Below are 115,343 nucleotides of genomic sequence, written 5' to 3' on the forward strand. Positions count from 1 at the left end.
AGCTGCGAACCCTGTGCGGCCATCACGGCCGGGCTCGTGTAGTTTTCCGACGCGATCAGCTCGATGTGATCTTCCTGGCGGCGGTTTTCCTGCTCGATCGCTGCAAAGATTTCGGGATCGACGTTCGCGATGGTGCTTTGGGCTCTGTCAAACATACGGTTTCCGTTAAGTGTGTACAGGTTGACCGGGGCGGCCGAGTACATTGCGCTGCTGGCGGAACCAGCTCGACGTGGCGGATGAATCCGTATGACGCGAGACAGGACAGCCACCGGCGATGCACGCAACGGCGCACAACGGCTGCCCAGGCGAACGGCAAAAACGGCGCCCCGCGCTTCACGGTGGGATGCTCCACCTTGAACCCGAAGGGTTCTATCGCCAGTCACGCAGGGGGGATGAGCGCGTTAGTGTATTGGATGCGTCATGAATAGGCAACCGCGCGGCAGCGGCCCCGAAACAATAAGGGCCAGACTCTATCCGCCCGTGCCGACGCGCTTTGGCGCCTTGCCGCGATGCGGCAATCTCAGTAGGCTTGCGGGATACCATCCGCTACTTTGTTACCGACCAGGAGCAGCAATGATCGTGTTCGTCACAGGCGCGTCCGCCGGCTTCGGCGCCGCCATCGCCCGAGCCTTCGTCAAGGGCGGCCATCGCGTCGTCGCAACCGCGCGCCGCAAGGATCGTCTCGATGCGCTCGCGGCCGAACTCGGCGACGCACTGCTGCCGCTCGAGCTCGACGTGCGCGACCGCGCCGCCGTCGAAGCCGTGCCGGCCGCCCTTCCCGCCGAATTCGCGGCGCTCGACGTGCTCGTCAACAACGCCGGCCTCGCGCTCGGTGTCGAGCCAGCCCACAAGGCCAGCCTCGACGAGTGGCAGAACATGATCGACACGAACTGCTCGGGCCTCGTGACCGTCACGCACGCGTTGCTGCCCGGAATGATCGCGCGCGGCCGTGGCCATATCTTCAACCTCGGTTCGGTGGCCGGCACCTATCCGTATCCGGGCGGGAACGTATACGGTGCAACCAAGGCTTTTGTCAGACAATTCAGTCTGAACCTGCGCGCCGACTTGATCGGCACGCCGTTGCGCGTCACCGACATCGAGCCGGGCCTGTGCGGCGGCACGGAATTCTCGAACGTCCGCTTCCGCGGCGACGATGCGAAGGCAGCGAACGTCTACCAGAACGTCCAGCCGCTCACGGCCGAGGACATCGCCGACACGATCTACTGGATCGCGACGCGCCCCGCGCACGTCAACATCAACACGATCGAGATGATGCCGGTCGCCCAGGCCCCGGCCGGCCTCACGATCCATCGCGGCTGACACGGCAGCCGCAGCCGCGGGCCCGCCTCCGGCCGGCCCGCGGCGTGCTACGGCGTACTACATTCCGTTACGAATCGGTTACGAATCCGGCCTCGGCCTTCCGGTAAAATGCGCGCCATGACTCAGCCTACCCGCTCCCCGGACGCGCCCTCCGGCTTTACCTGGCCGGTACGCGTGTACTACGAGGACACCGACGCAGGCGGCATCGTCTTCTATGCCAACTACCTGAAATTCTTCGAGCGCGCCCGCACCGAATGGCTGCGCGCGTGCGGCATCGACCAGCGTCGGCTCGCCGACGACACGGGCGCGATCTTCATCGTCCGCAGCACGTCGCTCGACTACCGCGCGCCGGCGCGACTCGACGACGCGCTGACGATCACGAGCCGGCCCGGACGCATCGGCCGCGCATCGGTGGAATTCACGCAGGAAGCCTGGCGTGGCGACACGCTGCTCGTCGCCGGCCACATCCGCCTCGGCTGCGTCGACCACATCGGCATCCGGCCCGCGTCGATCCCGCCGGTCGTGCTTGACGCGCTGCAACGCGGGCCCGTCATCGACGCCGGGCAGACTGTATTGTCAACGAAGCTCGGATGAGCACCGTTTAGACAAAGCCTATGAACTTGCCTTCCTGAATCGATACTAAGCAAGGTTCGGCGCCAGGCCTGGCCGGCGCGCCGCGCCGCACGCATACCGTGCGCTCTCGCCGGGCGCCCCTCGCCGGGCGCCCCCGAAGGGACGTTACTCAAACCTCTATGACTACTTCTCAAGACCTGTCGATCATTTCCCTCGTCCTCAACGCGAGCGTGCTGGCCCAGGCCGTAATGGGGCTGTTGCTGCTGCTGTCGCTGATGTCGTGGACCTTCATCTTCCGCAAGTGGTTCGCGATCCGCCGCGCGCGCGCGCAGACCGAACGCTTCGAAAGGGATTTCTGGTCGGGCGGCGACCTGCAGGCGCTGTATCAGAGCGCGGCCAACAACCGTCATACGATCGGCGCGCTCGAGCGGATCTTCGAATCGGGGATGCGTGAATTCCTGAAGGCGAAGGAGAAGCGCATCAGCGACCCGGGCCTCGTGCTCGACGGGGCGCGTCGCGCGATGCGCGCGTCGTTCCAGCGCGAAATGGACGTGCTCGAGGCGAACCTCGCGTTCCTCGCGTCGGTCGGCTCGGTCAGCCCGTACATCGGTCTGTTCGGCACCGTCTGGGGGATCATGAACTCGTTCCGCGGCCTTGCGAACGTGCAGCAGGCAACGCTCGCGAACGTCGCTCCGGGCATCGCCGAGGCGCTCGTCGCCACCGCTATCGGCCTGTTCGCCGCGATTCCGGCGGTGGTCGCGTACAACCGCTACGCGCACGACATCGACCGCCTCGCGATCCGCTTCGAGACCTTCATCGAAGAGTTCTCGAACATCCTGCAGCGTCAGGCCCAGTAAGGAGCGCGCCATGGCAGGAAGTCCCATTCGATCCAGCATGCGCGGCGGCCGCTCGCGCCGCGCGATGGCCGACATCAACGTCGTGCCGTACATCGACGTGATGCTGGTGCTGCTCGTGATCTTCATGGTCACGGCACCGCTCGTCGCCCCGTCGATCATCAATCTGCCGACCGTCGGCAATGCAGCGCCCCAGGAACAGACGCCGCCCGTCGTCGTCAACATCAAGGCCGACCGCACGATGAGCGTCAAGTACAAGGGCGACTCCGGCGCGACGCAGGAAGACACGATGACCAAGGCCGAGCTCGACGGCTTCATCTCGGCCCGGCAGGCCGATCACCCCGACCAGCCGGTCGTGATCGCGGCCGACAAGACCGTGCAGTACGATGCAGTCATGACCGTGATGTCGGACCTGAAGGCGCGCGGCGTCAAGCGCGTCGGCCTCCTCGTCAAATCGCAATGAACCGGCAGCAATCCACGCGCGGCAACGCCTACCCGTCTCAGCCCCCTCGCGAGCGCGGCACCTGGCGCGCGTTCGCGCTGGCCGCGCTGATGCACGTGCTGCTCGCGCTGTTCCTCTATCACGGCGTGCAGTGGCAGAACAGCACGCCGGCCGGCGCCGAAGCCGAGCTGTGGACCGAGGTACCCGAGGTCCCCGCGCCGCGGCCCGTCGTCACGCCCACGCCGCCCGCGAAGCTCGCCCCGCCCCCTCCCCCGGTCCGGGACGAGCAGGCGGACATCGCGTTGCAGCAGAAGAAACGGCAGCAGGAAGCGGCCGCGCGCGAAGCGCTGCTCGAGCAGCAGCGCCGCGCGCAGCAACTGAAGGCCCAGCAAGTCGAAACCCGGCGCGAGCAGCTCGCGGCCCAGCAGGCGGCCGCGCTCGCCGCGCAGAAGGCCGCCGAGCGCGAAAAGCAGAAACAGGTGGACAAGCTCAAGCAACAACAGCTCGTGGAGCAACAGAAGCTCGAACAGCAGAAACTCCAGCAGCAGAAACTGCAGCAACAGAAGCAGGCGCAGCTGGAAGCGCAGCAGGCGGCGAAGGCCAAGGCCGACGCGGCCGCGAAGGCGAAGGCGGAAGCCCAGGCCAAGGCGAAGGCTGAAGCGACGGCGCGCGCGAAGGCCGACGCGGCGGCGAACGCGAAGCTCGACCGTGAGCGCAGCGCGCGCCTCGCGCAGATGCAGGGCATGTCCGGCGCCGGCGAAGGCGGCGGCGAGGGTCTCGCGAAAAGCGGCACCGGCACGGGCTCCGGCGGCAACGCCGCATCGCCCGGCTATCCGGACAAGGTGCGTCGCCGCGTGAAGCCGAATATCGTCTGGGGTGGTGAGCGCGCGGGTCTGACGACCGTCGTCGCGATCCGCTGCACGCCGTCGGGCGACGTGATGAGCGTTTCGATCCGCCGTTCGAGCGGAAATTCGGGGTGGGATCAAGCCGTGGTCAATGCGATCCAGGCGTCGGTCCCATTGCCGCCCGATTCTAACGGCCGTACCCCGTCCGACATTACGATTACCTTCAAGGCGGCGGAGTGAGCGCAAATGCGCTTACACTCCGTGCGTCGCTGCCGGACGGGAACGAATCGGGTATTTTTACTGTCTCTGCGGTTGCGCAGCGATCCAAGTCACATGGGAAGCAAGAAGCATGAGTTTGATGACGAAACTAGGTTTCAGGGCACTCGTGGCCTCGTGTCTGATTGCGGCCGGCGGCGCCGCTAACGCGCAGGTCAACGTGGTAATCACCGGCGTCGGTTCGACCCAGTTCCCCATCGCCACCGCGAACTTCGCGAACGAGGCAGGCCTGCCGCAACAGGTCACGTCGATCGTCCGCGCCGACCTCGCCCGTAGCGGCAAATTCACCAATATCGATGCGGGCAGCACGCCCGTGCCCGAAACCGCATCGGTCGATCTCGGCGCATGGAAGGCCAAGGGCGCGAACGCGTTCGTCGCCGGCAGCGTGAACCGCGAAGCCAACGGCCAGTACAAGGTGAACTTCATCCTGTACGACACCGTGAAGCAGCAAAGCCTCGGCGGCCTGTCGCTGACGGCGACCGACAACACGCTGCGTACGGCCGGCCACAAGATCGCCGACTACATCTACCAGAAGCTGCTCGGCGTGCGCGGCGTGTTCGCCACGCGCCTGTCGTACGTGATCAAGACGGGCAACCGCTACCAGTTGCAGATCTCGGATTCGGACGGCCAGAACGCGCGCATCGCGCTGTCGAGCACCGAGCCGATCATCTCGCCGGCGTGGTCGCCGAGCGGGACGAAGGTCGCGTACGTGTCGTTCGAGCGCAAGAAGCCGATCGTCTACATCCATGACCTGCCGACCGGCCGCCGCTACATGGTCTCGGACCAGAAGGGCAACAACAGCGCGCCGGCGTGGTCACCGGACAGCAACACGCTGGCCGTTGCACTGTCGCTGACGGGCAATACGCAAATCTATACGGTCAATGCAAACGGCGGCGGTCTGCGCCGGCTCACGCAGAGCAGCTCGATCGATACCGAGCCGTTCTACTCGCCGGACGGCCGCTGGATCTATTTCACGAGCGATCGCGGCGGCGCGCCGCAGATCTACCGGATGCCCGCGCAAGGCGAAAGCGCCGGCTCGGCACAACGCGTGACCTTCACCGGCAGCTACAACACCAGCCCGCGCGTCAGCCCGGACGGCAAGCTGCTCGCCTACATCTCCCGCACGGGTGGGGGGTTCAAGCTGTACGTTCAGGATCTGCAATCTGGCGCGGCGAACGCCATCACCAATACGAATCGCGACGAATCGCCGAGCTTCGCGGCAAACGGTCAGTACCTTCTGTACGCTACCCAGTCGGGTGGACGCAACGTGCTGGCTGCTGTGCCTTCCGACGGCAGTGCGCCGCCGCAGATCCTGTCCGTCCAGGGCGGCTCGGTTCGTGAGCCGTCGTGGGGACCCTTCATGCAATGACCACAAGGAGAGTAACCATGATGTCGAACAAGGCTCGTCTGGCCCTGGCCGTGATGATGATCAGCGCGCTGGCAGCGTGCAAGTCGGGCGTGAAGCTCGACGACAAGGCGAATGCCGGCGGTGCGGTCAGCACGCAGCCGAGCGCCGACAACGTCGCGCAAGTGAACGTCGATCCGCTGAACGACCCGAACAGCCCGCTCGCGAAGCGCAGCATCTACTTCGATTTCGACAGCTATTCGGTGAAGGACGAGTACCAGCCGCTGATGCAGCAACACGCTCAGTACCTGAAGAGCCACCCGCAGCGTCACGTGCTGATCCAGGGCAACACCGACGAGCGCGGCACGAGCGAGTACAACCTCGCGCTGGGCCAGAAGCGTGCGGAAGCAGTCCGCCGTGCGATGGCACTGCTCGGCGTGAACGACTCGCAGATGGAAGCCGTGAGCCTCGGCAAGGAAAAGCCGCAAGCATCGGGTCACGACGAAGCATCGTGGGCGCAGAACCGTCGCGCCGACCTCGTCTACCAACAGTAAGTAACGGAAGAATTGCCGTATGACGCACCGTGAATCCTGGCTGCGCTTAGCCGCAGCATTCTGCGTCGTCGGCGCGGCGTGGTCGGCCGCGCCGGCGCACGCCGGCATGTTCGACGACAACGAGGCGCGCCGCGCCGTGCTCGATCTGCGCAGCAAGAGCGACAATCTGTCCAGCCAGTTGTCGGCCGCCCAGCGTACGATCCTCGATCAATCCGGCCGTATCGACCAGTTGAACCAGCAGGTCGCGACACTGCGCGGCGAGAACGAGGACCTGACGAACCGGCTGACGACGCTCGAACGGCAGCAGAAGGAGTACTACCAGGATCTCGACACGCGGCTCAAGAAGTTCGAGCCGCAACAGGCGACGATCGATGGTGTCGAAGGCACCGTGCAGCCGGGTGAAACGGATACGCTCAACGCGGCGCAGCAGCAATTCCGCAACGGCAACTTCAAGGCTGCCGCGGCCTCGTTTCGCAGCTTCATCGCGAAGTATCCGCAGAGCCCGTACCAGCCGACCGCGCAGTACTGGCTCGGCAATGCGCAATACGCGCTGCGCGACTACCGCGGCTCGACCGCGACCTGGCAAGCGATCGTGAGCAAGTATCCGCAGCATCCGCGCGCGGCCGACGCGCTCGTCGCGATCGGGACGAACCAGCTCGAGCAAGGCCAGAAGGCGGCCGCGAAGAAAACGTTCGAGCAGGTCGTGTCGCAGTACGCCGGATCGAACGCTGCGCAGACGGCGCAGGGCAAGATCGAGAGCATCAAGTAAATTATCGTGCCGGGTTGTTGACAGGCTCACAACCCGTCGCTATAATCTTTTGCTCTTTAGGTCGCTGCGAGAGTTGTTAGCGCAACGGACTAACAGGTTTTCAAGAACGTGGGGTGGTAACTCAGTTGGTTAGAGTATCTGACTTTTAATCAGAGAGTCGAGGGTTCGAGTCCCTCCCACCCTACCAACTATCTTTGATAGTGCAATTACAGCCTCCCAAGCGGAGGCTTTTTTGCGTCTGCGTCCTGCAGTGTTGCACTTGGCGTCTCGATGATGCTCGCGCCGATTTCGACGAAGTCGATCGGACCGAAAGCTGTGGTACGCCGGTGCATGCGGATGGGCGCGATACGGGCGGCCCGACGCCGCGACGAACGCGAACGACGGCTGCCGCACCACACGACGATCGCGCCGCCAGTCTTACGTGCCCCGCTGCGCGCGCCGCCAGCGTCCCGGCGTCGTGCCGAGCACCGCGCGAAACGCCTTGCCGAACGCCGCCTCGGACTGGTAACCGACCGCCTGCCCGATCTCCGCCTGGCCGCGCTGCGTGTCCTGCAGCAGCGCGCATGCATGCATCATCCGGATCTGCGCGACGAACGCGCCGACGCTCATCCCGGCCTTCTCTCGGAAATGCCGCGCATAGGTCGCGCGCGACATCGCGGATGCCGCGCCGAGCGATTCGACCGTCCACGGTTGTGCCGGCGCCTGCAACACGGCCTGGACCGACGGGCCGAGCCGCGCATCGGCAGCCAGCGCGAGCCAGCCGGCCGGCACGCGCGCATCGCGGCCGTACGCGCGCAACGCGTAGGCGAGCAGCGCCTGTCCGAGCGCGTTCACGATCGCGCGCGCACCCGGCTGCGCATTCGATGCCTCGGCGCGCAGCACGCTCGTCAACAGTTGCAGCGACGCGGGCCCCGACGCCTCGCGCAGCCCGACGTGCAGCACGCGCGGTAACGTACGCATCAGCAATTCACCGGCACCGCGTGCATAAATGAAGCGCCCGCAGAGCAGGTCGACGCTTGCATCGGCCGCGGCCACGGGATCGCGATTCGACTTGACCGGCAGCGCCGCGCCGCCGGCCGTGCCCGGTTCACGCAACGACGCGACCAACCGCGCGCCGCCCCCTTCGACATCGGACAAATCGTGCGCGTCGCCCGCCGGCAGCAGCACGAAGTCGCCATCGGCCAGCCGCAGCGTGCGCCCGTCGGCCGTGCGCAGCCGGCACGTTCCGGACAGCAGCAGGTGAAACGCCGCCTCGCCGGGCGGCAATGGATCGTGCGGCATCGCGAACGGGCCGTCGAGCAGGCAGCGCACGTCGAGCTCGACATGGCTGCGGCCCAGCGACAACAGTTGACTCAATGCGTCCATGAGACGTTTGCACTAAAAATTGACACTCTAGCGTATCGAAACCCTCAGCGCGAACGCTCAGAATAAGTCCTGCATCGCCCGAGATCGCGGCATCCGCCGCCCGACCCACCTCTTCTCGAAAGGACGCATCATGCTGAACTGGAACGAATACCGGAAGGAACTCTCGACGCGCATCGGCGAAATCGCCAAGCTGTCGCCCGACACGCTGGCCGGTTACCAGGCGCTGGCCGGCGCCGGTGCCAAGACGGGCCATCTCGACGCGAAGACGCGCGAACTGATCGCGCTCGCGGTGGCCGTCACGACGCGCTGCGACGGCTGTATCGCGGTGCACACGGCCGAAGCCGCCAAGCATGGCGCGACCAAGGAGGAAGTGGCCGAAGCGCTCGGCGTCGCGATCGCGCTGAATGCGGGCGCGGCGCTCGTCTATTCGGCCCGCGTGATGGACGCGCTCGGCGAGTGACGCGCGCATGAAGGATGCGGCGTCCGCCGCATCCTTCACTGACGATCACCGGCACCGCCGGCCAGCCGGCGCACGCGCCGCGGTCGCGCACGCCGGCGCCGGGAAGTCGGCTACCATGCGCGAGAAGATTCATCGCGAAGGAGCGCTCCATGTGCCGCTGGCTCGCCTATACGGGTAATCCGATCCATCTCGAGACCGTACTGTTTCGCGCGAAGCATTCGCTGATCGACCAGAGCCTGCATTCGGAACTGGGCGCCACGACCACCAACGGCGACGGGTTCGGGATCGGCTGGTATGGCCGCCCCGAAGAACTGCCGTTCCGCTATCGCTCCGTGCATCCCGCATGGAACGACCGCAACCTGCGCGAAGCCGCGCGCGCGATTCGCTCGCGGATGTTCATCGCGCACATCCGCGCGGCGACCGATACGCCCGTCCAGGAAACCAACTGCCACCCGTTCCGCCATGGCCGCTGGCTCTTCGCACACAACGGGCTGATCCGCGATTTCCACAAGATGCGCCGCGACCTGACCATGAAGGTCGACCCGGCCCTGTTCCCGACGCTCGAAGGGACGACCGACTCCGAGCTGATGTTCCGTCTCGCGCTGACCTATGGCCTCGAGCAGATGCCGCTGCCGGCGCTCGAGCGGATGGTCGGCATGGTCGAGGAAACCGCGGCGCGATATCGTGTCGCCGAGCCGCTCAACATGACGATCTGCGCGACGGACGGTGATCGGATCATCGCGGTGCGCTACTCGAGCGAACGGCAATCGCGCTCGCTGTTCCACAGCACGTCGTTCAAGCATCTGCACGAACTCTATCCGCACAATCCGCGCATCGCCGAAGCGGGCGACGACGCATTCATGGTCGTGTCGGAGCCGCTCGTTGACTTGCGCGGGGCATGGGAGGAAGTGCCCGAAAGCATGGCGATCGTCGCGCATGGCGCCGACGTGCAGCAACGGCCGTTCCATCCGCGGCACAGGTAGGCCGCGAAGGCGCTCGCGCCGTCAGCCGCCGCGCACGAGCCGCATGCGTACGGAATCGAGTTCGGCGGGCAGCCGGCGCGAGCGCTGACGCGACCGGGTCAGCGCGGCGAAGCCGAGCCGCTCGTACAGTTCGCGGGCCCGCACGTTCCGGGTCAGTACGTCGAGCACGATGTCGCGGCTGCCGTGGTCCGGCAACGCACCGGTCTCGAGCGCGTCACGCAACAGTGCGGTGAAGATGCCCGTGCCGCGTCGCGCCTCGTCCGTCGCGCAATGCGCGACGAGGATCTGCGCACGCCTCGGCGCCGGAATCTCCGTTTCGAGCACCAGCCCGCGCAGCAGCTGGCCGATCGTGCGGCGCACGCCGAAAAAGCGCGCCAGGGCCCACACGATGTGAACGTCGTCGAACATCGTCCGGCGCCCGTCGTGGATGGCCATCACGGCATGCACCGTGCCGTCGGCACCGACCGCGACCCGATGCCGGCGCCACGAGAACCGACCGTGACGCGACCGGAACGCCTGTTGCAGGAACGCAATGCAGCGCGCGTCGCTTTCACCGAGGAAGAACCCGAATTCGCCGACACCGGATGCGAACACGAGCGGCGCGCATGCCGCCGCATCGTCCGCGCATGCGGCGCGAAACGGCGTCGACGCACCGGCCTGCGGCACGTCGAAGGATGGCGCGAGTGCCGCGGCGGGCATCATCCTGCCCGCCCCGCCAGACGGGCCAGCTCGGTGACGGTCCGGCTGATCTGCTCGGGCTCGTGCGTCGAACAGATGAAGAAGCGCAGGCGCGCGGCCTTCTCCTCGACAGCCGGATAGAAGATCGGCTGCACGTTGATCCCTTCGTCGAACATTGCGTTCGCCCACTGCGCGGCCTTCAGCGAACTTCCGGTGATCACCGGCACGACCGCATACCCGGCGCTCGTGCCGGTGTTCAGGCCCGCGGCGCGCGCCTCGGTCAGGAACTGCCGCCCGCGCGCCTGCAATTGCGCCACCCGCTCCGGTTCGGCCTGCAGGCGTTCGAGCGCGGCCAGCGACGCTTCGGCGAGCGTCGGCGCGAGTCCGACGCTATAGAGAAAACCCGGCGCCAGATGGCGCAGCATGTCCACGAGCGGCTGGCAGCCGGCGATGAAACCGCCGCAACCGGCCAGCGTCTTGCTCATCGTGCCCATCCACATGTCGACCTGGTCGGGCGCGACCGCGCAATGTTCGCGGATGCCCTTGCCCGTCGCGCCGAGCACGCCGAGCGAATGCGCTTCGTCGACCAGCAGGAACGCGCCGTGGCGCGTCTTCACGTCGACGAAGCGCTGCAGGTCCGGGAAATCGCCATCCATGCTGTACAGCCCTTCGATCGCGATCAGCACGTGCCGGTATTCGCGCCGCACACGCGACAGCAGTTCGTCGAGCGCCTGCCAGTCGTTGTGTGCGAAGCTCAGCCGCTTCGCACCGCTCAGCTGCGCGCCCTGCACGATGCTGTTGTGCGCGAGCGCATCGTGGACGATCAAATCGCCGGGGCCGAACAGCGCGCCGATCACGGTCACGTTGGTCGCGTGGCCGCTCACGAACGCGACGCAATCGTCGGTCTCGTAGAACGCGGCCAGCGCGCGCTCGAGATCGCGCTGCACCGGACGCTCGCCCGCGACCATCCGGCTCGCGGACGCCGACGTGCCATAACGGTCGATCGCGGCCTTCGCACGTTCGGATACGGCCGGATCGCCGGCGAGACCGAGGTAGTTGTAGTTCGCGAAGTTCACGTATTCGCGACCGCCGATCTGCGTGGTCGCGCCGGCAACACCCTCGTGCACGCGAAAGAACGGTGAGTCGACGCGCAGCTTCTCGCCCATCTCGCGCATGATCCTGACCTGCTGATACTGCGGCATCGATTCGAAACGGCTGCGCGCCGATGCGGCCTGGGCCGCCGGCGCAGCAGGCACGCCGGGCGCCGCGGCGGCTTGCGTCGCGCGCTCCAGTTGCCGTTGCAGGGCTTTCGCCGCCAGTTGCTGGCGAAGGTGTTCTCCGAGTGCCATGTGTTTGGTTCCGGGCAGTCCGTCCGTTGCGTCCGCGTTACGCGGACACGTCGACCCATTCGTACGCGTCGGGCGTACCGAGCAACGCGCTGAGAAGTCTGTAGTTCATTTCGTGGGTGGGGCGATGCGCGGTGACGCGCCCGAGCAGCGGCGAGCCCGCGAGCGCAAGGTCGCCGACGAGATCGAGCACGCGGTGACGCACGAATTCGTCGGGCGCGCGCAGTCCGCCGATCACGTGATTGCCGATGATCGACGCCGTGCACGACGGCCGCGCGCCGCGCAGGATCGGCGTGCCCGTCAGGTAGCCGACCGCGATTGCCGGCACGGCCCACTTGATCCGCCCGTACGACCGCGACGACGAAATCTCGCTGGCAAACGTCCCCGGCGTGAGCTCGCCGTCCCACTGCATGTCGCCGAACCCCTTGAGATCGTCGCGCACGCTGAATTCGTATCGCTCCGCGGGCTCGACGCGCAATGTGCGCCGTGACGCGCCCTCGCCGTCGGCCACGCTCACCGCCTTCAGCACCCGGAGAAAGCGCTTCGAACGCTGCCATTCGGCACGGCCGCCGGCCGTGATCGCATCGATCCACGGGCGTGCGCTACCGTCGAGAATCGGCACCTCTTCCGCATCGAGTTCGACGATTGCATGATCGATCTCGCAGGTCAGCAGCGACGCGAGCAGGTGCTCGACCGTACGCACGCCCATGCCGTCGTCGGCACGCAGCATCGTGCAGAGCGGCTGCGCGCGACGCACCGCCGGGCCGGCGGCAAGCATCCCCACTTCATGCTCGCCGCGCATGCGGCGAAACACGATCCCGTGCCGCTGGTCCGACGGCATCGCGGGCAGGATCCGCACCTGGACCCGGCGCCCGGTGTGCAGACCATGTCCGGTCATCGTCACCGGCCGGGCGACCGTCCCTTCGCTGGCCTGCCACCCCTGCGGCGCTTTCACCCGGCATGTACCGGCATCGACTTGCATGTTGCTGCCCCCTGGTTTTCGTGATCCTGATGACGTGCGAGTGTCGCCCGCGCCTCGGCGCCCAACGCATGCCGCGCGACCAGCGCTTCCGCCAGTTCGTCCGCCACCGCAGCCTTCTCGTCGCCGCTGCGCGCATCGAGCAACTCGACGATGCGCCCGGCCAGCGTATGCACCGTCGCGCCTTCCGCGATCGCCATGATCGACAGCTTGACGCCGAAGGTCTCCTCGACGGCCATGCCGAGTTCCATGCCCATCAGCGAGTCCATTCCGAGATCGAGGACCGACCGGCCGGCATCGACGCGCTCCGGCGACATGTGCAGAATCCGCGCGATCTGGCCGCGCAGCGCCGTCTCGACGAGCGCGACGGCATCGGCAGGCGGCAATGCACGCAATTGCTCCAGCAACACGCGGTCCTCGCTCGCCGTCTCGGCCGCCCCACCCGTCTGCAACGCCGCGTAACGCCGCGCGTGCGCAGCCGGCATGCCGCGCGAGATCGCATCCCAGTCCAGGCGCACGACGGCTTCGCCGGCAGCCCCTCGGGCAAGCGCATGTTCGAGCGCGGCCATCGCCTCGTCCGACGTGATCGACGCACCGCCGATCCGCGACTGCAACGCCTCGCGCGTACCGGCGTTGCGGGCCAGGAAGCCGACATCCTCGATCGGCCCCCACGCCATGAACATGGCCGGCTGGCCGGCCGCGCGACGATGCGCGACCAGCGCCTCGAGGAAGCCGTTGGCGGCGACATACGCACCCTGCCCCGGGTTGCCGAGAAAGGTCGTCGCCGACGAATACACGACGAAGAAATCGAGCGCGCAACGCCGCGTCGCGCGATGCAGGTTCCACGCGCCCGCCACCTTCGGTTCGAGCACGGCCGCGAAGCGCGCGTCGTCGACGTTGCGCAGCAGCCCGTCGTCGATCTGCATCGCCGAATGCAGCACCCCCTTGAGCGGCGTCCCGCGACGCTCGATCGCGTCGATGAGGCCGTCGAGTGCCGTGCCGTCGGTCACGTCGCATCGCGCGACCGACACGTCCGCACCGAGCGCGTCGCGCCAGCGATCGGCTTCCGCCTGCATCGCGGCGCCCAGTGCGCCGCCGCGACTCGCGAGCGTCAGGTGCCGCGCGCCGCGCTCGATCATCCAGCGTGCGGTCGCGAAGCCCAGCCCGCCGGTGCCGCCGACGATCAGGTACGCCGCCTGCGGGTCGAGCCGCAGCGTCGGCACCGCGACGCCGCGCGTCGGTACCGGCGTGCCCGACGGATAGGTGACCAGCACCTTGCCGATCTGGCGCGCCTGCTGCATGTAGCGGAACGCTTCCTCCGCACGCGCGGCCGGGAACGCGCGGTACGGCAACGGATGCAGCACGCCGTCCGAGAACAGGCCCATCACTTCCTCGAACAGTCGTGTCGTCAGCGACGGCAGCACACCCATCAGCTGATCGGCGTCGATGCCGAAATAGCTGATGTTGTTGCGGAACGGCCGCAGGCCGATCTGGCTGTTCTCGTAGAAGTCGCGCTTGCCGAGTTCGAGGAAACGGCCGAACGGACGCAGCGTATCGATGCTGCGCACCATTGCTTCGCCCGCGAGCGAATTGAGCACGATGTCGACGCCTTCGCCGTGCGTGCGCGCAAGGATCTCGTCGGCGAACGCGAGGCTGCGCGAATCGAACACGCGGTCGACGCCGAGCAGGCGAATGAACTCGCGCTTCTCGTCGCTGCCGGCCGTGGCGAAGACTTCCGCGCCAAGATGGCGCGCGATCTGGATCGCCGCGATGCCGACCCCGCCCGCGCCGCCGTGCACGAGCACGCGCTCGCCGCGTCGCAGTCGCGCCAGTTCGCACAGTGCGTAGTACGCGGTGAAGAACGTCGTCGGGACCGTGGCGGCCTCCTCGAACGACATCGTGCCGGGCTTGCGTGCGATCGCGGTTGCGCGCGTGACCACGCGCGTCGCGAACGATGCCGGCGCGAAACCCAGCACCGCGTCGCCCGGTGCGAAGCCGTCGACGTCCGCGCCGACCCGGATGACGCGTCCCGACATTTCCATGCCGATCGTCGCGCCCGCGAAGCCCGTCTCGACGGCTTCGTCGGACAGCAGCCCCATCGCGTACATCACGTCGCGGAAATTGAGCCCGGTCGCCACCGGCTCGATCTCGACGTCGCCGGGGGCAAGATCGCGTGCCGGCATCGCGAACCATTCGAGGTTGCGCAACGAACCCGGCATGTCGAATGCAAGCCGTGCGCCCGGGCGGTCCGATGCGGTCGACAGCGGATTGCCACGCTCGTCCGCCTGCGCGGCCGGCAGCATGCGTGGCACGTAGCGACCCCGCGGCGCGAGCAGCACTTCTTCCTCGCCGTCGTCGCCGAGCAGCGCGATCGCAAGCTGCTGCGCCGGTTGCTCGACGGCCTGATCGACGTCGATCAAGCGGATCGGCAGCGTCGGATACTCGTTCGCCATCACGCGGCCGAGGCCCCACACCGTTCCCTGTTCGGGATGTGACGACGTACCGGCGGCAAACGGCGCACCGCCGCGCGTCACGACGCACAGTCGGCCGCGCTCCGTCGCGCCGGCCGCGTCGAGATCGCGCACGAGCGATGCCAGTGCGAGCGCGCCGCCGTGCTGGGCGCGCATCACGGCCGCACCGTCGGCCGCGTCGAGCGATGCAAGCGGCGCGACGAACACGACATGCGCCGGATGCTCGGCCGGCTGCCGTGCCGACCATGCCGCGGCGTCTCGCGCCGCTGCCGACTCGACGCGGCAACCCAGCCGCTCGAGCTCGCCCGCCAGGGCGATGCCGAGCGCGTCGTCATCGTCCCGCACGATCAGCCACTGCGCGCCGTCACGCTCCGCCATGCAACGCACGCGATCCTCGTCCCGCGATGCGTCGGCCGTCTGCTCGTCGGCAACCGGCTTGCGCGCGACGACGAACGTCGGCATGCCCTCGAGATCGAGGCCTTGTTCGGTATCACGCACCACGTCGACCAGTCCGGCACGTTCGCACATCGACTCGATCGCGGCGGGCGCCAGCGCGCCGTACGCGCCGGCGGCAACTTCGCCACCGGCCGTGCCGAACACGATGTCGGAGAACCGGCTGCGTCGCGCATCGGCGACGACGACGAGCCCGCCCGGTGCGAGCCGTTCGGCGATCGCCGTCAGCGCGGCGAGCGGATCCGGGTGATCGCCCAGCATCCGGTTGACGATCACGACGTCGAACGGCGTCGTATCGTGGCATTGCGAGAACAGCGGCGCGTCGGTCGCGAACACCAGCGTCCGCACATGCGGGTGCGCTTCAGCATCGAACCCGGCGAGCTGCTGCTGCGTACCCGCCAGCAGGTATTCGCAGCGACCGGCCGGCACACCCACGTCGAGCGGTTGCAGCACGTCGCCGCTCGCGGCACCGATCTCCAGTACCCGCAAGCGGCGGGCGTCCGGCCACGCCGCGACAGCCTGCGTCACGCAGGCGGCGAGCAGCGCGCGCGCATGCGCCCAGGTCGGCGATGCATCGAAGAACTGTTCGACCAGACTGCGACCGGTCGACGACAGCAGCGCCCCCTCGGGCGACGCGTCGCGCAGCACGCGCGGCAGCGCCGCGCCGACGTGTGCCAGCAACGTCAGTTCCGCGACATGAGCCGGCGATGCCGCCAGCACGTCGCGCCACAGCGCGTCACGCGCAGGCATTGCCGCGCAGGCTGCGTCATCGCGAACCAGACGATCGCCTTCGAAACGGGCCAGCCCGTCCTCGACGACGATCTCCGCCAGTCGCGCGACCAGCCGCGGGTGCGTGTCCGTCGGGAGCGCCGGCTGGGCGAAGATGCCGAGCGCATCCAGTGCATCGAGCGCATGCAGACCGGCAAGCACGTCGAGCAGCGGCAGCATTTCGGTCAGGTGCTGCGTGCGGCGCGCGCGGTCCTCACGCGCCGCGACCCGCGCGTTCGCACGCTCGACGAGCGCGCCCGGCTGCGGCAGCGCGGCCGCCGTGTAACCGGCCGGCAGCGGCCGCGCTTCGAGCACGTAGGCAAAGCGCGCCGGCGCGCCGTGACGGCGCCCGGCGAGATCGACGCGACGGAAGCGGCACGCGGAAAGGCGCGCGACGATCCCGCCGTTGGTATCGATGAATTCGAACGACGCGACGATCGAATGCGGGCTGCGGCGGTGAATGCGCGCCAGCACGCGACGAATCGATTCGCCGCTCAGGAAATCGACACGGCCGATCTGGACCGGAACGAACGCCGCATGCGCATCGTCCGGCGCGGCACCGGCCTGCCCCAGCACCGCGAACAGCGGATGGAAACCGCTGTCCATCAGCGCGGGATGCAGCAGATAGTCCGACCGCGCACGCGCATCGGCCAGGACCGACGGCACATCGAGCTCGGCAAGCGCGTCGTCGCCCGACACGCACAGCGACCGAACCCACCGGAACGCCGGTCCGTAGCTCAGACCGATTGCCGCCGTACCCGCATACAGCGCGGCGCCGGACAGCGCCGGACACGACTGCAGGCGGGCGATGACGGACGCATCCGGCGTGCTGTCCGCGTCGAGCGTATTGCCGCTTTCGAGCAGGCGCCCCGTCACGTTCAGGTTCCACGGGCCGTCCGTCATCCGGTCGCGCGTCTCGATCGTAAACGACGCCGTGCGCACGTCGATCGCGAGCCGGAACAGCTTCGCGTGCTGCGGCTGGAACACGACCGGCATGCGGATCTCGACGTTCTCGATGGCAGCATCCGGCGTGCCGAAGAACGTGCGCGCCGCCGCGAGCGCCATTTCGACATAACCGGCACCGGGGAACGCGACACCGCCGTCGACGACGTGGTCGGCGAGCATCGGCACGCGCTGCGGATCGAGCTGGTTCTCCCACGCGAACGCATGCTCGTGCAGGCGATAACCGAGCAGCGGATGATCGACGCGCCGGTTCACGAGCCCGTAGCCCTCGACGCTCGGCACGAGCCAGTAGCGCTCGCGCTGCCACGGATAAGTCGGCAGCGCTGCCGCGGCGTGCGGCACATCGGGCACGAAGCGGTCGAGATCGACGCGCGCGCCTTGCGCAACCGCCGACAGGATCGAATGGGCGAGTATCTCCGCGCTATCGTGCTGGCGCTTGAGCGTCGGCACGACGATGCCCGGCGCAACGCGCGCCGCAAGCGTCTGCTTCACGTAGGTACGCAAGATCGAGTGCGGCGCGATCTCGACGAACACGCGCACGCGATCGTCGGCCAGGCGGGAAATTGCGTCGCCGAACCGGACCGGCTCGCGAATGTTGCGCCACCAGTAGCCCGCATCGAGCGCGGTGCCCGGCAGCACGTCGCCCGTCACCGTCGACACGAATCGCGTATGCGTCTCGCGCGGCGCGAGATCGGCCAGCCCGTCGCGCACGACCGGCTCGATCGCGTCCATGCGGCTGCTGTGGAACGCGTAGTCGAGGTCGAGCATCTGGTAGAAATGGCCTGCGTCCGCGAGCGCCGCGCCGAACGCTTCGAGCGCGGCTTGCGAACCTGCGAGCGTCACCGAGTCGGGGCTGTTGGTGCCCGCGATTTCAATCGCCGCGGCGAGATCGAGACGCGCGATCCAGTCGCGCGCCGCGGCTTCGCCGACGCCGGCCGCCGCCATCCTGCCCGCGCCACGCGTCAGGCCCTGGGCACCGCTGCGAATCCGGATCACGCGCACGGCCTCGGCGAGCGTGAGCGCGCCCGACGCCCAGGCCGCAGCGATCTCGCCGACGCTGTGGCCGACCGCCGCGTCGAAGCGGATGCCGCGCGCGGTCAGCACATGCGTGATACCGACCTGCATCGCGAACAGCAGCGGCTGCGCGTTCTCGGTCGCGGCGAGCCATTCGGCGTCGACACCTTCGCACATGACTTCGACGAGCGACGCGTTGCCGTCCGCACGCCAGAGCGCATCGACTTCGTCGAGCGCCGCGCGAAACACCGCATCCTCGGCATAGAGCCGCTTGCCCATCCCGGCCCATTGACAGCCGTTGCCCGCGTAGACGAACGCAACCGGCGCATCGCCTTCGACGGCGTGCCCCTGCACGGCGCACGCCGGCAGCCCACGCTCCGACGGCTCCGCAAGTGCAGCGAGCGCGGCGCGCCCTTCGGCCTGGTCGGCCGGTGCGACGACCGCGCGATGCTCGAGCCACTGGCGACGCCGTGCGGCGGCGGCCGCGAGTGCGGCCCAGTCGGCACCCGCTTGCAGGCGTGCGAGATGGCGCGCGGCGACGGCTTCCAGCGCGGCGGGTGAGCGTGCGGTCAGGACGAGCGGCGGCAACGGCGCATCGATCTTTACGGTCGACTGCGCGGCTGGCGCCGGTACCGCCACCTCGGTGATGACGACGTGCGCATTCGTGCCGCCAAAGCCGAACGAGTTGATGCCGATCGTCAGCGGTGCATCGCCGCGCTCGAGCGGCGTGAAGCGATCGACCACGCGCAGGCGGCCGCCGTCGAAATCGATGCCCGGGTTCGGCGTGTCGAAATGCAGCGAACGCGGCACCGCGCGGTGCTTCAGGCACAGCACCGCCTTCAGCAGGCCCGCCATGCCCGACGCCGTTTCGAGGTGTCCGATATTGGTCTTGACCGAACCGATCAGCAGCGGATCGGATGCGGGCCGGCCGCCCGACACCGCATCGATCAACGCACGCGCCTCGATCGGATCGCCGACCGCGGTGCCCGTTCCGTGTGCCTCGAGATACGCGAGCGTGCGCGGGTCGATGCCCGCTCGCCGGTACACGGTGCGCAGCAGGTCCGCCTGCGTCGCAGCGGCCGGCACGTTGATGCCGCCGTGCGAATGGCCATCCGAATTCACGCCAGATCCGGCGATGACCGCGTGGATCGTGTCGCCATCGGCCAGCGCTTGGTCGAGCGGCTTGAGCAGCACGAACGCACCGCCTTCGGCCCGCACGTAGCCGTCGCCGGTCGCGTCGAACGCGCGGCAGCGGCCGCGCGGCGACAACATCGACGCCTTCGAGAAACTGACGAATCCGAACGGATGCAGCAGCAGGTTCACGCCGCCGGCCAGCGCCATCGCGGTTTCGCCGGACGCCAGCGCCCGGACCGCCTGATGCAGCGCGACGAGCGAAGACGAGCAAGCGGTGTCGACCGACATGCTCGGGCCGCGCAGATCGAACACGTAGGACACGCGGTTCGACGCGATGCTGAGCGTGTTGCCGGTTGCCGAATACGGATCGATCGTGTTCATGTCGTCCATATTGCGGTTGCCGTAATCCATGCCCGCCACGCCGACGAACACGCCGCAGTCGCGCCCGCGCATCGCGGCCGGACGCACGCCGGCGTCTTCGAACGCCTCCCACGCGAGCTCGAGCAGCAGCCGCTGCTGCGGATCCATTTGCGCTGCCTCGCGCGGCGAGATGCCGAAGAATTCGGCGTCGAATCCCGCGACGTCATCGACGACGCCCGCTGCGAACGTGTAGCTCTTCCCCGGCTCCCGCTTCGACGGGTGCTGGTAGAACGCCGTACCGAAACGGTCCGGCGGAATGGCCGTCACGGCATCGCGTTCGTCACACAGCAGTTGCCAGAAATCGTCGGGTCCCTCAACCCCACCGGGAAAGCGGCACGCTATCCCAATAATTGCAATTTTTTTTTCCATCATCACGCCGGCGTCTTCAGCATCCCGGTCGGCGACGCGGCGCGAGTGCAATCGACGTGCACCATCGCGCGCTGTATCGCGGCACCGAGACTCTCGACACGAACGTTTCGTTGCTCGCCGAAATCGTTCGCGAAGTTGCGCCAAATAAAGTAATCGCTATTGGTCGGTTCGGTTCCGAGCGCGTCGAACACCGAAGTCAAGGCAGGAACGTGATCGCCGTAAAAGCACAGCACGGTCGGTCGTTCCCGCTTGCGGAGATAATCAGTCAGCTTGCCGATCATGCCGTCGGCATGCTCGACGTGTCGAAGATAGGCGGTCAGGTCGCGCCAGCGCGCGTCGTCGCCGAGCGTATGCCGCGATGCGGATTCGCCCGGCCCCACCGGTTCCAGATGCAGCGGGCCGTGGTTTTCCATCGTGATCGCGAAGGCGAATACCGGCCTGTCGTCGCGCGCCTGGAGGGCCGCGATGATCGCATCGGCTACCGGACCGTCGCCGATATACGGCCCGATTCGCGCCGCACCGCCGAAATCCCGAATATCCAGAAAGCGGTCGAAATGCATGAACCGGAATGCCCGGTCGCGCCCGAAGAAATCGGCGTGATACGGATGAATCGCGAGCGTGCGATACCCGCCTCGCCTGAACCAGCCCGCCAGCGACGCGCACGCGCGGCGCACATACATGTACGGATAAAAGCGCGAGTAGCCGAGCGCCGCCGACGGCAATCCCGTCAGCATCGCGAATTCGCTGCGCATCGTATTGGCGCCCCAGGCGGGAACGTCCAGGCTGCCCTGTGCGAATGCCTCGCGGCGTGCGCGGTCGAGATTCGCATACGGCGCCGACAGCACACATGTGCCGAGACGCCGCGCGTCGAAATAGGATTCGCTCTGGATGACGATCACGTCCGGTGTGCTGTCCGGACGGCCGCCGGAGAACGGCCCGGCGTCGACCGCGCGAAAGAACGCATTGCGTTCCGCGCGCCGCAGCCCGTTGACGAGGTAAGCGACGAATGCCGCGAAGAAACCCGTCCGGCGCTGGTCCGCCATCGGATCGAGCGTCAACGGGATGCGACGCGACAGCGCGATACAGAGCGGCACGCAGGCGGCCGCGATCAGTGCGGCGGCGCAACGCGCCAGCGTGCCGGCCGGTTGTTCGAGCAGAAACCCGGCCGTCGCGACCGCCACGGCGGCAACGATGCCGAGCACCTTGCCGGCACTCAGGAACGGCAGGTAAAGACGCGGATGAGCGAAGACCTGGCTGAACAGGCTCAGGTCCGTAAAGACGAAGGGCTCGCGCAGGGATTCGTATTTTGCGTTGCTGATGACCGCCAGCAAGGCGATCAGCACGAGCGCGACGGACGCCGAGAAAAGCGGCCGTGCCGTCACGGCGAAAGTCGCGCCCGCCACGATGGCGAACGCGCAGACATGCAGTGCGATCGCCGCCGGGGAACGGGCGAGCGACGCGCGCGGATACGCGATGGCCTCTACGAGAAATGAGAGTGCGGCTGCAACAGCCGCGAACGCGAATCCGGGCAACACGTCACGCCTTCCCGCGCGGGAGATAGGACAGACGACCGAGAATGGCATCCGCCAGCGTGGCCGGCAGCAGGCGCAGCAACTTGATGCCGAAGGCAAGACTGAACGGAAAGGCGATTTCCACGCGGCGTCGCGCGAGGCGCTTCTTGATGTATCCCGCAGCCTTGTCCGCGCTCCACATGAACGGCTTGCTGCCCGGGAAGACGTCGCTCATCGCCGTGCGGACAAAACCCGGCATCACGACCGACAGGCCGATGCCCTCGCGTGCGAGGATCGGGCGCACGGAATCGCAGTAGGCGACCAGCGCCGCCTTGCTCGCGCAATAGGCGGGCGAGATGGCCATGCCCCGCAATGCGGCGAGCGAGCTGACGACCGCGATCTGTCCGTTCCGGCGCATGCGCATCCGGTCGATGGCCGGCAGCACCGCATGCAATGCGCCGTACAGGTTGGTATCGACGACGTCGGCGGTGCGCGCCATGTGCTCCCAGTCGTCGGCGGACTGCAGCGTGCTGGCTACGCCTGCATTCGCAATCATCAATTCGATCGGATGCCGCGTATCGAAATCGATCATCCAGTCCTGGACGGTGGCCGAATCGCGCACGTCCATGCAGCCGATCACGACGTGGGCGCCACGCGCACGGCACTCCGCAGCGACGGATTCCAGCCGCGCGGAATTTCTGCCGATCAACCCCAGCGTGGTATCGGGCGCGGCATAACTCAATGCCAGCGCGCGTCCAAGCCCGGCACTACTGCCGGTTATCACGATTGCGCGTGGCCTGTTTGCGCTCATCTGCCCTCCCCGGTTGCGAATATTGCTGTTTTTCATCGTTTTAAACGGACATTTTTTTCAGCGGCTCGTCTGGTTATCGATCTCCAAGCGCCAAGCGCTGCCTGATATCCCGATCAAGCAGCGGACAACATCGTCGATTTAATGTGTTTGATTATTTCGTATGATTTGACTACGACCGCAACATGCAACGCATTGGTATGGCATGTCGACGCAACGACATGCGACCGCCCGAATCAGGGTTGCGAAAAAATATGCGGACCATGCAGCGACCGACACGACATGGAAATTTGCGCGGCACGAAAGACAACTGACCGGGAGCTTACAACGTGCCGACGCGATCATACAGCAATATTAATATTCGGGTAATACCTTACACGTTACAACTGCTTACATGGGGCGCGCGCCCGGCCGGTCCCGCTCCATGCAAAGGTAAAAACTCGCGCTATCTGCAATCCTCGAGTACCGGCAGCACACCGATTCTCGACCCGCAAATGTCGGAAAAAAATGCCGGGCTGTTCCGCTGGCCGTCCGGCACCGGTCCGCTCTCAAGATGCTTTAATCGCGCAGATCGCCGATGCGCGCGTCGCCGCACGACGGACTGCATGCGGAAATCCTGCAAGCAATTCTTAAAATTTCCCGGCTATCTGTCAGACATGTCCCTCCGACTTGGCGGGTTCGACGAGAGACTGTTGATGGCATTCTGCCCCGTCCAATCGGGACGGACAGAATTCCTCGAATGTTCTTTGCAAATCTTGATGATCCTTCGACTCGCTTGATCCGCTGGACCCTGTATGGAAGTCGTCAGGCGCCGCCGTCAGATCGGCGCCAGACCGGCGAAGCGAGCGAAACCAGATGGCCGCGTCATCGGTAAAAAGCGGAATGTACCGCCCTCCGGCCAAACGAGCTGGCCTGGCCGGTCAGCGCATCGGCCGCCCGCGGAATTCGTCGTACCGCATCGATTGTCATTGTGTGTTCCCTCATCGCGCAAATATCCGTGCTTCCTCCGATGCCGACAATTTCTTTACATTGGTCGCATGCCAGAAAGGAAGCCGCCCTTGACGAATCGGCAATCCTTGCCCGACACCTGGACTGATTCGACTGCGCGCACGCTGAAATCACGATTGCCCACGGGCACGACGCTCTTGCCACGACCAATAGAGAACCATGCCGAAACCGACGCAAACCGTTACATTGAGCGGTATCAGAACGTAGTTCTTCTTCTGAATCGCCAGCAAAATCGTCAAGAGTGAATAGGCGAACGTGGCGATTTCCCCGGCCAGCAGAACCGCATTGATGCGCGGCATCGTCGATCGATAGGCTTCCTTGCCTTTTGGCGTGCGGTGAAAGCCGCTATACACGCCGAAAACCGCACGCACGCCTCCCGCGAAGTAATACCAGGCCATCGGCAAAAACATCGCGATATAAAGATAGGTATCCCATACGGTTTTCAGAACACTCGGCTGGTCGTCGAATCTCGCGCCCTTGCGCGAACCGAACGCATTCGCAAGGGCCCAGATTGCCACCAGTACAAAAAAGGCGAATGCGCCGAGATGAATACCCTCGCCGTCGAAATGCACCAGGCAGGTCAACGGCAGGCTGAGCAGGATCAGCACATAGATCGAAGCCAGCAGCACGGACGAGAACATCACCGAGATCGCGTGCATCCGCTTCATCAGGGGCATGCTTTGCGACAGCATTTGCCCGACATGCTTGAACCCGCTGTGGATCAGGCCGCGCCCCCAGCGCTCCCGTTGAATGCGAAATGCGCTGATGGTTTCCGGCAGCACCGACATGGAAACGACATCTCGCAGATACGCGTATTTCCATTCGCCGAACTGCGCGCGATAGCCGAGGTCCACGTCTTCGGTGACCGTCGACGCATTCCAGCCGCCCAGCGCATCGACGCATTCCTTGCGCCACACACACGAGCTGCCGCTCAGCGAAGCCATGTCGCCGTCCTCACTCAGCCCCACCGTCACGTATTGCTGGTGGCCCATTTCCATGGCCTGGAAGCGTGTCAGGAACGACGCGTCGCGATTCTCGTAACCAATGCCGGTCTGAAGGAAGCCGAGCTTCGGGTCGGTGAAGCACGGAATGGTCTTCAGCAGGAAATCGGCGGGCGGCACGAAATCCGCATCGAAGATCGCAAAGAACTCGCCGGACGACTGCTGGAGGCCGTTGACCAGGTTGCCGGCCTTGTAGCCCGTTCGCGACTGGCGCTTGACGAGCCGGATGTTGATTCCGTCGGCGGCGTAGCGGTCGACTTTCGCGCGTGCCAGTTTCGTCGTCGCATCCGACGAGTCGTCGAGCACCAGGATCTCGATCTCGTTCGGCGGATAGGTCAGTCGGCAGGCCGCGTCGATCAGCCGCTCGACCACCTCGGACTCGTTGCAGATCGGCAGCAGCACGCTGACCCGCGGATGAAATCCGTCTTCGGAGATCCGCACGGGCTGCCCGAGGTCGGTCAGCTTGCGCCGTTCGACCTTGCGGGAAATCAGCAGGACGCGCAGCTCGAGCAGCACGTACAGCGCGAAATAGAGCACCACCAGCAGGAAGACCAGCTGGGCGGCGTAGGAAAGCAGCGCGAGCATCGTGACGGCTTCCCCTCAGATCTTCACGACGGCGCAGATTTCTTCCAGCCGGTGCGCCCACGTATGGTTCTGCCGTACGTAGCGCGCCCCTGCCTCGGCCCTGTCCAGATCGTCCTGCGACGGGCCGTGCCGAAGCCGCGCAAACAACTCCCGCGCCTCGTCAGGCGTATCGATCACGTGGCAGAACCCGCGGAAATACCGGTCGACCGCGCGGCTCGCGTTGGTCACGGCGATGCCGCCGCACGCGAGGATTTCGACCAGGCGCCGCGAGAACATCGTCTCGGAGCCCGTCACCGAATTCACGTTGATCGAGATCGCATGGGACTTGTACACATGTGCCGTCTCCCGATGCGGCACCTTGCCATGCACGCGCAGCCCGTTCCTCTTCGGATAGCGAAACTCGAAGAAGCGCGACAGGCGATCGTGATTGCGGTCGAATACGTTGAGCGGCAGATTGCTCTGCTCGCAGGTATCGAACACCATGTCGAGAAAGCGGCGGCGTTCGTTCAGGATGCGCCGGTAATAGCTGCCCGTGAAGCACGCCTCGTTGCGCACGAAATTGAAGCCCGAGAAGTTGTGCGACGCAGGCTGATACGGCATCACCAGCGTGTTCACCGGCACATGCGCGGGCACCTGCCGCCGATACCGGTCCAGACACTCCTCGTCGGTCGTGAACACGTAGTCGAATGCCTTCGCCACGTCGATGAACGTGTCGAAGAACGCGCCGTCGTCCTTGTTCCAGAATACGGTCGGCACGCCCGCGCGCCTGGCGAAATCGACCAGGCGAAAGATCGCCGTCGGCTTGCCCAGGCGCATCGGCGGCGACTGTCGCGCCAGCTCGTAGCGCCAGCTTCCGTCCACGCCATGAAACGCCGATTCCACGAGCACGAGATCGGGCTTCCAGTTGCCGATCACGTCCGCGTAGTTGGCAGGCGTCATGATGCGTACGCGGCATTCCGCCGACAGGCAATCGGCCGTGAAGTAGTCGGTGACGAGCGCAATCTTCAGGCGCCCGAAGCGCCCGGCCTGCTCCACGTCTTCCGTAACCGTCGGGTAGTCGTAGACCCACGAACCCAGTTTTCTAATGACCGTGCCGACCATTTAACCCCTCACCCTGCGACATCGGCAGTGCGTTCATGACAAATTCGCGCCAGCGGCGCTGCGTGGCCGCGTATTCTCTCGCCTGGCCGCGGAACGCCGCGAGCGCAGCGCGATCGGACAGCGCCACATCGATGACCCGTGCCAGGTCGACCGCATCGCCGGCCTTGAAGAACCAGCCGGCCGGACGCGGCCCCATTTCGTCGCGAAACACCGGCAAATCAGGCACGATCACCGGCTTGCCCATCGCGAGCGCCTCCACGAGCTTGATCGGCGGCACGATCTCGCAAACCTTGAACGGCTTGCGCGGGATGCACACCAGCGCGCAACGGCCGAGCGTCGTGCGCGCCTGCTCCGGCGAGGTCCGGCCCAGAAAGCGAATCTGCGCCGACAAGCCGAGGCTTCGAACCTGTGCCTCCAGCGCCGGCCGTGCCTCGCCTTCTCCGACGATCTCGACCCGCACCGTGCTCCCTTCTCCCCTCAACCGCCCGACCGCATCGATCAACGTATCGAGCCCTTCATAGCCGATCAGCGAACCTGCATAGCCGATCGTGTCGACATCGATCTCCTCGGGTGCCGACGGCGTAAACCGTTCGGGGTCCACACAATTCGGCAGCAGATGCATCCGCTCGCCGGCAATCCCCCAGCGGTTGCGCGCGAACCGCCCCAGCTGCGCCGAGATCACGAACAGCTTGTCCGCGTGACGGGCCACCAGGCCCTCCAGTTGCAGCCCCTGCACGAACGCCTGCCGACCTTCGTATTCCGGCATGCGCGAGATGCGCGTCAACTCCCACAACCCGCGCATCTCGTACTGGAACGGGATGCCCAGTTGCCGCGCCGCCAGCAGGGCCGGCAGCGCATTCACGTGATTCGACGCCGCGTGGATCACGGACACGCGATGCTGCATGGCCACGCGCGCGATGACGGGCGCCGCCTGCAACGCATACATCAGCACCGGCCGGTTGTTGAACGGTGCGTTCGCATGCAGATACCGGACCTCGCTGACCTGCGTTTCGCTTCCGGCGACATCCGTCAGGCGATCCACGCGATCGCCGGGATAACCGGGCCGCGTCAGCGGATGCACGCGACCGCCCGCGGCTGCCAAGGCGCGAACGACTTCATGCGTGCGCGTCGTATAGCCGCTCGTGTGATACGGCAATGCGCTCGCCGCCACGTACAGCATGCTGTCCGGATCGCCGACGAACGGCACGCCGCGCGAAGGCTGCGTCAACTTGCGCTCGAGCACATGCGCCGTCAGTCGACGGCTCATCGCGCGCAGCGGCTCGGTCACCGCCGTCTGCAACGATTCGAGCGTCGTGCTCATGCTTTCGCCGCTCCGGCCGACTTCAGTTCGGCATGGGCGAGATCGGTCGTATGCGTGGTCCGGATCTTGCCGCGGGCCTGCAGGTCCAGGAATTCCGCCGTCGTGATCACGTCGTAATCCTTCGTCAGGCGCGACAGGAGCTTCCGGTAGCCTTCGACGCGCTGGTCGTCCCGGTAGGTCGCATGCCCGTTTTCGTCCCAATACAGCAGCGACCACGAATGGAGCAGGAAGATCGAGAACGTCGGGCTGCCGCTGAACGCGTCGAGCAGCAGCTTGCCCCACCACGGACGGAACCGGAAGTACGGCGATTCAGGGTAAGTCAGGCGTGCCCACCATTCTTCCTTGCCGACCTTCGGCAGGATCTTCTTTTCCGTCATCGGCACCTCGATCACGCCATTCGACCACTGGAACGGCAGATTCGTGGGCTCGCTGTAGTTGCACTGCCCGGCATGGACGGCGCACAGGGAATTGTTGAACGACAGTTGTACGCCGGTCGACTTCAGCGCCCGGATCGTCGACGCGTTCCAGCGGAACGAACCGGCACGGTGCGCCAGCACCGGCTTGCCCGTTTCCGCCGAAATCAGCCCGCCGAAGTGGCGAATCACGAACTCCGCACGCGCATCGTCCGTGTATTGATTCATGTATTGCGGCCGCCGTGCCAGGCCGTGCTCGGCCCAGAACGCGTCCGGCAGGTATTCGGGATGCGTATGCAGTTGCACGTCCTGCCCCACGGCATCCAGCCGACGCACGACCTCCTTCGTCTCGTCGAGATACGCATACGCGCCGCACTGGTCCACGAAGAACACGTGCTTGACGCCGAACTCGTCGCCGATCGAAGCCATTTCACCGACCCCCGCCCGCCCCTTCTCGTGCACACCCCACATCAGCCGTTTGACGTGATCTTCCGTGGCGCGCTTCGGCAGCGCCTCGGTATCCACCGTCAACATGGCATAGCGATTTCTATCCATCATGTTCAGTTCACTTCCACCAATGCCTTCCAGTCGGCGTCGTTGGCCTGCGCCGCGGCCGGCGGCACGATCCGCGCATCGCGATAGCGCCACGCGAGATACGCGCGCTTTCTCTCGCGATAGGAACGATCGTCGCCGCTCAATTCCGGCAGGTATTCCACCAGCCAGCCCAGCCGCGAATAGAAGGCGAAATCGGCCACGTCGGTCACCAGTACCGGCGCCAGCGCATCGTTACCCTTCAGCCGCGCGGAAAAGCCTTCGCATGCGCGACGCAATGCATCGCGCTCCGTACCCGGCGCCCAGATCAGCAGCGTGTTCGCTTCGGCCAAAACCGGTGCGTGCTTCAGGGTCGGCAGCCACGGATATTTCGTCACGTGAGGCGGAATCGCGCCCAACGTGGCCAGCACGCGCTTGACACCGCGCCACGCGCGCTCCTTCCGTGTGGTCGGCGGTTTCCCGGCGAGCAGGTCATGGCGCGTCAGCAGCGTCCAGTCGGGCTTCGCCGCCAGCGCGCGCAACTCGCGCCTCAAGGTCCGGGTCTGGTCGATGATGCTCAATGCGTTCGCCTCTTTTCAGTAATCCTGGCGATGATCTCGTCCGCCGCGAGCGACGCACCGTTCATCGGCACCGCGCGCTGCGCCGCCGCTGCCGCGGGCAACATGCCCAGCAGCGCGTCGACGGCGGCCTTGCGTTCCCGTTCGGTTTCGCACGCAGACACGACGGCCGGCATCACGTCGGCGACCATCCGCGCGCGGCGAACCTGGTCGTCCACCAGCTGCGCGTTGGGCACCAGCAGCGCCGGAACACCTGACTGCACCAGTTCGCAGCAGGTGTTGTAGCCCGCTGCGCCGACAAATGCATCGAACGCGCGCAGATAGCGCGCCAACGGATAGACCGAGACCGGCAACACGCCGGCCGGCAATTCGACGTCACGCACCGAAATGGGCGCCCGCGCCCAGACCACCTGGAAGCCGGCCGCCTCGAACGCGGCGATCAGCCCGTGCCCGATGCCGGCGACATCCTTCAGGTTGCCCGGGCCGAGCGAAAAGAGGACGAAGCGACCCGCCTGCGGCAGGCCAAGCGCGTCTCTCGCCGCTGCACGGTCGAGCAACTCGTCGTCCTCCAGCAGGCAGACCGGCGGAACCGTCAGCCGCGTGCCGCCGGTCGTCAGGGACCCGCGCGCCTCGGTCGCGCCCAGCTCACCGGGCTGGATCACGAGATCGAACAACGCCTCGTCCACCGGCACCGTCTTGGTATCCGCTTTGAGCAGCCCGCGATTGGACCACACGAGGACGGGCGATCCATACATCTCGCACGCCGTCAGCAGACCCTTGAACGGCCACGTGCCGTCGAATACGACCGCATCCGGACGAACCCGCTCCAGCATCAGGCCCAGCCGGACGGCCAGTTCGCTGTTCCAGCCGAACGTCGAACTCGACGACCAGTAATGAGACACGAAGTAGTCCGCTTCGAATCCCATCTCCTCGATGATCTCGATCGCCGACGCCAGCGAAAGGAAAAACGGGCGCGCGCGGCCCCGCAGGCGACGCGCGTACGCGAGGCAACGGTTCAGATGGCCCATGCCCGAGCCGTTCACGTTGAAGAACAGGATGCGCGGCAGCGCGCTCGCCGCACGCGCCGCGTGACCGGACTTCGGGTCGATCATGCGTCCCCGCCAAACAGGTCGCGCGTGTAGACCTTGCCTGCGACGTCGGTCAGATCGTCGGTCAGGCGGTTTGCAACGATCACGTCGGCGGAGCGCTTGAATTCGGCCAGGTCGTGCACGACCGAAGAATTGAAGAACGTCGATTCGTGCAATGCCGGCTCGTAGACGATGACCTCGACGCCCTTGGCCTTGATACGCTTCATGACGCCCTGGATGCTCGACGCGCGGAAATTGTCGGACCCCGCCTTCATCACGAGGCGGTAAATGCCGACGACCTTCGGCTTGCGCCTGAGAATGCTCTCGGCGATGAAGTCCTTGCGTGTGCTGTTCGACTCGACGATCGCGCGGATCAGGTTCTGCGGCACGTCGCGATAGTTGGCGAGCAGCTGCTTCGTGTCCTTCGGCAGACAGTAGCCGCCGTAGCCGAAGCTCGGGTTGTTGTAGTGCGCGCCGATGCGTGGATCGAGACAGACGCCGTCGACGATCTGATGCGTATCGAGACCGTGCTGCGCGGCGTAGGTGTCCAGCTCGTTGAAATAGGCCACGCGCATCGCCAGATATGTATTCGCGAAGAGCTTGATCGCTTCGGCTTCCGTGCTGCCCGTGAACAGCGTCGGAATGTCCTGCTTGATCGCTCCCTGCTTCAGCAGATCGGCAAACGCTTCGGCTCGCTCGGATCGCTCGCCGATCACGATTCGCGATGGGTGCAGGTTGTCGTACAGCGCACGGCCTTCGCGAAGGAACTCCGGCGAGAAGATCAGGTTGTCGCTGCCAAGTGCCGCACGCGTGCGCTCGGTGTAGCCGACCGGAATGGTCGACTTGATCACCATCACCGCGCGCGGGTTGATCGCCATCACGTCGCGGATGACGACCTCGATCGAGCGGGTGTTGAAGTAGTTCGTGTCCGGATCGTAGTCGGTCGGCGTGGCGATCACCACGTAGTCGGCCCCGGCGTACGCGTCTTCCTTGTCCAGCGTCGCGCGGAAGTTCAGATCCTTGTGGCGCAGGTAGTCCTCGATCTCGGCATCCTCGATCGGCGACTCCTTGCGGTTGAGCATCGCCACCTTCTCGGGGACGATGTCCAGAGCCACGACTTCATTGTGCTGCGACAGCAGGACGGCGTTGGACAGGCCGACGTAGCCTGTGCCGGCGATAGCGATTTTCATGCAAACATCTCTCAGACAGGTAAAGAAATCCGCTGCCTTCCTTCCGGCCAAGACAAGCGCGCCCGTAGGCGATTCGTGTCAGGAAAAGCAACTTCATTCCATTGCAGACATCCCGCAACGCCCGAGCCCGACGAGCCGTCGTCCAGGGAAGTCTGTTCAAATTCAGAGTGCCCGACATTGCATTTGAATGCCGCGCTTTCAGAGCCAGTCTAGCGTGCCAACAGGATCAAACCGACCACGTCGACACACTCAACTGCGAAGCGGGAGCCCCCGATATGCGGCAACGCACCCGCTTCTCGGGACATGACCCACAACCCTCACAATCCGTCGTCGCTTCACCGCCTAGTTCGAGGCGTCATGCAACGGCCGAATCGGTTTCAGCACCAGATCGGAAACGAAATTACACGGCACCGCGGCCTTGCAGTCCCTCGGACGATCTCGATTGTCCGCAGGTAAACTAAACCACGAAATTGCATAATTGGCGTCGGCACTATCTGGTGCTGAATCTCCAATTGCGACTGGACGAACATTCAACTCCGCGCCCTTCGGGGTCTGACGATCCCTGACGGCAATCGGCGGCGCCCAGACGCTTGCACCCAGCACCTGTCGAGCCTTGAGCGAATCGCCATCGTACACAAACGTCTTCGTACCGATATCCCGTTGATGAACCTGTTCGATCAGGCGCCCGTTTCTCATTTTCACACCCGAGAAATTGATCTCACTCGGAATCGTCCCGCCACCTCTCGGGTCCCACCGATAGGTCCATTGGGTCGCTGGCACTGACTTCCACTCGTCGCCCTCTCGTCTGGCGTGGAACAACTGTGTAGCACCGGTCGAATCGAATTTCAGGTATGAGATGACCGGGCGCCCCATTGCGTCGAAGCCGATCCTGACGTTGTTGATCAGTCCGCTACCCTTCGGAATGGCGTCCACAACTTCAGCTGTGGCTGGCGTGATGGGTAACGGCACAACCTCTCCTCGACTATTCTTCCAGGTGCGCAGATCAGAGCTCTTCGCATAATTGACGTTGAAGTTGGTTTCGACTTGGTAGGTCTCTCGCCAAACCCAGGCTACGTGGAAGAAGCCGTCCGGCCCTAACTGGTAATTGGAATGGTACGCATTGACCGTGCTCTTTCCCGAGTTCGGAGCAAAGATCGGCTGGTTTGTCCAGCGGACCCACCGCGAGCCTTCCAGCCGGTTGATCAACTCAATACCGTTACCACTCCGGCCAGATCGGTATGAATATCCGAGCGCGCCGTCAGCGAAGTGAAAAAAATACGGATAGGTCGTTCGAGTTTCGTCCGCTCCCGTCATCGGTCGTAGCGCGTCAAGACCAGTCAATCGATCCGGGCCGTCCGTTCGGGCATAAATCAATGGAGACACATGCATATTCCCCGATACATGTAGCCGGTTCTTGTCGTCCAGCACGAGGGAAATATAGTTATGCTCGTCCCACCCCTCGAAGCGAGACGGAACCCTGATTTTCTCCTTTTCACCAGTACATTTATTGATTTGCGCGACCGTGAGCCAGCGATCAGCGTCGTAGTAGGCGATGTAGACAAATTTCTTGCTCTCGAGAGAAGCGAACTCGACATGCGCACTCCCCCAGACCTGATCGATCGGCAGGTCTGGCGGCAGAGCCTTGCAGGAATCAACGTCGCTGCCTGCAAACGACGAAGTGGAAAAAGCCATCGCCCCCATAACAGCAAGACATCCGATCAAATATCTTGGCATTTCAACCCCTCTTTTGAGCAAAATCACTTTCCCAATCGTTCAAGGACGCTTCAAACAACCACCGTAAATTTCACAAGAATTGCACTCCCCGCAAACGCCTACGACTTGCCTTTACCGATCCTTACGCTCCCTGCATTCACCCGAGCTCGGCGGCTCTCAGATCGTGTTCACGAACCGCCGCCTGAACGGCGCTATGCAGGTCTTTGATTGCCGGAGACGAGAATGCCTCCCGAACTCGCCCCGGATAGTCGGGATGCAATTTTTCGAGCGCGGCATTGCCCTCGGCAACCAGCTTTGCCTTCTCACCCTTGAAGCTGGCAGTTCGCACGTGGAATACGAACGACCACGGAGACAGAAGATTCTTGTAACCTGCTTTCAGTCCACGCATGCAGAAATCATTTTCCTCTCCGTAGCCACGCGGAAATGCTTCCTCGTCAAATGCACCAACTTTGTCGACAAGCTCCCGCTTGATGTACATACAGAAGCCGTTTCCGGTCGGAAGCTCGATCGGATCTTTAGGAGTACTCCCCGACAGAACCACGGATGCATATTCGTCATACGACATGCTGTCCGGTTTCGGATTCGCTCTGCCCGGGACAGGAAACGAAAATGCGCCTGCGTTGTCACTCATGGCAGTCACCGTGCCGACCGAGTCTGGCCCATACGCTGCGATTCTCAGTCCAAGTAGCCAATTCGACGTCACCACGGTATCGCTGTTCAACAGAACGACGTCATCCGTACCGGCAAGCTTCAGCCCTCTATTGACCGTTTTCGTATAGCCAATATTTCGCTCGTTACGAATCACGGTCACATTGCCTGCACCGTCGAATTTCGAAAGAGCAGGAAATACGTGCTGATCCGGGCTTCCGTCGTCGATGACGAGCAAGCGCATATGTTGCGGGTCAGTATTCGCGATAACGCTTTCGATGCAGGCTATCGACTCGTTCAGTGCGTTATATACAGGAACGACCACCGTGACATCTCGATTAACTGCGTGCGACGGAAAACGCCCATATTTTTCCGTCGCGAGCTTGAGCATCTGCTTGGCCTGATCCGCAGCTCGCGATACTTCGTGCACAACCGGATCTCGTCCGAGAATTTTCGAGAACGCCTTGCCGAGGTTGCCCTGAAGCGTTGCCGGTGTGTATTTCTCGAGCACAAATTGCCGACCTGCCTCGCCGAAGGTGTCTATCAGTGCCGGGTTCGCACAGAACTCCCTGACCTTCTGTGCAACCTGAGCGACATCCCGATACGGAACCAGGAATCCCGTTTTCCCGGATTGGACGAGTTCGCCCAACGCACCCCAGTCGTACGCAATAACGGGGCGTCCTGCCGACAGCGCCTCGGCTACCGTTCGTCCGAACGATTCCGCAAACAACGACAGGTTGAGAACCACATTGACACCCGCCAGCGCTTCACGAGGCGTTTGCTTGTAACCAGCAAAAACCACATTGCGTGGAATTCGCCCACTCTCCTGCAGCGCCATGAGCTCGCTTATTTCCTTGCGCTCGGGACCAACCAGCCAGAATCTCGCCCCGGGGGCGATCCTTTCGCAAATTCGGGCCACCTCGACGAGATCGTAGATCCCCTTTTTCGGGATATTGCTGCTGATCAGCGCGAATGTGATCTCACCCGGATAAATGCGATTGGGCACGTCGAGGCACGTCAGATCAACCACGTTTGGTGCGACGAACGTGCGATCCGGATGTCCCAGCGCCTCCGCGGTCGTTCTCGAGTTCGCCACGACGTAGTCGGCGCTCGCATAAATGTGGCACGCGATGTCGTCGGGCGACATCCCGATCGCCTTCGAAAGATGCTCGTCGCTCGAAATCATTTCCCGCACATGAACGACGCCGGGCACGCCACATTCCCGAGCCGCCAGCAACGGCTCCCGGATAACGATCGTGTTGACGTATACAGCGTCGATCGAATGCTTTTTAATGATGGCAGAGAATCGTTCCACGGCAGATCGCGACATCGGTACTTCTTTTTGCCAGTGTTGATACTCGAAAACATAGAGCACATGGACGTACTGTAGAACCTCTGCCAGATACGCCTCGTTGCCGAAACCCGGGAAGGTTGCAACGACGTTGAAACCGCATCCGTTCAACGCGACGAGCATGTCCAGGAAGCTTCGTTCACCGCCGAACAATTGCGTTCCGGCCGCGTGTGCGCACAGGAGTAACCACGGCGCATCCGGCCGGATCGCCTGCTTGCCGCCGACAAACGTGTCTCGTTTAGGCACCACTGCGTCACCCGATACATCCGCGATAGGCCAAGACACGGGTTGCTCCCGGTCAAGGATGGCCCGAGTCTCGGCGCGAGCGACCGCAGGACGATAGACGGCAATGCCCCTCTCAAGATTTCTTTCCGAATCGACTCGCCACGCCTTCACGACGTACCCATCCTCCGCATAGTAGGAGAAGTCGTCAGGCACGTGCTTTTCCGACCATCGCGCAATAAACCTCGCTCGATTGTGCGCAATATATTTTCCGCGGCCGGGTGTCTTGCCTTCATAGTGAATCACGGTGGCATCTGCAGCGTACCAACAATGTCCATGAAAGCGCTCTTTGAGCCTGAGGCACAGATCGATGTCCTCTTGCCCGTTGATGAATACAGGATCGAATCCGCCGACTTCCGCAAAATCCTCGCTGCGCAGCGCGATGCAGGCAGCCGTAATGGCCTGGAACGGCCGGCTCTTGTTGATGCACTCGGCATCCCCCGGGAATTCCACGTATATCGGATAGCCGAGGGCACTCCATCGCGAAAACACCACCCCGCCACATTGCAGCGTTCCGTCCGGGAACAGCAGCTTGGGCTGAGCAGCCATGATCTTTTCATCCGCAAGAGGCTGTACCAGTTTTTCCAGCCATCCCTTCGTGACCGTCGTGTCGTTGTTCAGGAATACGACTGACTTCCCACTGGCGTGCGCAAAACCGACGTTGCAACCGAGGGCAAAATTCAGGTTCTCCCAATTTCGTACGACTTTGACCCGCGTTCCGCTCTTGAGCTTTTCAACCTGCGCCGCCGTGACCGGGTCGCTGCCATTGTCGACGAGAATGACTTCCCATGACAGCGTCGAATCCACGTTCAATATCGACTGCACGCATTTCACGGTGAGCTCGGGTTGGCCATATACCGGAATCACGATAGACACGTCGAGCGTGCGAGGCTTCCGAGATTCCGCGGCGATCCGATCCCAGTCGATTAGCGTCCGGTTCAGTACTTCGAAGCGGAACTGCGGCTCCTTCTCCGGCTCGCTGAACAGTAACCTGCCCTCCCGCGCGCCGCTGGACAGATAATGGAACAACGGCTCGACCCTGTGTCGCCTGACATCCTGATTCTGAGACAGATATTGTGTCGGACTGAACGACTTGACCGGACGCTTTCCGCTGAAGCAGCCGATCAGAATGTAATGCGTCAACGCATCGACATCCATCGGCAGCTCTTCGGAATACTGAAATCTGTAAAGCGCGTCGTCAAAGATTCCCGCCTTCCGGATTGCGTCCACATATCGCGCAAGGCCCGCTCGATGCGCAAGAACAGCGCCTACGTCAGCCTTGCCGACGAAGGCGGGATTGTTCGTCAACTGAAGCGTGCAATTTCCTTCGCCGCCGCTCGATCCGTGCAGCAGGCCGACACTTCCACCGTAAATGGTCGGCAGGAGCCCGAATGCGCGCTCCAACGCGTGTTCAATCTTTCCGTCCTTTTTGTTCGCAGCCTGCTGGTCCGCGATATGAAAGGTTGCATACCCGCAAATTTTTTCGAGTAGTTCAGGACGAACCCAGAACATCGTTCCTGCAAAAAAACCCCAGTCCGTCTCGGGGATTTCCCTGCCGTAGCTCTCCCTCAAGATACGTGAAACGTTCGTCTTGTTCTCGTACATCAGTCTGGGCGCCGACTGATACAGCATCGCTGGTCCTGCCAGGCAGAGTTCCGGATGCCCCTCGAATGCGCGAACCACGGAGGAAAAGGTTTCGTCGGAACCCAGCAAGCTGTCGAGCATCACATTGCGCCACACGACCGCAGATTCGTCGTAGCCGCGCTTGGTGTGAATCTTGCACACTGCCAGGTATCGCTCGTTGATCAACGTAGGAATCAACGAGAGAAATGGAAGGATGTCCATCCCGAGATTGGGGCCGAAGGCGAATCGTGCATTCGGGAAACTGCGAAGAACATTTTCGTGCGCGCTCGAAGCGAGTTCGACAGGCGCCGTCACAAAAAGGTCGAAAGCGGTATCGATTCGCTCCAATCGCACACAAATTTCCGGCCAGATCTCCGGATAAAAATAATGGACGACAACGGCAATTCGACCAGACACGCCGCCGCGTCCCGCATTCGTCCACGGACGATCGTTTGCCAATCCACTGGCGTCCCTGATCGCGGGCTGGCGTGTGTCTATGCGTCCCCGGTCATTCGTTGTCTCATATCCCGGATTGCAAGCGCTGGCTACTTTCAACAGGTATTGAAGCGTATCGCGAACCTTCTCGTCCATGTGGTTGAGAAGGATCTCACAGTTTTTCGACAGCGGTAGGTTACGGTGTTGCTCGACAGCCTGACGCAGATGAAGCATATTCGTGTCGTGACCAAGCTCGCCTCGAAAATACGCACGTCCCACCTCGCTCAAACGGTCAGCAGTACTGGAATCGGTCAATACCTGCTCCAGCCGAGCACCCAACGTTGCTGGTGTCACCGCCAGGAGCGCGCCTCGCTCGATGGCGTCTGCCAGTGCTTGGGTCTCGCTTGCCAGGACAGGCATGCCGATGGCCAATGCGTCAGACAATTTGGCCGGAATCTGAAGCTGTGCGGCGGCCGAACCGACATCCTGCAACAGAACGCAGACGTCCCCTACGGCAACGATTTCCGGGGCATTGTCGATGGACTGATTGCCGATGAAAAGATATTCGACACCGGCAATCGCTTGCAATTTGGCCTTCAGCGCCGCATCGGAGAACTCGCCGACGATGACGAACATCACGTCATCCCGCTTGAGTGCCGCAATGGCTTCGGCGGTTTCAATCAATCCCTTGTGCTTCCTCGGCGTGCCGAAAAACAGTACGACCTTCTTCTCTTGCGGCACGCCGTGCTTTTCCCGACTCTTTCGCTTGAACTCCGGCGACGCATCAAAGAGCTTTTCATTCCTCGCATGCTGAATGACATGGCCACCGTATCGATGCTTGAGAACGGCGTTCGAAACGGTAACGCCGTCGAAAGACTCGACGAGCCCGACGGCTAGACGCGTCCAGTTCTTCCCCGCGAGGTCAGCGAGAGCAGGCAGCTGATGATGTTTCTCGATGTATTCGTCAATGCCGACAGACGCATCCTCACCAAAAAAGGCGAGTTCGTCATCGTCGACATCGACGATGACCTTGGCCCCCCAAATCAGCTTGTAGAGAATCCCCAGGAAGATATTCGGGGTTCGCGGCTTGGACAAATGCACGATGTCGCAGGGATGATCCGCAACCAGTTCGATCGCCTGGTCGATATAGCACGACTCGTCGTCCGCCACGAAGCAGTGCTTCGCGATCCGACTCCCTCGAATGGGCTCCCAGATCTGTCGCCCGTACTTCGGAAAAATGCTGCCGACGATTTTCACGTCTGCAAAACCTTCATACAACATAGCCAGCGTGTAAGCACGCCCGGCGGGATTACGCCCGAGGTCCCAACCGCACACCCCTACACGCGTTTTTTTGACGCATTGGCGCTCTCTCAGGTACTTCCTCCGCGCCAAAACGAAGTTCGCCGAGATGTGCTTGGCCAACCCCGGAGCCTTGAGCAACACCCTCGCGTAGTGGCGAATAGCGTCTTCGAAGTTTCCCGCCCGCATCGATGCGTTGCCAAGTGCGAGAGACGTATCCAGATTTTTCATTTTTTGGACTTAGTTCTTGAATTTGAATTGGATGTCCAGCAGTGTGACGGGCCCATACGTCTGCCGCCAGCCGATGTCATGACTGGGTTGCTCGTTGTACTGCAGCAACATACTCAATACGTTTTCCTGCTCCCACCGCAATCGGTCGATTACGGGTTCCGCGTACCCGAGATCCTCATCCCACAGAACCCGGGTGTTGTCTTGATGCCAGGTGTACTCGGGAGCGGCCAGTACTGTCGCAACCATTTTTCCGCCGCTGTGATCTCCGCGAGTGATGATGTACGCGTTGTCGTGGCGGTCGATAACGATCTCCGGCCGACTGATCGGAATCTGCAGCGTTCCACCGCCTTGCAACGCAAATGGCTCAACGCGTTGCGACACAATCTGGTGATGCCATTGCTTACCGTCATACCGCAAGTGTTGATACTGCGGGATGCCGTTTGCATCATCGGCATAAAAAACGATATGCGGGCGGTTGCAGCTGTCGAGCGCCATGCTGCATTGATTAATGAGATTACTGCCCGGAGACACCGGATGTACCGTTTCAGCATTTACCGGTGTAATCGGAAGCTTGTAGCCCCGCCCTTTGGACGTTACCCAACTGATTCCATTGTCCAGCGAGCAGGCGTAGCCGATATTGATGTTGTTGACCCGGTCCTCCACGCCCAGCGTATGTGTACGCCAGACAAAGCTCAGGTGCAGGCTGCCGTTTCGACCAATAGCCGGGTGGTTCCAATAGGCGTTGCTGGTCCACGGCTTCGACTCGCTACCGCTCAAAACAGGTATCGGATGGTCCGTCCAACCCGTGGATGCCTCGTCATAGGTCTTGAGACGCGCAGTGCCGTTGTTGTGCACGCCATCGCGATATAGCAGCGTCAATGGAAAGCCATGATGCGGCTGCATGAAAGTCGGGTAGGTTACCTTCGTTTCAGCCTCTCCAGTCATGGGCAGTTCATCGGACCAACTCGATATATCGTTGGGTCGAGTGCTTCGGCGATATCGCAACTGCGTAGCATGGTGGTCGTAACAAATGTGCAGATGGTCAGCGCGATCGATACCAAGACTAATGCTGTTGTGAGCGTCTGCCAGATTGTATTCACCGCACAGGTCAAACGTCTGGAGATCATCTGTTTCCAGATCACGGCGCGCGATGCGCAGCGTATGCGCATCGACATAGAAAGCCGTAATTTGTTTTCCCTGATGAGTCAGAACACCGTGGTGGCGAAAAATGACCGTATTGATTGTATTCCCGGCCCAAGCATCGCCTAAATCGAATTGAGCCAGCTTGACGACGTGAAAACGTCGAGTGGAGTGCGAGAAAGGTCGATCCGACCGTGCAAGGCTCTCCAGCTCTCTGTCAAGATGGCCGGGCGCTACGCCAAGGTCGCTGCACTGCTGGTGGATTCGTGCCTTGGTCAGCAGCGACCTGTCTGACCCGGGTGTACCGACGGCAATGGAAGATTCGAAATGCGCGAGCGCCCGCGGCAGATTGCCAGCCACGGCGGCGGCACGCCCCAAGCTGTTATGGACGCCTGCGGCAAGAATCTGGCAAAGGAGCTTCTGGCTGATCCCCCAATCCTGGGCGAGTCGAATGAACTGTTTGGCTTCGCCGATTTGCCCGGTTTGCAGACGCCCCGCCGCTGCGAGCAAGGCCAGCTTGGCTCGATCCGGATGACGCTGCAAGACGCCGCGCCCAAGTTGGGCGAGGCTGTGCCAGTCGCCGAACTGCCATTGCGTGCGCGCACGCTCCAGCAGATTCTCGTCGTAAGGAACAACGGAATGTGCAGAATCGACCTCGACCACCGTGACGGGCTGCGCGGACTCTTTCACCGCCGTCTTATAGCGACCAGGCGCCGACTTCTTTCTCATAACCCGGACTCTCGAAGCAGAATGTCCTTGATCAAATCGAGTTGAGCTTCGGCCCGAACCATCTCCTCCTGCACAATCTTCTGACGCGCCGCCAGCTCCGCCTCGTACACCTGACGACTATGAATCAGTTGTTCCAATACGTTGACTCGCGCAAGGCGTTCGGTTGCCTGCCTGGCGGAGTCGCTGTGTTGCCCGGCCAGCACTGACTTCTCGTGCTCCAGTTGTACCCTGGCTTGCTTCAAGGCCTCGATTTCGCGTCCGCGCTCGGCCATCTGCTTGGCGGCCTCTTCGTATCGACCAGCGAGCGCTGCCTTATCCTGCTCCAGTTGCGCCGTGGCCTGCTTCAGCGCCTCAACCTCGCGGGTGCGCTCTCCCGATTGTTTCGCGGCCTCTTCGTACTGACTTGCCAGCTGGAGCTTGCTCTGCTCCAGTTGCGCCCTGGCTTCCTTCAGCACTTCGACTTCCTGGCACCGCTCGGCAGCCTGCTGCGCAAGTTCCTGATGTCGACTCGCAAGTGCGACCTTGTCTTGTTCCAGCAATGCATTGGCCTGCTTCAGTACGTCGACCTCGCGGCTGTGCTCGGCCGCCTGCTTCGCCGTTTCTTCTCGCTGCCCCGCCAGCGTCACCATGTCCTGCTCCAACTGCGAGGCACGTTGCTTGAGTGAGTCGATCTCACGGCTACGCTCAACCATCTGCTTCGCAGTTTCTTCACGTTGCGCTAGCAACGTTGCCTTGTCCTGCTCGAGTTGCACGTTGAGTTGCTTAAGTGTGTCGATCTCGCGGCTACGCTCAGCCATTCGCTGCGCCGCTTCTTCGCCCTGCTGCGCCAATACCAGCTTTTCCTGCGCCAGCTGGATGTTGGCACTCTTCAACGCATCGGTTTCCTGAACACGTTCAGCGACTTGCTTTGCGACATCTTCATGCTGCCCCATCAAGGCTGCGTGGTCCTCTTCCAATCGCGTGTTGACCTTCTTTAACGCATCGACGTCGCTACTCCGCTCAGCCAACAGTTTCTCGGCCGCCTGATGCAAACCGGCCAATGTCGTCTTGTCCTGCTCAAGTTGCGCATTGAGTCGCTTCAGTGCTTCGACTTCGCGGTTACGCTCGGACGCGTGCTTCACCGCGTTGTCGTGCAGGTTGGCCAGTACGATCTGGTCTTGCTTGAGCTGCGCCATGATGCGCTCCAGCGCATCGACTTTCCGTGCTTGCTCGGTCGCCTTTTTCGTGACCTTTTCGTATCGCATCTCCAGCGCAGACTTCTCCTGCTTGAGTTGCACCTTGGCTTGCTTCAGCACTTCGACCGCACGACTACGGTTCGCTGCCTGCTTCGCAGCTTCCCGGTGCTGCCACGTCAATGCCACCTGCTGTTGCCCGAACTGCGCGTTGGCTTGCTTCAGGCCTCTGATTTCCAAGGCATATTCACGCGCTTGCGCAACCGCCTCTTCGTAGCGGCGTGCGAGAACCAATTGGTCCTGCTCGATTCGAGCATTGGTCTGCTTCAATGCCTCAACCTCTCCCGCCCGTTCGCGAACCTGCCGGGCAACCTCTCCATGGAGATTCGTCAACGACTGCTTGTCCTGTTCGAGCCGGGCATTCGCCTCCTTGAGCGTCTCGTTTTCGTTACGAAGTGCTCCGAGCTGCTTCGATTGCTCGTCCCTTTCCTGTACCAGGCCGCTCAGTCGAGCATTGGCCTGCTTCAATGCCTCAACCTCGCCCGCCCGATCGCGGACCTGCCGAGCAACCTCTCCATGAAGATTCGTCAACGACTGCTTGTCGTGTTCGAGCCGAGCATTCGCCTCCTTGAGCGTCTCGTTTTCATCGCGAAGTGCTTCGAGCTGCTTCGATTGCTCGTCCCTTTCCTGTACCAGGTCGCTCAACTGGCGTTCGATCTCGGCACGACGCTCGGAAAACCCGGTCTTCTGCCTGGCCTCACGCTGCAGTGCATGGCGTGCTTCATGGCGCAACTGCGCGGCCTGCCGCCCTTCCGACTCGCTAAGCGGAGTATCGGAAGGCAGGACGTCCAGCATGGCACTGGCTTCGATAACTTCACCCGCCTCATGAAGCCGAAACGCAAGCCATTTCAATCGGTAGGGCTTAGGGTCCAGTGCATACGCGCGACGTGCAGCTTCAGCCGCACGCGGGCGATCACCTTTCATCAGATGCCGTGCCAACGCCGTGTAGCCGTTGGCCTGCATGGCGGGTGAACTCGACGCCCGCGACATGAGTTGGTCGACTGCGTCGAAACTCCCCTGATCGTACGCGTCAATGACCTTGTCGAATCCCTTTCCGCCGAGCAATTCCGGAGGTGTCTGCCGGCTATACGCCCGCCAGATCTTCCAGAGCTTTCCGGGCAACGTCGCAATCGCCCCCGGGGAATCCGCGCCCTCGATCAACAAGTTCCCGAGCTTCGAATTCAATGAATTGCGCGTCTCGGTCTGATGGACTTGCCGCTGAACGTCCACCAATGTGAGCAAACGCCGACCTTCCGCCAACGCTTCGGGCAGTTCGTCGTCCACCCAGCCCCTACCGATCGCAACACCGGCTTGCGGCGCGACAGCAAGGTCAGTCGCAGACGACTTGTTCTGCAGATGATGACGCTCGAGCGCCTCCTGAACCTGATGGAGTTGCAGGAGTAACAGCTCGTTTTCTTCTCCAATCTCGTTGAGACGGGATTCGAGGTCGGCCTGAATTTTCTGGTCCATTATCATTTTGCGTTTTTCCAGATACCACGCGTGTCGACAAGCACTTGCCAGCCGCCAAGCTCGGGCTTCAAGTTTTTGAATTCCGCGTGATCGACAAGCAAGACGAGGACGTGGGCCTCCGCAATCGCGTCGTCCAGTGCCGACAGGGTCGCTTTTCCGGCCACCAACTCATCGGGCAACGCTTGAAGGTTCGGTTCCACGATCGCGACTTTTCCGCGGTGGCAATTCGCCAGCGCCTGCGCAACTTCAAGGGCCGGGCTTTCACGCAAGTCGTCGATATCTGCCTTATACGTAATGCCGAGGCAAGCAACACAAATTTCCTCGACTGAGACACCCGAACGGACCAGCGCTTCAACAGCCTCACCGACCTTGCGAATCACCCAGTCCGGCTTCGCGTCGTTGACACTGCGTGCAGCCCGAATGAGCCTCGCGTCCTGCGGTGCGCCGTCCACGATGAACCACGGATCGACCGCAATGCAGTGTCCTCCGACACCACACCCGGGTTGCAAAATATTGACGCGGGGGTGCCGATTGGCCAGCTTGATCAGTTCCCAAACGTCGATCCCTTGCTTGTCGCAAATCATCGACAGTTCGTTCGCAAAGGCAATATTGACGTCACGGAAGCTGTTTTCCGCCAGCTTGCACATTTCCGCAGTGCGAACGTCCGTGACGATGCAGTCGCCCTGTACTACCAAGCTGTAGAGCGCAATCGCCGCCTTTGAACAGTTCGCCGTCATGCCGCCGATCACACGGTCGTTGACGACCAGTTCATGCACGATGCGACCGGGTAGGACGCGCTCGGGGCAATGAGCTATCCGAATATCGGATGCGTCGCCGGTCTGTTGCGGGAAAGTAAGATCCGGGCGGATTTCCGCCAACCAGTTGGCCAGCAATTCGGTCGCACCGACAGACGATGTCGATTCGAGAATGACCAAGTTGCCTTTGGCCAGCACGGGTGCGATCGATTTGGCCGCAGCTTCGATATAGCTCAGATCCGGCCTTCTGTCTGCCGTCAGCGGCGTCGGCACGGCAATGATGAACGCATCGGCAGGCTCGACGCGCGTCGTCGCGCGAAGATAGCCGGCACCCACCGCGGCGTGAACCAGAATGTCGAGTTCTGGTTCGACAATATGGATATTCCCCCGGTTGATGGTATCGACGACATGCGACGACACATCGACGCCAATAACCCGCATCTTTCGCGACGCAAACAGCGTAGCGGTCGGCAGGCCTATGTAGCCTAGGCCAATTATCGAAATCGAATTCAACATGCGTTCACCAAAATATCGCGAATGCGCCGGGCAGCATTGCCATCGCCATAGGGATTGGCCGCCCGGGCCATGGCGGCATATCCGATCGGATCGTCGAGAAGTCTGTTCGCCTCAGCGACGATCACCGCTTGACTAGTACCGATGATCCGCACCGTGCCGGCAGCCACAGCTTCCGGACGTTCCGTCGTCTCACGTGTCACGAGCACCGGCTTGCCCAAGGCCGGCGCCTCCTCCTGGATCCCGCCCGAATCCGTGATCAGCAGGGTGGCTCTGTCCATCAGGTAAACGAAGGGCAGATAATCCTGCGGTTCGATCAGAAATACGCCGGGAACATTGCCGAGCAGGCGATGTACAGACTGCCGGACTCGAGGATTGAGATGGACTGGAAAGATGATTTCGACATCGCCGCGCCGGGCAATTTCCCGCAACGCGTGGCATACGGAGTCGAGACCGCCGTCCAAATTCTCTCGGCGATGTCCTGTGACAAGAACCAAACGCTTCTGCGGATCGAGAAAGCCAAAACGCGAATCAAGTTCGCTGCGCTGTGCCACGTCGTCACGCATCCTTGCTGCAGTGTCCAGAAGGGCGTCGATGACCGTGTTTCCGGTAATGTGGATTTTCGATTCGGCAATGCCTTCCCGAAGCAGATTGTCACGAGCACTGGATGTCGGAGCGAAATGGTATTTCGCCAGAACGCTCGTCAGCCTACGGTTCGCCTCCTCCGGCCAAGGAGCCAGCAAGTCTCCCGTCCGAAGACCGGCCTCAACGTGCCCGACTTCGATCTGTCGATAGTGTGCAGACAGAGCCGCAGCAAGCGTGGTCGACGTGTCTCCCTGCACCAGAACCAGATCCGGCCGAGCCTTGCTCAATACGATGTCGAGGCCAGCCAGCGCTCTGCTTGTCATCCCAATCAGCGTTTGATCCGGTGCCATGACGTCAAGATCGTAGTCGGGACAAATACCGAAAAAATCGAGCATCGAATCGAGCATCTGACGATGCTGTGCCGTCACGCAGACTTTCGTCTCGATCCCAGGTTCGTTCCTCAGTACACCGACCAGCGGTGCCATTTTTATCGCTTCTGGTCGGGTTCCAAGGATAATCAAGGCCCTCATTGAATCCCCCAAATTCAATCTACGTGATCACGAATGATGCTTTCCAGCAATTTCAAAACACCAATCAATGACGCAGCAAGCAGCAGAGTCAGAAATGCGTTATAGAGTCGCTTCGGCTGCAATGGATAGCTTGGTCTCGTCGGTGCTTGCAGGATTGAAACCATCTTGAGCGTGCGGGCTGCGTCCATCCGCCCTTTCTCAAGCGCCGAAAGCGCGGTTTTGTACAAGTCCTGTGCAAAGCTCACCTGCATCTGCAAGCGCTGGAACTCTTCTACGGTGTAGTTGAGCGTCGCTTTCGACGGTGACGCCAATTCAGCCCGCTTCTGCGCGATCTGCTTTTGAAGCGCGTTGAGATTGTTCCGAAGCATCACCACGGTTGGCTGATCCGGGCTCAACGTCGGAGGCAATGAAGCAATTTGCGTTTGAACATCAACTTTTTGTGCCTCGAGCTTGTCAATCAGCGCATTCTGACTCTCTGCCGTAGCCTGTGGCGCCATCAACCCCTTGCGGTTCTGAAAATCGATCAGCGTATGCGTCGCATCCAGAAGACCGCCATGCGCGAGCGTCACCTGCCGTTCGAGGAAGCGCACCTGTGACAAAGCCAATTCATGATCAATCTGGTTCATGTGCGCTTCGCCTTCGTGCACCATGAAATTGACGATTTCCTGCGCAGTCTTCGAATCATAGGCTTGAGCCTGGATGCGCAGTACACCACTGTAGTCGTCGTACTCGACATCGATACGCGACAGCCAGTAGCGATAGAACCACTCCATCGGTGCATTCTTGAACCACATCCGCGAAATGGGATCCCGATGTCCATCACTGAAATGAGAGCGCAAATCCAAAGCGTCATCCAGCTTCTTAAGAACATCTTCAGACAGAAGATATTCGCGCAATAGCAGTTGATCGCCGCGATTGGGGCCACCAGCACCAGGAACGAGCGTTGACACGTCGAGACTCGGACTGCTGATCTGATCGGTAGATCGGATGATCACATTCGCATCCGACACAAACCGATCGGAAGCGACGAACAGCCAATACACAGTGGCAAGCACCGCATAAATCAAAATCACCTTGATAATCAGTCGAAATGCTTTCATCGAGAAAAGCGTCGACTTTCCTTTTTCATACGTCGCAGTCAGCTTGGCACCAATGCGCCCACTTCTGCTCACTGTTAATTCTTTCATACCAAGATAGCGTCCTTATAAGCCCTCAATGCTTCATCAAGTTCATCGAACCAATATGCTTTGCCACCATTGATCCAGATACCGGACTGGCAAAACTGTTTTAGCGTGCCTTCATCATGGGAGACCATGATCACGCTTGCCCGATCTACCTTACCCTTGAAAGCATCAGCAGCCTTTTTTCTGAATCTGGCATCGCCCGCAGCCGTCACTTCGTCCGAAATATATACGTCGAACTCGAAAGCAATCGACAACGCGAACTGCAGACGCGATCGCATCCCCGAGGAATATGTCTGCACCGGCTCATCAAATGAGTCACCTAACTCGGTGAAATCCTGAATAAACGAAAGTCGATCCTTCAACTCTTCTTCACGACCATACACTCGGCAAACGAATTTCGCATTTTGACGTCCGGTCAGCGTCCCCTCCAGCCCACCTCCACCTACCGGCCAGGAGACGCGACAGTGTCGTTCAACTCGCCCCTTTGTCGGGTAATCAACATTCCCGATAATGCGCAATAGTGTTGACTTTCCTGCACCGTTCACGCCGATCAGAGCGATATTCCGTTTCGGCGGGATCGTCATGCTGATGCCCTGCAATACCCACTTGCCGGCCCCATGCTCTGTCAGATATCGCTTATGAACATCTTCGATAATGATCATTTCATCACCAGCTTTTTTGCAAATCGCCGATAGAGCATCAGACCCACAAGCATAAATATGATGCCGCCTTCATACAGATAGGCAAGACTCACTTCCGGGAGCGTGTGATATGAGGGTAGAAATCCGAGTCGCACCAATTCGACGCCGTGGACAACCGGATTGACTAGCAATATCTCACGATAAGGCGTTGGCACCAGCGCAATCGGAAACATCGCTCCGGAGATATAAAACAATGGCAGAAAAAGTATTTTGAAAACGTGATCGAGTTCCGGCACGAATTTCATTGCAACCGAAGTAATCAGGCCAAAGCCCAGCGCGAACAGCCACAGTCCAAAAATGCTGACCATCATCAGCAACGGATCTACCGGCAGAAAAACCGGGTTAAGCATACCCGGTGTGATCATCCGGCCCGCAGCGATAGCGATGAAGAAAATGATGATTGAAATCGGAATCATCAAAAACAACTCGAGGATGGCCCTCATGAACGCCGCATCGAATGGCTTGACCTGCCGGTATACGAAGAAGGCCTTGTTGCAGTCGATCCCATGCAGCACCTGGACCCAAGTACGCCGCCAAAGCAGGAATCCAATGAATCCCGCGATGATCCACATGGTTATCTCGATTCCGCCAATCTGGTGAATGTGGAACGTGATATATCCAAACGCGTGGATCGCGATATAAAACACGGGCTCGACCAGCAGCCAGAGCCAAGCCGCACGTGCTTCAAAGAGACGATCCAACGCCTCGCGCAGAAACATCGCACGCCAGACCGAAACCGTAATCTCCATCGGAGTACGCACCTTTCCCGCCATGGCCTGTTACTCCAGTTCCCGGTTAATGGTCGCCGCCGGGCTGGCCACCATCACGACGAGCGTAAGGAACTTCTTGAACTCAACCTCGGGCGAGTTCGAGACGTAAATCACGTCGTGATTCTGAATCGGGAAGTTCTGCGTCACGAAGAACGCCGCGGGATCCCGCAGGTTGATCTCGTAGACCACGGGCACGGTGCCATTGATGGCCCTGACCGTCTTGTCCTGCGCATCGACCAGCTTCGCGTCCTCGAACCGGAACACGAACACGCCGCGCGCATCCGCACGGTTGTCGTTGAGCCCGCCCGAACGCGCGAGCGCCTGGGCCAGCGAAATGCCTTGTGCTTCGAACGGAATCTCGTCGTTCTTGCCCGTTGCGCCCAACACCGAGAAGCTCTGCGACTGGAAGAGCGCCGTGACGACATCGCCCGGCTTGAGCACGACGTTCTGGTGCGGATCGCGAATGACCGAATCGAGCGGCATCGTGGCGGTGACACTGCCTCGCGAGAGCTGCACGGCCATGCGGCTGACCGACTGCTTCACGCCGCCGGCAAATGCCAGCGCATCGAGCAGACGCTCGCCCTTCGGGGTCAGCGGCATCAATGCGCTCGTGTTGACTTCACCCACGACCGTGATGTTCGACGCATTGTTCTTGGTGACGCTGACGAGCACCTGCGGCAGGTTCGCCTTGCCCTTGAGATGGCTGACGATGCTCGCCTCGATCTGCTCCGTCGTGCGCCCTTTGACCGGGATCCGCCCCGCGAACGGGATGGTGATCGTGCCGTCGGAGGCCACCATCTGGTTGGGCAGCGTGACGCTATTGGCCGTGCTCGTCGTCATCGGCTGCGCGGGCGCCAGCGTACTGAACAGCATCGCCGGCGGCGCCTCCCAGATCGTCACTTCGATGACGTCGCCCGGGCCGATCAGATAATTGTTGGTAACCGCACTCGGAAAGATGTTCGCGAACTGGCCCAGCTTCTTGCTGTCGGCAAGTTTCCTCGCCAACGTATCGTTGACGTCCACCAGTTGAATACCTTCGACCCGCCCGCCGGTCTCGGGCACTTCCTGCACTTTCTGTCGGGACGCGCCGGACGCGGGAATCCAGTCCGGATAGGTTGCACACCCCGACAGCGCCAAAGCAGCAAGAGCGGGAATTGCCAATAAACTCTTTTTCATGGATCGTGAGGCCAAGACTTTTTACTATTGATTTGCAAGCGTTATTTTCCCGGGCGCCCAATCAACGCATCCCCCGAACACCCGGTCGCTCATTCATCTGTCGATTGGCTCGATCCGGCCATCGACATCTCAAAAATTCTTCACTTAAATTTGCATTCTTTCGGCCATTGACGACCGAAAAAGCAACAAATCTCCCCTCTGTGACAGCGGGAGAAATGGTGACTACACGTCGAATCCCGCCATGGACACATGGCCAGATGGCAAACGAACTTCAGGGAACCATGGAAAATCACAAAAACGACGGTGCGCCTGCGAGACACGTCCAGCCTTGCCAGCCGGCCGACTGCGCCTGTTACCGGAGGTGTTCGACCTTCTCATGCAATCGAACTGTCCGTTCAGGTTCTCGCAACTTTCAGCTCAGGCTCTCCCAATGCGGGCATTATCGCATGGAATTAGGACACGTCCGAAATCGATCTGAAAGCTACGGGATCAGTCCGCATCCATGATCGGTCGGTAATCAGTGGTAATTAATACCCATTGCACTCCCGATTTAACAATGTGAGTGTCGTGAAAACCGGCACGGAACGCGCTGATTGAAACGTTTTCCATACCGTCGCCCGGGCAGGCGCGGTGGTTGTCTCGATCACACAGGTCGGTTATAACCGTGCGACGAAAACCGGCCGCAGGCCATTCTTTAAACCCGCCATGGAGCCCCCATGCTGAACCTGGATTCCGCCCAGCAATTCCTGATGACCCGCGGCCTCGACTTCGGACTCAACCTCCTCGCCGCGATCGTATTGTGGTTCGTCGGCCGCTGGGCGATCCGCATCGGCACCCGCCTGCTCGGCAAGGTCGTGCGCCGCAGCGGCAAGGTCGACCCGACGCTCACCGACTACCTGACCTCGGTGGTAGGCGTGCTGCTGACGATCCTGCTGATCCTCGCGATCCTGCAGATCTTCGGCGTGCAGACGACGTCGTTCGCCGCGCTGCTCGCCGGCCTCGGCCTCGCGATCGGCACCGCCTGGGGAGGCCTGCTCGCCCACTTCGCCGCGGGCGTGTTCATGCAGGTGCTGCGTCCGTTCAAGATCGGCGACGTGATCAGCGCGGGCGGCGTCACGGGCACGGTGAAGGAACTCGGCCTGTTCGGCACGACGATCGTCACCGCCGACAACATCGTGACGATCGTCGGCAACAACAAGATCTTCTCGGACAACATCGCGAACTACAGCGCGACGCCGCATCGCCGCGTCGACCTGACCGCGAAGATCGCGAACGGCGTCGACGCGGTCGATGCGATCAACCGCCTGAAGACGCAGATCCAGTTGATCCCGAACGTGATGAAAGCGCCGGCGCCGGACGTCGGCGTGCTGCAGTTCACGCCGGAAGGTCCGTTGCTGTTCGTGCGCCCGTCCACACAGCCGGAGAACTACTGGCAGGTGTACTGCGATACCAACCGCGTGATCCTCGAGACGTTCCGCGACGCGCAATACCCGACGCCCGAAACGCCGATATCGCATCGCACTACCTGACGGGACGGTGCCCCCATCGGTTCGCCGGATTCTGACTCGTTCGGTCAGCCTCAAGCAGGCGAATCGTCCGATTCCGGGCATCGACGACCAGCCGGCCGGACCGCACGGACGAAAAAAAGCGTGGCAGCTCATAGCTGCCACGCTTTATTATTGCGAAGAAGCGAAAACGCGCGGGCTCAGTGCCCGCCCGTGTTCTGCGGGCCGCCCGAATGCCGCCCGCGCACCAGCTTCCACAGCGCGCCGAGCGCGACCGGCACGATCGCCGCACCGATCCCCACCAGCACGATCACGTTCAGGTACTGACGGATGAACGGGATATTCCCGAAGAAGTAGCCGAGCAGCACCAGCAGCAGCACCCAGACCAGCGCGCCGATCACGTTGAACAGCTGGAAGCGCGCGAAGCTCATCGAGGACGCCCCGGCGACGAACGGCGCGAAGGTACGCACGACCGGAATGAAGCGCGCAAGCACGATCGTCTTGCCGCCGTGCTTGTCGTAGAACGAGTGGGTCTTTTCCAGCGCCGCGCGATCGAGGAAGCGCTCGAGCACCGGGATATGCGTATTGAACACCTTCGGCCCGACCCAGCGGCCGATCAGGTAGTTCACGGTATTGCCGGTAATCGCCGCGACCAGCAGCAGCGCGATCAGCGCGGCGACGTTCATGTCGCCCGTCGCCGCGAACGCACCGCCGATGAACAGCAGCGAATCGCCCGGCAGGAACGGCAATACGACGAGCCCCGTCTCGCAGAACACGATCAGGAACAGCACCAGATACACCCACGCGCCGTACTGCCGGATGAAGTCGCCGAGGAACGCGTCGATATGCAGGACCAGGTTGACGAAATGAAGCAGCGTATCCAAATGCGATTCCTCGAAGGCGAAAGGGCCGGAACGGCCGAAAAAGCGGAAGTGCCCGCCGGACAAGGCGGCGCGCGGAATGGGGTCATCATACCGAAACTACCTTAAGGCTCCGTGAAAAAACGTAACCGACCGCGGCTCCGGCACGCCCCCGCGGCCTCGCTATAATTCGGCCATGTCCGAAATCACCGAAACGGCCGCGGGCGCCGCGCCCGCCCCCGCTCCGCGCCCGCTGCGCGCGATCCAGCCCCTGCCCGACCAGTTGATCAGCCAGATCGCGGCCGGCGAGGTCGTCGAACGCCCGGCGTCGGTCGTCAAGGAACTGCTCGAGAACGCGATGGACGCCGGCGCGACGACGCTGCGCATCGTGCTCGAGGAAGGCGGCGTCAAGCGCATCTCGATCACCGACGACGGCTGCGGGATTCCGCCCGACGAACTGCCGCTCGCGCTGATGCGCCACGCGACGAGCAAGATCCGCTCGCTCGAGGAGCTCGAGGCGGTCGCGACGCTCGGGTTCCGCGGCGAAGCGCTCGCGTCGATCGCGTCGGTCGCCGAGATGTCGATCACGAGCCGCACGGCCGAGGTCGCGCACGCGATGAAGATCGACGCGACCACGGGCGCGCTGTCGCCGGCCGCCGGCGCGGTCGGCACGACGATCGAGGTGCGCGAGCTGTACTTCAACACGCCCGCGCGCCGAAAATTCCTGAAAAGCGAGCAGACCGAATTCGGCCACTGCGTCGAAATGATCCGCCGCGCGGCGCTCGCGCGGCCGGACGTCGCGATCTCGGTGCTGCACAACGGCAAGGCCGTCGAGCATTGGAACGCGACCGAACCCGCACAGCGCGTCGCGAAGATCCTCGGCGACGGCTTCGCGACCGCGCACCTGCCGCTCGACGAGCAGGCCGGGCCGCTCGCCGTCTACGGCTGTGCGGGTCTGCCGACCGCGAGCCGCGGCCGCGCCGACCAGCAATACTTCTTCGTCAACGGCCGCTTCGTGCGCGACAAGCTGCTCACGCACGCGGTGCGCGCGGCGTACGAAGACGTCCTTCACGGCGACCGTTACCCGTCGTACGTGCTGTTCCTCGACCTGCCGCCCGAAGCCGTCGACGTGAACGTGCACCCGTCGAAGATCGAGGTGCGATTCCGCGATTCGCGCTCGATCCACCAGTACGTCTTCCACGCGGTGCAGCGTGCGCTCGCGCGCCATGCCGGCGCGTCGCCGGAAACCACCGCGGGCGGCCATGCCGCGCAACTCTCACCGGCGCCGAGCGGCCCCGCGTCGTTCCTGAATACGCCGCTCGGCCAGGGCGCGGCCTCCGGCACGGGCGGCAGCGGCTTCTCGTCACCGTCGTCGCCATCGTCTTCATCGGGCAACACGTGGATGCGCCAGGCACGCATGACGCAGGGTACGCTGCCGGTCGCGCAGCCGCTCGCGCTCTACGACGCGCTGTTCGGCCGCAAGGACACGGGCGCTGGCACGCCGGACGGCACGACGATCGTCGCGCGCGATGCGGCGGATGCACCGGTCGCGCCGCTGCCGGGTGTCACCGCGCTCCCGCTCGCTGTCGGCGCGCACGACGAGCAGCCGCTCGGCTTCGCGCTCGGCCAGATCCACGGGATCTACGTACTCGCGCAGAACGCGCACGGCCTCGTGATCGTCGACATGCACGCGGCACACGAGCGGATCCTGTACGAACAGTTCAAGAACGCGCTCGCCGACCGCACGGTCGCCGTGCAGTCGCTGCTGCTGCCGATATCGATGACGGCGACGCCGGTCGAGATCGGCACGGTCGACGAAGAACACGACACGCTCGAATCGCTCGGCTTCGACCTCGCGGTGCTGTCGCCGACGACACTCGCGATCCGCGCGGTGCCCGCGCTGCTGAAGGATGCGGACCTGCAGGCGCTCGCGCGCGCGGTGCTGGCCGACCTCCATGCGTTCGGCGGTTCGCGCGTGCTCACCGAGCGCCAGCACGAGTTGCTCGGCACGCTTGCGTGTCACCACGCGGTGCGCGCAAACCGGCGCCTGACGCTCGACGAGATGAACGCGCTGCTGCGCCAGATGGAAGCGACCGAACGCGCGGACCAGTGCAATCACGGCCGGCCGACGTGGTATCAGCTCACGCTGAACGATCTCGACCGTCTCTTCATGCGCGGACAATGAGCGCTTCGCCGCAGTCCCCTCCGACAACGATCGCCTGCCTGCTCGGCCCCACTGCGTCGGGCAAGACGGCCGCCGCGCTGGCGCTCGCCGCGCGCCGGCCGATCGAGATCGTCAGCGTCGATTCGGCGCTCGTCTACCGCGACATGGATATCGGCACCGCGAAACCGACGCGCGACGAGCGCGTGAGCGTGCCGCACCATCTGATCGACATCATCGATCCGGCCGATGCGTATTCGGCGGCCGAATTCCGCGCGGACGCGCTGCGCCTGATCGGCGAGATCGCCGCGCGCGGTCGCACACCGCTGCTCGCGGGCGGCACGATGCTGTACTACAAGGCGCTCACGCAGGGCCTCAACGACCTGCCGACCGCCGATCCGGCCGTGCGCGCCGAACTCGACGCCGACGCCGCGCGCGACGGCTGGCCTGCCCTCCATGCGCGGCTTGCGCAGGTCGACCCCGCAACGGCCGCGCGGCTCGCACCGAACGATTCGCAGCGGATCCAGCGAGCGCTCGAAGTGTTCCTGCTGAGCGGGCAACCGATGTCGGTGCTGCTCGCCGCACCGCGACGCGCGGACGACGTGGCCGCCGCCTACCGCTTCGTGCCGGTCGCGCTCGAACCGTCGGACCGCGCGGTGCTGCACGCGCGCATCGCGCAACGCTTCGATGCAATGCTCGACGCAGGCTTCATCGACGAGGTCGAACGGCTGCGCCGCCGCGAGGAGCTGCACCTCGGCCTGCCGTCGATGCGCTGCGTCGGCTATCGGCAGGCATGGGAATTCCTCGACGGCGACACCGATTACCGGACCATGCGCGACAAAGGCATCTTCGCGACCCGCCAGCTGTGCAAACGGCAGATCACGTGGCTGCGCGCGATGCCCGAGCGGATCGTCGTCGACTGCGTCGCGCCGGATTCGACCGGCCGTGCGGTTGACGCACTCGAGCGCGTGCTGGACAGCCGTTTCGACGATCAATAACAGGGCTGGATCGACGCGCATCGACCCTGCTTGCGCGTGACGGCCATGCCCCGCTCAATGCACGAGCGTCACGAGATTCGCGTCACGTGCGAGCTGCCAGCGGCCATCCGTCTTGCGGAAGATCGTCAGTGTGTGGCCGGAGCGGCGCACGGTGTCGCCGCCCGGCGGCGTCACGTCGATCTCGAGGAAATTGCGCATGTAGGCCCAGTCGCCCATCACGCGCAGTTCGTCGATCCGGTAACGGCCGTCGACTGTCGGCCCGTTGCCCGCCGCCGCGTTCGCGTCGCGCGACGCGGCCGCGAACGCAGCCTTGTCGAACGGCGGTTTGCCGGCCACCATGAAAATCGCGTCGTCGGCGATCAGGTCGAGCACGGTCGCCAGATCGCCGCGCCGGCTCGACACGAACCAGGTTTCCACCAGATCGCGAATCGCGTGTTCGTCTTCGGTCATCGTCGTTCCTCCTTCCGCGGCGCGCCGATACACCAGGCCCCGCCAGAAAAAAGCCGCCCGGATCGACTCCGGGCGGCTTTCCTTGCTGCATCCTGCTTGCGGTGCGTCAGACCACGACCGTCTGCGCCTCGCCTTCGCGGCTCGCACGCACGGTGCCGATCTTCCACACCTGTTCGCCGGCGGCCGTCAGGTCGGCGATCGCCGCGTCGGCATCGGCTGCCGAGACGATCACCGCCATGCCGATCCCGCAGTTGAACACGCGGTGCATTTCCGCGTCGGCGACCCCGCCGTGCTCCTGCAGCCACTTGAACAGCGGCGGCAGCGGCCATGCGTTCTGGTCAAGCTCGGCCGTGAGGCCTTCGCGCAGCACGCGCGGAATGTTCTCGACGAGGCCGCCACCGGTGATGTGGGCCATGCCCTTCACCGACAGCTTCTGCATCAGCGCGAGCAGCGGCTTCACGTAGATGCGCGTCGGCGCCATCAGCGTGTCGGCCAGCGAGCGGCCGTGGAAATCGGCCGACAGGTCGGGATTCGCGCGCTCGATGATCTTGCGCACGAGCGAGAAGCCGTTCGAGTGGATGCCGCTCGAAGCGAGGCCGAGCACCACGTCGCCTTCGGCGATCGTGCTGCCGTCGATGATCTTGCTCTTCTCGACCGCGCCGACCGCGAAACCGGCCAGGTCGTATTCGCCGTCCGGGTACATGCCCGGCATTTCGGCCGTTTCACCGCCGATCAGCGCGCAGCCCGACAGTTCGCAGCCGTGCGCGATGCCCTTGACGACCGTGGCGGCCGTGTCGACGTCGAGCTTGCCGCACGCGAAATAGTCGAGGAAGAACAGCGGCTCGGCACCCTGCACGAGGATGTCGTTCACGCTCATCGCCACCAGATCCTGGCCGACGGTGTCGTGTTTGTTCAGATGAAAGGCCAGCTTGAGCTTGGTGCCCACGCCGTCGGTGCCCGACACGAGCACGGGTTCCTTGTACTTCTTCGGCACTTCGAACAGCGCGCCGAACCCGCCGATGCCGCCGAGCACGCCATCGCGCAGGGTTTTCTTCGCAAAAGGCTTGATCTTGTCGATGAGCGCGTCGCCCGCGTCGATGTCGACGCCTGCGTCGCGGTAGGACAGACCCTGAGCGTCAGGAGCGGATTTCGGAGGATTCATGGGGGAATGCGAGAAGGTCGGTAAAATGCGATTTTACCCGAAGCCGGCCCGTTGGCCGGAATTCCCAGCACCGAATCGTCAGGGATTGCATCTTGGTCGACACGTCCCCGTTTTCATCGCTACGCGAGCCGCGCCGGAAACCGCGCGCCGCCGTGCGTGCGGCCGCGTGTGCAGGCACCGGAGCAGCCCCCCGCGCGTGCCCGGCGTTCGGCACGCGTTTCATCAACCGACCCGCATTGTGACTGTTGTGTCCCGTCAACTGACGCTCGATCTCGGCACGCCGCCGCCCGCCACGTTCGACAACTTCATCATGAATGAGGAGAACGACGAGCTCATCTCGCGGCTTCAGAAGCTCGACCTCGCGCTCGCGGCGGGGCCCGTGCCGGACCGGTCGTTCTATATCTGGGGCGAGCCCGGCAGCGGCCGCACCCACCTGCTGCAGGCGCTCGTGAGCGATGCATCGTACGGCTACGCGCGCTACCTGACGCCGCAGAGCCCGCTCGGCGCGTTCACGTTCGACCCGCGCATCGGCATCTACGCGATCGACGACTGCGACCGGATGAGCGACACGCAGCAGGTCGCGCTGTTCAACCTGTTCAACGAGGTCCGCGCGCACCCGTCGAGCGCGTTCGTCGCGGCGGGCCCGGCGGCGCCGCTCGCACTCGACGTGCGCGAGGATCTGCGCACGCGCCTCGGCTGGGGGCTCGTGTTCCACCTGTCGCCGCCGTCCGACGCCGGCAAGATCGCCGTACTGAAGCTCGCGGCGAAAGAGCGCGGGATCGCGCTCACCGACGACATCGCCGCCTATCTGCTGACCCATTTCCGCCGCGACATGCCGAGCCTGATGGCGCTGCTCGACGCGCTCGACCGCTTCTCGCTCGAGCAGAAACGCGCCGTCACGCTGCCGCTGCTGCGCCGGATGCTGGCCCGCCCCGGCGACGACATCGCACCGCCGGGCACAGGCCCGAACCGCTTCGAGTAAAATGCCCCTCCATGACTAATCTGGCACTCTTTGACCTCGATCACACGCTGATCCCGACCGATAGCGACCACGAATGGGGCCGCTTCATGGTGAAGCTCGGCATCGTCGACGCGGAAAGCTTTTCGCGTCAGAACGATCAGTTCTTCGCCGACTACAAGGCCGGCAAGCTCGACATCCATGCGTACCTGTGCGCGATGCTGACGCCGCTCGCGAAGTATTCACGCGCGCAGCTCGCCGAATGGCACGAACAGTACATGCACGAGGTGATTCGCCCCGCGATGACGCCCGCCGCGCTGGAACTCGTACGCAAGCACCTCGACGCCGGCGACCTGTGCTGCGTCGTGACCGCGACCAACGAATTCATCACGCGTCCGATCGCGACCGCGTTCGGCGTCGACACGCTGATCGCGTGCGAGGTCGAAACGACCGACGGGCACCCCGACTCGCCGTACACGGGCCGGCCGACCGGCACGCCGAGCTACCGCGAAGGCAAGATCGTCCGCACCGAAGCTTGGCTCGCGTCGCTCGGCAAGCACTGGAACGACTTCGACCACAGCTACTTCTACAGCGACTCGCACAACGATATCCCGTTGCTCGAGAAAGTCACCGACCCGATCGCGACCAACCCCGACGACACGCTGCGTGCGCATGCAAGCGACCGCGGCTGGCGCATCCTCGATCTCTTCTGAACGTCGTGATCAAAAAATTCATTCGCAAGCTGCTCGGCCAGGACGGCGCCGAACAAACGTCGCCCGCCGAGGCGCCCGCCGCCGACACGGCCCCTGCCCCGCGCCCCGCGAAGGGTAGCCGCGGCGGCGCTGCCAAAAAGCCGCGCAGCAATCACGAGCCGACCGTCGTGCCGGCCAGCGTGCACCAGATCGATCCGTCGCTGATCTCGAGGAACGCCGTGCGCGTGACCGACACGCTGCAGCAGGCGGGCTTCCGCGCGTTCATCGTCGGCGGTGCCGTACGCGACCTGCTGCTCGGCATCGCGCCGAAGGACTTCGACGTCGCGACCGACGCAACGCCGACCGAGGTGCAGCGCCTGTTCCGCCGTGCGCGCCTGATCGGCCGCCGCTTCCAGATCGTCCACGTGCAGTTCGGCCAGGAACTGATCGAGGTGTCGACGTTCCGCGCACTGGTCGACGCGCCGCCCGAAACCGCCGCGGCCGAGCCGCCGAAGCGCCTGAAGCGCGACGAACTCGATCGCCGCACGCATGCGGTGGACGCGAGCGGCCGCGTGCTGCGCGACAACGTGTGGGGCGAACAGCACGAAGACGCCGCGCGCCGCGACTTCACGATCAACGCGATGTACTACGACCCGTCGACGCAGACGGTGCTCGACTACCACGACGGGATGGCCGACATGCGCGCCCGTCTGCTGCGCATGATCGGCGATCCCGCCACGCGCTATCGCGAGGATCCGGTGCGGATGCTGCGTGTCGTGCGTTTCGCGGCGAAGCTCGGCTTCGAGATCGAGCAGCACACGCGCGAGCCGATCAACGCGCTCGCCGACCTGATCAACAACGTGCCGGCCGCGCGCCTGTTCGACGAGATGCTGAAGCTGCTGCTGTCGGGCCACGCGCTCGCGTGCCTGAAGCAGCTGCGCAAGGAAGGCCTGCACCACGGGCTGCTGCCGCTCCTCGACGTCGTGCTCGAGCAGCCGCAGGGCGAGAAGTTCATCACGCTCGCGCTGAACAACACCGACGCGCGCGTGCGCGCCGGCAAGCCGGTGTCGCCGGGCTTCCTGTTCGCGACGCTGCTGTGGCACGACATGCGCCAGCGCTTCGAGCAATACACGGCGGAGGGCGAAATCCCGGTGCCGGCGCTCCATCGCGCGATGGACGACGTGCTCGACATGCAGACCGAAAAGCTCGCGATCCACAAGCGCTACTCGGCCGACATGCGCGAGATCTGGGGCCTGCAACTGCGCCTCGAAAAACGCTCGGGCCGCAGCGCGATGCGGCTGCTGGAACACCAAAGGTTTAGAGCGGGGTATGATTTCCTCCTGTTACGCTGCGAATCCGGCGAGCTCGAAGCAGCTGTCGGCCAGTGGTGGACGGATTTCATCGAAGGCGACGCGGCCGCTCGTGAGGCACTTCTCACGCAGGGCGGCTCGAAGGAAAAATCGCCCCGCAAGCGGCGCCGCCGCGGTGGTGCGCGAAACCGCAAGCCGGGCGAAGGCGCCGCCGAGCAGGCGCCGGACACCGCGGACGGTTCCGACGACTGACGCGCTCGCCGGCGAACGACGTAGGAAGTGATGCCATGACGGTTGCATATATCGGACTGGGGGCGAATCTCGGCGATGCGCGCCAGACCCTGAAGGACGCGGTGGTGTGCCTCGCGCAGCAGCGCACCATCTCGATCCTCGGCAAATCGAGCCTGTATCGCACGGCGCCCTTCGAAGCGGGCGGCGACGATTACTACAACTGCGCCGTCAAGCTCGACACGACGCTGTCGGCCCGGGAGCTGCTCGCGCTCTGCCAGAAGATCGAACATCACTTCGGGCGCGAGCGCCCGTATCGCAACGCGCCGCGCACGCTCGACCTCGACATCCTGCTGTTCGGCTCCGATTCGATCGACGAACCCGACCTGATCGTCCCGCATCCGCGCCTCACCGATCGCGCATTCGCGCTCGTGCCGCTCGTCGAAATCGACCCGGCGCTCGACATCCCCGCGCGCGGCCGCGCCGATGCATTCCTCGCCTCCGTCGCGGATCAGCGCGTCGAGAAGGTCCAGACCTGTCAATGCCTGATGCAGAAGGCCCTTGCCGCCGGCGCTGACGCCGACAAGAACCGCTGCCGATGAACACCACGCCGCTGACCGTCACCGCGCCCGACCTGCGCGCCCCGCATCGCTATCTCGTGATCGAAGGCCCGATCGGCGTCGGCAAGACGACGCTCGCGCGCCTGCTCGGCGAGCGCTGGTCGATGCAGGCGCTGCTCGAACGCCCGCAGGACAACCCGTTCCTCGAACGCTTCTATCGCGACACCGCGCGCTACGCGCTGCCCGCGCAGCTGTCGTTCGCGCTGCAGCGCGCGCAGCAGGCGCGCGAACTGATCGGCGCGCTCGATACGGGCCGCCCCGTCGTCGCCGATTTCATGCCGCAGAAGAACGACATCTTCGCGCGGCTGAACCTGCCTGAAGACGAATGGCAGCTGTACCGGGCGATCGCGACGCACGTCGACGTCCCGCAGGCGCCCGCGCCCGATCTCGTCGTCTATCTGCAGGCGAGCCCCGAGGTGCTGTTCTCGCGCATCCAGAAGCGCGGGCTGCCGATGGAGCTGCAGATCAGCGACACGTACCTGCGCTCGCTCGTCGATGCGTACAACGAGTTCTTCTATCACTACGACCGCACGCCGGTACTCACGGTCGCGGCTGAACACCTGAACCCGCTGGATTCCCCCGAAGACCTCGCGCTGCTGATCGAGCGCATCGACACGATGCGCGGCCGCAAGGAATTCTTCGTCAAGGGCGAGACGGCGCGCTGACGCGTCCTCGCCTGTCGTTCCCCCCCATCGAACCGGATTTCCCATGACCTATCTCCAGGAATCGAGCCGGCCTGCCGTCACGGTGCCCAAGCTGCAGGCAATGCGCGAGGCCAACGAGAAGATCGCGATGCTCACCTGCTACGACGCGAGCTTTGCGTCGCTGCTCGATCGCTCGGGCGTCGACGTGCTGCTGATCGGCGACTCGCTCGGCAACGTGCTGCAGGGCCACACGACCACGCTTCCCGTATCGCTCGACGACATCGCATACCACACCGCATGCGTCGCGCGCGTGCAGCCGCGCGCGCTGATCATGGCCGATCTGCCGTTCGGCACGTACGGCACGCCGGCCGAGGCATTCGCGAGCGCCGTCAAGCTGATGCGCGCCGGTGCGCAGATGATCAAGCTCGAAGGCGGCGAATGGCTCGCCGAAACGATCCGCTTCCTCGTCGAACGCGCGGTGCCCGTGTGCGCGCATGTCGGCCTCACGCCCCAGTCGGTGCACGCGTTCGGCGGCTTCAAGGTACAGGGCAAGACCGAGGCCGGCGCCGCGCAACTGCTGCGCGACGCGCGCGCGGTCGAGGCGGCCGGCGCACAGGTCGTCCTGCTCGAGGCCGTACCGACCCTGATCGGATCCGAGGTCACGCAGATGCTGCGGGTTCCGACGATCGGCATCGGCGCGGGCGCCGACTGCTCGGGCCAGGTGCTCGTGCTGCACGACATGCTCGGCATCTTCCCCGGCAAGCGCCCGCGCTTCGTGAAGGATTTCATGCAGGGCCAACCGAACATCCAGGCAGCTGTCGAGGCCTATGTGAGCGCGGTGAAGGACGGTTCGTTCCCCGGTCCGGAACATTCGTTCTGACGCGCGGCCGGCGGCTCGTTCGCCGGCGCCTTCCGGATACGAAAAAGCGCGGCGCTCTTTGCAGGGCGCCGCGCTTTTTCCTGGGATGCCGTGTTGTCGAACGTGAACGGCACCCACGCTTCGGGCGCGGCCCGAACCCTCATTGCGTCACTTCAATACCGCGTCGAGCGCGCCGCGCAATGCATTGGTCAGCAGCAGCGCTTCCGCACGCGCAAGGTCATCGCACGTGACGACACGCTCCACCGCGCCGAACGCGCGATCGTCGAGCAGCACACCGCGCATCAAGCCCGGCAGCACGCCGCACGACAACGGCGGCGTCACCCACACGCCATCGAGCTTCACGAAGAGGTTCGAGCGCCCGCCTTCCGTCACCTCGCCGCGCTCGTTGACGAACAGCATGTCGAAGCCGCCGAGCACTTCCGCCGCCTGCCACGCACGGTCGTATTCGGCGCGGCGCGTCGTCTTGTGCAGCAGCAGCGCATCGTCCGTGCGGGTCGGCGCAAAGCCGTGCGCGGATGCGAGCATCACGCCGACCGGCCCCGCGGGCAACGGCTTCAGCGCCGCGGCCGTGATGTCGACCGTGCCGTCCTTCGCGAGTGCGAGCTTCATCCGGTACGGGCCGTCGCCGTCGAGCGCCGCGCAGCGCGCGTCGATCTCGCGACGCAATGCATCGGGGTCGAGGCGGAAGCCGAACGCATCGGCGCTGCGCTGCAGCCGCGCAAGATGTCGCTCGAGATGCCGGATGCCGTCCGCACGCGTCGCGGCGGTGGTTTCGAACAACTGGAAGCCGGGATCGGCATCGGTCAGGAATCGCGCTTTCAATTCGCACTCCGCATATTCATCGGCGGCGACGCTGTCGAGCACGATGCCCGCGCCGACACCCATCGTGCCGCGCCGCCGGCCGCCAGCGGCCGCTGCCGCTTCACGCGTGTCGATCGTTGCGGCAGCATCGACACCGACCGCATCGAGCGTCAGCGTCCGGATCGCGACCGACAGGCAGAAATCGCCGCAGCCGGCCGCATCGTCGGGTGCCGCATCGCCCGTCGAAGGGCCTTCCTTTCGCGCATCGAGCCAGCCGATCGCGCCCGTATAAAGCCCGCGCGGCGTCGACTCGATCGCGTCGATCAGTTCCATCGTCTTGTGCTTCGGCGCACCGGTGATCGATCCGCACGGAAACAGCGCGCGCAGCATCTGGGCAAACGTGGTGCCGTCGCGCCAGCCGGCCTCGACCGTCGACGTCATCTGCCACACCGATGCATACGGCTCGACCGAGAACAGCGCCGGCACCCTGACCGTGCCCGTACGCGCGATCCGCGACACGTCGTTGCGCAGCAGGTCGACGATCATCACGTTTTCCGCGCGGTTCTTCGGATCGTTCGCGAGAAACGCGGCGGCCGCCGTGTCGTCGCGCGGATCGGCCGAGCGCGGCGCGGTGCCTTTCATCGGGCGCGCGCGCAGCACGTCGCCGTGCTTCTCGACGAACAGCTCCGGCGAGCACGACACGACCCATGCGCCGTCGGGCAGCGCGATCAGCGCGCCGTAACGCACGGGTTGACGTGCGCGAAGCCGCCGGTACAGCGCAAGCGGCGTGCCGAACACGTCGAAATTCAGCCGGTACGTGTAGTTGATCTGGTACGAATCGCCCACGCGCAATGCGTCGTGCACCGCGGCGATCGCCGCGTCGAACGCATCGCGCGACACGCTCTTCGCGACATGCGCGACGCCCGCGATCGACGGCGGCCCGCCGCCGTCCTGCCGTGCGAGCCATGCGTCGACTTCGTCGCGCGACAGGTGCTCGCAGCGCGCATACAGCAAAAAGCGCAGCGGGGCATGGCCCGGCTGCGCTCTTTCCAGATTGCGTCCGAATTCGTAATCGCCGACGACGACCGCATGCAGCCCGTCGCGCAGATCCTGCGCCACCGCCGCATCGAGTTCGTCAAGCCGTGCCGGATCCGTGCACACGCGTTCGCGCACGAAACCGGAATACAAACGACTCGACCGCGCGGACGCGGTCGAGTCGCAATCGTCCAAGAGCGCGAAGGACGCGCTCTCGTTGCCTTCAGTCATGCCGTTACTCGAAGAAGCTCTTCACCCGGTCGAACCAGCTCTTGCTCTGCGGGCTGTGACGCGCACCGCCCTCGGCCAGCGACTTCTCGAACTGCTTGAGCAGGTCGCGCTGCTGGTCGGTCAGCTTCACGGGCGTCTCGACCTGCACGTGCACGTACAGATCGCCCGCGATGCTCGAACGCAGACCCTTGATCCCCTTGCCGCGCAGACGGAACGTCTTGCCCGACTGCGTGCCTTCCGGCACCGGGAACGACGCACGGCCGGCCAGCGTCGGTACCTCGATCTCGCCGCCGAGCGCGGCGGTCGTGAACGGGATCGGCATCTGGCAATGGAGATCGTCGCCGTCGCGCTCGAACACCGAGTGCGGCTTGATGTGGATCTCGACGTACAGGTCGCCCGGCGGCCCGCCGTTGATGCCCGGCTCGCCGTTGCCGGCCGAGCGGATCCGCATCCCGTCGTCGATGCCGGCCGGGATCTTCACTTCGAGCGTCTTGGTTTCCTTCACCTTGCCCGACCCGTGGCAGTGCGCGCACGGTTCGGGGATGTAGGTGCCGGTGCCATGGCACTTCGGGCAGGTCTGCTGGATGCTGAAGAAACCCTGCGACATGCGCACCGTGCCCTGGCCGTGACAGGTCGGGCAGGTTTCCGGCTTCGTGCCGGGCTTCGCGCCCGACCCGTGACAGACTTCGCACGATACCCAGCTCGGCACGCGGATTTGCGTGTCGTAGCCGTGCGCGGCCTGCTCGAGCGTGATTTCCATGCTGTAGCGCAGGTCGGCGCCGCGGTACACCTGCGGACCGCCGCGGCCGCCGCGCGCGGCACCGCCCGCGGCCTGCCCGAAGATGTCGCCGAAGATGTCGCCGAACGCATCCGCGAAGCCGCCGAAACCCTGTGCGCCCGCACCGCCCATGTTCGGATCGACGCCTGCGTGGCCGTACTGGTCGTACGCCGCGCGCTTCTGGTCGTCCGACAGCATCTCATAGGCTTCCTTCGCTTCCTTGAAATGCTCTTCCGCATCCTTGCTGTCCGGATTGCGGTCAGGGTGATACTTCATCGCAAGCTTGCGATACGCCTTCTTGATTTCGTCGTCGCTCGCATTCTTTGCGACGCCCAGAACCTCGTAGTAATCCCGTTTCGCCATATCGATTCACTGTGCCGTCGCGCGTCACACGCGCGGCGGCTCCTTTCGCCCGCAGTAAAGTCTCTCGACTCGTCTGGCGCTGCGCCGTCCGCGGACGGCTCGCGCAGCACCCGCCAAAAAACAAATGTGCCCGGAGGGCCGCGAAGCCCGCCAGGCGTGGAGTCGATCCGGCCATCCGGAAGGAAAGACAGACCGCTGTTCAGCCGCGCCGCGCGCAACTCGCGCGCGGCGTGCGGTGCCATGGCAACCCGGCTTAGTCCTTCTTCACTTCCTTGAACTCGGCGTCGACGACGTCGTCGGCAGCCTGCTGCGCACCGCCCGCGTGGGCCGCGCCTTCCGCTGCACCCGCCGCGCCGCCCGCCTGCTGCGCCTGCATGTCGGCATACATCTTTTCGCCGAGCTTCTGCGACACCTGACCGAGCTCCTCGACCTTCGCGTCGATCGCCGCCTTGTCGGCCGACGTGTCCTTCAGGACTTCCTCGAGCGACTTCAGCGACGCTTCGATCTTTTCCTTCTCGCCCGCGTCCAGCTTGTCGCCGTACTCGGTGAGCGCCTTCTTCGTGCTGTGGACCAGCGCGTCGCCCTGGTTGCGCGAATCGGCCAGCTCGCGCAGCTTGTGGTCTTCCGCTGCGTTCGCTTCCGCGTCCTTGATCATCTGGTCGATTTCAGCGTCGGACAGGCCCGAGTTCGCCTTGATCGTGATCTTGTTTTCCTTGCCGGTCGCCTTGTCCTTCGCGCCGACGTGCAGGATGCCGTTCGCGTCGATGTCGAAGGTCACTTCGATCTGCGGCACGCCGCGCGGCGACGGCGGGATGCCTTCGAGGTTGAACTCGCCGAGCAGCTTGTTGCCTGCCGCCATCTCGCGTTCGCCCTGGAACACCTTGATCGTCACGGCCGACTGGTTGTCGTCCGCCGTCGAATACACCTGTGCGTGCTTCGTCGGGATCGTCGTGTTCTTGTTGATCATCTTCGTCATCACACCGCCGAGCGTCTCGATACCGAGCGACAGCGGGGTCACGTCGAGCAGCAGCACGTCCTTGCGGTCGCCCGACAGGACCTGGCCCTGGATCGCCGCGCCAACTGCGACGGCTTCGTCCGGGTTCACGTCACGGCGCGGATCCTTGCCGAAGAACTCCTTCACCTTCTCCTGCACCTTCGGCATGCGGGTCTGGCCGCCGACCAGGATCACGTCGTCGATGTCCGACACCTTGACGCCGGCGTCCTTGATCGCGATGCGGCACGGTTCGATCGTGCGCTCGACGAGATCCTCGACCAGCGCTTCCAGCTTCGCGCGGGTGATCTTCAGGTTCAAGTGCTTCGGACCCGATGCGTCGGCCGTGATGTACGGCAGGTTGATTTCGGTCTGCTGGCTCGACGACAGCTCGATCTTCGCCTTTTCAGCGGCTTCCTTCAGGCGTTGCAGCGCGAGCACGTCCTTCGACAGGTCGACGCCCTGCTCCTTCTTGAACTCGCCGATGATGTAATCGATGATGCGCTGGTCGAAGTCCTCGCCGCCGAGGAACGTGTCGCCGTTGGTCGACAGCACTTCGAACTGCATTTCGCCGTCGACGTCCGCGATCTCGATGATCGACACGTCGAACGTGCCGCCGCCGAGGTCATACACGGCGATCTTGCGGTCGCCCTTCTCGGCCTTGTCGAGGCCGAATGCGAGCGCAGCCGCGGTCGGCTCGTTGATGATCCGCTTGACTTCGAGGCCCGCGATGCGGCCGGCGTCCTTGGTCGCCTGACGCTGGCTGTCGTTGAAGTACGCCGGCACCGTGATCACGGCTTCCGTGACCGGCTCGCCGAGGTAGTCTTCGGCCGTCTTCTTCATCTTGCGCAGCACTTCCGCCGAAACCTGCGGCGGCGCGAGCTTCTCGCCGTGCGCTTCGACCCAGGCGTCGCCGTTGTCGGCCTTGATGATCGCGTAAGGCATCAGGCCGATGTCCTTCTGGACTTCCTTCTCTTCGAAGCGGCGGCCAATCAGGCGCTTCACCGCGAACAGCGTGTTCTTCGGGTTGGTCACGGACTGACGCTTGGCCGGCGCGCCGACGAGCACTTCGTTATCGTCCATGTAGGCGATGATCGACGGCGTCGTGCGCGTGCCTTCCGAGTTCTCGATGACCTTGACCTGGTTGCCTTCCATGATGGCGACGCACGAGTTCGTGGTGCCGAGGTCAATACCGATGATCTTTCCCATTTTCCTAATCTCCAGAAATGCTTGTTTGCTGCGCGAAACCCCGCGTTTTTGGGTGGCTTCGCGCGCCAGAATTCAACTCTGTTCCCGAAATGCGTCCGGCCGATCCGTTTTCAAGACCCGCCAAGCGATGCGGATATTAAATTTTTTCAATCGCCGCCGATAGCCGGATCGTGCGGGCCGCGATCGCGGCCCGCCGGCGCGCCGGCCGCCCCGGCGGTCTTCGCGCGCGCCGCCGACACCGCCGCCTGGAACTGGGCGAGGCCATGCCAGCCGGTCGCGCGGCCGAGCCGCTTGCCACGGTGGAAGAAGAACCACGTCGGCACGCCGTGCAGGCCGAAGCGGTGCCCCAGCTCATGGTGTTCGTACACGTTGCAATGGAACCACTTCAGGTCCAGCGCGCGGATCGCGTCCGGCTGGGCGAGCATCGCCTTCTTCGCGATCTCGCAGTTGAAGCAGTCGACGCCCCAGAAGAACACCACGGCGAGCGCATCGCCGGCGCCGGCGATGCCGGCGTCGAACGCGTCGGGCGCCAGCGCCTGCATGCCGAACGCTTCGAACGCGGCCGCGTCGACGCCGGCGGGAACCATCGCGGCAGCCTTACTTCGGCTGGGCGACCGTGACAAGCGCCGGGCGCAGCACGCGGTCGGCAATCGTGTAGCCCTTTTGCAGGACGCTCACGACAGTGTTCGGCTCCTGCTCGGCCGGCACCATCGAAATAGCCTGGTGCTGGTGCGGATCGAACTTCTCGCCGACCGGGTTGATCGCGACGACGCGACCCTTCTCGAGCGCGCTCGTCAGCTGGCGCAGCGTCAGTTCGACACCTTCGCGCACCTTCGTGATGTCGCCGGACGTGTCGCTGACGGCGGCCTCGAGGCTGTCCAGCACGGGCAGCAGGTGCTCCGCGAAGCCCTCGATCGCAAACTTGTGCGCCTTCGAGACGTCTTCCTGCGCGCGGCGGCGGACGTTCTCGGTCTCGGCCTTCGCCCGGAGGAAGCTCTCCTGCAGCTCGGCGACCTTGGCTTGAGCCTCCGCGAGCGCCGCGTCGGCGGCTTCGGCGGCGGGAGCAGCGCCTTGCGCCGCCTGCTTCTCGCTGCCGATGTCTTCGGCCGATTGGGTAGCCGGGTTCTCTTGCGTGTTTTCCATGTCGCTGAAAGTCGATTAGAGGTTGAAGCCAAATCGGCAACCGTCGGACCGTATGCCGGCGGCACCGCACATTGTTGGTGCAAATAAGGGCGAAAACTGCGATTTCAAGAGGGCTATTCGCCGGCATTCGCCAATGCCGCGAAACAAGCGCACCGCGCGCCGCCCGATTGCGCGCATTTGTCGCCAGATCGGACGAAACGGCCGGTAACAACGCTTACCAGGCAAGTACTAGCTCGGCACAGGGGGCTGCACTACACTCCATTCAAGCGTCGAAAAAGCGTGTTTACCCTAGCTTACCGCCGCCTGACATCCACCTGGCGCTGCATTCACCGTCCCATCGAGGCGAGTACCGTGAAACTGACCTTTGCCATATCGGTGGTCGCGCTGGTACTGATTGCCGGCACCACCACCATCTGCCTGTCCGGAGCCGTCACCGACCGCACGACCGAATACGGAAGCGCGCGGGCGACGTTCGACCAGATGTTCAGCTCCCACCAGAAAATCTGTCGATGATGCGCCGGTCGCGCTTGGTCGGCCGGCCGTGCAGTTCCGCCGCCGGCTCGCGATAGGTGCGGCGCCGTTCCAGTTCGGCGAGCCGCGCGACGCGCCCCGCTTCCGTTTCCTCGTAAAGCGTCTGCGCGATGCTCGCGGGCCCGCGCACGTCGCAAATGCCCAGCACGGCAATGTGCCAGACGACACCATCGATCGCAATCTCGACCTCGTCGCCGACGCGCACGTCCTTCGCCGGCTTGACCGCCGCGCCGTTGATCTTCACGTGGCCCTTGTCGGCCGCGTCGGACGCGAGCGAGCGCGTCTTGAAGAAGCGGGCGGCCCATAGCCATTTGTCGATGCGCAGCTTCGCGCCGGGTTCCGTCGAAATCCTGTAGTTCATCGCGTTCAACTCACCGTTTCGGGCTGCACGACCTTCACCGGCCAGCCCTGCAGATTCTCGGCGACGATCTCGCCCACCGCGCCGATCCACGCGGACGCGCCGTTCAGGCACGGAATCCGGTGGAACGTCTGGCCGCCGCCCGCGATGAACTCGTCGCGCACCTCCATCCCGATCTCCTCGATCGTCTCCAGACAATCGGCCGTAAAACCGGGACAGAACACATCGGCCCGCCGCACGCCGGCCTCGCCGAGCTCGCGCAGTGTCGGCGCCGTGTACGGCTGCAGCCACTCGGCCTTGCCGAAGCGCGACTGGAACGTTACGCGGCATTCGAGCGTCGACAGCCCGAGCACGGCCATCAGCAGCGCGCCCGTCTGCTGGCACTGGTCGTGATAGGGGTCGCCCAGGTCGAGCGTGCGTTTCGGCACGCCGTGAAAACTCAGCACGAGTTTGTCGCCGGCCGCGAAGTCGGGCCGGCCGTGCTGCGCCCAGTACTGGCGCACCTGTTCGGCAAGCGCGTGGATGTAGGCCGGATGGTCGGCATACTGCCGCACCGTGCGCACTTCCGGCTGGTTGCGCATCCGCGCGAGCGCGGCGAACGCGGCATCGAATGCCGTCGCGGTGGTGGACGCCGAGTATTGCGGATACATCGGCATCAGCAGCACGCGCTCGACGCCCGCGCGCTTGAACTGCGCGAGCGCCTGCGCAATGCTCGGGCTGCCGTAGCGCATCGCGTAGTCGACCGTCACCTGATAGCCGTTCGAGGCGAGCAGGTGGCGCACGCCTTCGGTCTGGCGCTCGGTGTATACGCGCAGCGGCGAGCCTTCGGGCATCCAGACGGCCGCGTATTTCTTCGCGGACGCGCGGCCGCGCAGCGGCAGGATCAGCGTGCGCAGCAGCACTTGCCAGACGGCCTGCGGGATTTCGACGACGCGGGGGTCCGACAGGAACTCGGCCAGATAGCGCCGCACCGCGCGCGGCGTCGGGGCGTCGGGCGTGCCGAGATTGATCAGCAGCACGCCGATGCGATGGGCAGCCGCGACGCTCGAAGGCGGCTCAAGATCGAAACGCATGGGCAGGAACGTGCTCGCGGCACGCAGTCGGACGGCCCTCAATTATAGCGGGCCGCCTCGCTCGGGTCGGCTGGCCGTTCGGCCGACTGGTGGCGCGCGCGCCGCCGCGGCACGATGGCGGGACGGTGTCGGTTCAGGTTACTGCTGGCTCAGCGTGAGCGACAGCAGCCGCGCGGTGATGTCGACGATCGGGATCACGCGGTTGTACGCCATGCGGGTCGGGCCGATCACGCCGAGCGTGCCGACGATCTGGCCGTTCACCTCGTAGGGTGCGGTCACGACGCTCATTTCCTCGATCGGCACGAGCGTCGATTCGCCGCCGATGAAGATCTGCACGCCCTGGGCGTGGCTCGACACGTCGAGCAATTGCAGGAGGCCCGTCTTTTGGTCGAACACGTCGAACAGCTTGCGCAGCCGCGCCATGTCGGACGACAGGTCCGCCACTTCGAGCAGGTTGCGCTCGCCGGAAATCAGCACGGTGTCCTCGGTGTCGGGCACCTCGGTGCTGGCCGTCACGGCTGCATGCATCAGCGTGGTCATGTCGCCGCGCAACTGGTCGATCTCGTCGCGCAGGCGGCGGCGCACCTCGTCGAACGACAGCCCGGCGAAATGCGCATTGATGTAGTTGGACGCCTCGGTGAGCTGCGACGGCGAATAGTCGCGCGGCGTCGCGAGCATCCGGTTCTGCACGTCGCCCTCGGGCGTGACGATGATCAGCAGGATCCGCTTGTCCGACAGCCGCATGAACTCGATCTGCTTGAACACGTGGCTGCGGCGCGGCGTCAGCACGACACCCGCGAACTGCGACAGGTTCGACAGCACGCTCGCCGCGGCCGCCACGACCCGCTGCTGCGGCTCGCCGGCCTGCAGCGTGTTCTGTACCTGGCGCGCGACGGCCTCGGCGTCGATCGGCGCCTCGACCGTCAGCATCGTGTCGACGAACAGGCGATAGCCGCGCGGCGTCGGCACGCGGCCGGCCGACGTGTGCGGGCTCGACACGAGGCCGAGCTCCTCCAGGTCGGACATCACGTTGCGGATCGTTGCCGGGCTCAGCTCGAGCCCGGAATAACGGGACAACGTGCGCGAGCCGACCGGCTGACCGTCGGCGATATACCGTTCGATCAGGGTTTTCAGGAGGGTTCGTGCGCGAGGATCTAGCATGGTGGAAAATTTTAGCGCAACCGCGCGACCGCGGCGAGTGGCCGCGGCCACTGTCGCGCGGGCTGACCGATCCGGCCCCGTCCGCGCACAGCCGGTTCTTTTCGTCAACGAGCTATGGTGTAATGCCGGCATGAAAACCGGTAATCAGTTCAACACTGTCGCGCTCGTCGGCCGGAGCAACACGCCCGGCATCGCCGAGCCGCTCGCCACGCTGGCTGGCTGCATCGCGAAGCTCGGCTTCGAGGTCGTGTTCGAAGCCGACACCGCGCGCGAGATCGGCATCTCCGGCTATCCGGCGCTCACCCCGGCGGAAATCGGGGCGCGCGCGGACGTGGCGGTCGTGCTCGGCGGCGACGGCACGATGCTCGGCATCGGCCGCCAGCTCGCGCCGTACAAGACGCCGCTGATCGGGATCAACCACGGGCGGCTCGGCTTCATCACCGACATCGCGGCGGCCGACATGCAGGCGCGCGTCCCGGTGATCCTGTCGGGCAAGTTCGAGCGCGAGGAGCGCTCGCTGCTCGAGGCCCGCATCGTGCGCGACGGCGAACCGATCTACCACGCGCTCGCGTTCAACGACGTCGTCGTGAACCGCAGCGGCTTTTCCGGGATGGTCGAGCTGCGCGCGTCGGTCGACGGCCGGTACATGTACAACCAGCGTTCGGACGGCCTGATCGTCGCCACGCCGACCGGCTCGACCGCGTACGCGCTGTCGTCGGCCGGCCCGATCCTGCATCCGCAGCTCCAGGGCATCGTGCTCGTGCCGATCGCGCCGCACGCGCTGTCGAACCGGCCGATCGTGCTGCCCGACGATTCGAAGATCGCGATCCAGATCGTCGCCGGCCGCGACGTCAACGTGAACTTCGACATGCAGTCGTTCACCGCGCTCGAGTTGAACGACACGATCGAGGTGCGCCGCTCGAAGCACACGGTGCCGTTCCTGCACCCGGTCGGCTACAGCTACTACGCGACGCTGCGCAAGAAGCTGCACTGGAACGAGCACGCATCGAACGAAGACGACAAGGCGTCCTGACGCACCAACGCCCGACACCATGCTCCGCCACCTCTCGATTCGCGACTTCGTCATCGTCGCCGCGCTCGATCTCGAATTCGACAGCGGCTTTACCGTCTTTTCCGGCGAAACCGGCGCCGGCAAATCGATCCTGATCGACGCGCTGGCCCTCGCACTCGGCGAACGCGCCGATGCGAGCGTCGTGCGCGCCGGCTGCGGCCGCGCCGACATCACCGCCGAATTCACGCCGCACGACCGCGTCGCGCGCTGGCTCGACGAACATGCGTTCGACGCGGAGGACACCGTGATGCTGCGCCGCGTGATCGACGCGAACGGCCGCTCGCGCGCGTTCATCAACGGCACCAGCGCGACGCTCGCGCAGCTGCGCGAGCTCGGCGAAATGCTGGTCGACATCCATGGCCAGCACGCGCACCAGTTGCTGATGCGGCCCGACGCGCAGCGCGAGCTGTTCGACACGCACGCGGGGCTCGTCGCCGATGCCGCGAACGTCGCACGCGCGTGGCGAGTCTGGCGCGACGCGACGCAGGCGATCGAAGCCGCGAAAGCGCATGAGCGCGAACTGCAGCTCGAACGCGAGAAGCTCGCCTGGCAGCTCGCCGAGCTCGACAAGCTCGCGCCGCAGCCGGGCGAATGGGACGAAGTCGGCAGCGAGCACAAGCGCCTGTCGCATTCGGCGAACCTGATCGCCGGCGTGCAGGGCGCGCTCAACGCGCTGTCCGAGGCCGATGACGCGATGCTCCCGCAACTCGGTGCGATCGTGTCGAAGCTGCGCAGCCTGGCCGACTACGACACGGGGCTCGGCGACGCGCTCGCGTCGCTCGAACCGGCCGAGATCCAGCTGCAGGAAGCCGTCTATTCGCTGTCGCACTACGCGCAGCGGCTCGATCTCGACCCGGCCCGGCTCGCGCAGGTCGAAACGCGCCTCGACGCGCTGCACTCGACCGCCCGCAAGTTCCGGCTGCCGCCCGACACGCTGCATGAAGAACATGCGGCACGCCGAGCGCAGCTCGCCGCGCTCGACGCGGCCGCCGATCTCGGCGCGCTCGAAGCCGCGCAGGCGAAGGCATGGGAAGCCTATCTCGCCGACGCGAAACACCTGTCGAAGGCACGCACGCAGGCCGCGAAGGCACTCGGCACGGCCGTCACGGCCGGCATGCAGGAACTGTCGATGGCGGGCGGCAGCTTCGAAGTCGCGCTCGTGCCGCTCGCCGACGGTGGCCCGCACGGGCTCGAGCAGGTCGAATTCCGGGTCGCCGGGCACCCCGGCGTGCCGCTGCGGCCGCTCGCGAAAGTCGCGTCGGGCGGCGAACTCGCACGGATCAGCCTTGCGCTCGCGGTAATCGCGAGCGCGGCCAGCCCGACACCGACGCTGATTTTCGACGAAGTCGACACGGGGATCGGCGGCGGCGTCGCCGAAGTGGTCGGGCGCCTGCTGCACCAGCTCGGGCGCGACCGCCAGGTGCTGTGCGTGACGCACCTGCCGCAGGTTGCCGCGCGCGGCGACCATCACTTCCAGGTCGCGAAGGGCGCCGACGACCGCGGCGGCACCGTCTCGTCGGTCGTCCCGCTCGACAAGGCGAGCCGGGTCGAGGAAGTCGCCCGGATGCTCGGCGGGCTCGAGATCACGGCAACGACGCGCAAGCACGCGAAGGAAATGCTGGCGGCCTGACGCAGGCAACCGTCGGCCGAATGTACGAAGACCGGCGCATGCGCCGGTCTTTTCTTGACGGACGGCCGCGGCCGCCCGATCGTGCCCGCCCGCCCCGATGAGTCGAACGTTCGATTCGAACGCCAGACTCAAACGTCCGTTTCGACCGCGCCGAAGACGCGCTCCCACAGCGCCGTCACGGCCGCCCGCTCGTCGGCCACCAGCGCCGGATCGACCCGCGCCTTCTCCATTCCGTCGAGCCGCAGCTTGTGCTGCAGCTTCCGATACTTGCGGTACGCGGCGCCGACGCGCTCGGCTTCGTCCTCGCCCATCAGCCCGAATCGCGCAACCTCGCGCAGCAGCGCGATGTTGCCGGTGTTGCGGATCAGCTCGGCATCGCTCGACGCATGCAGCAGCACCCAGTACTGGACGATGAACTCGATGTCGACCATGCCGCCGCGATCGTGCTTCAGGTCGAACAGCTCGGTCTGGTTCGGGTGGCCGGCGAACACCTTGCCGCGCATGTCGACGATTTCCTTCGCGAGCACCGCCCCGTCACGCGCCGTCGTCAGCACCTGCTGGCGGATCGCCTCGAAGTCCGCGCCGATCTGCATGTCGCCCGCGCTGTAGCGGGCGCGCGTCAACGCCTGGTGTTCCCACACCCATGCGGTGTTCGCCGCGTCGCCTTCGCGCAGCTGGTAGCGGCGGAACGCGTCGAGATCGGTCACGAGCAGCCCGGCCTCGCCGTTCGGCCGCAGCCGCAGGTCGATGTCGAACAGCGCGCCCGCGCCGGTCGCGGTCGTGAGCCACGTGATCAGCCGTCGCGTGAACGTCGTGTAGACGTCCGCCGAGCGCTCGTCAGGGTCGTCGTACAGGAAGATCAGGTCGAGATCCGATGCGTAGCCGAGCTCCTTGCCGCCGAGCTTGCCGTACGCGATCACCGCGAACTTCGGCACGTCGCGATGGCGCTTCGCGAGCTGCGACCAGACCACTTCGATCGTCACGTCGAGCACCGCGTCGGCGAGCTCGGACAGGCGGTCGCTCACGTGCTCGACCGACAGCTGGCCCGCCAGATCGATCAGCAGGATGCGGAACACCTCCGCGTGCTGCGCGTGCCGCAGCAGGTCCATCTGCTGCTCGGGGCCGTCGGCGGCCGCGAGGCGCGCACGCAATGCGTCCTTGAACGCGGGCCAGTCGAACGGGCTCGCGATCGCTTCGTCGTCGAGCAGTTCGTCGAGCAGCTGCGGATGGCGGATCAGGTAGCCGCCGCCCCAGCGCGTCGCGCCGAGCACCGACAGCACGCGGTCGAGCGCGGCCGGATACTCGGTCAGGAGCGCGAGATAGACGCCGCGCCGGCTGACCGTCTCGAGCAGGTCGAACAGCCGCACGATGGTGTCGTCGCGGCGCGCGGCGTCGATCCCCGGCGCGGCCTCGAGCGCGCGCTGCGCGACGCTGTCGAAGCGTTGCCGGCTCTTTTCCGGCAGGCCCGCGTAGCGCGACGACTGCCAGATCGCGCGCAGCCGCGCGAGCACGGCCGCCGGATCGGTGAAGCCCAGGCCGTCGAGGCGCGCGAGCAACGCGTCGTCTTCGCCGTCGTCGGCGAGCGCCCCGCTCCAGATCCACGTGGCGGCCGTGTCCTCGCCCGCCGCGCAGGGGCCGCCGCTCACCTTGTCGGCAAAGATCTGGTCGAACTGCGCCTCGACGAACGTCCGGTAGCCGTCGAGCACCTTCATCAGCGCCGCGTAGTCGGCAAAGCCCAGCGACGCGGCCAGCGTCGCGCGCTCGTCCGGATCGACCGGCATCGCGTGCGTCTGCGCGTCGTCGCGGTACTGGAGCCGGTGCTCGAGCGTGCGCAGGAAGTTGTACGCGTCGGTCAGCCGCTCGCGCACGTCCTCGCCGATCAGCCCGCGCGCCTGCGCATGGCGCAGCACCGCGAGCGTCGGCCGCACGCGGAATTCCGCATCCTGGCCGCCGCGGATCAGCTGGAACACCTGCGCGCTGAATTCGATCTCGCGGATCCCGCCGCGCCCGAGCTTGATGTCGTCGGCCTTGTCGGGCCGCATCGACGCGCGGCGCGCGGCTTCGTGGCGAATCTGCTGGTGCAGCGAACGGATCGCGCCGATCACGCCGAAGTCGAGATAGCGGCGGTACACGAACGGCTTGACGATCGATTCGAGCTGCGCCTCCAGGCGCCGCGCCGCATCGCTGTCGCCTTCCGACACGAGCCGCCCCTTGATCCACGCGTAGCGCTCCCATTCGCGCCCCTGCACGTAGAAATATTCCTCGAGCATCCCGAGGCTGCAGACGAGCGGCCCCGAATCGCCGTTCGGGCGCAGCCGCATGTCGACGCGAAACACGTAGCCGTCTGCCGTGACCTCGGACAGCACGCCGATCAGGCGCCGGCCAAGGCGCGTGAAGTATTCCTGGGTGGACAACGGCGAGCGCGTGCCGCCGGCCGTCTCGCCGTCGTCCTCGTAGACGAAGATCAGGTCGATGTCGGACGACACGTTGAGCTCGCGGCCGCCGAGCTTGCCCATCCCGACCACGCCCAGCACGACGCGCTGACCGTCGGCGCCGCGCGGCTCGCCGTACATCGCCTCGAGCTCGGCCGACAGCAGCGCGAGCGAACGTTGCACGGCCACTTCGGCGAGATCCGTCATCGCGCCCGTCACCTCGGCGACGTCCGCGAAACCGCGCAGGTCGCGCTCCGCGACCGCGCCGAACACCTCGACACGCAACTGCCGCAGCGCGCGCTTCAGTTGCTCGTCGCTCGGCGCGGCCGTGCCGGCCAGCGGCGCGAGCAGCTCGGTCAGGCGCGCGTCGAGCTGCGCGCGGGAAAGCGGCGCGGCGGCCCATGCGGCGATCTGGTCGGACAGCGCGGGACGCGCGGCGGCCGCGCGGGCGAGGTAGCGGGAGTAGGACGGGCTGATCAGGGCGGAAGCGTCGGTCATCGAAAAGCGGGCCTGGCGGTAAGGCCCGCCGCCGCGGGACAACGCGTGCGCGCCCCGCTGCCGACAGGCCCCTTGGATTCGGCGCGGTGTCGCGACGCGGGTGCGCCGCCGCGAAAACCGCGCGCCGGAAAGCCCGTGCCGTGCTGCCGCAACGGCCGCCGGCACGAACCCGTGTGATACATTTCAACGTCAGTCTGCAAAACTACCATATCGCCGCCCTTCCGCCGCATGTCCGACCGTCAGGAATCCGCCTTAGCTGCGCCCGAAGCGGGACCTCCGAAGCACGATCATCCGGTCCTGCGCCGCGTGTTCAGGGTGACGCTGGCAGTCGGGATCGGCACCTACTTCGTTGCGTCCGGCGCGTTCCTCGGGCTGCGCTACGTACTGCTGCCGCGCATCGACGAATTCCGTCCGCGCATCGAGCGCGCGGTGTCCGACAAGCTCCACGCGCAGCTTTCGATCGGCAAACTGTCTCCCCACTGGTCCGGCATGCAGCCGGGCGTCGAAGTCGCCAACCTCACCATTCGCGGCCGCGATGGCCAGATCGCGCTGTCGGTCCCGCACGCGACGGCCGCGCTGTCGTGGATGTCGCTGCTGCGGCTGTCGCCCGCGCTGTCGAGCCTGATCGTCGACCATCCCGACCTCGTCGTCGCGCGCGCGGCCGACGGCTCGCTGAGCGTCGCGGGCGTCGGCGTCGCGACCACCCATGGCGGCAACGACACGTTCAGCACGTGGCTGCTGAAACAGGAAGCGATCGTGCTGCGCAACGGCACGCTGCGCTGGCGCGACGCGCAGCACGACGCACCGGAGCTCACGCTGTCCGGCATCCGCCTCGCGGTGCTCAACCACGGCCACGAGCACAAGGCCGCGCTGCAGGCGCCCGCGAACGGCACGCTGCTGCTCGGCCCGCTCGATTTCCGCGCGCGCTTCCGGCACAAGCCGCTCGCGCCGATGGGCAAGCCGACGAACTGGACCGGCGACGCGTATCTGTCGACCGGCCCGGTCGACCTGCAGACGCTCGGCCGCTATCTCGACATCCCGCTCACGATCCACGCGGGCCGGATCGACAACGCGATCTGGGCGACGTTCCAGGACGGACACCTGCGCTCCGCGGGCGGCGACCTGCAGGGCGCCGACGTGGTGCTGCGCGTGCGGCCGACCCAGCCGCGCCTCGACGTGCCGACGGTCGGGTTCGGCTGGGACATGACGCTGAACGCCGGCCGCGACTACACGCTGCACCTGACGCGCTTCAACGCGGAGCTCGGTCAGCCGCCGCTGCCGGACGGCACGCCGCTCGCCCGTTCGCTCGCGCTGTCGACGCTGACCGCCCGCTACCGCGTGCCGGCCGCCGACCAGGGGCAACTGTTGAGCGTCGTCGGCGACCGCGTCGATCTCGGCATCCTCAGCGAGTTCATCCGCGGGCTGCCGCTGCCGGCGCGCCTGCGCAACGAGCTGATCAAGCTCGACCCGCGCGGGATGGTGTCGAACTATCACATCGAGGTCGAACGCGCGAAGCCGGCGCGGGCCGAACTCGCCGACGAAGAACGGCGCACCGGCGCCGCGCCGATCGTCCGCTACCGCTTCCTCGGCGATCTGCAGGGCATCAGCGTCGCCGCGCAGGAGCCGCCGCCGGGGCTGTCCCCGCGCGGCCACCCGCGCGCCGGCTGGCCGGGCGTCGAGAATTTGTGGGGCCGCATCGACGCGAACGAAACCGGCGGCAGCGCGCACTTCGACACGGTCAACGCGGCGGTCACGGTGCCCGGCGAGTTCGACGAGCCGCGCCTGACCTTCGACCGGCTGCGCGGCAACGCAAAATGGGTGGTCACGCCGGCGCCGGGCGAGAAGCACGCGCGCGTCGACGTGACGTTGCCCGACCTGTTCGTCGCCAACCCCGATGCGGAAATCGCGGTGTCAGGCTCGTACACGAACCCCGGCCACGGCCGCGGCTCGCTCGACCTGCGCGCGGATTTCGCGCGTGCGTCGGTGGCACGCATTCCGCGCTACCTGCCGACCGGGATGTCCGAGCACCTGCGCGACTATCTCGGCCATGCGCTCCAGGACGGCCAGGTGACCAAGGGCGCGTCGATCGTCGCCCGCGGCCCGCTCGAGAAATTCCCCTTCGAACACGAGCCGGATGCCGGCGTGTTCCACATCGTCGCGCCGTTCACCGGCGGGCGCTTCGAGCCGACGCCGTACCCGCCGCGCAAGCTCGCGAACGGCACGCCGAGCGTCTGGCCGGCGCTCGACGGGATCGACGGCGTGTTCGAGCTCGCGCAGAACAAGCTGCACTTCGACATCGCGCGCGCGCACTACAAGCGCGTCGCGCTGACGAAGGTCGCCGGCCGGATCGACGATCTCGGCAACCCGTCGAAGTCGCCGCTGATCATCGACGGCCATGCGCAAGGCCCGCTCGCGGATCTCATCGACTATGCGGACAACAGCTCGCTCGGCACGATGAGCGGGCATATCGGCCGGCGGATCGATGCGCAGGGACCCGCCGCGCTCGCGCTCAAGATCACGATTCCGCAGCACGTTCCGCATCCGCATACGCACGTCGAGGGCGCACTCGCGTTCGGCGGCAACACGCTGTCGACCGACGGCGTGCCGCCGCTGTCCGCGCTGCGCGGCAGCGTGCGCTTCACCGAGGCCGGCGCGTCGCTGCACGACCTGTCGGGACGCTTCCTCGGCGGCCCGGTGCGCGCGAACGGCAACTTCCAGTCGCACGGCCCGTACGCGGTGGACGTCGACGGCAAGCTCGCGCTCGATGCCGCGCGCGGCCTGAACCTGCGCGGCACGGCCGCGGCGCTGCTCGAGCACGTGGTCGGCGACGCGCCGTACCAGCTCGCCGTGCGCGGCGCGCCGGGCCGCCTGCCGGCGGTCACCGCGCATTCCGACCTGACGGGCGTCGCGCTGAATTTCCCGGCGCCGTTCGCGAAACCGGCCGGCACGCCGATGCCGTTCCGCTTCACGCTGCAGCCGGCCGCGCAGGCGGGCGACAAGCGCCTCGAACATGCCGACCTGACGCTCGGCCCCGTATCCGCGACCTACCTGCTCGATGCGACGCCCGGCCAGCCGCTGCGCGCGGTGCGCGGCGCGATGGGCATCCACCGGATGCCCGACCTGCCGCAGGACGGCGTGAGCGCCGCCGTCGACGTCGACGAGCTGGACGCCGACGCATGGCTCGCGCTGGCCCGCACCCTGCCGCACGACACGCCGCGCGCACCGGAGCAGACCGCCCCACGCATCGACGCCGCGAGCTTCACGCCGAAGCGCTTCGCGCTCCACTTCGGCACGCTGAAACTGCTCAAGCGCAACTGGGAAAACGTGATCATCGGCGCGTCGCACGTCGACGAGCTGTGGCAGGCGAACATCGCGTCGAACCAGGTATCGGGCTACCTGTCGTGGGTGCCGGGCGGCGGCCACAACGGCGCCGGCGTGCTGAACGCGCGGCTCGCGAGGCTCGTGATTCCGCAGAGCGCGCAGCACGACCTCGTCGGCCGCGCGATGAACCTGCCGACGCCGACCGACCGGCCGATGCCGTCGGTCGACCTGATCGTCGACCAGGTCGTCGCGCACGATCACGACATCGGCCGGCTCGTCGTCAACGCGCGCAACATCGAGGAGGACGGCGCGCCGGTGTGGCAGCTCGACCAGCTCGAGCTGGCGAACCCGGCCGCGAAGCTGACGGCGACCGGCAACTGGCGCACGTCGCGCCGCGCGCTGGCCCGCGGCATCGACGAAAACGATGCGCCGCGCCGCAGCGTGTTCGACTTCAAGCTCGACGTCGGCAACGCGGGCGCGCTGCTCGACCTCGTCGGCCTGCCGCGCACGCTTGCGGACGGCCACGGCACGGTGACCGGCAAGGTCGGCTGGCGCGGTGGCCCGACCGCGGTCGATCTGCCGTCATTGGGCGGCCAGGTCGCGCTCGACCTGGAACACGGCCAGATCCTGAAGGTCGACCCGGGCGCCGCGAAACTGCTCGGCGTGCTGAGCCTGCAGAGTCTCGCGCGCTTCCTGACGCTGAATTTCCGCGACGTGATCGGCAAGGGGCTGCCGTTCGACAAGATCACGGGCACCAGCCGGATCTCGAACGGAATCGCACGCACCGACGACTTCTCGATGACGACGGCGCCCGCGAACGTGACGGTGCGCGGCGCGGTCGACCTCCGCACCGAGACGCAGGACCTGCATGCGCACGTCGCGCCGAAGATCGGCGCCGGCACGGCGGCAATCGCGGCCGCGATCATCAATCCGCTGCTCGGCGTCGGCGTGCTGGCTGCGAACTACGCGCTGTCGGAGACGCTGTCGCACGCATTCGCGCTCGACTACGCGATCACGGGCTCGTGGGCGCATCCGCACATCGAGCGGGTGCGGGGCGATCAGGGTAAGATGAATCACGGTCCGGCCGATGCGGCGAGCCATTGATCGCTCGATGGTGCCGGGCCGCACCCCATTTATGACGCAACCGATCCAGCGATGACCGATCACACCCGTTCCGCCACACCCTTTCGGGTCGCCGCGCTGCAGATGGTGAGCACGCCGGACGTCGCACGCAATCTCGCCGAAGCCGGCCGCCTGATCTCTGAAGCGGCTGGCGACGGCGCACACCTCGTGCTGCTGCCCGAGTACTTCTGCTTCATGGGCCACCGCGACACCGACAAGCTCACGCTCGCCGAACCCTATCGCGACGGCCCGATCCAGCGCTTCCTCGCGGAGGCCGCGCATCGTCACGGCATCTGGGTGATCGGCGGCACGCTGCCGCTGAAGGCGCCGGAACCCGATCGCGTGCTGAACACGACGCTCGTGTTCGACCCGAACGGCCGCGAGGCGGCCCGCTACGACAAGATCCACCTGTTCAACTTCGAGAAAGGCGACGAATCGTTCGACGAGGCCCGCACGATCCGCGCGGGCGACACGGTCGTCGCGTTCGACGCGCCGTTCGGGCGAGTCGGCCTGTCGGTCTGCTACGATCTGCGCTTTCCGGAGCTGTATCGCAGGATGGGCGACTGCGCGCTGATCGTCGTGCCGTCGGCGTTTACGTATACGACGGGCCGCGCGCACTGGGAAATGCTGCTGCGCGCGCGGGCCGTCGAAAACCAGTGCTACGTGCTCGCGGCCGCGCAAGGCGGCAAGCACGAGAACGGCCGGCGCACCTGGGGCCACAGCATGCTGATCGACCCGTGGGGCGAGATCGTCGCGGTCCGCGACGAGGGCGCGAGCGTCGTGACCGGCGTGCTCGATCCGCAGCGCATCGCCGACGTGCGCCAGAGCCTGCCCGCGTGGCGGCATCGCGTGCTGGCCTGAACCGCTGACCCGCCGCGGCGCTTGAAACGCCGGCCGGCCAACCCATCTGCCCAGAACGCACCCGACAACTTTTTGAGAACCCTCGATACCCGCATGAACATCATCGAACCCGGCATCCGCAATCTCGCGCTGGCGAAGGACATCCTCCTCACGCCGTACGGCCTCGACGAGAGCCTGCTCACGCGCACGATCGCCGACATCTTCACGCATCGCGTCGACTACGCGGACCTGTACTTCCAGGCGACCCGCAGCGAAGCGTGGAGCCTCGAGGAAGGCATCGTGAAGTCGGGCAGCTTCAGCATCGACCAGGGCGTCGGCGTGCGCGCGGTCGCGGGCGACCGCACCGCGTTCGCGTACTCGGACGACCTGTCGCCGGAAGCCATCGCGCAGGCGGCCGCGGCCACCAAGGCGATCGCGGCGGCCGGCGGCGGCCGCCAGAAGATCAAGGCGGCGACGTCGCTGAAGGGCATCTCGGGCCGCGACCTGTACCTGCCGTCCGATCCGCTCGCGTCGCTCGACGCGACCGCCAAGGTCAAGCTGCTCGAGCGCATCGAGCAGATGGCGCGCGGCCGCGATCCGCGCGTCACGCAGGTGATGGCGGGCCTCGCCGGCGAATACGACGTCGTGCTGGTCGCGCGCAGCGACGGCGCGCTCGCGGCCGACATCCGGCCGCTCGTGCGCGTGTCGGTCACGGTGATCGCCGAACAGAACGGCCGCCGCGAGATCGGCTCCGGCGGCGGCGGCGGCCGCTTCGACTACGGCTACTTCACCGATGACGTGCTGTCGCGCTACGTCGACGACGCCGTGCACGCGGCGCTCGTGAACCTCGACGCGCGCCCCGCGCCGGCCGGCGCGATGACGGTCGTGCTCGGGCCGGGCTGGCCGGGCGTGCTGCTGCACGAGGCGATCGGCCATGGCCTCGAGGGCGACTTCAACCGCAAGGGCTCGTCGGCGTTCGCCGGCCGGATCGGCGAGCAGGTCGCCGCGAAAGGCGTGACCGTCGTCGACGACGGCACGCTGCCGAATCGCCGCGGCTCACTGAACATCGACGACGAAGGCAACCCGACGCAGTGCACGACGCTGATCGAGGACGGCATCCTGAAGGGCTACATCCAGGACACGCTGAACGCGCGCCTCATGAAGATGCCCGTCACCGGCAACGCGCGGCGCGAGTCCTATGCGGCGCTGCCGATGCCGCGCATGACCAACACGTACATGCTGAACGGCGACAAGGATCCGCAGGAAATCATCGCGTCGGTGAAGAACGGCCTGTACGCGGTGAACTTCGGCGGCGGCCAGGTCGACATCACGAACGGCAAGTTCGTGTTCTCGGCGTCCGAGGCATACATGATCGAGAACGGCAAGGTCACCTACCCGGTGAAGGGTGCGACGCTGATCGGCAGCGGCCCGGAGTCGCTGAAGTACGTGAGCATGATCGGCAACGACATGTCGCTCGACTCGGGCGTCGGCGTGTGCGGCAAGGAAGGCCAGAGCGTGCCGGTCGGCGTCGGCCAGCCGACCCTGCGGATCGACAAGATGACGGTCGGCGGTACGGCATAACCGCATCGCGACGCAGACAATCCGCGTATTTTGATAAAAGCGCGCGGATTGTCCGCATTTTTGAGCGCCCCCGATTGCCAGCCGCACGGCGACGGGGTATAAATTCTGAATCAACTTTTTTGACGAACCGAATCTCCGTCATGTCCGCCAAGTTTTATTTTTACTTTTTTTGGCATCTCAGACCGCTGGCGGATCGAGAGGGTTGATGGCGCGTAAAGCGCAACCGAAATTCCCGAAAAAACCGCCGGCGAACCCGGCGGTTTTTTTTCGCCCTTCGCCACCCGGTCGCCGCCGCAGCGGATCCCGCGGCCCCGACCGAAATCACTGAATCGCTTGAATTGATGAATCTGCCGCACGCGCACTGACCGAACGGCGCCCGGAAAAAGGAGAAACAGCATGCCCCCGCACAACACCGACGACGTCCGCATTCGTGAGCTCAAGGAACTGACGCCGCCCGCCCACCTGATCCGCGAATTCGCGTGCTCCGAGGCCGCATCCGAGCTGATCTACAACTCGCGCCAGTCGATGCACCGCATCCTGCACGGGATGGACGACCGGCTGATCGTCGTGATCGGGCCGTGCTCGATCCACGATACGAAGGCGGCGATCGAGTATGCGGGTCGGCTCGTGAAGGAGCGCGAGCGCTTCAAGGGGGAACTGGAGATCGTGATGCGCGTGTACTTCGAGAAGCCGCGCACGACGGTCGGCTGGAAGGGGCTCATCAACGATCCGCACCTGGACAACAGCTTCAAGATCAACGAAGGGCTGCGCACCGCGCGCGAACTGCTGCTGCAGATCAACGAGATGGGGCTGCCGGCCGCGACCGAATACCTCGACATGATCAGCCCGCAGTACATCGCCGACCTGATCTCGTGGGGCGCGATCGGCGCGCGCACGACCGAGTCGCAGGTGCACCGCGAGCTGGCGTCGGGGCTGTCGTGCCCGGTCGGCTTCAAGAACGGTACCGACGGCAACGTGAAGATCGCGGTCGACGCGATCAAGGCCGCGTCGCAGCCGCACCATTTCCTGTCGGTGACCAAGGGCGGCCACTCGGCGATCGTGTCGACGGCCGGCAACGAGGACTGCCACGTGATCCTGCGCGGCGGCAAGACGCCGAACTACGATGCGGACAGCGTGAACGCCGCATGCGCGGACATCGGCAAGGCCGGCCTCGCCGCGCGCCTGATGATCGACGCGAGCCACGCGAACAGCTCGAAGAAACACGAGAACCAGATTCCCGTGTGCGCGGACATCGGCCGCCAGGTCGCGGCCGGCGACGAGCGCATCGTCGGCGTGATGATCGAGTCGCACCTTGTCGAGGGGCGCCAGGACCTGAAGGAAGGCTGCCCGCTGACCTACGGCCAGAGCATCACCGACGCGTGCATCGCATGGGACGACAGCGTGAAGGTGCTCGAAGGCCTCGCGGAATCGGTGAAGGCACGCCGCGTCGCGCGCGGCAGCGGCAACTGACGCACGCAGACAGGCCGACCGCATGACCCCGCCTGACGGCGGGTTGGCCATGCAGTCAGCCTGCGGTTGTCGTTTCGCTCTGCTAGACTAGCTAACATCATCTAGCTAACCAGGGACGATCATGGCGACCGTCAATATGCACGATGCCAAGTCGCGGCTCTCAAGCCTCGTCGAGGCGCTTGAATTGGGGCGGGAATCCGAAGTCGTGATCGCCCGCAACGGTCATCCGGTCGCACGGATCGTGCCTTACGTGGCGCCGAAGCGGATCGGCGCCGCCCGCCAGTTGCTTGCCGGGTTGAACATCCCGACGACGGTCGAGGCATTCAATGCCGGCGATGAATCGATCGCCGCCGACTTCGACGCGAGCTCGGCAGAAGGACTCGCACCGTGAAGCTGCTGCTCGATACGCATATCGCACTTTGGGCCGCCGAAGGGGCGCCTCAACTTTCGGCGACCGCGGTCGCGTTGATCGAGCATCCCGAGAACACGCTGTACGTCAGCGCCGCGTCCATCTGGGAAATCGCGATCAAATATCGCAACGGCAATCTGCCCGTTCATCCGCGCGATGCACGTTCGGCGTTCCGGCTCGCAGGATTTGCGGAGTTGCCGATCAGCAGCGATCACGTCGAAGGCGTCGCCGCACTGCCCGATTTTTCGGATCATGCTGATCCGTTCGACCGCGTGATGGTCGCTCAGGCGCTCCATGAAGGCATGCCACTCGTCAGCGCAGATCCCAAAGTGTGGCGCTATCACGCCACGCTGATGCTGCGCGCGTGATGCGCTGCCCGCGACAAAAGCAAAGCCCGGCTCACGCCGGGCTTTCTCATTGCCGTGGCCGAAACCGGCCGTCAGGCTCTCACTCGAGCGCGCCCGAGCCGAAGATCTCGGTATTGATGCGCTCCGGCGCGACGCCGAGCGCGACCAGTGCGTCACGTTGTGCCTTCATGAACGCGATCGGGCCGCAGATGTAGTAGTCGGCATCCGGCACCAGCGCATATTGCTTCACGCGTTCCGGCGTCAGGCGCCCTTCGAGTTCGTGATCGACACCGACCCGGTCGTCCGGGCCCACCAGCTCGTACAGCACCGTGCGCTTGAAGTTGGCGTGTTCGCGCACCGTATCGTTCAGCCAGTCGCGGAACGCATGCACCGCGCCCGACCGGCAGGCGTGGACGAACCGCACCTCACGCTTGCTGCCTTCGCCGGCCAGCGTCGATGCCATCGACACCATCGGCGTCAGGCCGACGCCGCCGGAGATCAGCACGACCGGCGTATCGACGCCGCGCTTCAGCGAGAATTCGCCCATCGGCGCGGTCACCTCGACGATCGCCCCCTCCTCCACGCCGTCATGCATCAGCGTCGACACCTTGCCGGCCGGGATCGCTTCCGGCTGGCCGGCCTCGCGCTTCACCGAGATGCGCAGCCACTTGCCGTGCGGCGCGTCGGACAGGCTGTACTGACGCGGCTGGTCGACGCCGAGATCGCCGACGAAGCGCTTCACCGTGATGTACTGGCCCGGCTCGAAGGTCGGCGCCTCGCCGCCGTCGGCGGGCGTCAGGTAGAACGACGTGATCTCGTCGCTTTCACGCACCTTGCGGGCGACCTTGAACGGACGGAAGCCGCTCCACGCGGCGCCCGCGTACAGGTCGGCCTCGGCGCCGATCAGGATCTGCGCGAGCTGGCCGTACGCAACGCGCCATGCCTCGAGCGTCTCCGCATCGACCGCGTCGCCGAGCACTTCGACGATCGACGCGAGCAGGTTCTCGCCGACGATCGGGTAATGCTCGGGGCGGATGTTCAGGCTCGCGTGCTTGTGTGCGATGTGCGACACCGCCCCGCCGAGCGCGCCGAGGTTGTCGATGTTCGCCGCGTACGCATAGACCGCCTTCGCGAGCGTTTCCGGCTGGCTGCCGGTCTTCTGGTGCGTCTGGTTGAACAGGTTCTTCAGTTCCGGATGCCGCGCGAACATGCGCTGGTAGAAATGCTTCGTGATCGTCGCGCCATGCACGGCGAGGACAGGGGCAGTGGCCTTCACGCGAGCCATCTGATCAGCGGTGATGTGGGTCATGTTCGTTCTCCGTTAAACATGCACATATAATACATCTTTAAAAATCGACGCCCCTCGGGCAAATTGTCGCAGTGCGGAAAAACGACCCCGGGCGTCAGCGGACGCGCCCGCGCTCCCACAGCACGTCCGAGCCGCCATCCGCGCGGTTCAGCACGCGCGCCAGCACGAATAACAGGTCCGACAGCCGGTTCACGTAACGCCGCGGCGCATCATTGAGCGTGTCCGTACGCCCGAGCGCGACGATCGAGCGCTCCGCGCGCCGGCACACCGTCCGGCACACGTGCGCGAGCGACGCCGCACGCGAGCCGGCCGGCAGGATGAATTCCTTCAGCGGCGGCAGCGTCGCGTTGTAGTCGGCCAGCCACCGGTCGAGGCGCGCGAGGTGCGTGTCGTCGAGCACCGCATGGCCGGGAATGCACAGCTCGCCGCCGAGATCGAACAGGTCGTGCTGGATCGTGACGAGCGCCGTGCGCACGTCGTCCGGCAGCGGTTCGGCGAGCAGCACGCCGAGATTCGAGTTCAGTTCGTCGACGTCGCCGATCGCGGCGATCCGCGCGTCGTCCTTGCCGATGCGCCGTCCGTCGCCGAGGCCGGTGGTGCCGTCGTCGCCCGTGCGCGTCGCGATCTTGCTCAAGCGGTTGCCCATGCGAATGTCCTCTCGTGCGCGGCCGCGATGCGGCCCGGTTGGGTTGAAACGCGATTATCGCAGCCCGCGGCGGCAGGCGCAGCGGGTGTTCCAGCGTAGAATGGGCCGAAAGTTTGACAAGCAGTCGTCAGGAGACATTCGTGAATCACCCTGCCTCGCCGGCCACCGCGCGCCGCCCGCTGCCTCCCGCCATCCTCGATGCGCTGCGCGCCGCCTTCGGCGAGCGCGTGTCGACCGCCGACGCCGTCCGCGCCCATCACGGCCGCGACGAATCGCCGTTCGATCCGCAACTGCCCGACGCCGTCGTGTTCGCCCGCAACGCCGATGAAGTCCGCGAAGTCGTGTCGCTGTGCGCGCTCTACAGCGTGCCGCTGATCCCGTACGGCGCCGGCTCGTCGCTCGAGGGCCACCTGCTCGCCGTGCGCGGCGGCATCTCGCTCGACCTGTCGGAAATGAACCGCGTGCTGTCGATCAACGCGGAAGACCTGACGGTCACGGTCGAACCGGGCATCACGCGCAAGGCGCTCAATGAAGCGCTGCGCGACACCGGCCTGTTCTTCCCGATCGATCCGGGCGCCGACGCCAGCATCGGCGGCATGACCGCGACCCGTGCATCGGGCACCAACGCCGTGCGCTACGGGACGATGCGCGAGAACGTGCTGGGCCTGACTGCCGTGCTCGCCGACGGCCGCGTCGTAAAGACGGGCTCGCGTGCGCGCAAGTCGTCCGCCGGCTACGATCTCACGCGACTGTTCGTCGGCTCCGAAGGCACGCTCGGCGTGATCACCGAGATCACGCTGCGCCTGCATCCGCTGCCCGAAGCCGTGTCGGCCGCGATCTGCACGTTCCCGTCGATGAGCGACGCGGTGCGCACCGTGATCGAGACGATCCAGATCGGCGTGCCGATCGCACGCGTCGAGTTCGTCGACTCGCTCGCGGTGCGCTCGATCAACCGCCACTCGAACCTGACGCTCGCCGAAGCGCCGACGCTGTTCTTCGAATTCCACGGCACCGAGGCGGGCGTGAAGGAACAGGCCGAGCTGGTGCAGGCGCTCGCGGGCCAGAACAACGGCCAGGGCTTCGAATGGGCGACCCGCCCCGAGGACCGCACGCGGCTCTGGGCCGCGCGCCACAACGCGTACTTCGCGATGCTGCAGCTGAAGCCCGGCTGCCGCGCGGTGACGACCGACGTGTGCGTGCCGATCTCGCAACTCGCCGCGTGCGTCGAGGAGACCGAAGCCGACCTGCGCGCATCGACGCTGCCCTGCCCGATCGTCGGTCACGTCGGCGACGGCAATTTCCACGTCGCGATCCTGATCGATCCCGACAAGCCCGAGGAAATCGACGAAGCCGAACGCATCAACGACCGGATCGTCGAGCGCGCGCTGCGCCTCGGCGGCACGTGCACCGGCGAACACGGCGTCGGGCTGCACAAGATGCGCTTCCTGCCGAAGGAGCACGGCGACGACGCGATCGACGCGATGCGTGCGATCAAGCTTGCGCTCGATCCGCGCAACCTGATGAATCCGGGCAAGATCTTCACGTGCTGACACGGCGCAGCGATGACGCACCTCCCGCAGGAGACTGAATGAACGCTTCCGTCGAACTATCGAGCGCGACCCGCGCGCAGCGCCAGCGCGAAGTCGTGCAGGCGCTGATGGCCGTGCTGCCGACGCATTGCCTGCTGTTCCGCGACGAAGACACCGCGCCGTACGAATGCGACGGCCTGTCCGCGTACCGCCGCCTGCCGCTCGCGGTCGCGCTGCCCGAAACCGAATCGCAGGTGCAGCGGATCGTGCAGATCTGCCGCCGCATGGAAGTGCCGATCGTGCCGCGCGGCGCGGGCACGAGCCTGTCCGGCGGCGCGCTGCCGATCGTGAACGGCGTCGTGCTGTCGCTCGCGCGCTTCACGCGCATCGTCGAGGTCGACCCGTACGCGCGCACGGCCACCGTGCAGCCCGGCGTGCGCAACCTCGCGATTTCGGAAGCCGCCGCGCCTTACGGGCTGTATTACGCGCCCGATCCTTCATCGCAGATCGCGTGCACGATCGGCGGCAACGTCGCTGAAAATTCCGGCGGCGTCCATTGCCTGAAATACGGGCTGACGGTGCACAACGTGATGCGCGTGCGCGCGGTCACGATCGACGGCGAAATCGTCGAGTTCGGCTCGCTCGGCCTCGACGCGCCGGGCCTCGACCTGCTCGCGGTGATGATCGGCAGCGAAGGGATGTTCGCGATCGTCACCGAAGTCACGGTGAAGCTGATCCCGAAGCCGCAGACCGCACAGCTCGTGATGGCCAGCTTCGACGATGTCGTGAAGGGCGGCGAGGCGGTCGCCGCGATCATCGCGTCGGGCATCATCCCGGCCGGGCTGGAGATGATGGACAAGCCGGCCACCCAGGCCGTCGAGGCGTTCACCCATGCGGGCTACGACCTCGACGCGAAGGCGATCCTGCTGTGCGAATCGGACGGCACGCCCGAAGAAGTCGCCGAGGAAGTCGTCCGCATGACGGCCGTGCTGCGCGAGCACGGTGCGACGCGTATCCAGGTCTCGCGCAACGAGAGCGAGCGGCTGCGCTTCTGGTCGGGCCGCAAGAACGCGTTCCCGGCCGCCGGGCGCATTTCCGCCGACTATTACTGCATGGACGGCACCGTGCCGCGCCGCGCGATCGGCCCGCTGCTCGCCCGCATCGAACAACTCGAGACGCGCTACGGGTTGCGCTGCATCAACGTGTTCCATGCCGGCGACGGCAACATGCATCCGCTGATCCTCTACAACGCGAACGATCCGGACGAGCTGCACCGCGCCGAACAGTTCGGTGCGGAAATCCTCGAATGCTGCGTGGAATTCGGCGGCAGCGTGACGGGCGAGCACGGCGTCGGCATCGAAAAACTCAATTCGATGTGCGTACAGTTCTCGCCGCAGGAGCGCGATGCGTTCTTCGCGGTCAAGCGCGCGTTCGATCCGGCCGGGCTGCTCAACCCCGACAAGGGCATCCCGACCCGCGCGCGCTGCGCGGAGTACGGCCGCCAGCACGTGCGCGGGGGGCTGCTGCCGCACCCCGACCTGCCGCGCTTCTGAGCGCCGCGCGGTTGCGCGGCCCGTGCCGATGCGTGGGCCGCGGCGAACCGCCCTGCCCGCGCCGGCCGTGCGCGCGGCGGCGCCTGCATGCCTGCGCGATACAGGGCTTAGGGATAGTCGCGATGTGGATTCGCGCCACCCCGGTACAATCGACCGGACAACAACGAGGCAGCAACAGAACATGGAAGAGGACGACATCGTCGCCGGTTGGGCCGAGCGCATCCGTGCCGCCAGTGCCGACGGCCGGCCGCTGCGGATTCGCGGCGGCGGCACCAAGGACTGGTATGGCCAGGCGCTGGACGGCGAAATACTCGACACGCGCGCGTTTCAGGGCGTCGTGTCGTACGACCCGGCCGAACTCGTCGTCACGGTCCGCGCGGGCACGCCGCTCGCGCAGCTTGAAACCGTCCTCGCCGAGTGCGGCCAGATGCTGCCGTTCGAGCCGCCCCACTTCGGCCGCGCGGCCACCGTCGGCGGCTGCATCGCGGCGGGCCTCGCAGGCCCGCGCCGCGCGACCTGCGGCGCGCCGCGCGATTTCGTGCTCGGCGTCACGCTGATGAACGGCCGCGGCGAAGTGCTGCGCTTCGGCGGGCAGGTCGTGAAGAACGTCGCCGGCTACGACGTGTCGCGGCTGATGGCTGGCGCGCTCGGCACGCTCGGGCTGATGCTCGACCTGTCGATCAAGGTGCTGCCGGTGCCGGTCGCCGAAGTCACGCTGAAGTTCGAGATGAGCGCGACCGACGCGGTGCGCAAGCTCAACGAATGGGGCGGCCATCCGCTGCCCGTCAGCGCGAGCGGCTGGCGCAACGGCACGCTCGTGCTGCGGCTGTCCGGTGCGGAAGCCGCCGTGAAATCGGCGAAGACGCTGCTCGGCGGAGAAGTCGTCGACGCGGTCGAGGCCGAGCGCTTCTGGGCCGGCCTGCGCGAGCACACCGACCCGTTCTTCAACGGCATCCCGCCCGGTTATGCGCTGTGGCGGCTCGCGCTGCCGTCGATCACCGAACCGATGCACCTGCCCGGCACCCAGCTGATGGAATGGGGCGGCGCGCAGCGCTGGTGGATCACCGACGCCGACGCGCAGACGGTGCGCATGAGCGCGAAGCAGGCCGGCGGCCATGCGACGCTGTTCCGCGCGGGCGAATCCTACGACCGCAGCGCGGGCGTGTTCACGCCGCTGCCCGCGCCGCTGATGAAAATTCACCGCGGGCTGAAGACTGCATTCGATCCCGCACGCATCTTCAACCGCGGCCGGCTCTACCCGGATCTCTGAGCTCTGAGCGATGCAAACGAACCTCGCCGATTTCATCCGCAATACGCCCGACGGCGACGAGGCCGACGCGATCCTGCGCAAGTGCGTGCATTGCGGCTTCTGCACCGCGACGTGCCCGACCTACCAGCTGCTCGGCGACGAACTCGACGGCCCGCGCGGCCGCATCTACCTGATCAAGCAGATGGTCGAAGGCGCGCCCGTCACGCGCAGCACGCAGCAGCACCTCGACCGCTGCCTCACCTGCCGCAGCTGCGAGACGACCTGCCCGTCGGGGGTCCAGTACGGCCGGCTCGTCGAAATCGGCCGCAAGCATGTCGAGGCGCAAGTGCAGCGCCCCGTGCAGCAGCGGCTCGTGCGCCGCCTGCTCGCGAGCGTCGTGCCGAACGCGGCGCTGTTCTCGCCGATCATGCGGCTCGGCCAGCACGTGCGGCCACTGTTGCCGAAGCGGCTGCGCGACAAGGTGCCGCCGCGCACGAGGCTGCTCGAATGGCCGCAGCGCACGCATCCGCGCAAGATGCTGATGCTCGCGGGCTGCGTGCAGCCGTCGATGCTGCCGAACATCAACATCGCGACCGCGCGCGTGCTCGACGCGCTCGGCGTCGAGACGGTCGTCGCGCCCGACGCGGGCTGCTGCGGCGCGATCCGCCTGCACCTGAACTACCACGACGAAGCGCTCGCCGACGCGCGGCGCAACATCGACGCATGGTGGCCGTACGTCGAGCAAGGCGCCGAGGCGATCGTGATGAACGCATCGGGCTGCGGCGCGACGGTGCTCGAATACGCGCACCTGCTGCGCGACGACCCGGCCTATGCGGAGAAGGCGCAACGCATCGTCGCGCTGACGCGCGACATCTCCGACGTGCTGCTCGCGTTCGAGGCCGAGCTCGCGACGCTCGCGCGGCGCCGCGCGATCCATACCGTCGCGTACCACCCGCCGTGCACGCTGCAGCACGGCCAGCAGTCGCGCGGCAAGGTCGAGCGCCTGCTCGAGACGCTCGGCATCGACGTGCGGCTGCCGGCCGACAGCCATCTGTGCTGCGGGTCGGCCGGCACCTATTCGCTGACGCAGCCGTCGCTGTCGTACCGGCTGCGCAAGCAGAAGCTGCTGAAGCTGCAGGCGCTCGAGCCGCAGATGATCGTGTCCGGCAACGTCGGCTGCATCGCCCATCTGCAGAGCGGCACGCAGATTCCGGTCGCACACTGGATCCAGCTCGTCGAGCATCTGCTGTACGGCTAGCGCGGTGCCGGCCCGGCCGGTCGCGCACGGCATCCGGTCCGTATAATGGGCGAATCGATGCGGCGCGTGCCGTGCCGCATCCGCCGCGGTATTCACCGCCGCATTCGCTTCCCGTGCCTGCTTCCGCGCCCGTCATGTCCGATTTCGCCGCCCGTCTCGACTCCGTTCACCGCCGCATCGCCGACGCCGCCCGCGCGGCCGGCCGCGATCCCGCCACCGTCTCGCTGCTCGCCGTGTCGAAGACGTTTCCCGCCGACGACGTGCGCGCCGCGCATGCGGCCGGACAACGCGCGTTCGGCGAGAACTACGTACAGGAATCGATCGACAAGATCGACGCGCTCGCGGATCTCCGCGCCGCGCTCGAATGGCATTTCATCGGGCCGCTGCAATCGAACAAGACGCGCCCGGTCGCCGAACGGTTCGACTGGGTCCATTCGATCGACCGGCTGAAGATCGCGCAGCGCCTCGCCGAACAGCGCCCCGCGCACCTGCCGCCGCTGAACGTATGCGTGCAGGTGAACATCAGCGGCGAGGCGTCGAAGAGCGGCGTCGCGCCGGCCGACGTGGCCGACGTCGCGCGCGCGGTCGCCGCGCTGCCGGCACTGCGCCTGCGCGGGCTGATGGCGATTCCCGAGCCGGCCGGCGATACCGACGCGCAACGCGCGCCGCATCGCGCGCTGCGTGCGCTGTTCGATGCATTGCGTGCGGAAGGCCTGCCGCTCGACACGCTGTCGATGGGCATGTCCGCCGATCTCGAGGCCGCGGTGCTCGAAGGCGCGACGATCGTGCGCGTCGGCACCGCGATCTTCGGCGCACGCGATTATTCGCACTGAGCGCCGCCCCTTTTCGCCTTTCCGTTCACTCACTCGCTCAATCCGACATCATGAAAATCGCATTCATCGGCGGCGGCAACATGGCCGCGGCCCTGATCGGCGGCCTGGTCAAGCGCGGCGTCGCCGCTGACGGCCTGTATGCCATCGACGTCAACGAGGACGTCCGCGCGCGCGCCGCGCAGCAATTCGGCATCCGCACCGGCGCGGCCGTCGACGCGACGCTCGCGGACTACGACGCGATCGTGCTCGCGGTGAAACCGCAGGTGCTGAAGGACGTCGCGCAGGCGCTCGCGCCGCAGCTGAAGTCGCAGCTCGTGATCAGCATCGCGGCCGGCATCCGCGGCACCGACCTCGCACGCTGGCTCGGCGACTACGCGCGCGTCGTGCGCACGATGCCGAACACGCCCGCGCTGGTCGGCATGGGCGTGACGGGTCTCGCCGCGCTGCCGGGCGTCGACGCGGCCGGTCGCGAGCTCGCGTCGAACGTGCTCGGCGCGGTCGGCGAGATCGTCTGGTTCGACGACGAAGCGCAGCTCGATGCCGTCACGGCGATTTCGGGCAGCGGTCCGGCCTACGTGTTCTATTTCATCGAAGCGCTGCAGGAAGCCGCGCGCCGCCTCGGCATGAACGACGAACAGGGCCGCGCGCTCGCGGTCGCGACCTTCGCGGGTGCCGCGCAGCTTGCCGCGCAATCGGGCGAACCGGCGAGCGTGCTGCGCGAGCGCGTGACGTCGAAGGGCGGCACGACGGCCGCCGCGCTCGCGTCGTTCGATGCGCAGGGCGTCAAGGAAGCGATCGTGCGCGGCGCGCTGGCAGCCGAGGCACGCGCGAAGGAAATGGGCGACGAGCTCGGCCGCGCGTAAGCGCGCCGGCGGTGCCGGCCCAGCGCTCGCTGCACGCGTCGGACGCCCTGCCCCGTCATGCTGATGTGCACGCACAACAAAAAAGGCGGCCCAGGCCGCTTTTTTGTTGGTATCGCGTTCCGCACCGCATACCGCCTGCGGTGAGGATCGGGAAACTCAGCTCCCTGCCAGCAGGTAATGCACGGCGATCCCGGCGAACAGCACGCCGCCGAGCCAGTTGTTGTGCCGGAACGCCGCGAAGCACGGCATCCGCTCGCGGTCCTTGATCAGCGCGTAGTGATACAGCGCGCAGCCGACCGCAGCCGCCCAGCCGGCCCAGTACGCGAGGCCGAAGCCGAGCGTCACGCCGATCCACACGTAGATGCCGAGCGTCGCCGCGTAGCACAGCATCACGGCCGCGACGTCGAACCGGCCGAACGTCAGTGCGGACGTGCGGATGCCGATCTTGATGTCGTCGTCGCGATCGACCATCGCGTATTCGGTGTCGTACGCGACGGACCAGAAGATGTTCGCGACCAGCATCACCCACGCGATCGCCGGCACCGTGTCCTGCACGGCCGCGAACGCCATCGGGATGCCGAAGCCGAACGCGATGCCCAGATAGGCCTGCGGAATCGCGAAGAAACGCTTCATGAACGGATACGAGCCGGCGACGAACAGCGCGACGACCGACAGCTCTTTCGTCAGCGTATTGAGCGGCAGGATCAGCAGGAACGAGATGAAGGCCAGCACCACCGCGATCGCGACAGCTTCCCATGCGCGGATCTTGCCCGACGTCAGCGGCCGGTCGGCCGTGCGCTTCACGTGACGGTCGAAATCGCGGTCGGCATAGTCGTTCATCGCGCAGCCGGCCGAGCGCATCAGCAGCGTGCCGAGCGCGAAGATCACGAGCAGCGGCCAGCGCGGATGGCCGTCCGACGCGATCCACAGTGCATTGAGCGTCGGCCAGAGCAGCAGCAGGCTGCCGATCGGCTTGTCCATCCGGACGAGCCGCAGATACAGGGGAAAGCGGGCAAGCATGGCGAAGCACCGGGAAGAGAATCCCGGCATTTTAGAGCCGAGCGGCGGTTCGCGTCATGTCGGGACGGCCCGCGGCCGGGTGGCGCGGCCCGCGCGTCGGCCGTCCGAGCCCGCTGCAAGCGGCTGGACGGGCCCGCGCGTCGATCAAGGGACAGATGCGTGGCGGCACCCATCCGCCCCTGGTCGAAATGCGATCCGATGCCGGCAGCGCGGCCCCGGCTTGATGCCGGGATACCCCGCTGATCACCCGCTGATCACCTGCTGATGCCGGCCACAGCGCGCGACTGGCCGCACCGACCTTACGCGAGCAGCGACCGCAGCATCCACGCGGTCTTTTCATGCGTCTGCAGGCGCTGCGTCAGCAGGTCGGCGGTCGGCTCGTCGCTCGCCGCATCGGCGATCGGAAAGATTTCGCGCGCTGTGCGCACGACCGTCTCGTGCCCTTCGACAAGCTGGCGGATCATCTCTTCGGCGGCCGGCACGCCGTTCGCTTCCGGCACCGACGACAGTTTCGCGAAATCCGCGAACGTACCCGGCGCGACGACGCCGAGCGTGCGAATGCGTTCGGCGACCGAATCGACCGCGAGCCACAGTTCGTTGTACTGCTCCTCGAACATCAGGTGCAGCGTGTTGAACATCGGACCCGTGACATTCCAGTGGAAGTTGTGGGTCTTCAGGTACAGCGAAAACGTATCGGCAAGCAGGCGCGACAGGCCGTCCGCGATTTTCCTGCGGTCCTTGTCGCTGATGCCGATGTTGATCTGCGTGGCGTTGCCTTTCCTGGCCATCTTCGGGACTCCTCATTCGAAATGTGAACCGGCGAAAATGCGTCGAGCAATCCGCATGCCGCGTCGCGCGGCATCCGTTCGCGACTTGCCGGCCTGGCGCGACGAACGAATCGCTGCGCTCAGCCGCCGGCACTCGAGACGATCGGCGCGAGCGCATGCAGCGCCTGCGCGACCAGCTCGGCCGCACCGCCGATGACGATCGCGAAACCGACGATACGGCGCGCCCACTCGGCCGGCGTAAACGCGGCGCGCATGTTCAGCATCATTTGCGTCATGGTCGTCACTCCTTCGACAAGATATTGAATCGGAAGAAAAAACGGCCGGTCGTGCGACCGGCCGCTCCACATTGCAACGTGACTGTGCTAACGCATCACGACATTCACGCGAGGTCGAAGCGGTCGAGGTTCATCACCTTGTTCCAGGCCGCGACGAAATCGCGTACGAACTTCTCGTTCGCGTCCGCGCTGCCGTACACCTCGGCCAGCGCACGCAGCTGCGAATGCGAACCGAAGATCAGGTCGACGCGCGTGCCGGTCCACTTGACCTGGCCCGTCGCCCGATCACGCCCTTCGAACACGTCGTTCGCGGCCGACACCGGCTTCCACTCCGTGCCCATGTCGAGCAGGTTCACGAAGAAGTCGTTGGTCAGCGAGCCCGGACGATCGGTGAACACGCCATGCTTTGCGTCGCCGACGTTCCCGCCGAGCACACGCAGGCCGCCGACGAGCACCGTCAGCTCCGGCCCGCTCAGCGTCAGCAACTGGGCCTTGTCGACCAGCAGCGCCTCGGCCGGCGTCTTGTACGGGTGCTTCAGGTAGTTGCGGAAGCCGTCCGCAACCGGCTCGAGCACGGCCATCGCCTCGACGTCGGTCTGCGCCTGCGATGCGTCCATCCGGCCCGGTGCGAACGGCACCGTCACCGCGACACCCGCATTCTTCGCGGCCTGTTCGACGCCGGCCGCACCCGCGAGCACGATCAGGTCGGCGAGCGACACCTTCTTGCCGCCCGTCTGCGCATCGTTGAACGCCTTCTGCACGCCTTCGAGCGTCTCGAGCACCTTCGCGAGCGCCGCCGGCTGGTTCACGTCCCAGTCCTTCTGCGGTGCCAGGCGGATGCGCGCACCGTTCGCGCCGCCGCGCTTGTCCGAACCGCGGAACGTCGAGGCCGACGCCCATGCGGTCGACACGAGCTGCGCGACCGACAGGCCGGACGCGAGCACCTTCGCCTTCAGCGCCGCGACGTCCGCGTCATCGATCAGCGGGTGATCGACGGCCGGGATCGGGTCCTGCCACAACAGTTGCTCGGCCGGCACTTCCGGGCCGAGATAGCGCGCACGCGGCCCCATGTCGCGGTGCGTGAGCTTGAACCAGGCGCGCGCGAACGCGTCGGCGAACTCGGCCGGGTTCTCGTAGAAGCGGCGCGAGATCTTCTCGTAGGCCGGGTCGAAACGCAGCGACAGGTCGGTCGTCAGCATCGTCGGGCGATGCTTCTTCGACGCGTCGAACGCATCCGGAATCACTTCGTCGGCGCCCTTCGCGACCCACTGGTGCGCGCCGGCCGGGCTCTTCGTCAGTTCCCATTCGTAGCTGAACAGATGCTTGAAGAAGTCGTTGCTCCACTTCGTCGGCGTCGACGTCCACGTGACTTCGAGGCCGCTCGTGATCGCGTCCTGGCCCTTGCCCGATGCGTACGTGCTCTTCCAGCCGAGCCCCTGCTGCTCGATGCCCGCCGCTTCCGGCTCCGGACCGACGGCTGATGCGGGGCCCGCGCCGTGCGTCTTGCCGAACGTGTGGCCGCCGGCGATCAGAGCGACCGTCTCTTCGTCGTTCATCGCCATCCGCGCGAACGTCTCGCGGATGTCGCGTGCCGCCGCGACCGGGTCGGGGTTGCCGTCCGGGCCTTCCGGGTTCACGTAGATGAGACCCATCTGCACGGCCGCGAGCGGGTTCTCGAGGTCACGGTCGCCCGAGTAACGGCTGTTCGGGCCGCCGCTCAGTTCCAGCCAGATCTTTTCCGAACCCCAGTAGACGTCGTCCGGTTCCCACGTGTCGACCCGGCCGCCCGCATAACCGAAAGTCTTGAAGCCCATCGATTCGAGCGCGACGTTGCCGGTCAGGATCAGCAGGTCGGCCCACGAGATGTTGCGGCCGTACTTCTGCTTGATCGGCCACAGCAGCCGGCGTGCCTTGTCGAGGTTCCCGTTGTCCGGCCAGCTGTTCAGCGGCGCGAAGCGCTGCTGCCCGCCGCCCGCGCCGCCGCGGCCGTCGGCGGTCCGGTACGTGCCGGCGCTGTGCCAGGCCATCCGGATGAACAGGCCGCCGTAGTGGCCGAAGTCGGCCGGCCACCAGTCCTGAGACGTCGTCATCAACGCCTGCAGGTCGCGCTTCACCGCCGCGAGGTCGAGCTTGTTGAACGCTTCCGCGTAGTCGAAATCCTTGTCCATCGGATCGGACAGTGCCGAGTGCCGGTGCAGGATGTTCAGGTTCAGCTGGTTCGGCCACCAGTCCTTGTTCGACGTGCCGCTGCCTGCGGTGTGATTGAACGGGCACTTCTTTTCGTTCGACATGCGTTTTCTCCTAGGCTTGCTCATGTGCCCCACCGACCGGGCCCGGCATCGTGCCGCGCGGTTCGTGGGGTGTCATTGCGGGGGTAAGAAACGGAACAGGTTGGTCCTCCTGTCGTACTACGGGATGTCGTGCGGGGCCTTCGATGCGCGTTCCCGTTGCGAAGCGCCGCAGGCGGGGCGCTCCAGGAATCCGCGACCGGCCGGCGCTGCGCCGGCGGTACGCGCGGTTTTCCGGACTTCGGACATGCAATGCTCCCTCATGGCTGGACGGCGGGTGAATCGGGGGAACACAGGACCAGCGCGGCGGCACTCATCCGCCATACACACGGTCCGCCAGGTACGCGAACGCAATCGGGCGCAGGCTGCGGGCCGCGGCCCTGGCGCGAGTTACGACCTCATCGCGCGACGGGATGTTCCGCTGCGCGTGCTGCAATACCGACCGCATCATGACATCCTCCTTTGACGCTTGCATTCAACGTGCGGACCGGACCGTCGATCCGACGCCGATCCATGTAGAGGATTCTATTTTCATCTATCGAATATTTGAATTTGATTACTTTTATCTATTCGATAGGGAAAAATAAACGGGGTCGCAAGACCCCGTCCATCGGCCGTCTTCAAGCGCGCCGCGCCCCGCTCAGTTCATCGTCGCAGGCATGTCGAGCTTTGCGACGCCCGGCAGATCGCACGCGGCGATCGCCTCGCTGATCGCGTCGATCGCGGGCATCCGCGTGAAGCTCTTGCGCCACACCAGCACGACGCGGCGATCCGGCACCGGTTCGTTGAACGGCACGTACGACAGCAGCTCGGCGTCGGGGCCGTTCGCGCGCGGTCCGACCTCGGCGACCGACATCCGCGGCAGCACCGTGATGCCGACCCCGCTCGCGACCATATGGCGAATCGTCTCGAGCGACGAGCCCTCGAAGGTCTTCTGGATGCCGTCGGCCGTCTGCGAGAAACGCATCAGCTCCGGACACACGCCGAGCACGTGATCGCGGAAGCAATGGCCGTTGCCGAGCAGCAGCATGGTTTCCTGCTTCAGGTCCTCGGCATCGATCTCGTCGCGCTTCTCCCACGGGTGCCCTGCCGGCAGCGCGACGACGAACGGCTCGTCGTACAGCGGCCGCACCATCAGGCCGGTTTCGGGGAACGGCAGCGCCATGATCGCGGCGTCGATCTCGCCCTGCTTCAGCAGTTCGAGCAGCTTCAGCGTGTAGTTCTCCTGCAGCATCAGCGGCATCTGCGGCACGCGCTGGATCATCTGCTTGACGAGCGTCGGCAGCAGGTACGGCCCGATCGTGTAGATCACGCCGAGACGGAACGGGCCGACAAGCGGGTCCTTGCCCTGTTTCGCGATCTCCTTGATCGCGAAGGTCTGCTCGAGCACGCGCTGTGCCTGCGTGACGATCTGGTCGCCGATCGGGGTCACGCTCACTTCGCTCGCGCCGCGCTCGAAAATCTGCACGTTGAGCTCGTCTTCCAGCTTCTTGATCGCCACCGATAGCGTCGGCTGGCTCACGAAGCATGCTTCGGCCGCGCGACCGAAATGCCGTTCGCGCGCGACCGCGACGATGTATTTCAATTCAGTCAGGGTCATTGTGGGTCAATCAGGGATATACAGGCGATAGGTTTAATTTATACACCCGTTGGCACCGGTTCGCCAAGTTTCTCTGCATCGCGACGCGCCGAATAAGCGCTGAATGGCGGTTTTAAATCCGACCCTGGAATCAAGCTTTCAGATATTGCTCCCGCGCGCCGAGCCAGCGCGCGAGATGCTGCGTGACCACGTCGGGATACGCGGCGATCAGTCGCGCCGCCGCGTCGCGGGCCGGGTCGATCAGCCAGCCGTCGGTCTCGAGGTTCGCGAAGCGCAGCATCGCCGCGCCGGACTGGCGCGCGCCGAGGAATTCGCCGGGGCCGCGGATCTCGAGGTCGCGCCGCGCGATCTCGAAGCCGTCGGTCGTCTCGCGCATCGTCTTCAGCCGCTCGCGCCCGGTGAGCGACAGCGGGCCCGTGTACAACAACACGCATACCGACGCCGCGGTGCCGCGCCCGACGCGGCCGCGCAGCTGGTGCAGCTGCGCGAGGCCGAAGCGCTCCGCATGCTCGATCACCATCAGCGACGCATTCGGCACGTCGACGCCGACCTCGATCACGGTCGTCGCGACGAGCAACTGTACGTCGTTGCGCGTGAAGGCCTCCATCACGGCTGCCTTGTCGGCCGGCGACAGCCGCCCGTGCACGAGCCCGACCTTCAGTTCGGGCAGCGCCGCGGCGAGCGTCTCGTAGGTTTCGACGGCGGTCTGCAGCTGCAGCGTCTCGCTCTCCTCGATCAGCGGGCACACCCAGTACACCTGGCGTCCGGTCAGCGCGGCCTCGCGCACGCGGGCGATCACTTCCTCGCGCCGCGCATCGCCGACCAGACGCGTCAGCACCGGCGTGCGGCCCGGCGGCAGTTCGTCGATCGTCGACACCTCGAGATCCGCGTAATACGTCATCGCGAGCGTGCGCGGGATCGGCGTGGCCGACATCATCAGCTGGTGCGGCTGGAAATCGCGCGCACCGTTGGCCGCGTTCGCGGCCTTCGCGCGCAGCGCGAGACGCTGCTCGACGCCGAAGCGGTGCTGCTCGTCGACGATCACGAGGCCGAGCCGCGCGAATTCGACGGTGTCCTGGATGATCGCGTGCGTGCCGATCACGAGCTGCGCGGTGCCGAGCGCCGCGGCCTCGATCGCCGCGCGCTTCTCCTTCGCCTTCAGGCTGCCCGCGAGCCATGCGACCGATACACCGAGCGGCTCGAGCCACGCGCGCAGCTTGCGCGCGTGCTGTTCCGCGAGGATTTCGGTCGGCGCCATCAGCGCGGCCTGGTAGCCGGCGTCGATCGCCTGCGTCGCGGCCAGCGCCGCGACGACCGTCTTGCCGCTGCCGACGTCACCCTGCAGCAGCCGCTGCATCGGATGCGCGAGCGTGAGGTCGTGCGCGATCTCGTCGACGACGCGCGACTGCGCGCCCGTCAGCGTGAACGGCAGCGCCGCGTAGAGGCGCGTCGTCAGCGCGTCGGCATCGGCCGCGGTGCGGCGAGGCATCGCGGGCGCCGCGCGCGTGCGGCGCTCCTCGTGCGCGCGCTTGAGCGACAGCTGCTGCGCGAGCAGCTCCTCGAACTTGATGCGCGTCCAGGCCGGATGCGAGCCGTCCATCAGCGCGGCTTCGTCGGAGTCGACACCCGGGTGGTGCAGGACGCGCACGGCCTGCGCGAGCGTCGGCACCCCGAGCGGCTTCAGGTAGTCGCGCTCGATCTCGGGCGGCAGCAGCTCCGGCAGCGGCGTGCGCTCGACCGCGTTCTCGATCGCCTTGCGCAGATACGCCTGCGACACGCCGGCCGTGCTCGGATAGACGGGTGTAAGCACCTGTGGCAACGGTGCACCCGCCTCGACGACGCGCACCGCCGGATGCACCATCTCCATCCCGAAGAAGCCGCCGCGCACATCGCCGCGCACGCGCAGCCGCTGGCCGACGGCCATCTGCTTGACCTGCGAGCCGTAGAAATTGAGGAAGCGCAGCACGAGCTGCTCGCCGTCGTCGTCCTGGATCTTCACGACGAGTTGCCGACGCGGCCGGTACGCGACCTCGTTGTCGAACACGACGCCCTCGGTCTGCGCGATGCCGCCCGGCAGCAGTTCGCCGATCGGCGTGAGCGTGGTTTCGTCCTCGTAGCGCATCGGCAGATGCAGCACGAGATCGATCGAGCGCGTGAGGCCGAGCTTCGCGAGCTTGTCGGCCGTCTTCACGGGTTTGTCGGCGGCCGGCTTCTTCTTGCGTTTCGTGCCGGATGTACCCGCTTCGCCCGCTTCGTCACCGCCCGCGCCCGGTTCGACCCCGGGCGCGGCGGCGGCCGGCTGTGCGAGCCGCCCGTCGGCGCCGCGCTTCGGGCCCGCGCGGCGCGGCGCGGCACTGCGCGGCTCCGCGCGGGCCACGGAACCGCGCTCCCCCGCGCTTTGCGCGGGTAATGCGGCATCGTCCGCGTCGAACGGATCGGCGGAATCGGCAACGGCGGCGGTGGAACGGCGTGGTGACACAGGCATCGGATCGTCTGGGTGCTTCGCAAGGCAAGTACAATAGCGGCTTTCACGTCGTCCGAACGAACGACGCCGGCCAGGCCGCGCATCCCGCCATCATAGCGGCTCGCGCGCCCCATTTATGCGTTTCCGCCCTGTCGGCGGCGCCCGCCGGCCGTTTCGAACCAGCCCGCATGTTCACGCTTTCCGATTTCGATTTCAATCTGCCACCCGAGCTGATTGCGCAAACCGCGCTGCCCGAGCGCACCGCGAGCCGCCTGCTCGAGGTCGATGGCACCGTCGAGCCCGCGCGCCTCGTCGATCGCCGCTTCGCCGAGCTGCCGTCGTGCATCGCGCCCGGCGACCTGCTCGTGTTCAACGATACCAAGGTGCTGAAGGCGCGCTTCTTCGGCCAGAAGGCCAGCGGCGGCAAGATCGAGGTGCTGATCGAGCGCGTGACCGGCACGCACACCGCGCTCGCGCAGATCCGCGCGAGCAAGTCGCCGGGCGCCGGCACGACGCTGCGCCTCGCCGATGCGTTCGACGTGACGGTCGGCGAGCGTGTCGAGCCGTTCTTCACGCTGCATTTCCCGGCGCCGTGCCTCACGCTGATCGAGCAGCACGGCCGCCTGCCGCTGCCGCCGTACATCGAGCACGACGCCGACGCGAACGACGAGACGCGCTACCAGACCGTCTATGCGAGCAACCCGGGCGCGGTCGCCGCGCCGACGGCCGGCCTCCATTTCGACCAGCCGCTGCTCGAGAAACTCGACGCGATGGGCGTCGAGCGTGCAACGCTGACGCTGCACGTGGGCGCCGGCACGTTCCAGCCGGTGCGCGTCGAGAACATCGCCGAGCACCGGATGCACAGCGAGTGGTACGACCTGCCGCAGTCGCTCGTCGACAAGATCGCCGCGACCCATGCGCGCGGCGGCAACGTGATCGCGGTCGGCACAACGTCGATGCGCGCGCTCGAAGCCGCGGCGCGCAGCGCCGCCGAAGCCGGGCGCCCGCTCGCGGCGACGCAGGCCGAGACCGACATCTTCATCACGCCCGGCTACCGCTTCCGGATCGTCGACCGGCTCGTCACGAACTTCCACCTGCCGAAGTCGACGCTGCTGATGCTGGTGTCCGCGTTCGCGGGCGTCGAGACGATCCGCGCCGCGTACCGGCATGCGATCGACGAACGCTACCGCTTCTTCAGCTACGGCGACGCGATGCTGCTCACGCGGCGCGACACGCCGGAGGCGCCGCGCGCGTAGGCGCGGCAGGTACGAAGACGCACCTGCCCGCGACCGCGCAGCCGCCGTTGCACCCGTTTTCCCGCTGCGCGCGCCGATGGCGTACGCCCGCTTTCCCCCGCCGCCGGCTTGCCGGCGGCGTTTCCAACATGCGCCGGACTTGCGATCCAGAGTTAGCGCTTTAGCGGTTACTCTGGTCCCATGCAGAGCAGCCCGGTGGCAAGGAGAATGACGCGATGACCGAAGGTTCATCCCACGATACGCACGCCCCCGTACAGGACCGCCCGGCAAACGGGCTCGAATTCGAACTGCTGACGACCGACGGCCATGCGCGCCGCGGCCGCGTGAAGCTCAACCATGGCGTGGTCGAGACGCCGATCTTCATGCCGGTCGGCACCTACGGCACCGTGAAGGCGATCCAGCCGCGCGAGTTGCACGAGATCAAGGCCCAGATCATCCTCGGCAACACGTTCCACCTGTGGCTGCGCCCGGGCCTCGACACGATCGACGCGCACGGCGGCCTGCACGGCTTCATGGGCTGGAACAAGCCGATCCTGACCGACTCGGGCGGCTTCCAGGTGTTCTCGCTCGGCGACCTGCGCAAGATCACCGAGGACGGCGTGACGTTCGCATCGCCGATCAACGGCGACAAGCTGTTCCTGTCGCCGGAAGTATCGATGCAGATCCAGAAGGTGCTGAACTCCGACATCGTGATGCAGTTCGACGAATGCACGCCGTACGCGACCAACGGCGTGCCGACCACGCACAAGGAAGCGGCCGAGTCGATGCGCATGTCGCTGCGCTGGGCGAAGCGCTCGCTCGACGAGTTCGACCGGCTCGGCAACCCGAATGCGCTGTTCGGGATCGTCCAGGGCGGGATGTTCGAGGACCTGCGCGACGAATCGCTCGCGGGCCTGTCGGAGCTCGGCTTCCACGGCCTCGCGATCGGCGGGCTGTCGGTCGGCGAGCCGAAGGAAGACATGATGCGGGTGCTGCAGCACGTCGGCCCGAAGCTGCCGGCCAACAAGCCGCACTACCTGATGGGCGTCGGCACGCCGGAGGACCTGGTCGAGGGCGTCGCGAACGGCATCGACATGTTCGACTGCGTGATGCCGACCCGCAACGCGCGCAACGGCTGGCTGTTCACGCGCTTCGGCGACGTGAAGATCCGCAACGCGACGCACAAGAATTCGCTGAAGCCGCTCGACGCGAGCTGCACGTGCTACACGTGCCAGAACTTCTCGCGCGGCTACCTGCACCACCTGCACCGCGTCGGCGAGATTCTCGGCGCGCAGCTCAACACGATCCACAACCTGCACTACTACCTGCAGCTGATGAGCGAGATCCGCGACGCGATCGAGACCCACACGTTCGACGCATTCCGCCAGCGCTTCGAGGAGGATCGCGCGAGAGGGGTCGACTGACGGGCCGGCGCCCGGCGGCCCGCGCGACGGTCCGTCACATAGGACGTGTACTAAATAACGCGTTCCGGGTGCCGGTCGCGACCACCCAATATTACAATTGCCTTTCCAAACGAGTCGCAGCGGTGCCGTTTCACGCTTTAACAGCTTGATCCGAAAGCGCATTTGCCGAGCCGTTTGCGCATGGGGCCGGTGGTAGAATAACCGGCTTATTTTTCGATCTTCCCCTACGGAGAGACCAACGTGCCGTTCATTTCCAATGCCTTCGCGCAAGGTGCCGGTGGCGCCGAATCGAGCCTGATGAGCTTCCTGCCGCTCATCCTGATGTTTGCCGTGCTCTACTTCATCATGATCCGTCCGCAGATGAAGCGTCAGAAGGAGCACCGCAACATGCTCGCGGCCATGGCCAAGGGCGACGAAGTCGTCACGAGCGGCGGCCTCGTGGGCAAGGTGACGAAGGTCACCGAAGGCTACATCGGCGTCGAAATCGCCGAAGGCACCGAAATCACCGTGCAGAAGGCTGCCGTCACGACCATTCTGCCGAAGGGCACGATCAAGTCGCTGTAAGGCTTTCACCGAGCGTCCGGCTCCCCGCGTCGTGCCCGCCTGAGAGAGCGCGCCGCCGCGGCGCCGGACGCGACGCTTTCACGCCAACCACCCGTTCGGCCCCCTCATGAATCGTTATCCACTCTGGAAATATGTCGTGATGGTCGTGGCGCTCGCCATCGGCCTTCTGTACACATTGCCCAACTTCTTCGGCGAAGCGCCGGCGGTGCAGGTGTCGAGCGGCAAGGCCACGGTCAAGCTCGACTCGACCACGCTGACCCAGGTCGAATCCGCGCTCGCCGCGGCACAGATCACGCCGGACGACGTCACCTTCGAGAACACGGCATCCAACGCGAACATCCGCGTGCGCCTGAAGGACACCGATACGCAGCTGCGCGTCAAGGACCTGCTGCAAAAGTCGCTGAACGCCGATCCGAACGATCCGCAGTACGTCGTCGCACTGAACCTGCAGAGCGCGTCGCCGCGCTGGCTGACCGCGCTGCACGCACTGCCGATGTATCTCGGCCTCGACCTGCGCGGCGGTGTCCACTTCCTGCTCCAGGTCGACATGACGGGCGCGCTCACGAAGAAGCTCGACTCCGACGCGACCGACGCGCGCACGCTGCTGCGCGACAAGAACATCCGCGACGGCGGCGTGAGCCGCGTCGACCAGTCCGTCGTCGTCAACTTCAGCGATGCGCAGACGGCGGAAGACGCCCGCAAGGTGCTCGCCGCGTCGGTCACCGAACTGCAATGGGCGACCCAGCCCGGCGGCGGCGGCACGCAAGTCGTCGGCACGTTCACGCCGGCCGTGCAGAAGGCCGTCGAGGACGCCGCGCTCAAGCAGAACCTGACCACGCTCCACAACCGCGTGAACGAACTCGGCGTGTCGGAGCCGATCCTGCAACAGCAAGGCAGCGACCGCATCGTCGTCGAACTGCCGGGCGTGCAGGACACCGCGAAGGCGAAGGACATCATCGGCCGCACCGCGACGCTCGAGGCGCGCCTCGCCGATCCGATCAACACGCACCCGAACCCGAACGACCCCGTGCCGCCGGGCGAGGAGCTGTTCACGCAGGGCAACCAGGCGCCCGTGCTGCTGAAGAAGGACGTGATCTTCACCGGCGACCGCATCATCGATGCGTCGGCCGGCTTCGACGAACACCAGCGTCCGTCGGTCAACATCCGTCTCGACTCGGCGGGCGGCCGCTCGGTGCGCGCGGTGTCGCGCGAGAACATCGGCAAGCCGATGGCGATGGTGCTGTTCGAGAAGGGCAAGGGCGAGGTGCTGACGGTCGCGACGATCCAGTCCGAACTCGGCGACCGCTTCCAGATCACGGGCCAGCCGACGCCGCAGGCCGCGGCCGACCTCGCGCTGCTGCTGCGCGCCGGTTCGCTCGCCGCGCCGATGGACATCATCGAGGAACGCACGATCGGCCCGAGCCTCGGCGCGGACAACATCAAGATGGGTGTCCACTCGGTGATCTGGGGCTTCTGCGCGATCGCCGTGTTCATGATCGCGTACTACATGCTGTTCGGCGTGATCTCGGTGATCGGCCTGTCGGTGAACCTGCTGCTCCTCGTCGCGGTGCTGTCGCTGATGCAGGCGACGCTGACGCTGCCGGGTATCGCGGCAATCGCGCTCGCGCTCGGTATGGCGATCGACTCGAACGTGCTGATCAACGAGCGCGTGCGTGAAGAACTGCGCGCCGGCCAGCCGCCGCAGATCGCGATCCAGGCCGGCTATGCGCACGCGTGGGCGACGATTCTCGACTCGAACGTCACGACGCTGATCGCCGGCCTCGCGCTGCTCGCGTTCGGCTCGGGTCCGGTTCGCGCGTTCGCGATCGTGCACTGCCTCGGCATCCTCACGTCGATGTTCTCCGCGGTGTTCTTCTCGCGCGGGATCGTCAACCTCTGGTACGGCGGCCGCAAGAAGCTGAAGTCGCTCGCGATCGGCCAGGTGTGGAAGCCGGAAGGCGCCACGGCCGGTGCCTCGTTCGCCGCGGCCGACGAATCGACCGACACCGCGCGCGCCGCGAAGCTCGCCGCCCCCGCGAAGGGCGACGCGCCGCGCGCCGGCAAGCCGCAGCTGCGCAACCGCGCGCAGCAAGGCGTGTCGCCGAAGAAACCGGGCTCGACCCAATAAGGCCCCGGAGACGAAGCCATGGAATTTTTCCGCATCCGTAAAGACATTCCGTTCATGCGGCACGCGCTGGTGTTCAACGTGATCTCGCTGGTCACGTTCCTCGCCGCCGTGTTCTTCCTGTTCCACCGCGGGCTGCACCTGTCCGTCGAATTCACCGGCGGTACGGTGATCGAGGTACAGTACCAGCAGGCCGCGCAGCTCGAGCCCGTGCGCGCGACGCTCGGCAAGCTCGGCTACGCCGATGCGCAGGTGCAGAACTTCGGCACGTCGCGCAACGTGCTGATCCGCCTGCAGCTGAAGGAAGGCCTCACGTCCGCGCAGCAGAGCGACCAGGTGATGACCGCGCTGAAGGCGCAAAGCCCCGACGTGTCGCTGCAGCGCGTCGAGTTCGTCGGCCCGCAGGTCGGCCGCGAGCTCGCGACCGACGGTCTCCTCGCGCTCGCGTGCGTCGTGATCGGCATCGTGATCTACCTGTCGATCCGCTTCGAATGGAAGTACGCGATCGCCGGCATCATCGCCAACCTGCACGACGTCGTGATCATTCTCGGCTTCTTCGCGTTCTTCCAGTGGGAGTTCTCGCTGGCGGTGCTCGCGGCGATCCTCGCGGTGCTCGGCTACTCGGTCAACGAGTCGGTCGTCATCTTCGACCGGATCCGCGAAACGTTCCGTCGCGAACGCAAGATGAGCGTGCAGGAAGTGATCAACCACGCGATCACGACCACGATGTCGCGGACGATCATCACGCACACGTCGACGGAAATGATGGTGCTGTCGATGTTCTTCTTCGGCGGCCCGACGCTGCACTACTTCGCGCTCGCGCTGACGGTCGGCATCATGTTCGGCATCTACTCGTCGGTGTTCGTCGCGGGCTCGCTCGCGATGTGGCTCGGCATCAAGCGCGAAGACCTGATCAAGGAAAAGAAGACCGCGCACGATCCGGACGATCCGAACGCGGGCGCACAGGTTTAAGCGCCGCGTCGTTTCGGCTGATTTTCGGCTGATACCAGAAGGCCGGTCCTGTTGGACCGGCCTTTTTTCATGCGCGAGCCGCCCCCTTCCTCCGGCGCGACCGCACGGACCGTCGGCTACAATCGCTTCACCGTCCCGCCCCGCCACCCGTCAAAGCCGCGGTCCTCATGATGCCTGCCACGCGTGTCGTTCATCGCATCGTCGCCTGGAGTACCGGTGCAGCCGCCGTGGCTGCGTTCGTTGCATGCGCATCGGCCGCCCGCGCGCAATCCGCGTCCGCCCCACCCGCCACCCCGCCCGCGGCGGCGGCTGCCGCGTCGCAACCGTCACCCTGCCCGCCCGACTGGGAACCGCAGTTCTGCGAACTGAAGGCCGCGGTCGAGGTGCTGAAGCAGCAGCACCTGACCGACGTCGATATCGGCGCATTGCTCGACGCCACCGTGCACGACGGGATCAAGACGCTGCCGCACGCGCGCTTCTTCACCGCGCAGGAGCGCCAGCAACAGCTCGACGACGAGCGCCGCGCGCGCGACGGCACGCCGGGCATCGGCATCGTGTTCGAGACGCGGCCCGACGGACTGCACATCATCGACGTGATCCCCGACGCGCCCGCCGAACAGGCCGGCGTGCGGCCCGACGATCTCGTCGTCGCGATGAACGACCAGAGCGTCGTCGGCATCGACAGCAGCGAGGTCGTGAAACTCGCGAAGGGCGACGCGGGCGTGCCGCTGAAGCTCACGGTCCGGCGCGGTCCGAACCCTGCCACGCTGATCTTTGCGCCGGTGCGTGCGATCGTCAAGCCGCGTCCGGCGACCGCGAAGCGGCTCGCCGGCGACATCCTGTACACGCGGCTGGCGAGCTTCCCGGAGCCGGCGGTGGGCAACTATATCGATGCGGTGCAGGCCGCGCGCCGCGCGGGGCCGCCGGTGAAAGGCGTGATCCTCGACCTGCGCATCAACGGCGGCGGCGCGCTCAATGCGGCGATCGGCATCACCGCGCTGTTCGCCGGCCGCGACCGCACCGCAATGGTGACGCTCGAGCGCGACGGCACGAAGCGCCGCCGCTTCACGACCAACTGGCCCGACTATGAATTGCCGGTCATGCACGGCCAGGACCCGCTCGCGCCGCTGCAGGCCGATGACTGGTGGCGCACCGTGCCGCTCGTCGTGCTCGTCGACGGACAGAGCGCGTCCGCCGCCGAAGCGACCGCGGCGGCGCTGAAGGATCTCGGCCGCGCGCGGCTGCTCGGGATGCCGACCTACGGAAAGGGACTTGCGCAGACCGGCGTCGACCTGATCGACGGCACGCGGCTCAATTTCACGTTCGCGCGCAACCTGCGGCCGAACGGCTGCCCGATGGACGGCTACGGCGTCGTGCCGGACTGGCTCGTGCCGCCGCGGCGCGACTCGGACGTCGACGGCGTGCTGCTGTGGTATCGCGAAGTCGATCTGGCCCGCGCGCCGTATGCGGACCGGCTGGCGCCCGATCCGTTCGCGCAGGTGCGCAAGGCGCGGCAGAAACTACGCGAAGCACGCGTGCGCGCGAAGATCGAACCGTCGAGGAGCGCGGCGCTGCCGCAGCGCGAATTCGGCACGGCAGATGATTGGCAGCTTCGGCAAGCGCTGAATGCGCTCGCGCAGCGCGCGATCGCGACAGTCGATGCGAAACCATGGTTGATGCCGGCGAAGCCGATGTGCAAGCCGGAAGGCTAACCTGCCAATGCGATTGCAGACTCCAACTCAATCCGTCCCGGTCATCAAGCACGACAACGTGTGTCTTTCCGGTGATGGCGAATTACTCCATTCCGGCAAGTTTCTTTTCTGAAATCCTTCCAAAGACTGGTAGCCGCTCACGTTCCAGTTGTAGCCACCTGCGCGCTCAACTTCGACAACGGAATAACGGCATCGAGTGCTGCGCTTTTTCAAACGAAAGACCATTCGCTCCTGACCGCGATCAAATCGTTTTTCCAGAATTTCGTAGCGCGTTGCCTTGCAGACGCTGTAGGCTGAATCCCATTCGATTGTCCTGGCACGTACATGGAGTGCGCCGGAACAGGCCCTGCCTGTTCCCTGGAATGTGCCGGTGAAAACCTGGTCGGCAGCGACCGCCGCACTTGACAGGCCTCCGATAGACATAGACAACACCCAGACCATCAGTACGCGCATATCGCAGCTTCTCCCTTCCGGATCAATGCCAGAGCATGGTCGAGCTTCTTGGCATACATAGGATCGCCAACGTTATAGCTTGCTGCGATGCTCGATGTCGTGATGATCTTCCAGCCAACGATGACCTTCCTCATCGACGCCTTCCGATACTTCAATACCTGACCCGGCCTCAATATATGCGCAGCCGGGTTGAGTTTTTGCATGGTTTCCACAGTGCTGCCTTTGGTTCTGGCAATTCTGGCGATGCTGTCTCCGGTCTGCACGTTCGCTTCATAGACTGCATTATCCGAATCCGGAACGCTCTTGATCGCATAGTTCGCCATACGCATCAACAAGTAACCAATTCCGGCTCGGATGTTGTAGGCCGGAATGGTCGTTGCCGTGCCTATGGTCAATCGATCTCTCCATGCCGCGGGAATAATCAAATCGCCCCCCTCATTACCCGCTAGGGCCTGTTCACGCTAATAACGGGCTTGCGAACGTGCCTTTCCGCCCGCAGGGCAAGGAGAGAGGAGGCGCAATAGCCGTAGCTATTGCAACGACGAACGACGCCGCAATGCGGGCGGAAAGGCACGTTCCCCTGTTTTGGAAAATTCATTCGTGGGGCTGGCCCGTTATTAGCGTGAACAGGCCCTAGCAAAGACCTCAACCCCGGATCTCCAGGGTTTCCTATCTGGATCGGATTCGATCCCCACTTCTTGCTTTCCGCACCGGTCTCTACCCATACCATCGCCTTGATAAGCTGCCAATCCAATGGCCGGTACCCCGCCGCACCCGAGAGATGGCGGTTGTACTCATCGACTGCCATCCGGATTTCACAATCCCAGGTATTCCATTTGGCATCGCCTACCGCTCTGTTGATGCCGTCCTGCCACTTTTCGAAACCTGTCTTCGGTTGTACGTGACCCGCCATATCAGTCCTTTCCCGCAAAATCGCCGGGGTAATCTGCGAAATATCCCGCGAGACTCTACAAAGCGAGGGACAAAATCGCCATAAGACATGACTGAATTTGGCAAGGCTCATTTTGAGCCAGAGGCAATCGCTGACATATCAATCACCGGCCCATGCGGCTACCTGACGGCATGCTTGTCAGTACATGAAAACCGCCGCGCGCTCGGAGGGCGGCTGACGCACCGCTCACGTCACCGCAACTTCACCGGAACCCGAACCGCCGGCGCAACACGACCAGCGCCGCGAGGCTCAGCACGGCCGCGAACATCAGGTAGAAGCTCGGCGCGGTCCTGATCCCGGTCGCGCGGATCAGCCACGCGATGATGAACGGCCCGAAGCCGCCGAAGATCGTCACCGCGACGTTATACGCGAGCGACATCCCGGTCGTGCGCGTCTGCACCGGAAACACTTCGGACAGCAGCCCCGGCAGCGCCGCGAAATAGCCGGTCATCAGGAACGCGAGCAGCACCTGCAGCGCGATCAGCGTGCCGAAGCCCGGATGCGCGACGAGATACGCGAACGCCGGATAGATCAGCACGAGAATGCCGACGGCCGGTGCGAGCATCACGCGCACGCGGCCGTAACGATCCGACCAGTGGCCGACGAGCGGCGCGAACGCCATCTGGATCACGCCGACGACGAGGATCGCCGCGAACGCGGCCGACGGCGCGAGGCCGAGCTGCTTCACGCCGTAGGTCGGCATGAACAGCACGAGATAGGTCGCGACGGTGCCGAGCACGACCACGCCCATCGCGGCGACGAGCCGCGCCTTGTGCGACGCGAAGGTGTCGCGCAACGGGCTCGCGCTGCTTTCGGCCGCGAGAAACTCGGGCGTCTCATCGACCTTGGAGCGGATGTAGTACGCAACGGGCCCGAGCAGCAGCCCGAAGAAGAACGGAATGCGCCAGCCCCACGCGGCCATCTGCTCGGCCGTGAGCTGCGCGTTCAGCACGGTGCCGAAGCCGGCCGCGAGCAGCGTCGTGAGCCCCTGGCTCGCGACCTGCCAGCTCGCGAAGAAACCGCGCCGGCCCGGCACGTGCTCGGCCAGGAACGCGGTCGCGCTGCCGAATTCGCCGCCGGCCGAAAAGCCCTGCATCAGCCGCGCGGCGACGAGGATCAGCGGCGCGGCGACGCCGATCGTCCGGTAAGTCGGCAGCACCGCGATGACCAGCGTGCCGAACATCATCAGCAGGATCGACAGCGTGAGCGCGGCCTTGCGGCCGGCGCGGTCGGCATACGCGCCGAGCACGATCGCGCCGAGCGGGCGCATGAAGAACGACACGCCGAACGTGCCGAGCGTGAGCAGCAGCGACACGGTGTCGTTGCCGGCCGGAAAGAACAGTTTCGAGATCGTCACCGCGAAGAAGCCGTAGACCACGAGGTCGAACCACTCGAGCGCGTTGCCGATCGACGCGGCGACCACCGCGCGCCACACGCGCGGCGACGTGGCAATGGAGCGGGAC

General features: G+C 65.3%; 88 protein-coding genes, 1 tRNA gene, 1 pseudogene and 1 riboswitch (1 of these 91 running past the window's edge). Of the genes and pseudogenes, 41 read left to right on the top strand and 49 right to left on the bottom strand.

Going from position 1 to position 115,343, the window contains the following annotated elements:
• Nucleotides 1-155: pseudogene (gene glyA, locus DIE06_RS17270) on the bottom strand (serine hydroxymethyltransferase); the annotation flags it as partial.
• A gap of 137 nt (nt 156-292) precedes the next feature.
• A riboswitch (ZMP/ZTP riboswitch) is annotated at nt 293-393 on the bottom strand.
• Nucleotides 394-573: 180 nt separating this feature from the next.
• On the opposite strand from glyA, the gene DIE06_RS17280 reads away from it, so the two are divergent.
• The 9 genes from DIE06_RS17280 (at nt 574) to DIE06_RS17320 (ending at nt 7,165) form a co-directional block, all read left to right on the top strand.
• Nucleotides 574-1,320, top strand: a complete 747-nt coding sequence (locus DIE06_RS17280) for an SDR family NAD(P)-dependent oxidoreductase (RefSeq protein ID WP_124662450.1) — start codon at nt 574-576, stop codon at nt 1,318-1,320.
• A 108-nt stretch (nt 1,321-1,428) separates the two neighbouring features.
• Entirely contained in the window at nt 1,429-1,914 is a 486-nt protein-coding gene (gene ybgC, locus DIE06_RS17285) for a tol-pal system-associated acyl-CoA thioesterase (RefSeq protein WP_124662451.1), read from the top strand.
• Between the two features lie 158 nt (nt 1,915-2,072).
• A complete protein-coding gene (gene tolQ, locus DIE06_RS17290; RefSeq protein ID WP_124662452.1) occupies nt 2,073-2,750 on the top strand; it encodes a protein TolQ in 678 nt (225 codons plus the stop codon).
• 10 nt (nt 2,751-2,760) lie between these two features.
• The gene (gene tolR, locus DIE06_RS17295; protein ID WP_034182823.1) at nt 2,761-3,210 is read left to right on the top strand and encodes a protein TolR; all 450 of its coding nucleotides are present in this window, start codon (nt 2,761-2,763) and stop codon (nt 3,208-3,210) included.
• The gene (gene tolA / locus DIE06_RS17300) at nt 3,207-4,274 is read left to right on the top strand and encodes a cell envelope integrity protein TolA (protein WP_124662453.1); all 1,068 of its coding nucleotides are present in this window, start codon (nt 3,207-3,209) and stop codon (nt 4,272-4,274) included. Before tolR ends, tolA begins: the two co-directional genes overlap by 4 nt.
• A 109-nt stretch (nt 4,275-4,383) precedes the next feature.
• Entirely contained in the window at nt 4,384-5,679 is a 1,296-nt protein-coding gene (tolB, locus tag DIE06_RS17305) for a Tol-Pal system beta propeller repeat protein TolB (protein ID WP_124662454.1), read from the top strand.
• A 17-nt stretch (nt 5,680-5,696) separates the two neighbouring features.
• Complete coding sequence (gene pal, locus DIE06_RS17310; RefSeq protein WP_043189435.1) at nt 5,697-6,209, top strand: peptidoglycan-associated lipoprotein Pal; 513 nt, start codon at nt 5,697-5,699, stop codon at nt 6,207-6,209.
• Nucleotides 6,210-6,228: 19 nt separating this feature from the next.
• Nucleotides 6,229-6,978 (top strand): tol-pal system protein YbgF, encoded by a 750-nt coding sequence (gene ybgF, locus DIE06_RS17315; protein WP_124662455.1) that lies wholly within the window; start codon nt 6,229-6,231, stop codon nt 6,976-6,978.
• A gap of 110 nt (nt 6,979-7,088) precedes the next feature.
• Nucleotides 7,089-7,165: transfer RNA gene (locus DIE06_RS17320), tRNA-Lys, on the top strand.
• Between the two features lie 230 nt (nt 7,166-7,395).
• On the opposite strand, the gene DIE06_RS17325 is transcribed toward DIE06_RS17320, so the two are convergent.
• On the bottom strand, nt 7,396-8,343 hold the full coding sequence (locus DIE06_RS17325) for an AraC family transcriptional regulator (protein ID WP_124662456.1): 948 nt from the start codon (nt 8,341-8,343) through the stop codon (nt 7,396-7,398).
• A 130-nt stretch (nt 8,344-8,473) separates the two neighbouring features.
• Here DIE06_RS17325 and DIE06_RS17330 point away from each other — a divergent pair, with 130 nt between their 5' ends.
• Nucleotides 8,474-8,803: a carboxymuconolactone decarboxylase family protein gene (locus DIE06_RS17330; protein ID WP_124662457.1), complete on the top strand. Its 330-nt coding sequence runs from the start codon at nt 8,474-8,476 to the stop codon at nt 8,801-8,803.
• Nucleotides 8,804-8,952: 149 nt separating this feature from the next.
• On the top strand, nt 8,953-9,786 hold the full coding sequence (locus tag DIE06_RS17335) for a class II glutamine amidotransferase (protein WP_124662458.1): 834 nt from the start codon (nt 8,953-8,955) through the stop codon (nt 9,784-9,786).
• A gap of 21 nt (nt 9,787-9,807) precedes the next feature.
• On the opposite strand, the gene DIE06_RS17340 is transcribed toward DIE06_RS17335, so the two are convergent.
• The 23 genes from DIE06_RS17340 to DIE06_RS17450 form a co-directional block, all read right to left on the bottom strand.
• Nucleotides 9,808-10,488 (bottom strand): N-acetyltransferase, encoded by a 681-nt coding sequence (locus DIE06_RS17340; protein ID WP_124662459.1) that lies wholly within the window; start codon nt 10,486-10,488, stop codon nt 9,808-9,810.
• Entirely contained in the window at nt 10,485-11,813 is a 1,329-nt protein-coding gene (locus DIE06_RS17345) for an aminotransferase class I/II-fold pyridoxal phosphate-dependent enzyme (protein WP_124662460.1), read from the bottom strand. Before DIE06_RS17345 ends, DIE06_RS17340 begins: the two co-directional genes overlap by 4 nt.
• A gap of 37 nt (nt 11,814-11,850) precedes the next feature.
• Entirely contained in the window at nt 11,851-12,765 is a 915-nt protein-coding gene (locus tag DIE06_RS17350; protein ID WP_124662551.1) for a UDP-3-O-acyl N-acetylglycosamine deacetylase, read from the bottom strand.
• The gene (locus tag DIE06_RS17355; RefSeq protein WP_124662552.1) at nt 12,762-20,381 is read right to left on the bottom strand and encodes a type I polyketide synthase; all 7,620 of its coding nucleotides are present in this window, start codon (nt 20,379-20,381) and stop codon (nt 12,762-12,764) included. The genes DIE06_RS17350 and DIE06_RS17355 overlap by 4 nt, the downstream gene beginning before the upstream one ends.
• A gap of 2 nt (nt 20,382-20,383) precedes the next feature.
• Nucleotides 20,384-21,916: an LTA synthase family protein gene (locus tag DIE06_RS17360; RefSeq protein WP_260433638.1), complete on the bottom strand. Its 1,533-nt coding sequence runs from the start codon at nt 21,914-21,916 to the stop codon at nt 20,384-20,386.
• 1 nt (nt 21,917) lies between these two features.
• Nucleotides 21,918-22,703 (bottom strand): SDR family oxidoreductase, encoded by a 786-nt coding sequence (locus DIE06_RS17365; RefSeq protein ID WP_124662553.1) that lies wholly within the window; start codon nt 22,701-22,703, stop codon nt 21,918-21,920.
• Between the two features lie 1,115 nt (nt 22,704-23,818).
• Complete coding sequence (locus DIE06_RS17370; protein WP_124662462.1) at nt 23,819-25,294, bottom strand: glycosyltransferase; 1,476 nt, start codon at nt 25,292-25,294, stop codon at nt 23,819-23,821.
• A gap of 15 nt (nt 25,295-25,309) precedes the next feature.
• Nucleotides 25,310-26,395: a glycosyltransferase gene (locus DIE06_RS17375; RefSeq protein ID WP_124662463.1), complete on the bottom strand. Its 1,086-nt coding sequence runs from the start codon at nt 26,393-26,395 to the stop codon at nt 25,310-25,312.
• Nucleotides 26,376-27,716 (bottom strand): glycosyltransferase, encoded by a 1,341-nt coding sequence (locus DIE06_RS17380; RefSeq protein WP_124662464.1) that lies wholly within the window; start codon nt 27,714-27,716, stop codon nt 26,376-26,378. The genes DIE06_RS17375 and DIE06_RS17380 overlap by 20 nt, the downstream gene beginning before the upstream one ends.
• Entirely contained in the window at nt 27,713-28,687 is a 975-nt protein-coding gene (locus DIE06_RS17385; RefSeq protein WP_260433639.1) for a polysaccharide deacetylase, read from the bottom strand. The genes DIE06_RS17380 and DIE06_RS17385 overlap by 4 nt, the downstream gene beginning before the upstream one ends.
• A gap of 2 nt (nt 28,688-28,689) precedes the next feature.
• Nucleotides 28,690-29,241: a hypothetical protein gene (locus DIE06_RS17390; protein WP_124662465.1), complete on the bottom strand. Its 552-nt coding sequence runs from the start codon at nt 29,239-29,241 to the stop codon at nt 28,690-28,692.
• Nucleotides 29,238-30,266 carry a glycosyltransferase gene (locus tag DIE06_RS17395; RefSeq protein ID WP_221624057.1) on the bottom strand — a complete coding sequence of 343 codons (1,029 nt, stop codon included), beginning with the start codon at nt 30,264-30,266 and terminating at the stop codon, nt 29,238-29,240. Before DIE06_RS17395 ends, DIE06_RS17390 begins: the two co-directional genes overlap by 4 nt.
• An 80-nt stretch (nt 30,267-30,346) precedes the next feature.
• Nucleotides 30,347-31,516: a nucleotide sugar dehydrogenase gene (locus DIE06_RS17400; protein ID WP_124662467.1), complete on the bottom strand. Its 1,170-nt coding sequence runs from the start codon at nt 31,514-31,516 to the stop codon at nt 30,347-30,349.
• A gap of 342 nt (nt 31,517-31,858) precedes the next feature.
• Nucleotides 31,859-33,277 (bottom strand): BNR repeat-containing protein, encoded by a 1,419-nt coding sequence (locus tag DIE06_RS17405; protein WP_124662468.1) that lies wholly within the window; start codon nt 33,275-33,277, stop codon nt 31,859-31,861.
• A 109-nt stretch (nt 33,278-33,386) separates the two neighbouring features.
• Nucleotides 33,387-39,119: a glycosyltransferase gene (locus tag DIE06_RS17410; RefSeq protein ID WP_124662469.1), complete on the bottom strand. Its 5,733-nt coding sequence runs from the start codon at nt 39,117-39,119 to the stop codon at nt 33,387-33,389.
• A 9-nt stretch (nt 39,120-39,128) separates the two neighbouring features.
• Entirely contained in the window at nt 39,129-40,988 is a 1,860-nt protein-coding gene (locus DIE06_RS17415; RefSeq protein ID WP_124662470.1) for a BNR repeat-containing protein, read from the bottom strand.
• Nucleotides 40,985-43,690 carry a hypothetical protein gene (locus tag DIE06_RS17420; protein WP_124662471.1) on the bottom strand — a complete coding sequence of 902 codons (2,706 nt, stop codon included), beginning with the start codon at nt 43,688-43,690 and terminating at the stop codon, nt 40,985-40,987. The genes DIE06_RS17415 and DIE06_RS17420 overlap by 4 nt, the downstream gene beginning before the upstream one ends.
• A 2-nt stretch (nt 43,691-43,692) precedes the next feature.
• Entirely contained in the window at nt 43,693-44,961 is a 1,269-nt protein-coding gene (gene wecC, locus DIE06_RS17425; RefSeq protein ID WP_124662472.1) for a UDP-N-acetyl-D-mannosamine dehydrogenase, read from the bottom strand.
• Complete coding sequence (wecB, locus tag DIE06_RS17430) at nt 44,955-46,073, bottom strand: non-hydrolyzing UDP-N-acetylglucosamine 2-epimerase (protein ID WP_124662473.1); 1,119 nt, start codon at nt 46,071-46,073, stop codon at nt 44,955-44,957. Before wecB ends, wecC begins: the two co-directional genes overlap by 7 nt.
• A 14-nt stretch (nt 46,074-46,087) precedes the next feature.
• Nucleotides 46,088-47,260, bottom strand: coding sequence for a chain-length determining protein (locus DIE06_RS17435; protein WP_260433640.1), 1,173 nt, complete (start codon nt 47,258-47,260; stop codon nt 46,088-46,090).
• Entirely contained in the window at nt 47,257-47,919 is a 663-nt protein-coding gene (locus DIE06_RS17440; protein ID WP_124662474.1) for an ABC transporter ATP-binding protein, read from the bottom strand. The genes DIE06_RS17435 and DIE06_RS17440 overlap by 4 nt, the downstream gene beginning before the upstream one ends.
• Nucleotides 47,916-48,731, bottom strand: coding sequence for an ABC transporter permease (locus tag DIE06_RS17445; protein WP_124662475.1), 816 nt, complete (start codon nt 48,729-48,731; stop codon nt 47,916-47,918). Before DIE06_RS17445 ends, DIE06_RS17440 begins: the two co-directional genes overlap by 4 nt.
• 6 nt (nt 48,732-48,737) lie before the next feature.
• Nucleotides 48,738-49,889 (bottom strand): polysaccharide biosynthesis/export family protein, encoded by a 1,152-nt coding sequence (locus DIE06_RS17450; RefSeq protein ID WP_260433641.1) that lies wholly within the window; start codon nt 49,887-49,889, stop codon nt 48,738-48,740.
• 731 nt (nt 49,890-50,620) lie between these two features.
• Between DIE06_RS17450 and DIE06_RS17455 the strand changes: the two genes are divergently transcribed.
• Nucleotides 50,621-51,433, top strand: a complete 813-nt coding sequence (locus tag DIE06_RS17455) for a mechanosensitive ion channel family protein (protein WP_124662477.1) — start codon at nt 50,621-50,623, stop codon at nt 51,431-51,433.
• 176 nt (nt 51,434-51,609) lie between these two features.
• On the opposite strand, the gene DIE06_RS17460 is transcribed toward DIE06_RS17455, so the two are convergent.
• Nucleotides 51,610-52,293 (bottom strand): DedA family protein, encoded by a 684-nt coding sequence (locus DIE06_RS17460; protein WP_124662478.1) that lies wholly within the window; start codon nt 52,291-52,293, stop codon nt 51,610-51,612.
• A 172-nt stretch (nt 52,294-52,465) separates the two neighbouring features.
• On the opposite strand from DIE06_RS17460, the gene mutL reads away from it, so the two are divergent.
• Together mutL and miaA are read left to right on the top strand one after the other, a co-directional pair.
• A complete protein-coding gene (mutL, locus tag DIE06_RS17465) occupies nt 52,466-54,454 on the top strand; it encodes a DNA mismatch repair endonuclease MutL (protein ID WP_124662479.1) in 1,989 nt (662 codons plus the stop codon).
• A complete protein-coding gene (miaA, locus tag DIE06_RS17470) occupies nt 54,451-55,428 on the top strand; it encodes a tRNA (adenosine(37)-N6)-dimethylallyltransferase MiaA (protein ID WP_124662480.1) in 978 nt (325 codons plus the stop codon). Before mutL ends, miaA begins: the two co-directional genes overlap by 4 nt.
• Nucleotides 55,429-55,482: 54 nt before the next feature.
• On the opposite strand, the gene DIE06_RS17475 is transcribed toward miaA, so the two are convergent.
• Both DIE06_RS17475 and purM read right to left on the bottom strand, forming a co-directional pair.
• A complete protein-coding gene (locus DIE06_RS17475; RefSeq protein ID WP_124662481.1) occupies nt 55,483-55,878 on the bottom strand; it encodes an SgcJ/EcaC family oxidoreductase in 396 nt (131 codons plus the stop codon).
• 106 nt (nt 55,879-55,984) lie between these two features.
• Nucleotides 55,985-57,040 carry a phosphoribosylformylglycinamidine cyclo-ligase gene (gene purM, locus DIE06_RS17480; protein ID WP_057926698.1) on the bottom strand — a complete coding sequence of 352 codons (1,056 nt, stop codon included), beginning with the start codon at nt 57,038-57,040 and terminating at the stop codon, nt 55,985-55,987.
• 247 nt (nt 57,041-57,287) lie between these two features.
• On the opposite strand from purM, the gene hda reads away from it, so the two are divergent.
• From hda to panB, 6 genes are read left to right on the top strand one after another with little or no spacing between them, the layout of a single operon-like run.
• The gene (gene hda, locus DIE06_RS17485) at nt 57,288-58,022 is read left to right on the top strand and encodes a DnaA regulatory inactivator Hda (protein WP_006760485.1); all 735 of its coding nucleotides are present in this window, start codon (nt 57,288-57,290) and stop codon (nt 58,020-58,022) included.
• Nucleotides 58,023-58,033: 11 nt separating this feature from the next.
• Nucleotides 58,034-58,711, top strand: a complete 678-nt coding sequence (locus DIE06_RS17490; RefSeq protein ID WP_124662483.1) for an HAD family phosphatase — start codon at nt 58,034-58,036, stop codon at nt 58,709-58,711.
• Nucleotides 58,712-58,716: 5 nt separating this feature from the next.
• Nucleotides 58,717-60,252, top strand: a complete 1,536-nt coding sequence (pcnB, locus tag DIE06_RS17495; protein ID WP_124662484.1) for a polynucleotide adenylyltransferase PcnB — start codon at nt 58,717-58,719, stop codon at nt 60,250-60,252.
• 35 nt (nt 60,253-60,287) lie between these two features.
• Nucleotides 60,288-60,830: a 2-amino-4-hydroxy-6-hydroxymethyldihydropteridine diphosphokinase gene (folK, locus tag DIE06_RS17500; RefSeq protein ID WP_124662485.1), complete on the top strand. Its 543-nt coding sequence runs from the start codon at nt 60,288-60,290 to the stop codon at nt 60,828-60,830.
• On the top strand, nt 60,827-61,513 hold the full coding sequence (locus tag DIE06_RS17505) for a deoxynucleoside kinase (RefSeq protein WP_124662486.1): 687 nt from the start codon (nt 60,827-60,829) through the stop codon (nt 61,511-61,513). The genes folK and DIE06_RS17505 overlap by 4 nt, the downstream gene beginning before the upstream one ends.
• 43 nt (nt 61,514-61,556) lie before the next feature.
• Nucleotides 61,557-62,372, top strand: a complete 816-nt coding sequence (gene panB, locus DIE06_RS17510; RefSeq protein WP_124662487.1) for a 3-methyl-2-oxobutanoate hydroxymethyltransferase — start codon at nt 61,557-61,559, stop codon at nt 62,370-62,372.
• Nucleotides 62,373-62,519: 147 nt separating this feature from the next.
• Here panB and DIE06_RS17515 read toward each other — a convergent pair whose 3' ends face one another.
• The 5 genes from DIE06_RS17515 to grpE form a co-directional block, all read right to left on the bottom strand.
• Nucleotides 62,520-64,439, bottom strand: coding sequence for a chorismate-binding protein (locus DIE06_RS17515; RefSeq protein ID WP_124662488.1), 1,920 nt, complete (start codon nt 64,437-64,439; stop codon nt 62,520-62,522).
• A gap of 4 nt (nt 64,440-64,443) precedes the next feature.
• The gene (gene dnaJ, locus DIE06_RS17520; protein WP_124662489.1) at nt 64,444-65,580 is read right to left on the bottom strand and encodes a molecular chaperone DnaJ; all 1,137 of its coding nucleotides are present in this window, start codon (nt 65,578-65,580) and stop codon (nt 64,444-64,446) included.
• A gap of 253 nt (nt 65,581-65,833) precedes the next feature.
• Complete coding sequence (dnaK, locus tag DIE06_RS17525; protein WP_124662490.1) at nt 65,834-67,780, bottom strand: molecular chaperone DnaK; 1,947 nt, start codon at nt 67,778-67,780, stop codon at nt 65,834-65,836.
• A 146-nt stretch (nt 67,781-67,926) separates the two neighbouring features.
• Nucleotides 67,927-68,367, bottom strand: coding sequence for a thioredoxin family protein (locus DIE06_RS17530; RefSeq protein ID WP_124662491.1), 441 nt, complete (start codon nt 68,365-68,367; stop codon nt 67,927-67,929).
• Nucleotides 68,368-68,377: 10 nt separating this feature from the next.
• Complete coding sequence (gene grpE / locus DIE06_RS17535) at nt 68,378-68,923, bottom strand: nucleotide exchange factor GrpE (RefSeq protein WP_124662492.1); 546 nt, start codon at nt 68,921-68,923, stop codon at nt 68,378-68,380.
• A 351-nt stretch (nt 68,924-69,274) separates the two neighbouring features.
• Here grpE and DIE06_RS38305 point away from each other — a divergent pair, with 351 nt between their 5' ends.
• Entirely contained in the window at nt 69,275-69,436 is a 162-nt protein-coding gene (locus DIE06_RS38305) for a hypothetical protein (RefSeq protein WP_006476841.1), read from the top strand.
• On the opposite strand, the gene DIE06_RS17540 is transcribed toward DIE06_RS38305, so the two are convergent.
• The 3 genes from DIE06_RS17540 to hrcA all read right to left on the bottom strand — a co-directional run bounded on the left by DIE06_RS17540 (nt 69,408) and on the right by hrcA (nt 72,046).
• Nucleotides 69,408-69,815 carry an RNA-binding S4 domain-containing protein gene (locus DIE06_RS17540; RefSeq protein ID WP_124662493.1) on the bottom strand — a complete coding sequence of 136 codons (408 nt, stop codon included), beginning with the start codon at nt 69,813-69,815 and terminating at the stop codon, nt 69,408-69,410. The genes DIE06_RS38305 and DIE06_RS17540 overlap by 29 nt on opposite strands.
• Before the next feature lie 5 nt (nt 69,816-69,820).
• Nucleotides 69,821-70,885 (bottom strand): ferrochelatase, encoded by a 1,065-nt coding sequence (gene hemH, locus DIE06_RS17545; protein WP_124662494.1) that lies wholly within the window; start codon nt 70,883-70,885, stop codon nt 69,821-69,823.
• 138 nt (nt 70,886-71,023) lie between these two features.
• Nucleotides 71,024-72,046 carry a heat-inducible transcriptional repressor HrcA gene (gene hrcA, locus DIE06_RS17550; RefSeq protein ID WP_011544637.1) on the bottom strand — a complete coding sequence of 341 codons (1,023 nt, stop codon included), beginning with the start codon at nt 72,044-72,046 and terminating at the stop codon, nt 71,024-71,026.
• Between the two features lie 130 nt (nt 72,047-72,176).
• On the opposite strand from hrcA, the gene DIE06_RS17555 reads away from it, so the two are divergent.
• Together DIE06_RS17555 and recN are read left to right on the top strand one after the other, a co-directional pair.
• Complete coding sequence (locus DIE06_RS17555; RefSeq protein WP_124662495.1) at nt 72,177-73,079, top strand: NAD kinase; 903 nt, start codon at nt 72,177-72,179, stop codon at nt 73,077-73,079.
• Between the two features lie 19 nt (nt 73,080-73,098).
• On the top strand, nt 73,099-74,748 hold the full coding sequence (gene recN / locus DIE06_RS17560; protein WP_124662496.1) for a DNA repair protein RecN: 1,650 nt from the start codon (nt 73,099-73,101) through the stop codon (nt 74,746-74,748).
• Nucleotides 74,749-74,876: 128 nt separating this feature from the next.
• Here recN and glnE read toward each other — a convergent pair whose 3' ends face one another.
• Complete coding sequence (gene glnE / locus DIE06_RS17565) at nt 74,877-77,678, bottom strand: bifunctional [glutamate--ammonia ligase]-adenylyl-L-tyrosine phosphorylase/[glutamate--ammonia-ligase] adenylyltransferase (protein ID WP_124662497.1); 2,802 nt, start codon at nt 77,676-77,678, stop codon at nt 74,877-74,879.
• Nucleotides 77,679-77,906: 228 nt separating this feature from the next.
• Here glnE and DIE06_RS17570 point away from each other — a divergent pair, with 228 nt between their 5' ends.
• The 3 genes from DIE06_RS17570 (at nt 77,907) to tldD (ending at nt 84,542) form a co-directional block, all read left to right on the top strand.
• A complete protein-coding gene (locus DIE06_RS17570) occupies nt 77,907-82,103 on the top strand; it encodes a YhdP family protein (RefSeq protein ID WP_124662498.1) in 4,197 nt (1,398 codons plus the stop codon).
• A 51-nt stretch (nt 82,104-82,154) separates the two neighbouring features.
• The gene (locus tag DIE06_RS17575; protein WP_124662499.1) at nt 82,155-82,982 is read left to right on the top strand and encodes a carbon-nitrogen hydrolase family protein; all 828 of its coding nucleotides are present in this window, start codon (nt 82,155-82,157) and stop codon (nt 82,980-82,982) included.
• 93 nt (nt 82,983-83,075) lie between these two features.
• Nucleotides 83,076-84,542, top strand: coding sequence for a metalloprotease TldD (tldD, locus tag DIE06_RS17580; protein WP_124498250.1), 1,467 nt, complete (start codon nt 83,076-83,078; stop codon nt 84,540-84,542).
• Nucleotides 84,543-84,652: 110 nt separating this feature from the next.
• Here the strand turns inward: tldD and DIE06_RS17585 are convergent, their stop codons facing one another.
• A complete protein-coding gene (locus tag DIE06_RS17585) occupies nt 84,653-84,940 on the bottom strand; it encodes a hypothetical protein (protein WP_185733418.1) in 288 nt (95 codons plus the stop codon).
• On the opposite strand from DIE06_RS17585, the gene aroG reads away from it, so the two are divergent.
• The 3 genes from aroG to DIE06_RS17600 all read left to right on the top strand — a co-directional run bounded on the left by aroG (nt 84,939) and on the right by DIE06_RS17600 (nt 86,789).
• The gene (gene aroG, locus DIE06_RS17590) at nt 84,939-86,012 is read left to right on the top strand and encodes a 3-deoxy-7-phosphoheptulonate synthase AroG (protein ID WP_059465445.1); all 1,074 of its coding nucleotides are present in this window, start codon (nt 84,939-84,941) and stop codon (nt 86,010-86,012) included. The genes DIE06_RS17585 and aroG overlap by 2 nt on opposite strands.
• A gap of 121 nt (nt 86,013-86,133) precedes the next feature.
• The gene (locus DIE06_RS17595; protein WP_124662500.1) at nt 86,134-86,403 is read left to right on the top strand and encodes a type II toxin-antitoxin system Phd/YefM family antitoxin; all 270 of its coding nucleotides are present in this window, start codon (nt 86,134-86,136) and stop codon (nt 86,401-86,403) included.
• Entirely contained in the window at nt 86,400-86,789 is a 390-nt protein-coding gene (locus tag DIE06_RS17600; protein WP_124662501.1) for a type II toxin-antitoxin system VapC family toxin, read from the top strand. The genes DIE06_RS17595 and DIE06_RS17600 overlap by 4 nt, the downstream gene beginning before the upstream one ends.
• 79 nt (nt 86,790-86,868) lie before the next feature.
• Here the strand turns inward: DIE06_RS17600 and hmpA are convergent, their stop codons facing one another.
• Entirely contained in the window at nt 86,869-88,077 is a 1,209-nt protein-coding gene (hmpA, locus tag DIE06_RS17605; protein ID WP_124662502.1) for an NO-inducible flavohemoprotein, read from the bottom strand.
• 94 nt (nt 88,078-88,171) lie between these two features.
• Entirely contained in the window at nt 88,172-88,723 is a 552-nt protein-coding gene (locus DIE06_RS17610; RefSeq protein ID WP_124662503.1) for a cob(I)yrinic acid a,c-diamide adenosyltransferase, read from the bottom strand.
• Between the two features lie 140 nt (nt 88,724-88,863).
• On the opposite strand from DIE06_RS17610, the gene DIE06_RS17615 reads away from it, so the two are divergent.
• From DIE06_RS17615 to proC, 6 genes are all read left to right on the top strand, one after another.
• Nucleotides 88,864-90,273 carry an FAD-binding oxidoreductase gene (locus DIE06_RS17615; protein ID WP_124662504.1) on the top strand — a complete coding sequence of 470 codons (1,410 nt, stop codon included), beginning with the start codon at nt 88,864-88,866 and terminating at the stop codon, nt 90,271-90,273.
• 38 nt (nt 90,274-90,311) lie between these two features.
• The gene (locus DIE06_RS17620) at nt 90,312-91,805 is read left to right on the top strand and encodes an FAD-linked oxidase C-terminal domain-containing protein (RefSeq protein WP_124662505.1); all 1,494 of its coding nucleotides are present in this window, start codon (nt 90,312-90,314) and stop codon (nt 91,803-91,805) included.
• A 181-nt stretch (nt 91,806-91,986) separates the two neighbouring features.
• Complete coding sequence (gene glcE, locus DIE06_RS17625) at nt 91,987-93,075, top strand: glycolate oxidase subunit GlcE (RefSeq protein ID WP_124662506.1); 1,089 nt, start codon at nt 91,987-91,989, stop codon at nt 93,073-93,075.
• Nucleotides 93,076-93,085: 10 nt separating this feature from the next.
• Nucleotides 93,086-94,312, top strand: coding sequence for a glycolate oxidase subunit GlcF (glcF, locus tag DIE06_RS17630; protein WP_124662507.1), 1,227 nt, complete (start codon nt 93,086-93,088; stop codon nt 94,310-94,312).
• A 134-nt stretch (nt 94,313-94,446) separates the two neighbouring features.
• Nucleotides 94,447-95,145: a YggS family pyridoxal phosphate-dependent enzyme gene (locus DIE06_RS17635; RefSeq protein WP_124610520.1), complete on the top strand. Its 699-nt coding sequence runs from the start codon at nt 94,447-94,449 to the stop codon at nt 95,143-95,145.
• A gap of 50 nt (nt 95,146-95,195) precedes the next feature.
• Entirely contained in the window at nt 95,196-96,008 is an 813-nt protein-coding gene (gene proC / locus DIE06_RS17640) for a pyrroline-5-carboxylate reductase (RefSeq protein WP_124662508.1), read from the top strand.
• 156 nt (nt 96,009-96,164) lie between these two features.
• On the opposite strand, the gene ubiA is transcribed toward proC, so the two are convergent.
• The 6 genes from ubiA to recG all read right to left on the bottom strand — a co-directional run bounded on the left by ubiA (nt 96,165) and on the right by recG (nt 104,464).
• Nucleotides 96,165-97,028, bottom strand: a complete 864-nt coding sequence (gene ubiA / locus DIE06_RS17645) for a 4-hydroxybenzoate octaprenyltransferase (protein ID WP_124662509.1) — start codon at nt 97,026-97,028, stop codon at nt 96,165-96,167.
• A 299-nt stretch (nt 97,029-97,327) separates the two neighbouring features.
• Entirely contained in the window at nt 97,328-97,816 is a 489-nt protein-coding gene (dpsA, locus tag DIE06_RS17650; RefSeq protein WP_059465436.1) for a non-specific DNA-binding protein DpsA, read from the bottom strand.
• Between the two features lie 119 nt (nt 97,817-97,935).
• Nucleotides 97,936-98,091: a hypothetical protein gene (locus DIE06_RS38310; RefSeq protein ID WP_185733419.1), complete on the bottom strand. Its 156-nt coding sequence runs from the start codon at nt 98,089-98,091 to the stop codon at nt 97,936-97,938.
• A 104-nt stretch (nt 98,092-98,195) separates the two neighbouring features.
• Nucleotides 98,196-100,382, bottom strand: coding sequence for a catalase/peroxidase HPI (katG, locus tag DIE06_RS17655; protein WP_124662510.1), 2,187 nt, complete (start codon nt 100,380-100,382; stop codon nt 98,196-98,198).
• Nucleotides 100,383-101,019: 637 nt separating this feature from the next.
• Nucleotides 101,020-101,979, bottom strand: coding sequence for a hydrogen peroxide-inducible genes activator (locus tag DIE06_RS17660; RefSeq protein WP_124662511.1), 960 nt, complete (start codon nt 101,977-101,979; stop codon nt 101,020-101,022).
• Between the two features lie 130 nt (nt 101,980-102,109).
• The gene (gene recG / locus DIE06_RS17665) at nt 102,110-104,464 is read right to left on the bottom strand and encodes an ATP-dependent DNA helicase RecG (RefSeq protein ID WP_124662512.1); all 2,355 of its coding nucleotides are present in this window, start codon (nt 104,462-104,464) and stop codon (nt 102,110-102,112) included.
• A gap of 167 nt (nt 104,465-104,631) precedes the next feature.
• On the opposite strand from recG, the gene queA reads away from it, so the two are divergent.
• From queA to DIE06_RS17695, 6 genes are all read left to right on the top strand, one after another.
• The gene (queA, locus tag DIE06_RS17670; protein ID WP_124662513.1) at nt 104,632-105,699 is read left to right on the top strand and encodes a tRNA preQ1(34) S-adenosylmethionine ribosyltransferase-isomerase QueA; all 1,068 of its coding nucleotides are present in this window, start codon (nt 104,632-104,634) and stop codon (nt 105,697-105,699) included.
• Nucleotides 105,700-105,914: 215 nt separating this feature from the next.
• Nucleotides 105,915-107,102: a tRNA guanosine(34) transglycosylase Tgt gene (tgt, locus tag DIE06_RS17675; protein WP_124662514.1), complete on the top strand. Its 1,188-nt coding sequence runs from the start codon at nt 105,915-105,917 to the stop codon at nt 107,100-107,102.
• Nucleotides 107,103-107,342: 240 nt separating this feature from the next.
• Nucleotides 107,343-107,666, top strand: coding sequence for a preprotein translocase subunit YajC (yajC, locus tag DIE06_RS17680; protein ID WP_006476868.1), 324 nt, complete (start codon nt 107,343-107,345; stop codon nt 107,664-107,666).
• A gap of 106 nt (nt 107,667-107,772) precedes the next feature.
• Nucleotides 107,773-109,794 (top strand): protein translocase subunit SecD, encoded by a 2,022-nt coding sequence (gene secD / locus DIE06_RS17685; protein WP_124662515.1) that lies wholly within the window; start codon nt 107,773-107,775, stop codon nt 109,792-109,794.
• Nucleotides 109,795-109,812: 18 nt separating this feature from the next.
• Nucleotides 109,813-110,763 (top strand): protein translocase subunit SecF, encoded by a 951-nt coding sequence (gene secF, locus DIE06_RS17690; RefSeq protein ID WP_124662516.1) that lies wholly within the window; start codon nt 109,813-109,815, stop codon nt 110,761-110,763.
• 167 nt (nt 110,764-110,930) lie between these two features.
• The gene (locus tag DIE06_RS17695) at nt 110,931-112,475 is read left to right on the top strand and encodes a S41 family peptidase (RefSeq protein WP_124662517.1); all 1,545 of its coding nucleotides are present in this window, start codon (nt 110,931-110,933) and stop codon (nt 112,473-112,475) included.
• Between the two features lie 27 nt (nt 112,476-112,502).
• Here the strand turns inward: DIE06_RS17695 and DIE06_RS17700 are convergent, their stop codons facing one another.
• From DIE06_RS17700 to DIE06_RS17715, 3 genes are all read right to left on the bottom strand, one after another.
• Nucleotides 112,503-112,928, bottom strand: coding sequence for a hypothetical protein (locus DIE06_RS17700; RefSeq protein WP_124662518.1), 426 nt, complete (start codon nt 112,926-112,928; stop codon nt 112,503-112,505).
• The gene (locus tag DIE06_RS17705; RefSeq protein WP_260433643.1) at nt 112,916-113,323 is read right to left on the bottom strand and encodes a LysM domain-containing protein; all 408 of its coding nucleotides are present in this window, start codon (nt 113,321-113,323) and stop codon (nt 112,916-112,918) included. Before DIE06_RS17705 ends, DIE06_RS17700 begins: the two co-directional genes overlap by 13 nt.
• A 759-nt stretch (nt 113,324-114,082) precedes the next feature.
• A protein-coding gene (locus tag DIE06_RS17715) for an MFS transporter (protein WP_124662519.1) crosses the window boundary here: on the bottom strand, nt 114,083-115,343 show its 3' portion. Its footprint extends 17 nt past the window's final position; only the last 1,261 of its 1,278 coding nucleotides appear in the window; its start codon lies off the right edge, out of view; the stop codon is at nt 114,083-114,085.

The sequence above is a fragment of the Burkholderia sp. Bp8998 genome (assembly GCF_003854235.1).
Classification (GTDB): domain Bacteria; phylum Pseudomonadota; class Gammaproteobacteria; order Burkholderiales; family Burkholderiaceae; genus Burkholderia.

Coding starts and splice junctions, on each gene's coding strand:
- DIE06_RS17280 (WP_124662450.1), top strand. CDS start 574: ATGATCGTGTTCGTCACAGGCGCGTCCGCCGGCTTCGGCGCCGCCATC.
- ybgC (WP_124662451.1), top strand. CDS start 1,429: ATGCGCGCCATGACTCAGCCTACCCGCTCCCCGGACGCGCCCTCCGGC.
- tolQ (WP_124662452.1), top strand. CDS start 2,073: ATGACTACTTCTCAAGACCTGTCGATCATTTCCCTCGTCCTCAACGCG.
- tolR (WP_034182823.1), top strand. CDS start 2,761: ATGGCAGGAAGTCCCATTCGATCCAGCATGCGCGGCGGCCGCTCGCGC.
- tolA (WP_124662453.1), top strand. CDS start 3,207: ATGAACCGGCAGCAATCCACGCGCGGCAACGCCTACCCGTCTCAGCCC.
- tolB (WP_124662454.1), top strand. CDS start 4,384: ATGAGTTTGATGACGAAACTAGGTTTCAGGGCACTCGTGGCCTCGTGT.
- pal (WP_043189435.1), top strand. CDS start 5,697: ATGATGTCGAACAAGGCTCGTCTGGCCCTGGCCGTGATGATGATCAGC.
- ybgF (WP_124662455.1), top strand. CDS start 6,229: ATGACGCACCGTGAATCCTGGCTGCGCTTAGCCGCAGCATTCTGCGTC.
- DIE06_RS17325 (WP_124662456.1), bottom strand. CDS start 8,343: ATGGACGCATTGAGTCAACTGTTGTCGCTGGGCCGCAGCCATGTCGAG.
- DIE06_RS17330 (WP_124662457.1), top strand. CDS start 8,474: ATGCTGAACTGGAACGAATACCGGAAGGAACTCTCGACGCGCATCGGC.
- DIE06_RS17335 (WP_124662458.1), top strand. CDS start 8,953: ATGTGCCGCTGGCTCGCCTATACGGGTAATCCGATCCATCTCGAGACC.
- DIE06_RS17340 (WP_124662459.1), bottom strand. CDS start 10,488: ATGATGCCCGCCGCGGCACTCGCGCCATCCTTCGACGTGCCGCAGGCC.
- DIE06_RS17345 (WP_124662460.1), bottom strand. CDS start 11,813: ATGGCACTCGGAGAACACCTTCGCCAGCAACTGGCGGCGAAAGCCCTG.
- DIE06_RS17355 (WP_124662552.1), bottom strand. CDS start 20,381: ATGGAAAAAAAAATTGCAATTATTGGGATAGCGTGCCGCTTTCCCGGT.
- DIE06_RS17365 (WP_124662553.1), bottom strand. CDS start 22,703: ATGAGCGCAAACAGGCCACGCGCAATCGTGATAACCGGCAGTAGTGCC.
- DIE06_RS17370 (WP_124662462.1), bottom strand. CDS start 25,294: ATGCTCGCGCTGCTTTCCTACGCCGCCCAGCTGGTCTTCCTGCTGGTG.
- DIE06_RS17375 (WP_124662463.1), bottom strand. CDS start 26,395: ATGGTCGGCACGGTCATTAGAAAACTGGGTTCGTGGGTCTACGACTAC.
- DIE06_RS17380 (WP_124662464.1), bottom strand. CDS start 27,716: ATGAGCACGACGCTCGAATCGTTGCAGACGGCGGTGACCGAGCCGCTG.
- DIE06_RS17385 (WP_260433639.1), bottom strand. CDS start 28,687: ATGATGGATAGAAATCGCTATGCCATGTTGACGGTGGATACCGAGGCG.
- DIE06_RS17395 (WP_221624057.1), bottom strand. CDS start 30,266: ATGGGCCATCTGAACCGTTGCCTCGCGTACGCGCGTCGCCTGCGGGGC.
- DIE06_RS17400 (WP_124662467.1), bottom strand. CDS start 31,516: ATGAAAATCGCTATCGCCGGCACAGGCTACGTCGGCCTGTCCAACGCC.
- DIE06_RS17410 (WP_124662469.1), bottom strand. CDS start 39,119: ATGAAAAATCTGGATACGTCTCTCGCACTTGGCAACGCATCGATGCGG.
- DIE06_RS17415 (WP_124662470.1), bottom strand. CDS start 40,988: ATGAGAAAGAAGTCGGCGCCTGGTCGCTATAAGACGGCGGTGAAAGAG.
- DIE06_RS17420 (WP_124662471.1), bottom strand. CDS start 43,690: ATGGACCAGAAAATTCAGGCCGACCTCGAATCCCGTCTCAACGAGATT.
- wecC (WP_124662472.1), bottom strand. CDS start 44,961: ATGTTGAATTCGATTTCGATAATTGGCCTAGGCTACATAGGCCTGCCG.
- wecB (WP_124662473.1), bottom strand. CDS start 46,073: ATGAGGGCCTTGATTATCCTTGGAACCCGACCAGAAGCGATAAAAATG.
- DIE06_RS17435 (WP_260433640.1), bottom strand. CDS start 47,260: ATGAAAGAATTAACAGTGAGCAGAAGTGGGCGCATTGGTGCCAAGCTG.
- DIE06_RS17440 (WP_124662474.1), bottom strand. CDS start 47,919: ATGATCATTATCGAAGATGTTCATAAGCGATATCTGACAGAGCATGGG.
- DIE06_RS17445 (WP_124662475.1), bottom strand. CDS start 48,731: ATGGCGGGAAAGGTGCGTACTCCGATGGAGATTACGGTTTCGGTCTGG.
- DIE06_RS17455 (WP_124662477.1), top strand. CDS start 50,621: ATGCTGAACCTGGATTCCGCCCAGCAATTCCTGATGACCCGCGGCCTC.
- mutL (WP_124662479.1), top strand. CDS start 52,466: ATGTCCGAAATCACCGAAACGGCCGCGGGCGCCGCGCCCGCCCCCGCT.
- miaA (WP_124662480.1), top strand. CDS start 54,451: ATGAGCGCTTCGCCGCAGTCCCCTCCGACAACGATCGCCTGCCTGCTC.
- DIE06_RS17475 (WP_124662481.1), bottom strand. CDS start 55,878: ATGACCGAAGACGAACACGCGATTCGCGATCTGGTGGAAACCTGGTTC.
- purM (WP_057926698.1), bottom strand. CDS start 57,040: ATGAATCCTCCGAAATCCGCTCCTGACGCTCAGGGTCTGTCCTACCGC.
- DIE06_RS17490 (WP_124662483.1), top strand. CDS start 58,034: ATGACTAATCTGGCACTCTTTGACCTCGATCACACGCTGATCCCGACC.
- folK (WP_124662485.1), top strand. CDS start 60,288: ATGACGGTTGCATATATCGGACTGGGGGCGAATCTCGGCGATGCGCGC.
- DIE06_RS17505 (WP_124662486.1), top strand. CDS start 60,827: ATGAACACCACGCCGCTGACCGTCACCGCGCCCGACCTGCGCGCCCCG.
- panB (WP_124662487.1), top strand. CDS start 61,557: ATGACCTATCTCCAGGAATCGAGCCGGCCTGCCGTCACGGTGCCCAAG.
- DIE06_RS17515 (WP_124662488.1), bottom strand. CDS start 64,439: ATGACTGAAGGCAACGAGAGCGCGTCCTTCGCGCTCTTGGACGATTGC.
- dnaJ (WP_124662489.1), bottom strand. CDS start 65,580: ATGGCGAAACGGGATTACTACGAGGTTCTGGGCGTCGCAAAGAATGCG.
- dnaK (WP_124662490.1), bottom strand. CDS start 67,780: ATGGGAAAGATCATCGGTATTGACCTCGGCACCACGAACTCGTGCGTC.
- DIE06_RS17530 (WP_124662491.1), bottom strand. CDS start 68,367: ATGGTTCCCGCCGGCGTCGACGCGGCCGCGTTCGAAGCGTTCGGCATG.
- grpE (WP_124662492.1), bottom strand. CDS start 68,923: ATGGAAAACACGCAAGAGAACCCGGCTACCCAATCGGCCGAAGACATC.
- DIE06_RS17540 (WP_124662493.1), bottom strand. CDS start 69,815: ATGAACTACAGGATTTCGACGGAACCCGGCGCGAAGCTGCGCATCGAC.
- hemH (WP_124662494.1), bottom strand. CDS start 70,885: ATGCGTTTCGATCTTGAGCCGCCTTCGAGCGTCGCGGCTGCCCATCGC.
- hrcA (WP_011544637.1), bottom strand. CDS start 72,046: ATGCTAGATCCTCGCGCACGAACCCTCCTGAAAACCCTGATCGAACGG.
- DIE06_RS17555 (WP_124662495.1), top strand. CDS start 72,177: ATGAAAACCGGTAATCAGTTCAACACTGTCGCGCTCGTCGGCCGGAGC.
- recN (WP_124662496.1), top strand. CDS start 73,099: ATGCTCCGCCACCTCTCGATTCGCGACTTCGTCATCGTCGCCGCGCTC.
- glnE (WP_124662497.1), bottom strand. CDS start 77,678: ATGACCGACGCTTCCGCCCTGATCAGCCCGTCCTACTCCCGCTACCTC.
- DIE06_RS17570 (WP_124662498.1), top strand. CDS start 77,907: ATGTCCGACCGTCAGGAATCCGCCTTAGCTGCGCCCGAAGCGGGACCT.
- DIE06_RS17575 (WP_124662499.1), top strand. CDS start 82,155: ATGACCGATCACACCCGTTCCGCCACACCCTTTCGGGTCGCCGCGCTG.
- tldD (WP_124498250.1), top strand. CDS start 83,076: ATGAACATCATCGAACCCGGCATCCGCAATCTCGCGCTGGCGAAGGAC.
- aroG (WP_059465445.1), top strand. CDS start 84,939: ATGCCCCCGCACAACACCGACGACGTCCGCATTCGTGAGCTCAAGGAA.
- DIE06_RS17585 (WP_185733418.1), bottom strand. CDS start 84,940: ATGCTGTTTCTCCTTTTTCCGGGCGCCGTTCGGTCAGTGCGCGTGCGG.
- DIE06_RS17595 (WP_124662500.1), top strand. CDS start 86,134: ATGGCGACCGTCAATATGCACGATGCCAAGTCGCGGCTCTCAAGCCTC.
- hmpA (WP_124662502.1), bottom strand. CDS start 88,077: ATGACCCACATCACCGCTGATCAGATGGCTCGCGTGAAGGCCACTGCC.
- DIE06_RS17610 (WP_124662503.1), bottom strand. CDS start 88,723: ATGGGCAACCGCTTGAGCAAGATCGCGACGCGCACGGGCGACGACGGC.
- DIE06_RS17620 (WP_124662505.1), top strand. CDS start 90,312: ATGAACGCTTCCGTCGAACTATCGAGCGCGACCCGCGCGCAGCGCCAG.
- glcE (WP_124662506.1), top strand. CDS start 91,987: ATGGAAGAGGACGACATCGTCGCCGGTTGGGCCGAGCGCATCCGTGCC.
- glcF (WP_124662507.1), top strand. CDS start 93,086: ATGCAAACGAACCTCGCCGATTTCATCCGCAATACGCCCGACGGCGAC.
- DIE06_RS17635 (WP_124610520.1), top strand. CDS start 94,447: ATGTCCGATTTCGCCGCCCGTCTCGACTCCGTTCACCGCCGCATCGCC.
- proC (WP_124662508.1), top strand. CDS start 95,196: ATGAAAATCGCATTCATCGGCGGCGGCAACATGGCCGCGGCCCTGATC.
- ubiA (WP_124662509.1), bottom strand. CDS start 97,028: ATGCTTGCCCGCTTTCCCCTGTATCTGCGGCTCGTCCGGATGGACAAG.
- dpsA (WP_059465436.1), bottom strand. CDS start 97,816: ATGGCCAGGAAAGGCAACGCCACGCAGATCAACATCGGCATCAGCGAC.
- DIE06_RS38310 (WP_185733419.1), bottom strand. CDS start 98,091: ATGACGCAAATGATGCTGAACATGCGCGCCGCGTTTACGCCGGCCGAG.
- katG (WP_124662510.1), bottom strand. CDS start 100,382: ATGTCGAACGAAAAGAAGTGCCCGTTCAATCACACCGCAGGCAGCGGC.
- DIE06_RS17660 (WP_124662511.1), bottom strand. CDS start 101,979: ATGACCCTGACTGAATTGAAATACATCGTCGCGGTCGCGCGCGAACGG.
- recG (WP_124662512.1), bottom strand. CDS start 104,464: ATGCCTGTGTCACCACGCCGTTCCACCGCCGCCGTTGCCGATTCCGCC.
- queA (WP_124662513.1), top strand. CDS start 104,632: ATGTTCACGCTTTCCGATTTCGATTTCAATCTGCCACCCGAGCTGATT.
- tgt (WP_124662514.1), top strand. CDS start 105,915: ATGACCGAAGGTTCATCCCACGATACGCACGCCCCCGTACAGGACCGC.
- secD (WP_124662515.1), top strand. CDS start 107,773: ATGAATCGTTATCCACTCTGGAAATATGTCGTGATGGTCGTGGCGCTC.
- secF (WP_124662516.1), top strand. CDS start 109,813: ATGGAATTTTTCCGCATCCGTAAAGACATTCCGTTCATGCGGCACGCG.
- DIE06_RS17695 (WP_124662517.1), top strand. CDS start 110,931: ATGATGCCTGCCACGCGTGTCGTTCATCGCATCGTCGCCTGGAGTACC.
- DIE06_RS17700 (WP_124662518.1), bottom strand. CDS start 112,928: ATGCGCGTACTGATGGTCTGGGTGTTGTCTATGTCTATCGGAGGCCTG.